105 protein-coding genes and 4 pseudogenes (1 of these 109 cut by a window edge) are annotated in these 109,597 nt (G+C 73.6%); 55 read left to right on the plus strand and 54 right to left on the minus strand.

Translation table 11 applies throughout. The annotated features are described in order from the left end of the window. Positions 1 to 184: 184 nt before the first annotated feature. A complete protein-coding gene (locus OO47_RS07425; RefSeq protein ID WP_030208467.1) occupies positions 185 to 811 on the plus strand; it encodes an HAD family hydrolase in 627 nt (208 codons plus the stop codon). On the opposite strand, the gene OO47_RS07430 is transcribed toward OO47_RS07425, so the two are convergent. Beyond that, entirely contained in the window at positions 799 to 1,077 is a 279-nt protein-coding gene (locus OO47_RS07430; protein WP_030208468.1) for a hypothetical protein, read from the minus strand. The genes OO47_RS07425 and OO47_RS07430 overlap by 13 nt on opposite strands. 135 nt (positions 1,078 to 1,212) lie before the next feature. On the opposite strand from OO47_RS07430, the gene OO47_RS38570 reads away from it, so the two are divergent. Further along, positions 1,213 to 1,596: a cold-shock protein gene (locus OO47_RS38570; protein WP_030208470.1), complete on the plus strand. Its 384-nt coding sequence runs from the start codon at positions 1,213 to 1,215 to the stop codon at positions 1,594 to 1,596. A 6-nt stretch (positions 1,597 to 1,602) separates the two neighbouring features. On the opposite strand, the gene OO47_RS07440 is transcribed toward OO47_RS38570, so the two are convergent. From OO47_RS07440 to OO47_RS07455, 4 genes are all read right to left on the minus strand, one after another. After that, complete coding sequence (locus OO47_RS07440) at positions 1,603 to 2,454, minus strand: 1,4-dihydroxy-6-naphthoate synthase (protein ID WP_030208471.1); 852 nt, start codon at positions 2,452 to 2,454, stop codon at positions 1,603 to 1,605. Then, on the minus strand, positions 2,445 to 3,233 hold the full coding sequence (locus tag OO47_RS07445) for a futalosine hydrolase (protein ID WP_030208475.1): 789 nt from the start codon (positions 3,231 to 3,233) through the stop codon (positions 2,445 to 2,447). The genes OO47_RS07440 and OO47_RS07445 overlap by 10 nt, the downstream gene beginning before the upstream one ends. A 7-nt stretch (positions 3,234 to 3,240) precedes the next feature. Then, the gene (locus OO47_RS07450) at positions 3,241 to 3,720 is read right to left on the minus strand and encodes a hypothetical protein (RefSeq protein WP_030208478.1); all 480 of its coding nucleotides are present in this window, start codon (positions 3,718 to 3,720) and stop codon (positions 3,241 to 3,243) included. Between the two features lie 122 nt (positions 3,721 to 3,842). Beyond that, a complete protein-coding gene (locus OO47_RS07455) occupies positions 3,843 to 5,219 on the minus strand; it encodes an MFS transporter (RefSeq protein WP_030208481.1) in 1,377 nt (458 codons plus the stop codon). A gap of 964 nt (positions 5,220 to 6,183) precedes the next feature. Here OO47_RS07455 and OO47_RS07460 point away from each other — a divergent pair. Both OO47_RS07460 and OO47_RS07465 read left to right on the plus strand, forming a co-directional pair. After that, complete coding sequence (locus OO47_RS07460) at positions 6,184 to 7,113, plus strand: DUF3027 domain-containing protein (RefSeq protein ID WP_030208484.1); 930 nt, start codon at positions 6,184 to 6,186, stop codon at positions 7,111 to 7,113. A gap of 277 nt (positions 7,114 to 7,390) precedes the next feature. After that, positions 7,391 to 10,570: a sacsin N-terminal ATP-binding-like domain-containing protein gene (locus OO47_RS07465; protein ID WP_051715517.1), complete on the plus strand. Its 3,180-nt coding sequence runs from the start codon at positions 7,391 to 7,393 to the stop codon at positions 10,568 to 10,570. A gap of 81 nt (positions 10,571 to 10,651) precedes the next feature. Here OO47_RS07465 and OO47_RS07470 read toward each other — a convergent pair whose 3' ends face one another. Next, positions 10,652 to 11,260 (minus strand): TetR/AcrR family transcriptional regulator, encoded by a 609-nt coding sequence (locus OO47_RS07470; RefSeq protein ID WP_030208488.1) that lies wholly within the window; start codon positions 11,258 to 11,260, stop codon positions 10,652 to 10,654. Between the two features lie 49 nt (positions 11,261 to 11,309). On the opposite strand from OO47_RS07470, the gene OO47_RS07475 reads away from it, so the two are divergent. Beyond that, positions 11,310 to 12,686 carry a flavin monoamine oxidase family protein gene (locus tag OO47_RS07475; RefSeq protein ID WP_030208491.1) on the plus strand — a complete coding sequence of 459 codons (1,377 nt, stop codon included), beginning with the start codon at positions 11,310 to 11,312 and terminating at the stop codon, positions 12,684 to 12,686. Positions 12,687 to 12,713: 27 nt separating this feature from the next. Next, positions 12,714 to 14,444 (plus strand): aldehyde dehydrogenase family protein, encoded by a 1,731-nt coding sequence (locus tag OO47_RS07480; protein ID WP_051715519.1) that lies wholly within the window; start codon positions 12,714 to 12,716, stop codon positions 14,442 to 14,444. Between the two features lie 136 nt (positions 14,445 to 14,580). Here OO47_RS07480 and OO47_RS34745 read toward each other — a convergent pair. The 4 genes and pseudogenes from OO47_RS34745 to OO47_RS07500 form a co-directional block, all read right to left on the minus strand. Next, positions 14,581 to 15,515: pseudogene (locus OO47_RS34745) on the minus strand (IS5 family transposase). Between the two features lie 103 nt (positions 15,516 to 15,618). After that, positions 15,619 to 15,957, minus strand: coding sequence for a VOC family protein (locus OO47_RS07490; RefSeq protein ID WP_030208503.1), 339 nt, complete (start codon positions 15,955 to 15,957; stop codon positions 15,619 to 15,621). A gap of 25 nt (positions 15,958 to 15,982) precedes the next feature. Beyond that, positions 15,983 to 18,394, minus strand: coding sequence for an HAD-IC family P-type ATPase (locus tag OO47_RS07495; protein ID WP_030208505.1), 2,412 nt, complete (start codon positions 18,392 to 18,394; stop codon positions 15,983 to 15,985). A 173-nt stretch (positions 18,395 to 18,567) separates the two neighbouring features. Beyond that, positions 18,568 to 18,843: a DUF2530 domain-containing protein gene (locus tag OO47_RS07500; RefSeq protein WP_030208507.1), complete on the minus strand. Its 276-nt coding sequence runs from the start codon at positions 18,841 to 18,843 to the stop codon at positions 18,568 to 18,570. 145 nt (positions 18,844 to 18,988) lie between these two features. On the opposite strand from OO47_RS07500, the gene OO47_RS07505 reads away from it, so the two are divergent. After that, positions 18,989 to 20,440 carry an NCS2 family permease gene (locus OO47_RS07505; protein WP_030208511.1) on the plus strand — a complete coding sequence of 484 codons (1,452 nt, stop codon included), beginning with the start codon at positions 18,989 to 18,991 and terminating at the stop codon, positions 20,438 to 20,440. Here OO47_RS07505 and OO47_RS07510 read toward each other — a convergent pair. After that, entirely contained in the window at positions 20,410 to 20,664 is a 255-nt protein-coding gene (locus OO47_RS07510) for a hypothetical protein (protein ID WP_037664927.1), read from the minus strand. The genes OO47_RS07505 and OO47_RS07510 overlap by 31 nt on opposite strands. A 212-nt stretch (positions 20,665 to 20,876) precedes the next feature. On the opposite strand from OO47_RS07510, the gene OO47_RS07515 reads away from it, so the two are divergent. Together OO47_RS07515 and OO47_RS07520 are read left to right on the plus strand one after the other, a co-directional pair. After that, a complete protein-coding gene (locus OO47_RS07515) occupies positions 20,877 to 21,320 on the plus strand; it encodes a MarR family winged helix-turn-helix transcriptional regulator (protein WP_030208515.1) in 444 nt (147 codons plus the stop codon). A 26-nt stretch (positions 21,321 to 21,346) separates the two neighbouring features. Further along, positions 21,347 to 22,684: an MFS transporter gene (locus tag OO47_RS07520; protein WP_030208518.1), complete on the plus strand. Its 1,338-nt coding sequence runs from the start codon at positions 21,347 to 21,349 to the stop codon at positions 22,682 to 22,684. 141 nt (positions 22,685 to 22,825) lie between these two features. Here the strand turns inward: OO47_RS07520 and OO47_RS07525 are convergent, their stop codons facing one another. Both OO47_RS07525 and OO47_RS07530 read right to left on the minus strand, forming a co-directional pair. Then, the gene (locus tag OO47_RS07525) at positions 22,826 to 23,326 is read right to left on the minus strand and encodes a GNAT family N-acetyltransferase (RefSeq protein ID WP_030208521.1); all 501 of its coding nucleotides are present in this window, start codon (positions 23,324 to 23,326) and stop codon (positions 22,826 to 22,828) included. After that, positions 23,323 to 23,646, minus strand: coding sequence for a hypothetical protein (locus OO47_RS07530; RefSeq protein WP_063831885.1), 324 nt, complete (start codon positions 23,644 to 23,646; stop codon positions 23,323 to 23,325). Before OO47_RS07530 ends, OO47_RS07525 begins: the two co-directional genes overlap by 4 nt. A 103-nt stretch (positions 23,647 to 23,749) precedes the next feature. Between OO47_RS07530 and thpR the strand changes: the two genes are divergently transcribed. Then, entirely contained in the window at positions 23,750 to 24,328 is a 579-nt protein-coding gene (gene thpR / locus OO47_RS07535) for an RNA 2',3'-cyclic phosphodiesterase (protein WP_030208527.1), read from the plus strand. A 139-nt stretch (positions 24,329 to 24,467) separates the two neighbouring features. Further along, positions 24,468 to 25,457 (plus strand): aldo/keto reductase, encoded by a 990-nt coding sequence (locus OO47_RS07540; RefSeq protein WP_030208530.1) that lies wholly within the window; start codon positions 24,468 to 24,470, stop codon positions 25,455 to 25,457. An 11-nt stretch (positions 25,458 to 25,468) separates the two neighbouring features. On the opposite strand, the gene OO47_RS07545 is transcribed toward OO47_RS07540, so the two are convergent. The 3 genes from OO47_RS07545 to OO47_RS07555 all read right to left on the minus strand — a co-directional run bounded on the left by OO47_RS07545 (position 25,469) and on the right by OO47_RS07555 (position 27,861). After that, positions 25,469 to 26,161 (minus strand): GDSL-type esterase/lipase family protein, encoded by a 693-nt coding sequence (locus OO47_RS07545; RefSeq protein WP_030208532.1) that lies wholly within the window; start codon positions 26,159 to 26,161, stop codon positions 25,469 to 25,471. A gap of 73 nt (positions 26,162 to 26,234) precedes the next feature. Next, positions 26,235 to 26,921: a class I SAM-dependent methyltransferase gene (locus tag OO47_RS07550; RefSeq protein ID WP_030208534.1), complete on the minus strand. Its 687-nt coding sequence runs from the start codon at positions 26,919 to 26,921 to the stop codon at positions 26,235 to 26,237. 85 nt (positions 26,922 to 27,006) lie between these two features. Beyond that, positions 27,007 to 27,861 (minus strand): alpha/beta fold hydrolase, encoded by an 855-nt coding sequence (locus OO47_RS07555; protein ID WP_030208537.1) that lies wholly within the window; start codon positions 27,859 to 27,861, stop codon positions 27,007 to 27,009. A gap of 70 nt (positions 27,862 to 27,931) precedes the next feature. Between OO47_RS07555 and OO47_RS07560 the strand changes: the two genes are divergently transcribed. Both OO47_RS07560 and OO47_RS34750 read left to right on the plus strand, forming a co-directional pair. After that, positions 27,932 to 28,942 (plus strand): membrane protein, encoded by a 1,011-nt coding sequence (locus tag OO47_RS07560; protein WP_030208539.1) that lies wholly within the window; start codon positions 27,932 to 27,934, stop codon positions 28,940 to 28,942. Between the two features lie 14 nt (positions 28,943 to 28,956). Continuing rightward, positions 28,957 to 29,121, plus strand: a pseudogene (locus OO47_RS34750) (ABC transporter permease); the annotation flags it as partial. A gap of 65 nt (positions 29,122 to 29,186) precedes the next feature. Here the strand turns inward: OO47_RS34750 and serC are convergent. Continuing rightward, the gene (serC, locus tag OO47_RS07565; RefSeq protein ID WP_030208541.1) at positions 29,187 to 30,305 is read right to left on the minus strand and encodes a phosphoserine transaminase; all 1,119 of its coding nucleotides are present in this window, start codon (positions 30,303 to 30,305) and stop codon (positions 29,187 to 29,189) included. 51 nt (positions 30,306 to 30,356) lie between these two features. Here serC and OO47_RS07570 point away from each other — a divergent pair, with 51 nt between their 5' ends. Then, positions 30,357 to 33,191: an FAD-binding and (Fe-S)-binding domain-containing protein gene (locus tag OO47_RS07570; RefSeq protein ID WP_030208550.1), complete on the plus strand. Its 2,835-nt coding sequence runs from the start codon at positions 30,357 to 30,359 to the stop codon at positions 33,189 to 33,191. Between the two features lie 31 nt (positions 33,192 to 33,222). Here the strand turns inward: OO47_RS07570 and OO47_RS07575 are convergent, their stop codons facing one another. Further along, positions 33,223 to 34,092: a LysR family transcriptional regulator gene (locus tag OO47_RS07575; protein ID WP_030208552.1), complete on the minus strand. Its 870-nt coding sequence runs from the start codon at positions 34,090 to 34,092 to the stop codon at positions 33,223 to 33,225. 146 nt (positions 34,093 to 34,238) lie between these two features. On the opposite strand from OO47_RS07575, the gene OO47_RS07580 reads away from it, so the two are divergent. Together OO47_RS07580 and OO47_RS07585 are read left to right on the plus strand one after the other, a co-directional pair. After that, positions 34,239 to 35,183 (plus strand): EamA family transporter, encoded by a 945-nt coding sequence (locus OO47_RS07580; protein ID WP_234323101.1) that lies wholly within the window; start codon positions 34,239 to 34,241, stop codon positions 35,181 to 35,183. 22 nt (positions 35,184 to 35,205) lie between these two features. Continuing rightward, entirely contained in the window at positions 35,206 to 35,418 is a 213-nt protein-coding gene (locus OO47_RS07585) for a hypothetical protein (RefSeq protein ID WP_030208556.1), read from the plus strand. Positions 35,419 to 35,743: 325 nt separating this feature from the next. Here OO47_RS07585 and OO47_RS07590 read toward each other — a convergent pair whose 3' ends face one another. Then, entirely contained in the window at positions 35,744 to 36,142 is a 399-nt protein-coding gene (locus tag OO47_RS07590; RefSeq protein WP_051715524.1) for a hypothetical protein, read from the minus strand. Between the two features lie 161 nt (positions 36,143 to 36,303). On the opposite strand from OO47_RS07590, the gene OO47_RS07595 reads away from it, so the two are divergent. After that, a complete protein-coding gene (locus tag OO47_RS07595; RefSeq protein WP_033208386.1) occupies positions 36,304 to 36,576 on the plus strand; it encodes a GntR family transcriptional regulator in 273 nt (90 codons plus the stop codon). Between the two features lie 60 nt (positions 36,577 to 36,636). Here OO47_RS07595 and OO47_RS07600 read toward each other — a convergent pair whose 3' ends face one another. The 4 genes from OO47_RS07600 to OO47_RS07615 all read right to left on the minus strand — a co-directional run bounded on the left by OO47_RS07600 (position 36,637) and on the right by OO47_RS07615 (position 39,308). Beyond that, a complete protein-coding gene (locus tag OO47_RS07600) occupies positions 36,637 to 36,861 on the minus strand; it encodes a hypothetical protein (RefSeq protein WP_030208561.1) in 225 nt (74 codons plus the stop codon). Next, the gene (locus OO47_RS07605) at positions 36,858 to 37,247 is read right to left on the minus strand and encodes a hypothetical protein (protein ID WP_033208389.1); all 390 of its coding nucleotides are present in this window, start codon (positions 37,245 to 37,247) and stop codon (positions 36,858 to 36,860) included. Before OO47_RS07605 ends, OO47_RS07600 begins: the two co-directional genes overlap by 4 nt. A gap of 125 nt (positions 37,248 to 37,372) precedes the next feature. Next, a complete protein-coding gene (locus tag OO47_RS07610) occupies positions 37,373 to 38,614 on the minus strand; it encodes a helix-turn-helix domain-containing protein (protein ID WP_030208565.1) in 1,242 nt (413 codons plus the stop codon). A 109-nt stretch (positions 38,615 to 38,723) separates the two neighbouring features. Further along, entirely contained in the window at positions 38,724 to 39,308 is a 585-nt protein-coding gene (locus tag OO47_RS07615) for a hypothetical protein (protein WP_030208572.1), read from the minus strand. Positions 39,309 to 39,447: 139 nt separating this feature from the next. Between OO47_RS07615 and OO47_RS07620 the strand changes: the two genes are divergently transcribed. Together OO47_RS07620 and OO47_RS07625 are read left to right on the plus strand one after the other, a co-directional pair. Further along, the gene (locus tag OO47_RS07620; RefSeq protein ID WP_030208574.1) at positions 39,448 to 39,633 is read left to right on the plus strand and encodes a DUF1272 domain-containing protein; all 186 of its coding nucleotides are present in this window, start codon (positions 39,448 to 39,450) and stop codon (positions 39,631 to 39,633) included. Between the two features lie 535 nt (positions 39,634 to 40,168). Next, positions 40,169 to 41,389, plus strand: a complete 1,221-nt coding sequence (locus tag OO47_RS07625; RefSeq protein WP_030208576.1) for a lipase family protein — start codon at positions 40,169 to 40,171, stop codon at positions 41,387 to 41,389. 90 nt (positions 41,390 to 41,479) lie between these two features. Here the strand turns inward: OO47_RS07625 and OO47_RS07630 are convergent, their stop codons facing one another. Both OO47_RS07630 and OO47_RS36040 read right to left on the minus strand, forming a co-directional pair. Next, a complete protein-coding gene (locus OO47_RS07630) occupies positions 41,480 to 41,980 on the minus strand; it encodes a Tn3 family transposase (protein ID WP_030208577.1) in 501 nt (166 codons plus the stop codon). Then, positions 41,947 to 42,207 carry a hypothetical protein gene (locus OO47_RS36040; protein WP_106969356.1) on the minus strand — a complete coding sequence of 87 codons (261 nt, stop codon included), beginning with the start codon at positions 42,205 to 42,207 and terminating at the stop codon, positions 41,947 to 41,949. The genes OO47_RS07630 and OO47_RS36040 overlap by 34 nt, the downstream gene beginning before the upstream one ends. Before the next feature lie 563 nt (positions 42,208 to 42,770). On the opposite strand from OO47_RS36040, the gene OO47_RS07640 reads away from it, so the two are divergent. The 7 genes and pseudogenes from OO47_RS07640 to OO47_RS34765 all read left to right on the plus strand — a co-directional run. Continuing rightward, on the plus strand, positions 42,771 to 43,571 hold the full coding sequence (locus OO47_RS07640; protein ID WP_030208583.1) for a TIGR03084 family metal-binding protein: 801 nt from the start codon (positions 42,771 to 42,773) through the stop codon (positions 43,569 to 43,571). Continuing rightward, positions 43,571 to 45,304, plus strand: a complete 1,734-nt coding sequence (locus OO47_RS07645) for an acyclic terpene utilization AtuA family protein (protein ID WP_030208586.1) — start codon at positions 43,571 to 43,573, stop codon at positions 45,302 to 45,304. The genes OO47_RS07640 and OO47_RS07645 overlap by 1 nt, the downstream gene beginning before the upstream one ends. Before the next feature lie 34 nt (positions 45,305 to 45,338). Further along, positions 45,339 to 46,937, plus strand: a complete 1,599-nt coding sequence (locus OO47_RS07650; RefSeq protein ID WP_030208587.1) for an acyl-CoA carboxylase subunit beta — start codon at positions 45,339 to 45,341, stop codon at positions 46,935 to 46,937. 8 nt (positions 46,938 to 46,945) lie between these two features. Further along, positions 46,946 to 48,865, plus strand: coding sequence for an acetyl/propionyl/methylcrotonyl-CoA carboxylase subunit alpha (locus OO47_RS07655; RefSeq protein WP_030208590.1), 1,920 nt, complete (start codon positions 46,946 to 46,948; stop codon positions 48,863 to 48,865). A 44-nt stretch (positions 48,866 to 48,909) separates the two neighbouring features. Next, positions 48,910 to 50,043, plus strand: coding sequence for an acyl-CoA dehydrogenase family protein (locus tag OO47_RS07660; protein WP_030208593.1), 1,134 nt, complete (start codon positions 48,910 to 48,912; stop codon positions 50,041 to 50,043). A gap of 133 nt (positions 50,044 to 50,176) precedes the next feature. Then, positions 50,177 to 50,992 carry an excalibur calcium-binding domain-containing protein gene (locus OO47_RS38575; RefSeq protein WP_324606508.1) on the plus strand — a complete coding sequence of 272 codons (816 nt, stop codon included), beginning with the start codon at positions 50,177 to 50,179 and terminating at the stop codon, positions 50,990 to 50,992. Between the two features lie 51 nt (positions 50,993 to 51,043). After that, positions 51,044 to 51,475: pseudogene (locus OO47_RS34765) on the plus strand (AMP-binding protein); the annotation flags it as partial. An 89-nt stretch (positions 51,476 to 51,564) separates the two neighbouring features. Here OO47_RS34765 and OO47_RS07675 read toward each other — a convergent pair. Next, positions 51,565 to 52,755 (minus strand): helix-turn-helix domain-containing protein, encoded by a 1,191-nt coding sequence (locus tag OO47_RS07675; protein ID WP_030208601.1) that lies wholly within the window; start codon positions 52,753 to 52,755, stop codon positions 51,565 to 51,567. A gap of 298 nt (positions 52,756 to 53,053) precedes the next feature. On the opposite strand from OO47_RS07675, the gene OO47_RS07680 reads away from it, so the two are divergent. The 6 genes from OO47_RS07680 to OO47_RS07705 all read left to right on the plus strand — a co-directional run bounded on the left by OO47_RS07680 (position 53,054) and on the right by OO47_RS07705 (position 58,795). Next, positions 53,054 to 53,293, plus strand: a complete 240-nt coding sequence (locus OO47_RS07680; RefSeq protein WP_030208603.1) for a hypothetical protein — start codon at positions 53,054 to 53,056, stop codon at positions 53,291 to 53,293. Positions 53,294 to 53,674: 381 nt separating this feature from the next. Beyond that, positions 53,675 to 54,118, plus strand: a complete 444-nt coding sequence (locus tag OO47_RS07685) for a hypothetical protein (protein WP_030208606.1) — start codon at positions 53,675 to 53,677, stop codon at positions 54,116 to 54,118. A gap of 282 nt (positions 54,119 to 54,400) precedes the next feature. Beyond that, the gene (locus OO47_RS07690; protein ID WP_030208609.1) at positions 54,401 to 55,987 is read left to right on the plus strand and encodes an AMP-binding protein; all 1,587 of its coding nucleotides are present in this window, start codon (positions 54,401 to 54,403) and stop codon (positions 55,985 to 55,987) included. Next, complete coding sequence (locus OO47_RS07695) at positions 55,984 to 56,709, plus strand: enoyl-CoA hydratase family protein (protein ID WP_030208611.1); 726 nt, start codon at positions 55,984 to 55,986, stop codon at positions 56,707 to 56,709. The genes OO47_RS07690 and OO47_RS07695 overlap by 4 nt, the downstream gene beginning before the upstream one ends. Beyond that, positions 56,697 to 57,275, plus strand: a complete 579-nt coding sequence (locus tag OO47_RS07700) for a TetR/AcrR family transcriptional regulator (protein ID WP_030208613.1) — start codon at positions 56,697 to 56,699, stop codon at positions 57,273 to 57,275. The genes OO47_RS07695 and OO47_RS07700 overlap by 13 nt, the downstream gene beginning before the upstream one ends. A 476-nt stretch (positions 57,276 to 57,751) precedes the next feature. Continuing rightward, positions 57,752 to 58,795: an isopenicillin N synthase family dioxygenase gene (locus OO47_RS07705; RefSeq protein ID WP_033208392.1), complete on the plus strand. Its 1,044-nt coding sequence runs from the start codon at positions 57,752 to 57,754 to the stop codon at positions 58,793 to 58,795. On the opposite strand, the gene OO47_RS07710 is transcribed toward OO47_RS07705, so the two are convergent. Then, complete coding sequence (locus OO47_RS07710; protein WP_030208616.1) at positions 58,774 to 59,874, minus strand: citrate synthase 2; 1,101 nt, start codon at positions 59,872 to 59,874, stop codon at positions 58,774 to 58,776. The two genes, OO47_RS07705 and OO47_RS07710, sit on opposite strands and share 22 nt — an antisense overlap. Before the next feature lie 89 nt (positions 59,875 to 59,963). Here OO47_RS07710 and pdxH point away from each other — a divergent pair, with 89 nt between their 5' ends. Further along, positions 59,964 to 60,779 carry a pyridoxamine 5'-phosphate oxidase gene (gene pdxH, locus OO47_RS07715; protein WP_078489524.1) on the plus strand — a complete coding sequence of 272 codons (816 nt, stop codon included), beginning with the start codon at positions 59,964 to 59,966 and terminating at the stop codon, positions 60,777 to 60,779. A 324-nt stretch (positions 60,780 to 61,103) separates the two neighbouring features. On the opposite strand, the gene OO47_RS07720 is transcribed toward pdxH, so the two are convergent. Next, positions 61,104 to 61,838 (minus strand): ABC transporter permease, encoded by a 735-nt coding sequence (locus tag OO47_RS07720; protein ID WP_407696287.1) that lies wholly within the window; start codon positions 61,836 to 61,838, stop codon positions 61,104 to 61,106. A gap of 2 nt (positions 61,839 to 61,840) precedes the next feature. Beyond that, positions 61,841 to 62,794 carry an ATP-binding cassette domain-containing protein gene (locus OO47_RS07725; protein WP_030208620.1) on the minus strand — a complete coding sequence of 318 codons (954 nt, stop codon included), beginning with the start codon at positions 62,792 to 62,794 and terminating at the stop codon, positions 61,841 to 61,843. 107 nt (positions 62,795 to 62,901) lie between these two features. Between OO47_RS07725 and OO47_RS07730 the strand changes: the two genes are divergently transcribed. The 3 genes from OO47_RS07730 (at position 62,902) to OO47_RS07740 (ending at position 66,659) form a co-directional block, all read left to right on the plus strand. Next, positions 62,902 to 64,404 carry a sensor histidine kinase gene (locus tag OO47_RS07730; RefSeq protein ID WP_106969358.1) on the plus strand — a complete coding sequence of 501 codons (1,503 nt, stop codon included), beginning with the start codon at positions 62,902 to 62,904 and terminating at the stop codon, positions 64,402 to 64,404. An 89-nt stretch (positions 64,405 to 64,493) separates the two neighbouring features. Continuing rightward, a complete protein-coding gene (locus OO47_RS07735; protein ID WP_030208622.1) occupies positions 64,494 to 65,156 on the plus strand; it encodes a response regulator in 663 nt (220 codons plus the stop codon). A 159-nt stretch (positions 65,157 to 65,315) separates the two neighbouring features. After that, the gene (locus OO47_RS07740; protein ID WP_030208629.1) at positions 65,316 to 66,659 is read left to right on the plus strand and encodes a PAS domain-containing protein; all 1,344 of its coding nucleotides are present in this window, start codon (positions 65,316 to 65,318) and stop codon (positions 66,657 to 66,659) included. Between the two features lie 32 nt (positions 66,660 to 66,691). On the opposite strand, the gene OO47_RS07745 is transcribed toward OO47_RS07740, so the two are convergent. From OO47_RS07745 to OO47_RS07755, 3 genes are read right to left on the minus strand one after another with little or no spacing between them, the layout of a single operon-like run. Continuing rightward, a complete protein-coding gene (locus tag OO47_RS07745) occupies positions 66,692 to 67,480 on the minus strand; it encodes an ABC transporter permease (RefSeq protein WP_030208633.1) in 789 nt (262 codons plus the stop codon). Next, complete coding sequence (locus OO47_RS07750; RefSeq protein WP_030208636.1) at positions 67,477 to 68,442, minus strand: ATP-binding cassette domain-containing protein; 966 nt, start codon at positions 68,440 to 68,442, stop codon at positions 67,477 to 67,479. The genes OO47_RS07745 and OO47_RS07750 overlap by 4 nt, the downstream gene beginning before the upstream one ends. A 43-nt stretch (positions 68,443 to 68,485) precedes the next feature. Then, entirely contained in the window at positions 68,486 to 69,148 is a 663-nt protein-coding gene (locus tag OO47_RS07755) for a DUF4097 family beta strand repeat-containing protein (protein WP_030208639.1), read from the minus strand. Positions 69,149 to 69,389: 241 nt separating this feature from the next. Between OO47_RS07755 and OO47_RS07760 the strand changes: the two genes are divergently transcribed. Beyond that, a complete protein-coding gene (locus OO47_RS07760; protein WP_030208642.1) occupies positions 69,390 to 70,136 on the plus strand; it encodes a helix-turn-helix domain-containing protein in 747 nt (248 codons plus the stop codon). 111 nt (positions 70,137 to 70,247) lie between these two features. Here the strand turns inward: OO47_RS07760 and OO47_RS07765 are convergent, their stop codons facing one another. Continuing rightward, positions 70,248 to 70,598, minus strand: a complete 351-nt coding sequence (locus OO47_RS07765) for a winged helix-turn-helix transcriptional regulator (RefSeq protein WP_030208653.1) — start codon at positions 70,596 to 70,598, stop codon at positions 70,248 to 70,250. A gap of 57 nt (positions 70,599 to 70,655) precedes the next feature. Between OO47_RS07765 and OO47_RS07770 the strand changes: the two genes are divergently transcribed. After that, a complete protein-coding gene (locus OO47_RS07770) occupies positions 70,656 to 71,567 on the plus strand; it encodes an NAD(P)-dependent oxidoreductase (protein ID WP_030208654.1) in 912 nt (303 codons plus the stop codon). 105 nt (positions 71,568 to 71,672) lie between these two features. On the opposite strand, the gene OO47_RS07775 is transcribed toward OO47_RS07770, so the two are convergent. Then, complete coding sequence (locus OO47_RS07775) at positions 71,673 to 72,428, minus strand: SIS domain-containing protein (protein WP_030208657.1); 756 nt, start codon at positions 72,426 to 72,428, stop codon at positions 71,673 to 71,675. Between the two features lie 163 nt (positions 72,429 to 72,591). Here OO47_RS07775 and OO47_RS07780 point away from each other — a divergent pair, with 163 nt between their 5' ends. Beyond that, entirely contained in the window at positions 72,592 to 73,281 is a 690-nt protein-coding gene (locus OO47_RS07780; protein ID WP_030208665.1) for a metal-dependent transcriptional regulator, read from the plus strand. An 80-nt stretch (positions 73,282 to 73,361) separates the two neighbouring features. Here OO47_RS07780 and OO47_RS07785 read toward each other — a convergent pair whose 3' ends face one another. Continuing rightward, on the minus strand, positions 73,362 to 74,126 hold the full coding sequence (locus OO47_RS07785) for a DUF3592 domain-containing protein (RefSeq protein WP_030208667.1): 765 nt from the start codon (positions 74,124 to 74,126) through the stop codon (positions 73,362 to 73,364). A gap of 464 nt (positions 74,127 to 74,590) precedes the next feature. On the opposite strand from OO47_RS07785, the gene OO47_RS07790 reads away from it, so the two are divergent. Next, on the plus strand, positions 74,591 to 75,601 hold the full coding sequence (locus OO47_RS07790; RefSeq protein ID WP_030208677.1) for an alpha/beta fold hydrolase: 1,011 nt from the start codon (positions 74,591 to 74,593) through the stop codon (positions 75,599 to 75,601). Between the two features lie 28 nt (positions 75,602 to 75,629). Here the strand turns inward: OO47_RS07790 and OO47_RS07795 are convergent, their stop codons facing one another. From OO47_RS07795 to OO47_RS07800, 3 genes are all read right to left on the minus strand, one after another. Further along, positions 75,630 to 75,902, minus strand: a complete 273-nt coding sequence (locus tag OO47_RS07795; RefSeq protein WP_030208680.1) for a hypothetical protein — start codon at positions 75,900 to 75,902, stop codon at positions 75,630 to 75,632. 96 nt (positions 75,903 to 75,998) lie between these two features. After that, positions 75,999 to 76,202 carry a hypothetical protein gene (locus OO47_RS34770; protein ID WP_078489525.1) on the minus strand — a complete coding sequence of 68 codons (204 nt, stop codon included), beginning with the start codon at positions 76,200 to 76,202 and terminating at the stop codon, positions 75,999 to 76,001. 142 nt (positions 76,203 to 76,344) lie between these two features. Continuing rightward, positions 76,345 to 76,785, minus strand: coding sequence for a MarR family winged helix-turn-helix transcriptional regulator (locus tag OO47_RS07800; protein ID WP_030208683.1), 441 nt, complete (start codon positions 76,783 to 76,785; stop codon positions 76,345 to 76,347). Between the two features lie 67 nt (positions 76,786 to 76,852). Between OO47_RS07800 and OO47_RS07805 the strand changes: the two genes are divergently transcribed. Next, positions 76,853 to 77,227, plus strand: a complete 375-nt coding sequence (locus tag OO47_RS07805) for a cupin domain-containing protein (RefSeq protein ID WP_030208686.1) — start codon at positions 76,853 to 76,855, stop codon at positions 77,225 to 77,227. A gap of 75 nt (positions 77,228 to 77,302) precedes the next feature. On the opposite strand, the gene OO47_RS07810 is transcribed toward OO47_RS07805, so the two are convergent. Then, on the minus strand, positions 77,303 to 78,190 hold the full coding sequence (locus OO47_RS07810; protein ID WP_030208689.1) for an alpha/beta hydrolase: 888 nt from the start codon (positions 78,188 to 78,190) through the stop codon (positions 77,303 to 77,305). A gap of 145 nt (positions 78,191 to 78,335) precedes the next feature. Here OO47_RS07810 and OO47_RS07815 point away from each other — a divergent pair, with 145 nt between their 5' ends. Then, positions 78,336 to 79,199 carry a helix-turn-helix domain-containing protein gene (locus tag OO47_RS07815; RefSeq protein ID WP_030208692.1) on the plus strand — a complete coding sequence of 288 codons (864 nt, stop codon included), beginning with the start codon at positions 78,336 to 78,338 and terminating at the stop codon, positions 79,197 to 79,199. Between the two features lie 68 nt (positions 79,200 to 79,267). Here OO47_RS07815 and OO47_RS07820 read toward each other — a convergent pair whose 3' ends face one another. Then, positions 79,268 to 79,705, minus strand: coding sequence for a DUF1707 SHOCT-like domain-containing protein (locus OO47_RS07820; RefSeq protein ID WP_234323102.1), 438 nt, complete (start codon positions 79,703 to 79,705; stop codon positions 79,268 to 79,270). An 84-nt stretch (positions 79,706 to 79,789) separates the two neighbouring features. Here OO47_RS07820 and OO47_RS07825 point away from each other — a divergent pair, with 84 nt between their 5' ends. Next, positions 79,790 to 80,386: a TetR/AcrR family transcriptional regulator gene (locus tag OO47_RS07825; protein WP_030208694.1), complete on the plus strand. Its 597-nt coding sequence runs from the start codon at positions 79,790 to 79,792 to the stop codon at positions 80,384 to 80,386. A gap of 223 nt (positions 80,387 to 80,609) precedes the next feature. Here OO47_RS07825 and OO47_RS07830 read toward each other — a convergent pair whose 3' ends face one another. Both OO47_RS07830 and OO47_RS07835 read right to left on the minus strand, forming a co-directional pair. Further along, the gene (locus tag OO47_RS07830) at positions 80,610 to 80,843 is read right to left on the minus strand and encodes a DUF397 domain-containing protein (protein WP_030208696.1); all 234 of its coding nucleotides are present in this window, start codon (positions 80,841 to 80,843) and stop codon (positions 80,610 to 80,612) included. Then, positions 80,840 to 81,658, minus strand: a complete 819-nt coding sequence (locus OO47_RS07835; protein WP_030208698.1) for a helix-turn-helix domain-containing protein — start codon at positions 81,656 to 81,658, stop codon at positions 80,840 to 80,842. The genes OO47_RS07830 and OO47_RS07835 overlap by 4 nt, the downstream gene beginning before the upstream one ends. A gap of 81 nt (positions 81,659 to 81,739) precedes the next feature. On the opposite strand from OO47_RS07835, the gene OO47_RS07840 reads away from it, so the two are divergent. After that, the gene (locus tag OO47_RS07840) at positions 81,740 to 82,150 is read left to right on the plus strand and encodes a hypothetical protein (RefSeq protein ID WP_030208699.1); all 411 of its coding nucleotides are present in this window, start codon (positions 81,740 to 81,742) and stop codon (positions 82,148 to 82,150) included. 42 nt (positions 82,151 to 82,192) lie between these two features. Continuing rightward, positions 82,193 to 82,456, plus strand: a pseudogene (locus OO47_RS38725) (zinc-binding dehydrogenase); the annotation flags it as partial. Positions 82,457 to 82,679: 223 nt separating this feature from the next. Here OO47_RS38725 and OO47_RS07845 read toward each other — a convergent pair. Further along, positions 82,680 to 83,093, minus strand: a complete 414-nt coding sequence (locus tag OO47_RS07845; protein ID WP_030208701.1) for a cytidine/deoxycytidylate deaminase family protein — start codon at positions 83,091 to 83,093, stop codon at positions 82,680 to 82,682. Positions 83,094 to 83,348: 255 nt separating this feature from the next. Between OO47_RS07845 and OO47_RS07850 the strand changes: the two genes are divergently transcribed. Together OO47_RS07850 and OO47_RS07855 are read left to right on the plus strand one after the other, a co-directional pair. Further along, the gene (locus OO47_RS07850; protein WP_030208705.1) at positions 83,349 to 83,909 is read left to right on the plus strand and encodes a hypothetical protein; all 561 of its coding nucleotides are present in this window, start codon (positions 83,349 to 83,351) and stop codon (positions 83,907 to 83,909) included. Positions 83,910 to 84,067: 158 nt separating this feature from the next. Beyond that, on the plus strand, positions 84,068 to 84,877 hold the full coding sequence (locus tag OO47_RS07855) for a DUF6585 family protein (RefSeq protein WP_033208400.1): 810 nt from the start codon (positions 84,068 to 84,070) through the stop codon (positions 84,875 to 84,877). 71 nt (positions 84,878 to 84,948) lie between these two features. On the opposite strand, the gene OO47_RS07860 is transcribed toward OO47_RS07855, so the two are convergent. The 3 genes from OO47_RS07860 to OO47_RS07870 form a co-directional block, all read right to left on the minus strand. After that, on the minus strand, positions 84,949 to 86,598 hold the full coding sequence (locus OO47_RS07860) for a hypothetical protein (RefSeq protein WP_030208706.1): 1,650 nt from the start codon (positions 86,596 to 86,598) through the stop codon (positions 84,949 to 84,951). Continuing rightward, positions 86,598 to 87,482 (minus strand): ABC transporter ATP-binding protein, encoded by an 885-nt coding sequence (locus OO47_RS07865; protein WP_030208708.1) that lies wholly within the window; start codon positions 87,480 to 87,482, stop codon positions 86,598 to 86,600. Before OO47_RS07865 ends, OO47_RS07860 begins: the two co-directional genes overlap by 1 nt. A gap of 133 nt (positions 87,483 to 87,615) precedes the next feature. After that, a complete protein-coding gene (locus OO47_RS07870) occupies positions 87,616 to 88,284 on the minus strand; it encodes a bifunctional DNA primase/polymerase (protein WP_078489526.1) in 669 nt (222 codons plus the stop codon). A 281-nt stretch (positions 88,285 to 88,565) separates the two neighbouring features. Here OO47_RS07870 and OO47_RS07875 point away from each other — a divergent pair, with 281 nt between their 5' ends. Together OO47_RS07875 and OO47_RS07880 are read left to right on the plus strand one after the other, a co-directional pair. Beyond that, positions 88,566 to 89,948 carry a hypothetical protein gene (locus tag OO47_RS07875; protein WP_030208713.1) on the plus strand — a complete coding sequence of 461 codons (1,383 nt, stop codon included), beginning with the start codon at positions 88,566 to 88,568 and terminating at the stop codon, positions 89,946 to 89,948. A gap of 134 nt (positions 89,949 to 90,082) precedes the next feature. Then, positions 90,083 to 91,516 carry a hypothetical protein gene (locus tag OO47_RS07880; protein ID WP_030208716.1) on the plus strand — a complete coding sequence of 478 codons (1,434 nt, stop codon included), beginning with the start codon at positions 90,083 to 90,085 and terminating at the stop codon, positions 91,514 to 91,516. A gap of 25 nt (positions 91,517 to 91,541) precedes the next feature. On the opposite strand, the gene OO47_RS07885 is transcribed toward OO47_RS07880, so the two are convergent. After that, positions 91,542 to 92,819 carry an ABC transporter substrate-binding protein gene (locus OO47_RS07885; RefSeq protein WP_234323104.1) on the minus strand — a complete coding sequence of 426 codons (1,278 nt, stop codon included), beginning with the start codon at positions 92,817 to 92,819 and terminating at the stop codon, positions 91,542 to 91,544. Positions 92,820 to 93,095: 276 nt separating this feature from the next. Between OO47_RS07885 and OO47_RS07890 the strand changes: the two genes are divergently transcribed. Beyond that, the gene (locus tag OO47_RS07890; protein WP_030208720.1) at positions 93,096 to 93,539 is read left to right on the plus strand and encodes an SCO4402 family protein; all 444 of its coding nucleotides are present in this window, start codon (positions 93,096 to 93,098) and stop codon (positions 93,537 to 93,539) included. A 59-nt stretch (positions 93,540 to 93,598) separates the two neighbouring features. After that, positions 93,599 to 94,450 (plus strand): formyltetrahydrofolate deformylase, encoded by an 852-nt coding sequence (gene purU, locus OO47_RS07895; protein ID WP_030208722.1) that lies wholly within the window; start codon positions 93,599 to 93,601, stop codon positions 94,448 to 94,450. 4 nt (positions 94,451 to 94,454) lie between these two features. Here the strand turns inward: purU and OO47_RS07900 are convergent, their stop codons facing one another. Then, positions 94,455 to 95,705: a maleylpyruvate isomerase N-terminal domain-containing protein gene (locus OO47_RS07900; RefSeq protein ID WP_033208404.1), complete on the minus strand. Its 1,251-nt coding sequence runs from the start codon at positions 95,703 to 95,705 to the stop codon at positions 94,455 to 94,457. Continuing rightward, positions 95,702 to 96,283 carry a sigma-70 family RNA polymerase sigma factor gene (locus OO47_RS07905; RefSeq protein ID WP_030208724.1) on the minus strand — a complete coding sequence of 194 codons (582 nt, stop codon included), beginning with the start codon at positions 96,281 to 96,283 and terminating at the stop codon, positions 95,702 to 95,704. The genes OO47_RS07900 and OO47_RS07905 overlap by 4 nt, the downstream gene beginning before the upstream one ends. 363 nt (positions 96,284 to 96,646) lie before the next feature. On the opposite strand from OO47_RS07905, the gene OO47_RS07910 reads away from it, so the two are divergent. Both OO47_RS07910 and OO47_RS07915 read left to right on the plus strand, forming a co-directional pair. Then, entirely contained in the window at positions 96,647 to 97,966 is a 1,320-nt protein-coding gene (locus OO47_RS07910; RefSeq protein WP_078489527.1) for an acyltransferase family protein, read from the plus strand. A 403-nt stretch (positions 97,967 to 98,369) separates the two neighbouring features. Further along, positions 98,370 to 98,819, plus strand: a complete 450-nt coding sequence (locus OO47_RS07915; protein ID WP_030208732.1) for an ATP-binding protein — start codon at positions 98,370 to 98,372, stop codon at positions 98,817 to 98,819. Between the two features lie 251 nt (positions 98,820 to 99,070). On the opposite strand, the gene OO47_RS07920 is transcribed toward OO47_RS07915, so the two are convergent. Then, on the minus strand, positions 99,071 to 100,075 hold the full coding sequence (locus OO47_RS07920; protein ID WP_030208735.1) for a GlxA family transcriptional regulator: 1,005 nt from the start codon (positions 100,073 to 100,075) through the stop codon (positions 99,071 to 99,073). A 183-nt stretch (positions 100,076 to 100,258) separates the two neighbouring features. Here OO47_RS07920 and OO47_RS07925 point away from each other — a divergent pair, with 183 nt between their 5' ends. Both OO47_RS07925 and OO47_RS07930 read left to right on the plus strand, forming a co-directional pair. Further along, on the plus strand, positions 100,259 to 101,467 hold the full coding sequence (locus OO47_RS07925) for an MFS transporter (RefSeq protein WP_051715569.1): 1,209 nt from the start codon (positions 100,259 to 100,261) through the stop codon (positions 101,465 to 101,467). Positions 101,468 to 101,606: 139 nt separating this feature from the next. Further along, positions 101,607 to 102,914, plus strand: coding sequence for an MFS transporter (locus tag OO47_RS07930; RefSeq protein WP_051715536.1), 1,308 nt, complete (start codon positions 101,607 to 101,609; stop codon positions 102,912 to 102,914). Positions 102,915 to 103,027: 113 nt separating this feature from the next. Here OO47_RS07930 and OO47_RS37685 read toward each other — a convergent pair whose 3' ends face one another. From OO47_RS37685 to OO47_RS07950, 4 genes are all read right to left on the minus strand, one after another. Further along, positions 103,028 to 106,618 carry a hypothetical protein gene (locus tag OO47_RS37685; protein ID WP_106969360.1) on the minus strand — a complete coding sequence of 1,197 codons (3,591 nt, stop codon included), beginning with the start codon at positions 106,616 to 106,618 and terminating at the stop codon, positions 103,028 to 103,030. A gap of 166 nt (positions 106,619 to 106,784) precedes the next feature. After that, positions 106,785 to 107,453, minus strand: a complete 669-nt coding sequence (locus OO47_RS07940; protein WP_030208746.1) for a chloramphenicol acetyltransferase — start codon at positions 107,451 to 107,453, stop codon at positions 106,785 to 106,787. A 57-nt stretch (positions 107,454 to 107,510) separates the two neighbouring features. Then, positions 107,511 to 108,686 (minus strand): flavin-containing monooxygenase, encoded by a 1,176-nt coding sequence (locus OO47_RS07945; RefSeq protein ID WP_030208760.1) that lies wholly within the window; start codon positions 108,684 to 108,686, stop codon positions 107,511 to 107,513. 90 nt (positions 108,687 to 108,776) lie between these two features. After that, positions 108,777 to 109,597, minus strand: partial view of a serine/threonine-protein kinase gene (locus OO47_RS07950; protein WP_234323105.1) — the final stretch only. It continues 1,219 nt past the right edge of the window; only the last 821 of its 2,040 coding nucleotides appear in the window; its start codon lies beyond the right edge, outside the window; its stop codon occupies positions 108,777 to 108,779.

A 109,597-nucleotide genomic window follows, 5' to 3' on the forward strand; every position in this document is an offset into this window, starting at 1 on the left:
AGAAGACGGCATACGAGATCATGCCTAGTCTCGTGGGCTCGGAGATGTGTATAAGAGACAGCCACACCCCCCTGCAACCTGCCCCAAAGCCCCCGTACACCCGCCCCCGCGGCCCCCGCGAACCCGCCCCCGCGGCCCTCGCGAAGGCGTCCCCGGATCCGAATGTCTGGACCAGAATGGGGGCATGATCTCGACCCCCGCGCACGCGCCCCTCACCGTCGGATTCGACCTCGACCTGACCCTCCTCGACACCCGCCCCGGCATCAGGGCCACCTGGCAGGCCTTCGCCGCCGACACCGGTGCCGCGATCGACGCCGACCTCGTCGTGACCCGCCTCGGGCCGCCGCTGGAGCACGAGATGGCGTACTGGTTCCCGCAGGAGCGCGTCCCGGAGATGGTGTCCCGCTACCGGGCGCTCTACCCGGAGCACGCGATCGCGCCCACCGTCCTGATGCCGGGCGCCGAGGACGCGCTCCGGGCCGTCCGCGAGGCGGGCGGCCGGACGCTCGTCGTCACCGCCAAGAACGGCCCGCACGCCGAGCTGCACTTCGCCCACCTCGGCATCGAGCCCGACGCGGTCGTCGGCGGCCTGTGGGCCGAGGGCAAGGCGGAGGCCCTGCGCGCCCACGGCGCCCGGGTGTACGTGGGCGACCACGTCGGCGACGTCCGGGGCGCCGCCGCGGCGGACGCCGTCTCGGTGGCCGTGGCGACCGGCCCCTGCCCCGCCGAGGAGCTGCGGGAGGCCGGCGCGGACGTGGTCCTGCCGGACCTGACGGACTTCCGTGCCTGGTGGGAGGGCTACCTGGCCTGAGCGCCCGTGCCCGCGCCGGCCCTGGCCTGGCGCCGCTGGGCCGCGATCGAGCGCATCACACCGGCGCCGGCGACGAGGAATCCGACCCCCATCAGCATGGAGACGGTGTACGCGACGGTGGGGAACGGGTCCGTCCCGAGGAACAGCGGAGCCACGGTGACCAGCGTCGCGACCGCGCCGATCACGAACACGATGCCGCCGGCCCTGACGAGGCCGTCACCCGGGGCACTGTCGTCCACCGGCACGGCGGGGGTTTCATCACGCATTCGGCCAGGGTAGTTCCCAGGCCGTAGGAACACATCGGCGACGTCTTGTCACCGGCCTCCGGACCATTAGCCTTGGTGCCGGCGGGTCGGTCGACCCGCTGTTTGCCATCCCCATCGACGAGGACGAGGACGGACGTGCCTACCGGCAAGGTGAAATGGTTCAACAGCGAGAAGGGCTTCGGCTTCCTCTCCCGTGACGACGGCGGCGACGTCTTCGTCCACTCGTCGGTGCTCCCCGCCGGAGTCGAGGCGCTGAAGCCGGGCCAGCGGGTGGAGTTCGGCGTCGTCGCCGGCCAGCGCGGCGACCAGGCGCTGTCCGTCGTGATCCTCGACCCCACCCCGTCCGTCGCCGCGGCCCAGCGCCGCAAGCCCGACGAACTCGCGTCCATCGTGCAGGACCTGACGACGCTCCTGGAGAACATCACGCCGATGCTGGAGCGCGGCCGCTACCCGGAGAAGGCGGCGGGCAAGAAGATCGCCGGCCTGCTGCGGGCCGTCGCGGACCAGCTCGACGTCTGACCCGTCCTACGGGAAGGCGAGCGCGTCCGGGCCGAGGGGCGGTACGAGTCCCTCGGCCGCGGCGCGCGTGAGCAGCCCGCGGACCGCCGCGTAGCCCTGTTCGCCGAGGTCGGCCGTGAACTCGTTCACGTACAGGCCGATGTGCTGGTCCGCCACCTTCGGGTCCATCTCCTGCGCGTGCTCCATGACATACGGCCGGGAGGCGGCCGGGTCGTCCCAGGCCATCCGCACGGACGTGCGGGCCGCGTCGGCGAGGAGCCGGAGGGTCTCCGCGCCGAGCGAGCGGCGGGCGACGATCGCGCCGAGCGGGATCGGCAGGCCCGTCGTCGCCTCCCAGTGCTCGCCCATGTCGGCGAGCCGGTGCAGCCCGTACTCCTGGTACGTGAAGCGGGCCTCGTGGATGACGAGCCCCGCGTCGACCTTGCCGTCGCGGACGGCGGGCATGATCTCGTGGAACGGCATCACGACCACCTCCCCGACCTCACCGGGCACGGCCTCGGCCGCCCACAGCCGGAAGAGCAGGTACGCGGTCGAGCGCTCGCTCGGCACGGCGACGGTCCTCCCGGCCAGGTCGGCGCCGGTCCCGGCGGACCGGGTCAGGACGAGCGGCCCGCAGCCCCGGCCCAGGGCGCCGCCGCAGGGCAGCAGGGCGTACTCGTCGAGGATCCGGGGCAGCACGGCGTACGACACCTTCAGGACGTGGTGCGCGTCGGTGCCGCCCTCGGCCCAGCCGTTGGTGACGTCGATGTCCGCGAAGGTCACGTCGAGCCGGGGGGCGCCCGGGACGCGCCCGTGGGCCCAGGCGTCGAAGACGAAGGTGTCGTTCGGGCAGGGCGAATAGGCGATCTTCAGTTCCACGGCGCCTCCTCGGGGACGGTGCGGCTCAGTGCTCCGGCGGCCCGCCGGAGCGCGTCCAGGGCGTCCCCGATGCGCCAGGCGGCGCGGTCGCGGGGGCCGACGGCGTTCGACACGGCCCGGAGCTCGACGACGGGCACGCCGTACGGGGCGGCGGCCTCGGCGACGCCGAAGCCCTCCATCGCCTCGGCGGCGGCCCCGGGGTGCCGCTCCGCCAGCTCGGCGGCGCGGCGGGCGGTGCCGGTGACGGTGGAGACGGTGAGGACGGGCGCGACGGCGCACGGCAGGCCCTCGGCGGCCAGGGCGGCGGCGACGCGGCCGGTCAGCGCCTCGGGCACGGGGTGGGCGGACCGTCCGAAGCCGAGCGCGTCGACGGCGAGGTACCCGTCGGGGGTCTCCGCCCCGAGGTCGGCGGCGACGATCGCGGACGAGACGACGAGGGACCCGAGCGGTGCGGCCGGCCGGAACCCGCCGCCGATCCCGGCGGAGACGACGAGGTCGTAGGGCCGCTCGCGGCGGTCCGCGTCCGTCAGCGCGGCGTGCGCGAGGGCCGTTCCCGTCGCGGCGGCGGCGGCCGCGGGGCCGACCCCGCCGACGAGGACGTCGACGCGCGCACGGTCGCCCTCCGCCGCGTGGCGGCGCAGGGCGTGCCCCCCGGGCAGCGGGACGCGCTCGGGGGCGGCCGGGACGTCCCGGGCCTCCGGGGTGACGGACGCGAGGCCGGCGGAGACGGAGTCCGCCTCCGCCGCCACGGCCGTCACGATCAGGATCCGGTGGACCACCGGCGGATCAGGATTCCTTCTTCAGCTGGAAGTGCCAGATGCCGGTCAGCTTCTTGCCGGTGTTCTCGACGATGGTCACCTGGGCGTTGTTCACGGTCTCGCCGGGCTGGCCGGAGAAGAAGGCGCTGGCCGGAATGGTCCGGTAGGTCTTCTTGTACGGCTCGGCCTCGGCCTGCTCGCCGCCGAGGAAGATCGTCCAGCCGTTGTCGGCGATCTCGGGGTCCACGCCGAAGCGGATCCGGTCGTCGGGCGCGACGGTGAGGGACTTCTCGGCCTTCTTGTTGAGGCACTCCTGGACCTGCGACTCCTTGATGGCGTCGCCGTCGTTGTAGCAGGCGGCCTCGGAGTGGACCGACTCGGTTCCGACGGTCAGGGTCGCGACCGGGGTCGGCTTGTCGCAGGCGGAGAGGACGAGGAGCCCGGCGGAGACGGCCCCGAGGGCGACGGCGGTCCGGCGGCGCGAGCCGGAGAAGAGCGCAACGGTCATGAGCCGAAGGCTATCGGGCCGTCGCTTCCGCGCCACGCGGGGGTACGGCGTGCCGCCCCGCCGTACGGGAAGGGCTGGGCCATCCGTACGCCGGGAGGTCCCGCCCGCACCGCACCCGTCCGTCACGCCACCCTCGTCTTCGGGCGGTTCTTCGGGCCGGGGCGGCGGGAGGCCGAGAGGAGGCCCCGGACGGCGAGGAGGGCGCCCGTGGCGAGGATCGCGGCGGCGACGGACATGCCGAGGGTGCCGTTCAGGGGGAGGGCGATGCCGATCGCGCCGCCCACCACCCACGCCATCTGCAGGGCGGTCTCGGAGCGCGCGAACGCCGAGGTCCGCACCACCTCCGGCACGTCCCGCTGGATCAGCGCGTCCAGGGACAGCTTCGACAGGGCCTGGGTGAGGCCCGCGACGGCGCCGAGGACGGCGACCATGACGCCGCCGAAGAAGATCGCCGTGCAGATCGCGGTCCCGAGCACGACGCTGATCATCGTGGCGATGATCACCTCGGGGCCGTGGCCCCGGTCCCGGAGCAGCGAGCCGACCGCCGTCCCGCAGGCGTTGCCGACGCCCGCCGCCACGCCCACGATGCCGAGGGAGACGGCGGCGCTCTGCCCGGACAGCGGGTGCTCGCGCAGCAGGAACGCCAGGAAGAAGATCAGGAAGCCGGACAGCATGCGCTGGGCCGCGTTGGCCGCGAGGCCGTGCAGGACGGCCGGGCCGACCGTCCGCAGGCTCGGCTTCTTCTCGCCGTGGGTGAGCAGGTGCGCCCGCCGCTCGCCCTTCGCGGAGTCCACCTTCGGCGGCATCCGCAGCGCCCAGAACACGCCGAGCAGGAACAGCGCGCACGCGCCGTACAGCGGCCAGCCCGGCCCGATCATCTGGAGGCCCGCCCCGACGGGCGCGGCGATTCCGGTGGCGAGCAGTCCCGCCAGGGTGACTCTGGAGTTCGCCTTCACGAGCGAGAAGTCCGGTGGGAGCAGCCGGGGCACGACCGCGCTGCGGACCACGCCGTACGCCTTGGAGGCGACGAGCACGCCGAGCGCGGCCGGGTACAGCTCGATGCCGCCAGTCGCGACGGCCCCGGACATCATGATCGCCAGGACCGCGCGGGTCCCCATCGCGCCCGCCATCGCCGCGCGCCGGCCGTGCGGGACGCGGTCCAGGAGCGGGCCGATCACGGGGGCGAGGAGGGTGAACGGGGCCATGGTGATGGCGAGGTAGAGGGCGACGCGGCCGCGGGCCTCGTCGGTCGGCACGGAGAAGAAGACGGTGGAGGCGAGGGCGACGGTGATCATGACGTCCCCGGCGCCGTTCACGGCGTGCAGCTCGATCAGCTTGCCGAGCCCCGACTCGCCCGCGCCGTGCGCGTGGGTGGCCTTCCGGATGCCCTTCGCGGTGCCGGTGAACGGCAGGTGCAGGGCACGGCCGACCGCCCGGCCCGCTCTCCGGAGCGGCCCGGTGTGATCGTCGGATCGTGCGGGGGACCGTGCGGCTGCCACCCCGTCATAGTGCCCCAAGGTCGGGGGACGAATCGTGACGTGACGCGGGAGACATCCGGACCACCGGGGGCACCTGACGGCCGGACGGAACCACCGGCGGCGAAGCCGGGCGCCCCGCACTCCGGGCGTGTCGCACCACCCCGGAACGGGACGCGCCACGCGGGACGGCCGGTCCGGGCCGGGGCGGGGCGACCCGGGGCGGGGCGGGTCGTGGCGGGGCGGGTCGGCTCGCGGCGGGGCGGGTCGGCTCGTGGCCGGGGAGCCGAGCGCCGTGCGGGTCGGGCCGGGCCGGTCGCCGGGTCTCGGAGCCGTACCGCTCTACTGTGGGCGCGCCGCGCAGGGGCGGGCAGTCCGGCCGGGTCGGCTCGTGGCCGGGAAGCCGAGCGCCGTGCGGGCCGGGCCGGTCGCCGGGTCTCGGAGCCGTACCGCTCTGTCGTGGGCGCGCCGCGTCCGGTGGCGGGTGGCTGTCCGGCCGGGATCGCGGACTTCGGCGTCCGTGGGCGCGCCGCGCGGGAGCGGGCGGGCCAGGTGGACGCGCCGCGCGGAGCCGGTCGGTCGCCGGGTTTCGGAGTCGTACTCCTCCACCGGGGCGCGCCGCGCGGGAGCGGGTGGTTCCGGTGTTGTCGGGGCCGTGGCCATGCGCCGGCCCCGCCCGTTTCGCGGGCCTCCCGAGGTGGGCGGACGGCCCTCCCGGGGCGGGTCGGCGGGCCTCTTGGGGCGGGCAGGTGGGCGGAGGCCCGCGAACGGGGTAGCGTGCGTAGCGCGTCACCGGCGGAAGCTCTCGGCCGCGCGCCTCTTCGGCATCCCGCAGAATGGATGGCGTTAGGTGTGCCCGAGACGCGCGAGACACGTCGGGCGCGGACGTCGATGCGGCCCCCCGGTCCGCTCCGCCCGCCGCCCGTTGCTTCGCTCCCGCCTCCCGGCCGGCGCACCTGTGAGACGGCGTAGGAGAGAAGCGATACCTGTGAGTGCTGCGACGACGCGAAGCGGTACCCCGCGTGCCCCGCGAGCCACGCGTACCCCCGACCGCCTGTGCGCCGAGGCGGTGGAACTCGCCCGGGAGGCCGCCGAGGAGGCGGCCGCGCCGGGGATCGTGGGCGCCCACGTGGAGGTCGTCGCGGAGGGCGACCGCGTCGTCACCCACTTCTTCGAGTGCAAGGAGCCCGGCTACCGGGGCTGGCGCTGGGCGGTGACCGTCGCGCGCGCCTCCCGCGCCAAGAACGTCACGCTTGACGAAACCGTCCTGCTGCCCGGCCCCGACTCCCTCCTCGCCCCCGAGTGGGTGCCGTGGAGCGAGCGGCTGCGCCCCGGCGACATGGGCCCGGGCGACCTGCTGCCGACCGAACAGGACGACCCGCGCCTGGAGCCCGGCTACACCGGCGAGGACGCGCCGCCGCCGAACTCCGCGGTCTCGGAGGAGCTGGCGGACCACCTCGACGCCGAGGACGCCGAGATCGTGACCCGTACCCCCTCGCGGGGCGCGATCGCGTCGGTCGCCGACGAGCTCGGCATGCGCCGGGCCCGGGTCCTGTCCCGCTACGGCCTGCACACGGCCGCGGACCGCTGGGACGAGGCCTTCGGGGCCAGGACCCCGATGGCGCAGGCGGCCCCCGCCACCTGCGACTCCTGCGCCTTCCTGGTGCCGCTCGACGGCTCCCTGAAGCAGGCCTTCGGCATCTGCGCCAACGAGTTCTCCCCGGCGGACGGCCGGGTCGTCTCCCTGGCGTACGGCTGCGGGGGCCACTCGGAGGCCGCCGTCATGCCGAAGCCGCCGCGCCCCGCGCTCCCGGTCCACGACTCCACGGCCGTCGACGCCTTCCCCCTCCGCCCCGCCGGGGACTCCGGCTCCACGACGGAGCCGGACGAGGTCCTGGAGGACCTGGGCCACTCGTAGCCGGGCCACCGGCCGCAGCCGGCTCCCGGCGGATCCGGCCGCTCACGGGTGAGACGAGCCGTTCGCGGGCGAGGGCCCAGGTCGCCCACGGGGCGGGGGTCCGTGCCGTTCGCGGGCGAGGGCCCAGGTCGCCCACGGGCGAGGACCCGGCCGCTCGCGCGGGCGGCTCCCTCCGCCGGGAAGGCCGTGCCGCGCGGCGCGGTACCTTCGGGCCCCGGGCCCTCGGGCCCGGGGAGCGGCACCGTACCGGTCCCGCCCCGAACCACCGCCCCGCAGAGTGGAGTCAGACGTGAGCGTCAGCGTCCGGACGACGACCGACGGAACCGACCCCTTCGGCACCGCGCGGTTGCGCCGCGGAGTCCTCGACGCCTGGGGGGCCTCGCCCGCCCGGTTCCGTGAGGACGCCAACGCCGAGGAGGACCTCGCGCTCGGCGGCTACCGCGACCGGCTGGTCGTCGAGCTGGCCCAGAACGCCGCCGACGCCGCCCGCCGCGCCGGCCTCCCCGGCCGCCTCCGCCTCACCCTGCACCCGGCGGACCGCGAGGGCCCGGCCGTCCTCGCCGCCGCCAACACCGGAGCCCCGCTGGACGCCACGGGCGTCGAGTCGCTGTCCACCCTCCGCGCCTCCGCCAAGCGCGAGCAGGGCGGCGAGGGGGACACGGGGGCCGTGGGCCGCTTCGGCGTCGGCTTCGCCGCCGTCCTCGCCGTCACCGACGAACCCGCCCTCCTCGGCCGCCACGGCGGCGTCCGCTGGTCCCTCGCCGAAGCCCGCGAACTGGCCGCCGACGCCGCCCGCTACAGCCCCGGCCTCGGCGACGAACTGCGCCGCCGCGACGGCCACGTGCCCCTGCTGCGCCTGCCGCTGCCCGCCGAGGGCACCGCGCCCGAGGGGTACGACACCGTCGTGGTCCTGCCGCTGCGCGACGCGGCCGCCCACGACCTCACCGAACGCCTCCTCTCCTCGATCGACGACGCCCTGCTGCTCACTCTTCCGGGTCTGTCCGAGGTCGTCGTGGAGACACCCGAAGGTGTACGAACGCTCCGCCGCTCCGAGGCCGACGGCTACGTCCGCGTCGAGGACTCCGCGAGCGCGGCCGTCACCGGCTCCACCGGCGGCGCGCACCGCTGGCGGACCGTCAGCCACGGCGGCCCGATCGACCCCGAACTCCTCAGGGACCGCCCGGTCGAGGAGCGCCTGCGCCCCCACTGGTCGGTCACCTGGGCCGTACCCGTGGACGACGAGGGGGCCCCGCGCTACCCGCAGACCACCCCCGTCGTGCACGCCCCGACCCCCACGGACGAACCCCTGGGCATCCCCGCCCTCCTCATCGCCTCCCTGCCGCTCGACACGGCCCGCCGCCACCCGGCGCCCGGGCCGCTCACCGACTTCCTGGTGCAGCGGGCGGCCGACGCGTACGCCGAACTCCTCGCGGACTGGCGGCCGGTGACGACCGCCGCGCTCGACCTCGTGCCCGGTCCGTTCGGCAAGGGCCCGCTCGACGGGGCGCTGCGCGAGGCGATCCTCGACCGGCTGCCGCGCGTCGGGTTCCTGGCGCCCGCCGTCCCGACCGAGGAACTGCCCGCGCTCCGCACGATCGAGGCGGAGGTCGTGGAGGGCGCGGGCGCGGACACCGTGAACGTACTGGCGGAGGTCTTCCCGACGCTCCTCCCGGCCGGTCTGGAGCGCCGCCCGGAGCTGCGCACGCTCGGCGTCGGCCGGGTGCCGCTGACCGAGGCGATCGACCGCCTGGCCGGGGTCGACCGGCCCGCCGGCTGGTGGTGGCGCCTGTACGACTCCCTCGCGGGCGTCGACCCGGACCGGCTCACGGGCCTGCCGGTGCCGCTGGCGGAGGAGGACGGGGGCGGCCGGTCCCGTACGGCGATCGGCCCCCGCCAGGTCCTGCTGCCGCAGGAGGGCACCCCGCCCGAGCTGGCCCGCCTCGGCCTGAAGGTGGCGCACCCGGACGCCGCCCACCCGCTCCTGGAGAAGCTGGGCGCCCTGCCCGCCACGCCCCGCGCGATCCTGACGACCCATCAGGTGCGGCTCGCGGTCGCGGCCTCCCTCGACGTGGGCGAGATCTGGGACGAGGACGTCGACGCCCTCGACGCCGAGGAGCTGGCGGAGACCGTCCTCGGCCTGGTCAGGGACGCGGAGCTCGCCCCGGGCGAGGAGCCGTGGCTGGGCGCGCTCGCCCTCCCCGACGAGGACGGCGAACTCGCCCCGGCCAGCGAACTCGTCCTGCCCGGCTCGCCCTTCGCCGCCGTCGTCCGCGAGGACGAGATCGCCTTCGTGGACGCCGACCTGGCCGCCCGCTGGGGCGAGCAGCCCCTCACCGCGTGCGGGGTGCTCGCCACCTTCGCCCTGGTCCGCACGAGCGACCTCGTCCTCGACCCGGACGAGGTCGAGCCCCGCGAGGGCGACTACCCGGAGCCGGACGACGCCGGGCTCCTCGACGCGGTCGACGTGTGGTGCGAGGACGTCCTCGACCGGCTCCCGGAGACCCCGGTGCCGCCGGTGGCGACGGAGATCACGGCCGTGCGGGACCTGGACCTGGTCGACGACGACGCCTGGCCGCAGGCGCTCGCCCTGCTCGCCGCACCGCCCCTGAGGGACGCCCTGATCGAGCCCGTACGGGTCCTCCTGCCGGACGGCACGACGGAGACCGTCCGCTCGTACACGGCCTGGTGGCTCCGGGACCACCCCGTCCTGGACGGACGCCGCCCGGCCGGACTGCGCGCGGCCGGCACCGACCCCCTCCTGATGGGCCTGTACGACTCCGCCGACGCGACCGGCTTCGAGGACGAGCAGGTCCTGCGGGCCCTCGGCGTCCGGACCTCGGTCCCGGCGCTCCTGGACGAGCCGGGCGGCGCGGCCGAGCTCCTGGCCCGCCTGGCGGACCCGGACCGCACGGTGTCGGCCCCGCAGCTGCACGCCCTCTACACGGCCCTCGCGGACCTGGACCCGGAGCAGGTGACCCTCCCGGACGAGCTGCGGGCGGTCGTCGACGGGGTCGTGACCGTGGTCGACGCGGCGGACGCGGTGGTGGCGGACGCCCCGGACCTCCTGCCCCTGACGGCCGGCCTCCCGCTCCTCCCGGTCTCCCCGTCCCGCGCGGTGGACCTGGCCGACCTGTTCCAGGTGCGGCGCCTGAGCGAGACGGTGGAGGCGGAGGTCACGACGACCGGCGAGGACCACGGCGTCCCGGACGCGGTCACGGCCCTCCTCGGCCCCGCGACCCCCGGCTTCTACGTCGAGCACGAGGAGCTCCGCGCGGGCGGCGTCGAACTCGACTGGCGCCGCACCCCCGACGGCACCGTCCACGCCGCGACCCTCGAGGGCGTCGCCGCCGGCCTCGCCTGGGCCGCCGGCCAGTGGCCCCGCCGCTTCGAGGTCGCGGCCCTCCTGGAGGACCCGACCCGCACGGAGGAACTGTCCCGGGACCGGTGGTTCGACTAGGCCATGTCTCTCCGATCATCGGACCGTCAATTTGGCATGGCGCCGCCCTCCGCGGTGTGACGACGGGACGGCGGCGGTGGGTCATGCCGGCGGCGGGCCGCCGGGGGTTACGACGCCGCCGATGAGGTCGCGTACGAGTTCCGCCGCCTGGGCGCGGGTCCGCTCCGGTTCGTCGGCTTCCGTGATCGTGATGGAGAGCTCGGTGAGCGCGCCGTAGAAAGCCCGGGCGACCAGAGCGGCGGGGTAGGGCCGCAGGCGTCCGGCGTCCAGTGCGGCGTTCACGACGTCCTGGACCAGGCCGCCGAGATGGAGCTGGTCCAGCTCGCGCCACCGCTGCCAGCCCAGGGCGATCGGGCCCTGCTGCAGCACGATGTGCCGGTACGCCTCCCCGCTGCAGACATCGAGGAACGCGTCGACGCCCCGGTACGCGCGCTCGCGCGGATCGGTCACGGGGGCGATCACTGCCCGGATGTGTTCGGTGGCCTGCCGCTCCAGTTCTTCGAAGACAGCCTCGAAGAGTCCGGCCTTGCCGTCGAAGTGGTGGTAGAGCGCGCCGCGCGTCAGCCCTGCCGTGCGCACCAGTTCCTCTGCGGAGACGGCCGTGTAGTCCCGTTCGGTGAAGAGGCTGAGCCCCGTGTCGAGCAGGGTGCGGCGGGTGTTCTCCGCGTACTTTTCGCGCAGCGTTTCCATACGCCATGGATATCACATACGCTATGTATGTTAGATGCACTCTGTATGAATGGTGGACGTGATGGAGAAGTCAGCGGACGTCGTGATCGTCGGCGCCGGTGTGGCGGGCCTGGTGGCCGCCCGGAATCTCGTGCGGAACGGGGTGGACGTCCTGGTCCTGGAAGCACGAGACCGCGTAGGGGGCCGGCTCCTGAACGGCGAGCTGCCCGGAGGCGCTCCCATCGAGGTCGGCGGGCAGTGGGTCGGCCCGGCCCAGCACCAGGCCATGCAACTCATCAGGGAACTCGGCCTGAACACCTACCCCACCTACGGCGAGGGCGAGCACATCGCAGAGATCCGCACCACCCGCGCCCAGTACACAGGCCGGATCCCCAAGCTCAACCCCCTCGTCCTCGCCGACATCGGACAGACCCAGTACCGCCTGGACCGCATCGCCCGCCAGGTCGCCGCCGCCGAGCCCTGGCGAGCGCCCCAGGCCGAGGAACTCGACCGCCAGACCTTCGACACCTGGCTGCGCCGCACCGCCCGCACCACGGGCGGCCGGGACTTCTTCCGGCTGTTCACCGAGGCGGTCTTCTCCAATGAACCCGAGGACATGTCCGCACTCTGGGCCGCCTTCTACGTCGGCGGCGCCGGCGGTTTCGACCAGCTGATCAACGTCTCCGGCGGAGCCCAGCAGGACCGCGTCCTCGGCGGAACGCAGCGCATCGCGCTCGAACTGGCCGAGGAACTCGGCGACCGGATCGTCCTCGACGCCCCCGTCACCGACATCGACTGGCAGCCCGCCGCCACCTCCGGCGTCCGCGTCACCACGCGCAGCGGCCTCACCGTCCGCGCCCGGCGCGCCGTCGTCGCCGTCCCGCCGCCGCTCGCCGCCCGGATCCGCTACACCCCCGGCCTGCCCGGCGACCGCGACCAGCTCATCCAGCGGATGCCGATGGGCCGCGTCATCAAGATCAACATCGCCTACGAGGAGCCGTTCTGGCGCCACGCCGGTCTCAGCGGCCAGGCCAACAGCACCCACCGCCCCTTCGGCACCGTCCTCGACAACACCCCCCACGACGGATCGTGCGGCGTACTCGTCGGCTTCCTCGAAGGACGCCACGCCGACACCGGATCACGCATGGACCCCGACGAGCGCCGCGCCCAGGTGATCAACGACCTCGTCGGCTACTTCGGCCCCAAGGCCCGCAGCCCCATCGCCTTCATCGAACGCGACTGGGCGGAGGAGGAGTACAGCCGCGGCTGCTACGGAGCCTTCGCCGTCCCCGGCGCCCTCACCCGCTTCGGCCCGGCCCTGCGCCGCCCTGTCGGTCCCCTGCACTGGGCCGGCACCGAAACCGCCACCCGATGGGCGGGCTACATCGACGGCGCCGCCGAATCCGGCCACCGCGTCGCCGACGAGATCCTCCCCAAGCTCTCCTGACCCCCGACACGCGAGCGAGGCTCCACCATGACCGACCAGCCCTCCACCCGCAGCACCACTCCCACCCCCGACATCGACGCCCTGGTCGAACGACTCGCCACCGGCGAACGCGCCTGGGCCCGCACCCACCTGTCCGAACGGCGCGGACTGCTCCTCGACGTCGCGGCCGCGACCGCGGCCACCGCCGACACATGGGTGCGCACCGCGGCCTGCATCAAGCAGCTCAACCCCGCCTCCCCGCTCCTCGGAGAGGAATGGCTCAGCGGCCCGTACGCGGTGCTCACCTACCTCCAGGCCCTCCAGGAAACCCTGCGCCGCCTCGACGAAGGGGCCGACGTCCTCGCCGACACACGGATCACCCGGGCCCCCGGCGACCGGCTCGCCGTCCAGGTCCTCCCGTACGACACCTACGACAAGCTCCTCCTGAACGGCTTCCACGCCGAGGTCTGGACGACGCCCGGCACCACAGAGGAGCAGCTGCGCGCCACAGCCGGGCTCACCCAGCGGGCCCCGCGACGGACCAGGGGCGTCGCGCTCGTCCTCGGTGCAGGCAACATCCTGTCCATCCCGCCCCTGGACGTGCTCTATCAGCTGTTCGCGGAGAACCGCACCGCCGTACTCAAGCTCAACCCCACCACCGACCCGCTCGCCGACGTCTACCGCGCGGCCTTCAAGCCGCTCATCGACCGGGGCCTGGTCGAGATCGTCACGGGCGGCCCCGATGTGGGCGGGGCACTCGCCGGGCACCCCGGCATCGCGGCCGTCCACATGACCGGCAGCGAAGGCACCCACGACGCCGTAGTCTGGGGCACCGGGGAGGCGGCGACGGCCGCCAAGGCCGCAGGCAAGCCGAAACTGTCCAAGCCCATGACCAGCGAACTCGGCGGCGTTTCCCCCATCATCATCCTGCCCGGCGAGTGGTCCGAGGCAGATCTGCGCTACCAGGCCGAGCACGTCGCCACCATGCGACTGCACAACAGCGGCTGCAACTGCATCGCCGGCCAGATCCTCATCCTCAGCTCCGACTGGCCCCAGAAGAACGCCTTCCTCACCGCGCTGCGCCGAGCCTTCGCCACCGCACCGGCCCGCCCCGCCTGGTACCCCGGCTGCGAAGCGCGCGTCCAGTCCGCCCGCGACCTCCACCCCGGCGCGGAGAAGCCCGGTGGCACACCCGAACGCACCCTCCTCACCGGACTGGACCTCACCGACCCCGACGAGACGGCCTTCACCACCGAATACTTCGGCCCGGTCCTCGGCGTCGCCGAACTCCCCGGCACCGCAACCCAGTTCCTTGATGCCGCCGTCACCGCCGCCAACGAACGCCTCCACGGAACCCTCGGCGCCAACCTCATCGCCCACCCCGACACCATCAAGGCCCTCGGCGACAGCCTGCGCGCCGCGATCGCCAACCTGCGTTACGGCACCGTCGCCGTCAACGCCTGGACCGGCGTCGGCTACGCCACCCCCCGCGCTACCTGGGGCGCCTACCCCGGACACACGCTCGACGACGTCCAGAGCGGCATCGGCATCATCCACAACGCCCTCCTCCTGGACCACACCGAACGCACCGTCGTCACCGGCCCCTTCCGCCCCGCACCCCGTTCCGTACTCCTCGGCGACACCACCATCTCCCCCAAACCCCCGTGGTTCGTCACCAACACCACCGCCGCCCGCACCGGCCGACTCCTCACCGAGTTCGCCGCCAACCCCCGATGGCAAGACCTCCCCGCCCTCTTCGCCTCAGCCCTCCGAGGCTGACGCAAGGGCGCCCGACGGGCAGAAGGTGTGCGCCGTGCCGACACGGCGCACACCGGAACGTAGCCCCCGGCGGTCCGCCCGGAGAACGTGACAAACGCTGTTCTCGTCCTCCACGCATGAAGCGATGCTTCTCCGATCAGGAGCGGAGCCAAATGACGATGGCTGCGAGCGTCACCGTGCCGAGGAAGACGTAACCGCGCTTGTCATAGCGCGTGGCCACGGCTCGAAAGCTCTTGAGTTTGTTGATCGCCCGCTCGACAACGTTGCGCTTTTTGTACCGCTCCCCGTCGAACCCGGGAGGCCGACCGCCACAGGAGCCGCGTTTGACGCGGTTGGCCGCTTGGTCGTCCTTCTCGGGAATGACATGGCGGATGCCTCGTTTGCGCAGGTAGGACCGCGTGCGTCGATTGCTGTATGCCTTATCGGCGCTCACGCTGTCAGGCCGCGTGCGGGGCCGCCCGGCGCCAGTTCGGGGAACACGGATCTCCTCCATGACCGGTTCGAACTGAGTGCAGTCCGCCCACTGTCCGGGCGTGATCAACAGGGACAGCGGGCGGCACCTGCCGTCGGCACTCAGGTGAACCTTGGTGGTGAACCCGCCGCGCGACCGGCCCAGCCCTTCACCTTCCGCACCACCTCCACCAGGTGGGCAGCCAGCCCGCTCCCCGCAGGCTCGATCTGATGTCCCATCGCCTGCTCCCCTTTTGAGCGTCGGGGAGGCGGCAGCGCCTTGCGCGCGCCAGCCGCGTGGTGGTGGGCCCGCACCACCGTAGAGTCGACCGAGATGTCCCAGTCGATATCGCCCGCGGCATCCGCAGTAGCCTGGATCTGCTGCAGTAGCCGCTCCCAGGTCCCATCGGCCGACCATTTCAGGAGCCGCTTGTGGACGGTCTTCCACGGGCCGAACCGCTCCGGCAGGTCACGCCATTGCACCCCGGTACGAATCCGGTGAAGGACACCGTTGATCACCTGTCGGTGGTCTCGCCACCTACCGCAACGTCCGCTGCTCACCGGTAGGAGCGGCTCCAGTCGAGCCCATTCCGCGTCCGTCAGATCACCGCGACCAGTCATACCAAGCTAACGATCCGATGATCGGAGAGACATGACCTAGGGGGCGTCCGGCGGTCCATGGCCGGGGCCGCGGCGCCGTACCCCGGGTCGTGGAGCACCGGTCTCAGAGCGGCCCGCCGCCCAGGCCGATCTCGTTGCCGTCCGCGTCCCGGTAGGTCACCTTGGTCACGGTGTCGTAGGTCTCGCGTCGCACGGGTTCGAGGCCCTGGCGGGCGAGTTCGGCGACCCGGGCGTCCAGGTCGTCGACGAAGGTCGTGAGGAGGGCGTTCCCCGCGCGTTCGCGGTCCTCGACGACGTAGGCGTAGCGGCCCTCGGCGAGCTGCCACACCGCCTCCGTGTCGTGCGGCAGGAACGAGGGCCGGGCGCCGAAGAGGCGTTCGTACCAGGGCAGGGCCGTGGTGTAGTCGGTCACGGGGATGCCCGCGAAGAGTTCCGTGGTCATGTCGTCCTCCAGAAGATCCGTTCGGCTACGCCGGGAACCTCCGGTCCACCCAGCGCCAGGCGACCTCCAGCAGGGCCGCGCCCGTCGCCGCGATCGCGACCGCCGCCCAGGGCATCGTCGTGCCGACCAGCTTCAGGGCGAAGAAGTCCTGGAGCCAGGGGACGACGAGGACCAGGAGGAAGGCGCCGGCCATGGTGGCGACCAGGGCGAGGCGCCACCAGGTGTAGGGGCGGGCGATGATCGCGAGGACCCAGAGGGAGACCAGGAAGAGGGTCAGGGTCGCCGCGCTGGTCTCGGCGCCCAGGGCGTCCGCGCCGCTGTAGTGGTGCCGGGCCAGGAGGTACGTGGTGAAGGTGGCCGCCGCCGCGACGACCCCGCCCGGGATCGCGTACCGCATCACCCGGCGCACGAAGTGCGGCTTCGCCCGCTCCTTGTTCGGGGCCAGGGCCAGGAAGAAGGCCGGGACGCCGATCGTCAGGGTGGACAGCAGGGTCAGGTGGCGGGGCAGGAAGGGGTACTCCACCTGGGAGCAGACCACGAGGACCGCGAGCAGCACCGAGTACACCGTCTTCGTCAGGAAGAGGGTCGCCACGCGCGTGATGTTGCCGATGACCCGGCGCCCCTCCGCCACCACCGACGGCAGCGTCGCGAAGGAGTTGTTCAGGAGGACGATCTGCGCGACCGCCCTCGTCGCCTCCGAGCCCGAGCCCATCGAGACGCCGATGTCCGCGTCCTTCAGGGCCAGGACGTCGTTCACGCCGTCCCCGGTCATCGCGACCGTGTGCCCCTTCGACTGGAGCGCCGCCACCATGTCCCGCTTCTGCTGCGGGGTGACCCGGCCGAAGACCGCGTTCTCCTCCAGCACCTCCGCCATCTTCTCCCGGTCCTCCGGGAGCGTGCGGGCGTCCACCGTGTGCTCCGCCCCCGGCAGCTCCAGCTTCCCGGCCACCGCGCCCACCGAGACCGCGTTGTCGCCGGAGATGACCTTGGTGGCGACGTCCTGGTCGGCGAAGTACGCCAGGGTGTCGGACGCGTCCGGGCGCAGCCGCTGCTCCAGGACCACCAGCGCGGTCGGGCGGGCCGCCTCCGCCGCCCCGGGGGCGCCGGGCGCGCGGTCCGTACGGGCCAGGAGGAGGACCCGCAGGCCCTGCTCGTTCAGGTGGTCGGTCTCGGCGAGCGCCGGGTCGCCGGCCTCCAGGAGCACGTCCGGGGCGCCCAGCAGCCACGACGACTCCGCGCCGCCGCCCTCCTCGAACGTCGCGCCGCTGTACTTGCGGGCCGAGGAGAACGGCAGCGCCTCCGCGCAGCGCCACCCGTCCGCGTCCGGGTAGGCCTCGATGATCGCCCGGAGGGACGCGTTCGGGTGCGGGTCGGACGCGCCGAGCGCGCCCAGGACCTTCCGTACGTGCGCCTCGTCCGTGCCGGTGCCGAGCGGGCGCAGCTCCGTCACGTCCATGCCGCCCTCGGTCAGCGTGCCCGTCTTGTCCAGGCACACGACGTCCACCCGCGCCAGGCCCTCGATCGCCGGCAGCTCCTGGACCAGGCACTGCTTGCGGCCGAGGCGGACCACGCCGATCGCGAAGGCCACGGAGGTGAGGAGGACGAGGCCCTCCGGGATCATCGGGACGATGCCGCCGACGGTCCGGGCGATCGAGTCCTTGAGGTTGGTCTCCTTGACGATCAGCTGGCTGATGATCAGACCGGTTGCGGTCGGGACCATCATCCACGTCACGTACTTGAGGATCGTGGAGATGCCGCTGCGCAGTTCGGAGTGGACGAGCGTGAAGCGCGACGCCTCCTCCGCGAGCTGCGCCGCGTACGCCTCGCGGCCGACCTTCGTGGCCGTGAACGCGCCGCCGCCCGCCACCACGAACGAGCCCGACATCATGGTGTCGCCCGGCTTCTTCACCACCGGGTCCGCCTCGCCGGTGAGCAGGGACTCGTCCACCTCCAGGCTGTCGGCCTCCGCCACCACCCCGTCCACGACGACCTTGTCCCCGGGCCCCAGCTCGATCAGGTCCCCCAGGACGATCTCCGAGGTGGACAGCTCGGCGGCGGTCCCGTCGCGCCGGACCCTCGGCTTGGCCTCGCCGATGACGGCGAGCCCGTCGAGGGTCTTCTTGGCGCGGAGCTCCTGGATGATGCCGATGCCGGTGTTCGCGACGATCACGAAGCCGAAGAGGCTGTCCTGGATCGGCGCGACGAAGAGCATGATCACCCACAGGACGCCGATGATCGCGTTGAAGCGGGTGAAGACGTTGGCCCGGACGATGTCGACGGCCGAACGGGAACTCCGTACGGGGACGTCGTTGACCTCTCCGCGCGCGACCCGCTCCGCGACCTCGGCGGAGGTGAGCCCGGCCGGGCGGTGCTCGACGGGCGGTCCGCCCCCTGCCGTCCCGCTGCTGTCGGTGTCGATCTTCGCCCGCTGCGTCATGCTCTCGACGGTACGACCGGAAGGGGGCGTTCACCTGCCGGAGAGGGGGATATGGGGGTGGGGATCGGACCCTGGGGGGACGGGGGGTGGTCCTGTGGGACTACGTCGGTGTCGCTTCCGGTGTTCTTCCCGGCGCCGGTGTTCTTGCCGGTGCCGGGTGGGGCAGGGTGGGGTTACGGGGTCGGCCGTCCCCCGGCCTCCCGCGCCGCCGCGTGCCGCTTGAGCGCCGCGTCGCGCTTCCGCACGTACCAGATGCCGATGAGGCCGAGGCCCGCGCCGGCCAGGCAGGTCCACACCCACCAGGTCAGGTCCCGGTCGTCGAACCAGCCGTAGAAGGGGACCTGGACGAGGAAGAGGACGAACCAGAGGATCGTTCCGCCGGTGATGGTGGCGACGACGGGCCCTTCCAGGGGCTCGGGTGCCTCGTGCTTCGGTGTCCACTTCGCCATGGGGGCCAGTCTAGGTGGCCCGAATTCTTGTCTACGCGCGGAGATGGACGCTCGCTCGTTCATGTGTTCATACTGAAACGGTTTGCCTGTGGCGGGTTTTCTTCGTACGAACCGCCAAAACGGACACTTTCCTACGAGGACTCCCATGAGCACCACGGCCACCGCCAAGGCCCCTTCCCCCGAGCCGTCCGGTTCCCCCGAACCGTCCTCCGGACTCGACCGCTTCTTCAGGATCTCCGAGCGCGGCTCGACCGTCGCCCGCGAGGTCCGCGGCGGCTTCGCCACCTTCTTCGCGATGGCCTACATCATCGTGCTGAACCCGATCATCCTCGGCAGCGCCAAGGACATGTACGGGCACCAGCTCGACGGCGGCCAGCTCGTCACCGCCACCGTCCTCACGGCGGCGTTCACGACCCTCCTCATGGGCGTCATCGGCAACGTGCCGATCGCCCTCGCCGCCGGCCTCGGCGTCAACACCGTCGTCGCGCTCCAGCTCGCGCCCCGGATGTCCTGGCCCGACGCCATGGGCATGGTCGTCCTCGCCGGCATCGTCGTGATGCTGCTCGTCGCGACCGGACTGCGCGAGCGCGTCATGAGCGCCGTCCCGGCCGGGCTCCGCAAGGGCATCGCGATCGGCATCGGCCTCTTCATCATGCTGATCGGCCTCGTGGACTCGGGCTTCGTCTCCCGCATCCCCGACGCCGCGCACACCACCGTCCCGCTCCAGCTCGGCGGCGACGGCCACCTCACCGGCTGGCCGGTCCTCGTCTTCGCCCTGGGCGTGCTGCTCACCCTCGCGCTGATCGTCCGCAAGGTCCCCGGCGCCATCCTCATCTCGATCGTCGTCATGACGATCGTCGCCATGGTGATCAACGCGGTGGCCGACGTCCCGTCCTGGGGCCTGACCACCCCGGAGTGGCCCGGCAACCCGGTCGCCTCGCCCGACTTCGGCCTCTTCTGGGAGTTCAGCCTCTTCGGCGGCTTCCACAAGGTCGGCGTCCTGACCGGCGTCCTCTTCGTCTTCACCGTGCTGCTGTCCTGCTTCTTCGACGCCATGGGCACGATCCTCGGCGTCGGCGACGAGGCCGGGCTGACGGACAAGGACGGGAACTTCCCCGGCATCAACAAGGTGCTCCTCGTGGACGGCCTGGCCGTCGCCTCCGGCGGCGCGACCTCGTCCTCCGCCACCACCTGCTTCGTGGAGTCCACGGCCGGCGTCGGCGAGGGGGCCAGGACCGGCCTCGCCTCCGTGGTCACCGGCGGTCTCTTCTCTGTGGCGCTGTTCCTCACGCCGCTGGCCACGATGGTCCCGTCCCAGGCCGCCACCCCCGCGCTGCTCGCGGTCGGCTTCCTGATCATGGCCGGTTCGGTCAGGGACATCGACTGGAGCGACTTCACCATCGCGGTGCCGGCGTTCCTGGCCATGGTGATGATGCCGTTCACGTACTCGATCACGAACGGCATCGGCATCGGCTTCATCGCCTTCAGCGTGCTGCGGCTCGCGGCCGGCCGGGGCCGCGAGGTCCCGGTGGCCATGTACGTCGTGTCGGCGGTGTTCGTCTTCTACTACGCGATGCCGGCGCTCGGCCTCACGTGATCCCGGGGCGGGGCGGGAGCCTCTTCCCGCCCCGCCTCCGTCCCCTCCGCGCCGTAGAACTTCTCCGTCTCGTCGACGGCGGTCTTGAACCGCTCGTCGAAATCCTCGCGAATGAGCGTCCGGGCCACGTAGTCCTGGACGCTCATTCCTCTTTTCGCGGCGTGACTCCTGAGCCGGTCGAGCAGCTCACCGTCGATGCGCAGGCTGAGCACTGTCGATCCCATGCCGTCAGGGTCGGGGCAGCCGGTGCTTCTTTGCGTCACTTTCTGGATCCGACTCACTCGTTCGGGTGATACATGGATGCCGAAGCGTGATCCGTGTCCGTGTGTGTTGTCGCGGGTGGGGGGCGTGGGGGCGGGGGCGGAGCGTGTGATGCGTGCGACGTCGGTCGGGCTCCGGTGGTATTTAGGTAGAGTAATGAGTTAAGCTAACGAACATGCCTGACCTGTCCCACGGCACCGCCGACGACGTCGCGGCCGTGAACGCGCTCCGCTCCTCCGTCATGCGGCTGGGCCGACGCCTCAAGCACCAGCGCGTCGACGAATCGCTGAGCCCCACCGAGATGTCGGTGCTCGGCACCCTGTCGCTCTGCGGCTCCGCGACCCCCGGCGAGCTGGCCCGCAAGGAGCACGTCCAGCCGCCCTCGATGACCCGCATCGTCGCGCTGCTCGAAGCCAAGGGACTGGTCCGGCTGGAGCCGCACCCCGACGACCGCCGGCAGAAGGTGGTCAGCCAGACCGAGCAGGCCGAGGCCATGCTGGAGGAGTCCCGCCGCAAGCGGAACGCCTGGCTGGCCGCGCTCGCCGAGGGTCTGGACGAGGACGAATGGGCCACGCTGCGCGCGGCCGCCCCCGTCCTGGAGAAGCTCGCACACCTGTAGACCACGAGCCGAGGAGGCGACGCACTTTGAGTACGGGACCCGGAGCAGACTCCGCACCCGTCCACAAACCCGATACCCGTACCCGCCGGGGCGGGGAGACCTTCTCCTCGCTCAGGATCCGGAACTACCGGCTGTTCTTCACCGGAGCGATCGTCTCCAACACCGGTACGTGGATGGCCCGGATCACGCAGGACTGGCTCGTCCTGAGCCTCACCGGCTCGGCCGCCGCCGTCGGCATCACGACGGCCCTCCAGTTCCTGCCGATGCTGCTCTTCGGCCTGTACGGCGGTGTCGTCGCCGACCGGTACCCGAAGCGGCAGCTCCTCCTCGTCAGCCAGGCGGCCCTCGGGCTGTGTGGCGTCGCGCTCGCCGCGCTGACCCTGTCCGGGCACGTGCAGGTGTGGCACGTGTACCTGATCGCCTTTCTGCTGGGCATGGTCACCGTCGTCGACAATCCGGCGCGGCAGTCCTTCGTGTCCGAGATGGTCGGGCCCGAGCAGCTCCGCAACGCCGTTTCGCTGAACTCCGCCAACTTCCAGTCCGCCCGGCTCGTCGGGCCCGCCGTCGCCGGTGTTCTCATCGCCGGGGTCGGGAGTGGGTGGGCCTTCCTGCTGAACGGTCTGTCCTTCGTCGCGCCGGTCGTCAGCCTGCTGCTCATGCGGACCGGTGAGCTCCACAGGGTGGAGCGGGTGCCCCGGGGGAAGGGGCAGCTGCGGGAAGGGCTGCGGTACGTCGCCGGGCGGCCCGATCTGGTGTGGCCCATCGTGCTGGTCGGGTTCGTCGGGACCTTCGGGTTCAACTTTCCGATCTGGCTCACCGCGTTCTCCGGCGAGGTCTTCCACGTCGGTGCCGGTACGTACGGGTTCCTCAACACGCTGATGGCCGTCGGGTCGCTCGTGGGTGCCCTCGCGGCGGCCCGGCGCGGGTCCACCCGGCTGCGGATGCTCGTGATCGCGGCGGGCGTCTTCGGTGTGCTGGAGGTCGTCGCCGCCCTGTCGCCGGCGTTCTGGCTGTTCGCGTTGCTGCTCGTGCCGATCGGCATGATCGGGCTCACGGTCAACGTCACCGCCAACTCCGCCGTGCAGATGGCCACCGACCCCGCGATGCGGGGGCGGGTGATGAGCCTCTACATGATGGTCTTCGCCGGGGGGACGCCCATCGGTGCGCCGCTGCTCGGGTGGGTCACCGACGCGTACGGCGCTCGGATCGGCTTTGCCGCGGGCGGGCTGATCTCGCTCGCCGCGGCCGTTGTCGTCGGGCTCGTGCTCGCCCGGGTCGGGGGGCTCAAGGTCGCCGTGGGGTGGCGGCGGGGGCATCCGCAGGTCCGGTTCGTGGCGCGGGAGCGTCTGACGACTGCGGCGTAGTTCTCGGGGCGTGGGTGACGGGTCCGGGGCCTCCGGGGGGAGGGGGTGCCCGGGCCGCGTCCCACCACGCTTCGCGGGTTCAGGACGCCTTTACGCCCGGACGCCCCCCGCTCCGGCCCCGCCCCCTCCCGTACGTCGTCGTCAGACCCGCCGCTCCAGGATCTGGCCCTGCCAGTCGCCCACGGCGAAGGTGTCCGCGCGGGTGAAGCCCTGCTTCTCGTAGTACGCGATCAGGCGGCCCTCGCTGCCCGCGAAGCAGTCCACGCGGAGGAGCGAGACGTTCTTGCGGCGGGTTTCCCCGGCGGCGTGCCGGAGGAGGGCCGCTCCCACGCCGTGGTGGTGGAAGTTCCCGTCCGTCGCCAGGAGGCGCACGTAGACCTCCGGTTCGGGTGCGGGGGGCACGTGCTTGCCCGGGTGGGGGGTCAGGGTCATCGTGCCCGCCGGTGTGCCGTCGATCTCCGCCATCCAGAGGTCGCCCTCGGCCACCGTCTCCTCGACCTGCCGTACGGCGGCGGGGCGGGCCGTGAAGGGTTCGGTGCCCCACTGGGCGGTGATGTCCTTGTCGTTCAGCCAGGTGACGGCGCTGTCCAGGATGGCCAGTACGGCGGGTATGTCTTCCGGGCCGCCCTTGCGGATCCTCATGGGGTGAGGGTAGGCGGTCGGGGGGCGGGTTCCGCACGCACGGCGCGGTGGTGGAGGCGCCGGTGCCACTCGTCGGCGTCCGGGCCGGGGTCGGTGGCCAGGACCGGGCCCGGGGCGGTCTCGATGAGGTGGAGGAGCGACCAGGCGACGCCGTAGCAGTCGTCCGGTCCGAAGCAGGAGACGAGCGCCCGGGCCTCTTCCGCGGTGACCGGCGCCGAGATCGCGTCGAGCTGCCGTACGCGCCTGTCGATCTCCTCTTCGCTCGCGTCCCAGTCGGGGAGCGGGCCGTCGGCCACGAACGCCTGCACTTCGGGTCTCATGGGCCGATGATCGGCCGGTCTCGTCGTCGCGGGCAAGCCGTCCTCCCTTTACTGGTCAAGTCGCGCCCGTCGGCGGGGACCGGGCGGTGCCACACTTCTCCGTATGAGGCTCTTCGCCGCCGTGCTGCCGCCCCCGGAGCGGTTGGACGAGCTCGGGTGCGTGGTCGACCGGTTGCGGGGATCGCCCGGGGGCGGGGGAGTGCGGTGGACCTCGCGGGAGGGGTGGCACCTCACGCTCGCCTTCATGGGGGAGGTGGACGAAGCCCTGCTGCCCGGGTTGCGGGTGCGGCTCGAGCGGGCCGCTTCCCGTACGCCCGTCTTCCCGTTGCGGCTGCGCGGGGGCGGGCACTTCGGGCGGCGGACGCTGTGGGCCGGGGTCGCCGGGGACCTGGACACGCTGCGGCTCCTCGCCGAGCGGTCCGACGCGGCCGCGCGCCGGGCCGGGATCGCGAGGGAGGAGCACCGCCGGTACCGGGCCCATCTGACCGTCGGGAGGGGGCAGGGGGCCGATGTGGGGCCCTTCCTGGGCGTGCTCGACGGGTTCGAGGGCGGCCGGTGGGAGGTGGGGGAGCTGGTTCTCGTGCGGTCCGAGCTGCCGGTGAGCGGGGTGCGGGGGGAGCGGCCCCGGTACGAGACGGTCGGATCGTGGCCCCTGGGAGGGGGCGGAAGCGGGGCGGGTTAACCTCGGAGCGTGGACCCGAAGACTCGCAACCGGATCATGGCCGGTGCCCTCGTACTGATGTTCGTCGTCGTTGCCGTGGCGTCGGTGGTCGGCCAGTAGGCTTGCCTGGAGTGCGCTCCAGGTAGTTGGCTGGTGACTCATGGAGTACACGCAGCTCGGACGCACCGGACTCAAGGTCAGCCGACTCGTCCTCGGCACGATGAACTTCGGACCCCGGACGGACGAGGCCACCAGCCACGCGATCATGGACGCGGCGCTGGACGCCGGCCTCAACTTCTTCGACACCGCCAACGTGTACGGAGGGGCCGAGAACAAGGGGTGGACGGAGGAGATCGTCGGCTCCTGGTTCGCCAAGGGCGGCGGTCGCCGGGACCGTACCGTCATCGCCACCAAGGTGTACGGGAACATGGCGGGCGCCGGGGAGGCCTGGCCCAATCACGACAAGCTCTCGGCGGTGAACATCCGGCGGGCCGTGGAGGGCAGCCTCCGGCGGCTCGGGACCGACCACATCGACCTGTACCAGTTCCACCACGTCGACCGCGCCACTCCCTTCGAGGAGATCTGGCAGGCCGTCGACGTGCTCGTCCAGCAGGGGAAGATCCTTTACGCGGGGTCGTCCAACTTCCCCGGGTACAAGATCGCCCAGGCCAACGAGATCGCCGCGCGGCGCGGAAGCCTCGGGCTCGTGAGCGAGCAGTGTCTGTACAACCTCTTCGAGCGGCGGGCCGAGATGGAGGTCCTTCCGGCCGCGCGGGAGTACGGGCTCGGGGTCATCCCCTGGTCGCCGCTGCACGGCGGGCTGCTCGGCGGGGTCCTGAAGAAGGAGGCCGGGGGCGGGCGGCGCACGGAGGGGCGCGCGGCGGCCACGCTCGCCGACCCGGCCGCGCGGGCGCAGCTCCAGGCGTACGAGGACCTGCTCGACAAGCACGGGCTCGCCCCCGGGGAGACCGCCCTGGCGTGGCTGCTCACCCGGCCCGGTGTGACGGGGCCGATCGTGGGGCCCCGGACCCCGGAGCAGCTGGCCGGCGCGCTGCGGGCCCTGGAGGTCGAGCTGGGCGAGGAGCTGCTGGCCGCGCTCGACGAGATCTTCCCCGGTCCCGGACCTTCGCCGGAGGCCTTCGCCTGGTGACGGTCCGGCCGTCAGGGGGCGGGCGCGTACGGGCCGCCCAGCCCCCACGCCTGGTGCATGGCGTCCGCGAAGGCCGCCGCCAGCTTGTGTTCGCCGGTGGGGCCCGGGTGGGTGCCGTCGTAGGTGTCGGCGGAGAGGGCGTACGACTCCGGGACCGTCCCCAGGAGGAGCGGGGAGGCGGGTGAGTCCAGGTCGGCGACGGCCTTCGCGAGGAGGTCGTTGAAGCGGGCGCACTCGGCGGCGAAAGGGGCGTCGTAGGTGGCGCGGACGTTCGGGATGACCGGGAGGAGGACCGCCCGGACGCGCGGGTTCGCGGCGCGGGCGGCTCCGACGAAGGCCCGGACGTTCTCGTCCGTCTGGTCGCTGTTCGTGTAGAAGCCCAGGTCGATCAGGCCGAGGGAGACGAGGAGGACGTCCGCCCCGGTCGCCGCGACCGTCTCCCCGATCACCGGCGCCATGTGCAGCCAGCCCTCGCCCCAGCCGGCCAGGTGACGGCGGGCGGGGGCGGGGAAGTCCGGGGCGGCGTACGCCTCGGCGGCGTGGGGGCCCCCGGGGTCCTCCGGGTCGTACAGGCCCGTCCGGGGGCCCACGATCTCGTACCCGCCCGGGAGCACGGCCTCCAGGTGCTGCCACATCCGGTAGCGCCAGGTCCAGTCGCCGGCGCGTCCGATGGTCATGCTGTCGCCGACGAACAGAAAACGCATGGTCACATCATCGCGGATCGTGCGCCGGGGCTTGTTGTGATCCGGGGCACCCCCCCCGGGATCCGTCCGGGCGTCAGCGCAGGCGGCGGGCCCGCAGGACGACGTCGTCGGTGTGGTGGGCGCCCGCGCCGCCCTCCGGCACCACGCGGGGCCGCTCCTCGTCCACCTCGATCCGCCAGTCGTCGCCGAGGAGCGCGGCGACCATCGAGGGCCACACGTAGGCGGCGGGGTCGAAGGCGTCGTCCTGTCGTTCGGCGTGGTGCCCGTCCATGCCCGCGTGGTGGACGAGCAGGAGGACGCCGCCGGGCGCGACGGCGTCGAGCAGGGCGCGCTCGGCCGCCGAGTCCGGTGTGCGGAGCAGCGCCGGGTACTGCGCGGAGACCAGGTCGAAGGAGGCGGGCGGGAGCGCCGCCTCGACCAGTCCGGCGTGCACCCAGCGGACGTCGGCGCCGGCGTCCCGCGCGTGGGCGGCGGCCCGGGCGAGGGCCACCCCGGAGACCTCCAGGGCGGTGACGTCCCAGCCGGAGCGGGCGAGCCAGATGGCGTCCGCGCCCTCGCCGCAGCCGACGTCGAGCGCGCGGCCGGGGGAGAGGCCGGCGACCTCGGCGACGAGCGCCCCGTTGGGCCGCCCGCTCCAGAGCCGGTGGCGCTCGGAGTAGCGGGCGTCCCACGCGTCGCGCACGGCGGGGTCGCCGGCGTAGCCGTCGGTGGACGGCTCGGTGGAGGCGGGGAGGGCTTCTGCTGCGGTGTCGTCTGCCATGGGCCCACCGTCGCGCAGCGTTCGTGTGCCGGGCCAGTTCTGTTGCGGAAACGGCAAAGGGGCGGGGTCTGTTTCGCGGGGGGTCTCAGGCCGTGAGGAAGGTGTCCACCGCCTCCGTGAAGGCGTCCGGGGCGTCGTGCCACGGGAAGTGGCCCGCGCCGGCCAGGACGGCGAGCTCCGCCTTCGGGAACAGGGCCGCGTACGCGGCGGCCGTCGGCGGCGGGGTGTTCACGTCCCCCTGGCCCGCCACCACCAGGACCGGGCGGTCGAACTCCGCGAGCACCGCGCGCGTGGCGGGCGGGTCGTAGGCGCCCTCGCCGCCGTACGCCGCCGCGGCCCCGTCGTTGCGCCGCCGGTCGCCTGCGCCGTGCCGCTTCCGTGCCGCTTCGTCCCAGGTGCCGTGGAAGAACGGCGCGACCGCCCCGAACGCCTCCGCCGTACCGCGCCCCGCCGTGACCTCCTCAAGGGCCGCGTACGCCGGGCCGAACCACGGCTCCCCGCTCCGCAGCCGGGCCGTCGTCAGCCGCTCCTCCGGGGGCGTGTCGAGCCCCACCGCCGCCGTGCCCGGCGCGACGAGCACCAGACGGGCCACGCGGCCGGGGTGCCGGGTCACGTACAGCGCGGCCAGGTCGGCGCCCGCCGAGTGCCCGAGCAGGTCGACGGCGTCGAGGCCGAGGTGCGCCCGCAGCGCCTCCACGTCCTCCACCAGGCGGTCGCAGCGGTACGAGGCCGGGTCGGCCGGTACGGCGGACGCCCCCGTGCCCCGCGGGTCGAGGCGGACCAGGCGGCGGCGGGCCGCGAGGCCGCCGAGGCCGCCCAGGTGGGCGGAGTCCTGCATCGGGCCGCTGGGGAGGCAGAGCAGCGGGGCCCCGGGGCCGGACGCGGGGCCGGAGTCGTGGTACGCGAGTGCCGTGCCGTCGGGCGCGGTGAGGAAGGGCATGGGCGCGACCATGGCAGCGGATCCGATCATGGTCAACGGGTTACGGGCGCCCCGTGGCAGGCTTGGACGCATGCGATCTGCTCTGTGCGCCCTCGGTACGGCCGCGGCCCTGGTGCTGCTCCCGGCCGGTCATGCCCGCGCCGAAGGTCAGGAGCCCGACCGGGACTTCACGGTCCGGGACGCCCGGATCACCGAGTCCAGCGGCCTCGCCGCGAGCCGCGCCCATCCGGGGATCTACTGGACGCACAACGACCAGGACGCGCCCCTGATCTACGGCGTCGACTCCCGTACGGGGGAGACGGTCGCGACCCTGACCATGCAGGGGGTCGGCACCCCCCGGGACATGGAGGCGATCTCCGTCGGCCCCGACGGCGCCCTCTACGTCGGCGACGTCGGCGACAACCTCGACGGCTCCTGGGACCACGTCTGGATCTACCGCTTCCCCGAGCCGAAGGTCCTCGGGGACCAGAAGGTGGCGGCGGAGCAGTACGTCGTGAAGTACGCCGACGGCGCGCGCAACGCCGAGGCCCTGATGGTCCATCCGAAGACCGGCCGGGTGTACATCGCGAGCAAGAACGAGGACGGCGGCGGCCTGTACGCGGGGCCCGAACGCCTCTCCCGGTCCGGGACCAACGTCTTCCGGCGCGTGGCCGAGGTGCCGTGGGTGACCGACGGCGCCTTCTCGCCGGACGGCGAACGGCTCGTCCTGCGCGGCTACTTCGCCGCCCGGGAGTACGCCTGGAAGGACGGGCGGATCGAGGGGGAGGGGGTGTCCGTGGGGGTGCCCTTCCAGGGGCAGGCGGAGTCGGTGACGTACACGGCGGACGGCTCGGCCCTCATGTTCGGCTCGGAGGGGAAGGAGAGCCGGGTCCTGCGCGTGGACCCGCCGTCGGGCGGCGGCCGGGACGGGCAGGCCCCGGGCGGTGCCCCGGCCTCCCCCGGCGCCCCCTCCTCCGCGTCGCCGTCCGCGTCCGCCGCCCCGGGCCCCGGCGACCAGGGCGACGTGACCGTCGGCTTCCTCGTCCTCGCCGGCGCCACGCTCCTGGTGGTGGCGGGCAAGCGGCTCGTCAGGCGCCGCTGACCCTCTTCCTCCCCTCGTCCACCGTGACCGCCACCCGCGAGCTCTTCGGCGACCCGGGCGCGGGCGGCGGCTCCTGGGTCGAGCAGCACGCCGTCCTGATGGCCGTCGTCCGGCCGCTCGTCCTCGTGGCGCTCTTCCTGCCCCTCGCGGTCCGCCGCTACCAGGCCCTGAGCCGCTGACGTACACGGAGAAGGGCCCGGCACCGCGCGTGCGGTGCCGGGCCCTCTTCCCCGGGCAGAGGGGGTTACAGCTTCTCGATCACGTAGTCCACGCAGGCCGTCAGGGCCCGCACGTCCGCCGGGTCGACCGCCGGGAACATCGCGATGCGCAGCTGGTTGCGGCCCAGCTTGCGGTACGGCTCGGTGTCCACGATCCCGTTGGCGCGCAGCACCTTCGCGACCGCCGCCGCGTCGATCTCGTCCGCGAAGTCGATCGTGCCGATGACCTGCGAGCGCTTCGCCGCGTCCGCCACGAACGGGGAGGCGTACTTGGACTCCTCGGCCCACGTGTACAGCGCGTCCGACGACTCCTTCGTCCGGGCCACGGCCCAGTCCAGACCGCCCTGGCCGTTGATCCACTTCAGCTGCTCGTTCAGCAGGAAGAGGGTCGCGAGCGCCGGGGTGTTGTACGTCTGGTTCTTCAGCGAGTTGTCGATCGCGGTCGGCAGCGAGAAGAACTCGGGGACGTGCCGGCCGGAGGCGTGGATCCGCTGCGCGCGCTCCAGGGCGGCGGGCGAGAAGGCCGCCAGCCACAGGCCGCCGTCGGCCGCGAAGGACTTCTGCGGGGCGAAGTAGTAGACGTCCGTCTCGGCGATGTCGACGGGCAGGCCGCCCGCGCCGGAGGTCGCGTCCACCAGGACGAGCGCGCCCTCGTCGGCGCCCGCGACCCGCCTGATCGGGGCGGCGACACCGGTGGAGGTCTCGTTGTGGGTGTACGCGTAGACGTCGACGCCCGCCTCGGCCACCGGCTCCGGGTGCGTGCCCGGGTCGGAGGAGATCACGCTCGGGTCGGCCAGCCAGGGGGCCAGCTCGGCGGCCTTCGCGAACTTGGAGGAGAACTCGCCGAAGGTCAGGTGCTGGGACCTGTTCTCGATCAGTCCGTGGGTCGCGACGTCCCAGAAGGCGGTGGAGCCGCCGTTGCCCAGGACCACCTCGTAGCCCTCGGGCAGCGAGAAGAGGTCACGGATGCCGGTACGCACCTCGCCGACCAGGTTCTTGACCGGAGCCTGGCGGTGGGACGTACCGAGGAGGGAGGTGCCGGTGGCGGCCAGGGCGTCCAGCGCCTCCGTACGCACCTTGGAGGGGCCCGCGCCGAAACGGCCGTCGGCGGGCTTGATGTCAGCGGGAATCTGGATATCAGCCACGAGGCGGAGGGTATCGGGTCGCGGAGGCGCCGGTCGCCGGATGTCCGCCCGATGAGACGAGGGACGCGAGATCCTGGACTTGTGGGAACACACCAGGAACACGCGTCCGAACTCGCCGCCGCCCTGCGTTCGGCCGTCGCCGGGGAGGTCGACTTCTCCGCCGCCGCCAGGGCTCTGACCACCATGGACGCCTCCAACTACCGCCGCGTTCCGGCCGGTACGGTCGCCCCGCGCGACGCCGCCGACGTCGCGGCGGCCCTGGAGGCGTGCCGGGCGCACGGCGCGCCCGTGGTCGCCCGGGGCGGCGGGACGTCCATCGGCGGGCAGGCCACGGGCACGGGCGTCGTGCTCGACTTCACACGGCACATGGGCGGGATCGTCTCCCTGGACCCGGAGGAGCGGACGGCGGTGGTCCGGCCGGGGCTCGTCCTCGACCGGCTGCGGGCGGTGGCCCGCCCGTACGGGCTGACCTTCGGCCCCGATCCGTCCACGCACGGCCGCTGCACGCTCGGCGGGATGATCGGCAACAACGCGTGCGGGGCGCACTCGGTCGCGTGGGGCACCACGGCGGACAACGTGCGCTCGCTGGAAGTGGTGACCTACCGGGGCGCGGAGTTGACGCTCGGGCGGGACGGGCGGGGCGCGCCGCCCGGTCTGCGGGAGCTGGTGGGGGAGAACCTCGCCCTGCTGCGGACCGGCTACCCGGAGGGGCTGCCGCGCCGGATCTCCGGGTACGCCCTCGACGCGCTGCTCCCGGAGCGGGGCGTGGACGTGGTCCGCTCCTTCTGCGGCGGCGAGGGCACGCTCGGGGTGATCACGGAGGCGACGGTACGGCTCGTTCCGCTGCCCGCCGAACCCGTCCTGGTGGTGCTCGGGTACGCGGACGAGGGCGCGGCGGCGGACGCGGCGCCGGGGCTGCTCCCGTACGGGCCGCTGACGGTGGAGGGGATGGCCCTCGACCTCGTACCGGACGCCGTCGGGCTGCCCCGGGGCGGGGCGTGGCTGTTCGTGGAGGTGGACGGGCCGGACGCGGCGTGGCGGCTGGTCCGGGCGGCGGACGCGGTGGACGCGGCCGTCGTGCGGGACCCGGCCGGGCAGCGGGCGCTGTGGCGGATCCGGGAGGACGCGGCGGGGACGGCGACCCGGGCGCTCGACGGGGGCGAGGCGTGGCCGGGCTGGGAGGACTGCGCGGTGCCGCCGGCGCGCCTCGGCGCGTACCTCCGTGCATTCCGTTCCCTCCTGGCCGACTTCGGCCTCCGGGGGATCCCGTACGGGCACTTCGGGGACGGCTGCGTCCACGTCCGGATCGACTTCGACCTGTGGACGGAGGAGGGGGTACGGCACTTCCGCCGCTTCTCGGAGGCGGTGGCGGACCTGGTGGTCGCCCACGGCGGCTCGCTCTCCGGCGAGCACGGCGACGGGCGGGCACGGGCCGAACTGCTGCCGAGGATGTACGGGGCGGAGCTGGTCGGGCTCTTCGGCGCGGTCAAGGACGTGTGGGACCCGGACGGGGGCCTGAACCCGGGGATGCTGGTCCGGCCGGGGCGGTTGGACGAGGGGTTGCGGTTCGGCGGGCTTTCGGGGACGGACCTCACGCTCGTGGGAGTCGGGCGGGCGGCGGCCCGGTGCGTCGGGGTGGCCAAGTGCCGCGTGGAGGGCCCGAGTTCGGGTCCCGGCGTGATGTGTCCCTCGTACCGCGCGACCGGGGAGGAGCGGCACTCGACCCGGGGGCGGGCGCGGCTGCTGCACGAGATGGCGATCGGGGAGGTGATCACCGACGGCTGGCGCTCGGAGGAGGTCCGCGAGGCGCTGGACCTGTGCCTGTCCTGCAAGGGCTGCCGGAGCGACTGCCCGGTGGGGGTCGACGTGGCCGCGTACAAGGCGGAGTTCCTGGACCGGCACTACGCGGGCCCGCTCGGCCTCCTGCGCCGGCCGCGCTCGCACTGGACGATGGGGTGGCTGCCGCACTGGCTGGACGTGTTCGGGCGGGGCCTGAACGCGGGGATGCGGCTGCCGTTCGCGGCGCGGCTCGCGGGGGTGACGCCGGAGCGGACGCTGCCGAGGGTGGCGGAGGCGTCGTTCACGTCCTGGTTCGCGGAGCGCGCCTCGGACCGCCCGCCGGCCCTGACCCTCTGGCCCGACACCTTCACCGACCACCTGTCCCCGGAGGTCGGCCGGGCGGCGGTCCGGGTCCTGGAGGACGCGGGGCTGGGCGTGCGGCTGCCGGAGGGACGGGTGTGCTGCGGGCTCACGTACGTGTCGACGGGGCAGTTGGGGGCGGCGCGGAGGGTGATGCGGAGGACGCTGGACGTGCTGGACCCCTCGGGCTCCTCGGCTCCTTCGGGCTCCTCGACCCCCTCGGGCTCCTCGGCCCCCTCGGACGGGGGCCTCCCCGTGGTGGTCCTCGAACCCTCCTGCGCGGCGGCCCTCCGCACCGACCTGCCCGAGCTGCTGCCGGACGACCCCCGGGCCGCCCGTCTCGCCGCCTCCGTCCGCACCTTCGCCGAGGCCCTGGAGGAGCTGGCTCCCGACTGGGCCCCGCCGCGCCTCGACCGCCCGGTCACCGGCCAGACCCACTGCCACCAGCACGCCGTCCTGGGCGACGCCGCCGACCGGCGGCTGCGCGCCCGCGCGGGGCTCACCGGCGACCTGGCGGGCGGCTGCTGCGGCCTCGCGGGCAACTTCGGCTTCGAGCAGGGCCACTACGAGGTCTCGGTCGCCTGCGCGGAGGACCGGCTCCTGCCGGCCCTGCGGGACGCGCCCCCGGGGGCCGTGGTCCTGGCGGACGGCTTCTCGTGCCGTACGCAGATCGCCGACCTGACGGACGGACGGGGACGGCACCTGGCGGAGCTGCTCGCGGAGGGGCTGGAGGAGGAGGCGCGGTGAGGGGGTGAGCGGGGGTCCCGTACCGGAAGGTTCAGGAGGCCGTACCGGTCTCCGCGACGATCTCGCGGGCCAGCGCCGCCAGCGCCTCCGTCTCCGGGTGCGGGAAGGCGTCCCGCCAGGCCAGGACGACGGGGAGCGGGGGCGCGTCGGGGAGGGGGCGGTAGGCGACGCCCGGGTACGGGTGGAGGGCGGCCGTCGAGGCGGAGGAGACGCCGACGCCCCGGCCGGCGGCGATGGCGGTGAGCCAGTCGTCGGTGTTGGCGACGGTCAGGGTGGCCGCCGGGCGGGCGGCGGCGGGCCACAGGGCGAGGGTGGTCGCGCCGGAGACGGTGTTGAGGACGACCGTCTCGCCCGCCAGGTCGCCGAGCGCGAGCCGGGACCGGGCGGCGAGCGGGTGGTCGGAGGGCAGCGCGGCCACCCGGGGCTCGGTGGCGAGCTCCTCGGTGACCAGGCCGGGCGCCTCCACCGCGCCCCGGAGCAGGGCGGCGTCGACCTCGCCGCGGGCGAGCCCGGCGGTGCGGTCGTCGACGCGGAGGAGTTCGAGCGGGGTGCCGGGGTGCTCCCGCTGCCAGCGCCGGAGCAGGGGAGTGGTGTACGGGCCGAACGCCGACCAGGCGTGCCCGAGGCGCAGGGGGCGGCGGCGGAGCCCGGCCGGGTCGACGGCCGCGTCGAAGGCGGCGAGGGCGGCGGCGGCCCGGCCCCGGAAGGCGAGCCCCTCGGAGGTGAGGGCCAGGTGGTGGGTGGAGCGGTCGACCAGCCGGATGCCGAGGTGCTGCTCCAGGGCGGCGAGCGTGCGGGAGACGGCGGGCTGGGTGAGGTGGAGCCGGGCGGCCGCCCTGGTCAGGCTGGACTCCTCGGTGATGGCGAGGAAACAGCGGAGGTGGCGCAGCTCGATGCTCATGCGTCGGGAGCATAAACGCAGCGCAATCGGCATTTCCGCTGCCGCGCGGGGGGTCGTACGGTGAGGTGGTGCCGGGTGGGTGACCCGCCTGGCACACCTTCGTACGTGCCGTACGTCGTATCCCGTCTCGTGTGGAGGAGCAGCCGGTGGACAGTCCGGTCAAGGACGTGACCCCGGCCGCGACGGCGGCGGCCGCGGAGCCTCGGGGAGTTTCCGTACGGGAGGGATTTTCCGTACGGGACAAGGCGCCGGGCGGTCGGCTCGGGCCGGTCGCGCTGGTCGTGGCGAGCGGGCTCTCGGTGCAGTTCGGGTCCGCCGTCGCCGTCCTGCTCATGCCGCGCGCCGGCGCCCTCGGCGTCGTCACCCTGCGGCTGGTGCTCGCCGCGGTCGTGCTGCTCGTCGTCTGCCGGCCCCGGGTCCGGGGCTACGGCCGCGCGGACTGGGGGACGATCGTCGCCTTCGGTACGGCCATGGCGGGGATGAACGTCCTCATCTACCAGGCCGTCGACCGGATTCCGCTGGGCGCCGCCGTGACCCTGGAGGTCCTGGGCCCGCTGGTCCTCTCCGTGGTCGCCTCGCGCCGCTGGACGAACCTGCTGTGGGCCGGACTCGCGCTCGTCGGCGTCGTCCTCCTCGGCGGGGGCGGCTTCGACCGCCTGGACCCGCTGGGAGCGGCCTTCGCGCTCGGGGCGGGCGGCATGTGGGCCGCGTACATCGTCTTCGGCGCCCGCACCGGCCGCCGCTTCCCGCAGGCCGACGGGCTCGCGCTCGCGATGGCCTTCGGCGCGGTCCTCACCCTGCCGCTCGGCATCGCGGAGGCGGGCGGGCGGCTCCTCGTGCCGTCGACGGTCGCGCTGGGCCTCGCGGTCGCCCTGATGTCCTCGGTCCTCCCGTACACCCTGGAACTCCTCGCCCTGCGCCGGATGCCCGCGCCCACCTTCGCGATCCTGATGAGCCTGGAACCGGCCGTCGCGGCCCTGGCCGGCTTCCTCGTCCTCAGCCAGGCCCTGTCCGCCGCCGACGCCCTGGCCATCGCCCTCGTCATCGCGGCGAGCATCGGCGCGGTCCGCACGACCCGCCCGAAGGGGTAGGGGCCCGGTGGGGGAGGCGGACATGGGCAGTGAAGACGTGCGGGCCGGCGACGGCGTGTGGGACGACGACGAGGGCCGCGAGGTCCTCCGCCGCGCCGACCGGGCGACCCGCAGGGGCTGGACGGCGATCGCGGGCGTGACCGGTCTGCTCGGCTGCGCCCTGGTGACCTTTCTGGTGGTCGCCCTGCTCGCGGTGCTCGGGGGCGTGTACGTCGTGATGGTGGGGAACCGCTAGCGCGTACGGCACCGGCCGCCGCCCGCGCACAGGTCCTCGCGCGGGGTGCGGTCCTCCGGGGCGCCGGCGAGGGGGAAGCCCCGCACAGTGCTCGGCCGTGCAGGGCGTCCCCCGTCCGCGCGGGGCTACGCGCCCCGGTCGAGCTCTCCGGGTACGGGCCCGGGAGCCACGTCCACGGCGTGATCGGGGCAGGCGTACAGGATCACGTCGGGACCGCTCGCGCGGAGGTGGCAGCCGACTTCCACGGGCACGTTCGTCCGCCGTCCGCAGCGGCAGCACAGAGCACCGGAAGGATTCGGGACAGGCCTTGTCAGTCCGTCGCGGGTCATGCGGGCACCGCCGTCGCGGCGGCGGCGAGAGCCGCGAACTGATCACCGTCGTAGCCGTACGGCCCGTCCACACCGAGGGTGGCGAGGACGGCGGCCCGCCGCCGCTCGCAGATCACATCGAGTTCCCACGCGCTGCCGACACGGCAGTACGGGCGGGTGAGGGAGACGTCCTCGCCGCGGAGCGGGGCGTAGCGGTCCCGTACGTGCGCGGGAGTCGGTGTGGGCCACGGCTTCGACCACGGGTCGACGCGGACGGATTCCTCGGACCGGGCGGGGGCTTCGGTTCGGACGGATTCGGCCCGGCCGGCGAGGAAGGCGGCGGAGTGGCGTCCGGGCCGACGGGGGACGAGGAGGGAGAGCGCCCAGGAGAGGGCGCGGGCGATAGCATCGCGCATGGTCGTGCAGCTCCTAGCAAGCTGTTCGGCAAGCCCCGATGGACCGGGCCTAATCGGTCCGTCGGGGCGTTTTCATGAACGACGGTAGAGCAACTTGTATACCCTCGTCTACCTACGTAGAGGGAAGGAGGTGGGCGTGCCTGGTTGTCTACGCTGTCTCCATGAGTCCGAGCATCGACTACGAAGGCCCGACACCGCCCTATCAGCAGATCGCGGCGGAGATCGTCCGGGACATCGAGTCGGGCGCGCTCGCGGTCGATCGCCCCATCCCCTCGGAGTCGGCCCTCACCCGGAAGTGTGGCGTGGCCCGGGACACCGCACGCCGTGCGGTGCGCCACCTGCGTGACCTCGGGTACGTCTACACGGTGCCGCAGCGAGGCACGTACGTGCGGGACCGCAGCACTGGGGGCGGCGAGGGGCAGGACGACGCGTAACCCCGTTCGCGAGCCCCTTGGTGGGGCTGCGCGAACGGGGTGACGGCGGAGGAGCTGCCGCTACCGGTCACGAACGGCACCGGGGAGCCGGGCGCGCGTCAGCGAGGTCGGCGGCAGCAGCCACTCGCGGCCACCGCCCTCGGGGGCCACGAAGGCCATCCGCCGCTTCCGGCGCTCGCTCGGCCACTCGGCCGGGTCTTCCCAGTCGGGGATCACGTCGCGCAGGATGCCGACCCTCCCCGCTCCGTCCTGCACGCGCTCGCCGATGTCCTTCCGCGTGATCAACCGAGTGCCTCGGCGGACAGGGCGGGGCCGCCGCCGCCTTCTTCGCCGGCGTCCGGCTCGGGAAGGCGCAGCCCTCGGCTCTCCGCGATCCGCAGGACATCGGTGAGGCAGTCGGCGAGACGGATCCCGGCGTACCGCACGTTCGTGTACGTGGACAGGGAGTCGCCCAAGACCTCGTGGGCCTCCTTGAGCACCTCCTCGGCCAGGGCGAGCTGTGCGGCCTCCATCTCGTCGGCGAGGCGCGAGACGTACCCGCCCGCGCTGTCCGTGCTCAGCAGGCAGGACTTGCCGTCGCCGGTCGTCCACGGCAGTAACCGGGGCCTGTGCTCCGAGACGGCGTCGGCAAGGTCCTGCCGTCGCCGCCGGTCGCCGTCGATTCTCCGCATTGCTTCGGCTCCCTCTTCCCGTGGATGCGACAAGGGGGACGGTACGAGCGGACGGTCAGTCAAGCCATGTGCGCAGTGCGGTAGTTCGGTTACCGAGGGAAGGGAACCGCCACGCTCCGCAGTAGTTACCCGGTGATTCCGAGATGAGCGGCCATGCTGCGCATGTCCTCGGTCAGCGTCCGTTTCCGCGTCTTCAGGAGGTCTTCCATCACGTGCCGCGCCATCGGCTGGTGCGTCAGCCAGACGCCGGCGGCGGCGCGGAGGTGGGCGAGCTCGTCCATGGCGTCCTGGTGGGACCCGAGCAGGACGTGGGCGCGGGCGACGTCCAGCCGGTGCCGACCCCAGTTGTTCGTGCTCAACCGGCCGAAGTGTCCGACGGCCCTGGTGCTCAGGGGGCCGTCGTCCGCGCGCCGGAGGACACCCCGCCCGTCCCCCACGAGGGCGAGGTCCTCGACGGCCTTCGCCTCGGCCGTCACGGGGCCGAACGCGCTCCAGTGCGAGGGGAAGTCCGTGTGCTCGCGCTCCAGGGCGCCCCCGGCGGTGGCCGCCATGCGGCGGGCGTGCTGTGCGACGTCCGGCCGGTTGTTCCGCCGGGCGGCGGCCGCCACCCGGAGCCACAGCTCGCCCCACACGGCGAGCCGCGCGGGCGTCGCCTCGGACATGCGGGGTTCGATCTCCGCCGCCGTCCGCGCCGCGAGCCGCTCGCTCTCGTCGAACCGGTCCTGCCGGAGGAGCAGCCAGCACAGCCCTACGATCCCCGTCGCCGCCAACTGCGTCCGTCCGGCCTCGCGGGCGAGCCGGATGGCCTCCGCGAGTGCGTGGTACGCCATGTCGTACTGCCGGACCTGGGTGAGGTACTTGCCCGCGAGGAGCAGCGCGTGGCCGCGCGCGATCACGGCGTGCTCCCGCTCTTCGCCTTCGAGGGCCGACACGGCGGCCTCGGAACCGCGGAGCAGCGGGGGAAGCCGTTTCGCGACCGCGTCGTACCGGTCCGCCTGGTAGAGCGCGTGCCCGTCCTGTACGGCCCGGCGGACGGCGGCGGGGTCCCTCGCTCCGGCGGTCCCGGAGAGGGGCGTGGTGAGACCGACGGGAGGCATGAGGGCCCGCCGCAGTTCGGCCAGGTGGCGGCGGTTCTCCTCATCCCGAGCGCCGACGACGGACCTGGGGGCCTCACTGGAGAACAGGGCGGAGGTCGGGACCCCGAGGGCGCCGGCGAGGGCGGCGAGGGTGTCCATGCTGACGTGCCCGCCCTGCTCGACCTTGCGAACGGTGCTGAGCGAGAGCCGGGCCGCTTCGGCCAGCCCCTCTTGGCTCAGTCCTGCCGTTCGCCGGTACTTCCTGACGTTGTCTGCCAACCCTGCGGACATCGGCACTCACCTCACGCCAAGGGTATGCCCCGGCCCGGCCGGGCAACGTCGAACGAGAAGTGACCAGTTGTCGACCGGTACGACCCGCACGGCCGTACGTTTCCGGCGCTCAGTCGAACAGGTCCAGCAGGTCCGCCCGGGAGCCGTTGTCGGACGAGCGGGCCCGCATCGGGCGGGGGTCCGGGTAGGTGGCCGTCGCGGCCCTCGCGCGGACGGCTTCCGGACCGCCGCACGCGGCGACCGCGAAGTCGCCGAAGATACCGGCGAACGCGGCCGGGTCGCGGAACTCCACGCCGTACGCGCGCCCGTCGTGCAGCGGCACCCACACCACCCGGTCGGACCGCGTCCACTCCGCCACCGGCCGGTCGTCCGCCGTCGACCGGCCCTCCAGCCACAGCCGCGCCACGTGCAGCAGGTTCACCCGCTCCATCGGCAACCGCTCGCGCCGTACGCGCAGCTCGTGCGTCGTCAGGGTGACCAGGTGGTCCTTCCTCGGGTACCAGGCGACGCCGATCCCGAACGGCACCCACAGCAGGATCCCGATCATCGGCCAGACCAGGGCGTCGCCCCACGACCGGAACAGCCCGCCGTCCAGCAGACAGAGGGCCCCGAAGACCAGGGCCCACTTCGCCGTCATCCGCCAGAACCCGGTGCCCTGCCGGTACAGGACCCGTCGCTCCCCCGTCGTCGTCATGCCCGCACGTTATCCACCGCCCGGACGGGCGGAGCGGGCGGCCCGATTCCGTCGAACCCTGGCCGCCGGGCTGTTGAGCCGGCAGGGGCGGGGCAAGAGCATGGGGTGGTCACAGCCGCACGAGGGAGGGAAGCCGATCATGGCTCTGGAGATGCGCAACCGCTGCGAGCGCTGCGAGACGGTGGTCCTGCCGGCCGACGGACCCGCGCGGATCTGTTCGTACGAGTGCAGCTTCTGCGTGCCGTGCGCCGACGCCCTGGGGAGCATCTGCCCCAACTGCGGGGGCGAGCTCGTCCCGCGACCGCGGCGCTTCGCCGCTGGATAGGGGCGGGCGGGGAGCGGCGGAAAAGCCGTGGGACGGCGCGCATGCCGTCGGATTTCCCGGGCACACGAAGGGTGAGCGCGTGGGACCGCTCCAGAACGCCGGGCCCGTGGTTCCCCCCGTACCGCGGGCCCGGTGCATGCAGGACGCGCGGCCCGTACACCTGGCGGAGGTACGGGCCGCGCGCCGCTCTTCCGCGGCACGAATTCTGTAGGGGATCTGTCCGTCGGCCTCGGCGTACCGCGCGCGTGGCACCCCTCCCCTTCCCGGAGCGGTACGCCCGCCCCGGCGCCGACGCGGTCGCCCGGCACGCCGCCGAGCGTGCCCCTGCCGCCCGCCGCCGTCGCTGAACATCCGAAACCCGCCGGCGGGTTACTGGCTCTCCGGTGTCCGGGCCGGGATTACAGGACCTGGTCACGCCCGGCCCGTGGGGGACGGGCATCCGGTGTCCCCGACGGACCGCAAGGGGGGTTCCCCCCTTCGCAGCCGGGGGGTCGCTCCATGTCCCGGCGGAGCGGCCGACGGGCATGATCCATCCATGACTTTACGGCGAACAGGAATCCGGATTCTGGCAGGTGCGGCGGTCCTCGGCAGTGTGTCCACCCTGGTGGCTCCGGTCCCGGCGGCGGCCGGCTCCCACGATGAGCGAATGCAGGGCGGGGCCGTCGTCTCCGTCGAGCGAGCAGCCGACCTCACGGCGGAGGAAGTGGCCGGGGAACTCCAGGGCAAGATCGACTCGTCCCAGGTGCGTTACGGCGTGACCGCCTATCGGGTCACCTACCGCACCACCGACAGCGCGGGCGCCCCCACGACCGCGAGCCAGCTCGTCGTCCTGCCCAGAAACGGGGCGCGCCATCTGTCCACCGTCTCCTGGCTGCACGGCACCACCGTCCACCGCAAGGACGTCGCCTCGGAGAACCCGGAGTCGAATGACCGGCTCGTCGCGCTGCTGTTCGCCTCGACCGGGCGCGCCGTTTCGGCGCCCGACTACGTGGGCCTCGGCTCCGGCGAAGGCTTCCACCCGTACGGCGACCCTCGGGCCACCGTCGCGGCCTCAGTGGACGGTCTGCGCGCGGCCCGGACCTTCGCCCGCCGGAACGGCCGGGAACTGAAGCGGAAGGTTCAGGTCAGCGGGTTCTCGCAGGGCGGCCCCGCGACCATGCTGGTGGGCCGGGCGCTTCAGCAGGAGGGCGCCGACCGCTACTTCCGGCTGGGCGCACTCGCCCCGGTCGGCGGCCCCTACAACCTCTCGGCGTTCGAGGCCGCCGCGGCCGACGACAAGATCGCCAAATCCGGCATCTACCTCGCCTACTTCGCCACCGCCTGGAACAAGATGTACGGCCTCTACACGTCACCCGGCGATGCCTTCCGCTCCCCCTACGACAGCAAGGTGGAGGGTCTCTTCGACGGCCATCACACCGCCGGGCAGATCGTCAGCGAACTCCCGGCGACCTCCAAGGACCTGTTCACCGAGGACTTCCTGAACAAGATCCGCAAGCCCGACGGTGTCCTCAAGGACAAGCTGCGCCCGATGGACAACACATGCGACTGGCGGCCGAACGTACCGGTGGAGATCTTCCACGGCCGGGGCGACAAGGACGTCGACTTCAGCCACGCGGCTTACTGTGCGGACCAGCTGACGAGGAACGGCGCCGCACGCCGGCTGACCGACGTCGGCGATCACGACCACAACGGATCGGTGCGGCAGGCCCTGCCCCGGATCGTCAGGTTCTTCGACGAGTCGGCGAAGACCGACTGAAGCACGCCACCGGCGCCGGGTGGGAGCAGAGGATGCACGCGCAGCGGCACGCCCGCCCGACCCATGCCTTCGCCGTACGCCCGGCGCCAGTCACGCGGAGGACGCCGCGCTCCGGACCCCGGGGGTACGCGGGCCGGACCCCGTCACGGCCCCTGCGGCCAGGTCCGGCTGCAAGCGGACGAACGAGGTGCGCACCGACCGGCCCGGCTCCTGGATCCCCTGGTGGGTGGGGTGCTTGGGGCCGCCGTGGGCGAAGCGGCGCAGGACCCGCTCTGCCTCGGCGGTGCCCGGGTGGAGCGCGGTGGTGTACTTCACGATCTGGTCGTACTGCCGATGGACCGGATCGATGGTGCCCCGGCGCCGTTCGACCCCCGCCTTGATCACCACCAGCGACTCCGGCTCCTCCTGCTTGCCGCCCGGGGAGGCCCCGATCCACGGCTCGCCGTGCTTGACGATCGCGGCCCCGCCCGTGGCGCCCTCCCCCAGCGGCTGCTCCGGGTACAGCCCCAGCAGGTCGATCGCGTCCATCACCGGCCGGTGGGCGGTGTTGTTGCACTTCAGCTCCAGCGCCTTCGGCGGCGGCGACAGCATCCGCCGCAGTGCGCCGAGTACGACGACCGCAGCACGGTACGCGCCCGCGCCTTGTGGCGGGCCTCGTTCGCCGCGGCCTCCGCCTCCGGCGCCTTGAGCGTCTTCTCCCCGCCGACCACCGGGAAGACCACTCGCCGCACCGCGCCGGACGGCTCCGGCAAGACCGCCTCCGCGACCCGCAGCAGCACCGCCTCCTTGCCGCGGACCTTCTTCGGCTCCGCCCCCACTCCTGAGCGTCAGCCGTCGTGGCGGCTTCAACCGCTCCAGGTTCGCCGGGTGCTCCTTCGACGCACGGGCCCGTCAGGCGTCCACCAGCTTCTCCGACACGTTCGCGGACAGGTCCGCGGGCAGGTCCAGCCGCCGCCCCGCCCCAGCTTCTTCACCTCCGCAAGCAGGCCCTCCAGGCCCGCCGTGCCGGGGACCGTCCTCAGCTCCGTGAAGTGCGATCGCCCGCCCCCCGGCCACCGCGATGATGCCGGTGGGGACCGCCGGGTGGATCGTCGCCGTCGGGAACGGCGCAGACGCGATCGATGACCGGTCTGGCGCGGCCCCCCCTCTGGGCTCCCTCGCCCTCGTCGGCGCCGCCGCGCTCGCCTCGCTGGTGCGGCGGTCCCGGATGTGGGTCAGGCGGTCGGTTCAAGCTCTCACCAAAACTAAAGCAAGCACGCTTGCTTGTTTCTCTCCCCACTGCCATGCTCCTCCGCGAAGGCCCGTGCCCGTGCCCGTGGTCGCATCCGCGACCGCGACCGCGACCGTGACCGCGACCGCCCGTCCCCGAGGGGAGCGCACCGTGTCCGACCCCGTCGTCCTCCTTGACGACCTGCGCGACGAGAGTGACGAACTCGACCGTCTCGTGAGCGAGTTGAGGGAGGAGGAGTGGAAGGCGTCCACCCCCGCGCCCGGCTGGACGATCGCCCACCAGATCGCCCACCTCGCCTGGACCGACCGGGCCGCCCTCCTCGCCGCCACCGACGCCGACGCCTTCGCCGCCGAGACCGAGAAGGCCCTCGCTGCCCCCGACCGCTTCGTGGACGAGGGCGCCGAGGAGGGGGCCGCGCTCCCGCCCGCCGTCCTGCTCGACCGCTGGCGCGCCGACCGCGCCCGGCTCCAGGAGGCCCTGCGCGCCGCCCCGCCCGGCGCCCGATTCCCCTGGTACGGGCCGCCGATGAGCGCCTCCGCGCTGGCCACCGCCCGGCTGATGGAGACCTGGGCCCACGGCCAGGACGTCGCCGACGCCCTCGGGGTCGTCCGCGCGCCGACCGCCCGCCTCCGGCACGTCGCCTGGATCGGCCACCGCGCCCGCGACTACGCCTACCTCGTCCGGGGCGAGCAGCCCCCCGCCGAGCCCTTCCGGGTGGAACTCGTATCGCCCGGCGGGGAGTCGTGGACGTACGGGCCCGAGGGCGCCGCCCAGAAGGTCACCGGACCCGCCCTCGACTTCTGTCTCCTCGTCACCCAGCGCGTCCACCGCGACGACACCGCCCTCGTCGCCCACGGCCCCGACGCCGCGCACTGGCTTACCCTCGCCCAGGCCTTCGCCGGTCCGGCCGGAGCGGGGCGCCCGGCCCGTATGCCTTCCGAGGAGGCCTGATGGTCCTCCGCATCGGCAACGCCTCCGGCTTCTACGGCGACCGCTTCGACGCCGTCCGCGAGATGCTCACCGGCGGCGACCCCGGCAACGGCAACGGCAACGGCAGCAGCAACGGCTCCGGCAACAGGCTGCACGTTCTCACCGGTGACTACCTCGCCGAGCTGACCATGCTCATTCTCGGCCGCGACCTCCTCAAGGACCCGTCCACCGGGTACGCCAAGACCTTCCTGCGCCAGATGGAGGAGGGCCTCGGCCTCGCCCACGAGCGCGGGACCCGGATCGTCACCAACGCCGGCGGCCTCAACCCCGCCGCCCTCGCCGACGCCCTGCGCGCCCTCGCCGGCAAGCTCGGCCTGCCCGTGCGGGTCGCCCACGTCGAGGGCGACCGGCTGCCCGCCCGGGACGGGGCCCTCGCCGCCAACGCCTACCTCGGCGGCGCCGGCATCGCCGCCTGCCTCGCCGCCGGCGCCGACGTCGTCGTCACCGGCCGCGTCACCGACGCCGCCCTCGTCACCGGGCCCGCGCAGTGGTACTTCGGCTGGGGCCCGGAGGAGTACGACCGGCTCGCGGGCGCGGTCGTCGCCGGGCACGTCCTGGAGTGCGGCACCCAGGCCACCGGCGGCAACTACGCCTTCTTCCGCGACCACGACCCCGCCCTCCTGCGCCGCCCCGGCTTCCCCCTCGCCGAACTCCACGACGACGGCTCCTGCGTGATCACCAAGCACCCCGGCACCGGCGGCCTGGTCGACGTCGGCACGGTCACGGCCCAGCTCCTCTACGAGACGGCGGGCGCCCGCTACGCCGGACCCGACGTGACCGCGCGGCTCGACACCGTACGGCTCACGCAGGAGGCCCCCGACCGGGTCGGGATCGAGGGCGTCCGGGGCGAGGCCCCGCCGCCCACCCTCAAGGCCGGGCTCAGCCGCCTCGGCGGCTTCCGCAACGAGGTCGTCTTCGTCCTCACCGGCCTCGACGTCGAGGCCAAGGCCGCGCTCGTCCGGGACCAGATCGAGGACGCCTTCGTGCGGGGCGGGTCCCGTCCGGCGGAAGTGCGGTGGGACCTCGTCCGCACCGACCGGGCCGACGCCGGCACCGAGGAGACCGCGAGCGCCCTGCTGCGGCTCGTCGTCCGCGACCCCGGCCCCGACGCCGTCGGCCGCACCCTCACGGGCGCCGCCGTCGAACTGGCCCTCGCCAGCTACCCCGGCTTCCACGTCACCGCCCCGCCCGCCAAGGGTTCCCCCTACGGGGTCTTCGAGACGGTGCACGTGGACGCCGCCGAGGTCCCGCACACGGCCGTGCTCCCCGACGGGACCCGCCAGGGGATTCCCGTACCGCCCCGCACCCGCGTCCTCGAACCCGTACCCGAGCCGGAGCTTCCCGAGCCGCCCGCCGACGGGCCCGTCCGCCGCGTCCCCCTCGGCCGGATCGCCGGGGCCCGCAGCGGCGACAAGGGCGGCGACGCCAACGTGGGCGTGTGGGTGCGCACGGACGAGGAGTGGCGCTGGCTGGTCCACGCGCTCACCGTCGAGCGGTTCCGGGCGCTGCTGCCCGAGACGGCGGACCTGCCCGTCGTCCGGCACGTGCTGCCGAACCTGCGGGCCCTCAACTTCACCGTCGCCGGGATCCTCGGCGAGGGCGTCGCCTCCCAGGCCCGCTTCGACCCCCAGGCCAAGGCCCTCGGCGAGTGGCTGCGCTCGCGCGAGATCGACGTACCGGAGGGGCTGCTGTGACCGTCGTAACGAAAGCCTCCCGAGAGGAATCCCCGTGACCGTCCTCGCCTCCGCCCTCGACACCGGCGGACCCGACTACGCCGACGCCCGCGCCGCCATGCTCGACAAGCTCGCCGCCCTCGACGCCGAGCACGCCAAGGCCCTCGCGGGCGGCGGCGAGAAGTACACGGCCCGGCACCGGAAGCGCGGCAAGATGCTCGCCCGGGAGCGCATCGAGCTGCTGATCGACCCCGACAGCCCCTTCCTGGAACTGTCGCCGCTCGCCGCCTGGGGCAGCGACCACACCGTGGGGGCCTCCCTGGTCACCGGCATCGGGGTCGTCGAGGGCGTCGAGTGCCTGATCACCGCCAACGACCCGACCGTGCGCGGCGGCGCCTCCAACCCCTGGACCCTGAAGAAGGCCCTGCGCGCCAACGAGATCGCGTACGCCAACCGCCTCCCCGTCGTCTCGCTCGTGGAGTCCGGCGGCGCCGACCTGCCCTCCCAGAAGGAGATCTTCATCCCGGGCGGGGCGCTCTTCCGCGACCTCACCCGCCTCTCCGCCGCCGGCATCCCGACGATCGCGGTCGTCTTCGGCAACTCGACGGCCGGCGGCGCGTACGTCCCCGGCATGTCCGACCACGCCGTGATGATCAAGGAGCGGTCGAAGGTCTTCCTCGGCGGGCCGCCCCTCGTGAAGATGGCGACGGGGGAGGAGAGCGACGACGAGTCCCTGGGCGGCGCCGAGATGCACGCCCGGACCTCCGGCCTCGCCGACCACTACGCCGTGGACGAGGCCGACGCGCTCCGGCAGGCCCGCCGGATCGTCGCCCGCCTCAACCACCGCAAGGCGCACCCCGATCCGGCGTCCGCGGAGCCGCCGAAGTACGACCAGGACGAACTGCTCGGGATCGTCCCCGGCGACCTCAAGACCCCGTTCGACCCGCGCGAGGTCGTCGCCCGGATCGTGGACGGCTCGGACTTCGACGAGTTCAAGCCGCTGTACGGGCCGAGCCTGGTCACCGGCTGGGCGTCCCTGCACGGCTACCCGGTCGGCATCCTGGCCAACGCGCAGGGCGTCCTCTTCGGGCCCGAGTCGCAGAAGGCCGCGCAGTTCATCCAGCTCGCCAACCAGCGGGACGTTCCGCTGGTCTTCCTGCACAACACCACCGGCTACATGGTCGGCAAGGAGTACGAGCAGAGCGGCATCATCAAGCACGGCGCGATGATGATCAACGCCGTCTCGAACTCGAAGGTCCCGCACCTGTCGGTGCTCATGGGCGCGAGCTACGGCGCCGGGCACTACGGCATGTGCGGCCGGGCCTACGACCCCCGGTTCCTCTTCGCCTGGCCCAGCGCCAAGTCCGCCGTCATGGGCCCGCAGCAGCTCGCGGGCGTCCTGTCGATCGTGGCGCGGGCGTCGGCGGCGGCGAAGGGGCAGCCCTACGACGACGAGGCCGACGCCGGTCTGCGGGCGCTCGTCGAGGCGCAGATCGAGTCCGAGTCGCTGCCGATGTTCCTCTCCGGACGGCTCTACGACGACGGGGTCATCGACCCCCGCGACACCCGCACGGTCCTCGGGCTGTGCCTCTCCGCGATCCACACGGCACCGGTCGAGGGCGCGCGCGGCGGCTTCGGCGTCTTCCGAATGTGAGGCGAGTCATGATCTCCAGGCTGTTGGTCGCGAACCGGGGCGAGATCGCCTGTCGCGCCTTCCGCACCTGCCGCGACCTGGGCGTCTCCACCGTCGCCGTGTACTCCGACGCGGACGCCGGCGCCCTGCACGTACGGGAGGCCGACGCGGCGGTACGGCTGCCGGGGGCCGCGCCCTCGGAGACGTACCTGCGCGGCGACCTGATCGTGGAGGCGGCCCTCGCGGCGGGCGCGGACGCCGTCCACCCCGGCTACGGCTTCCTCTCCGAGAACGCCGACTTCGCCCGTACGGTGACCGACGCCGGGCTCGTCTGGATCGGCCCGCCCCCGGCCGCGATCGAGGCCATGGCCTCGAAGACCCGCGCCAAGGAACTCCTGGGCATCGCGCCCCTGGACCCGGCCCGGCTCATGGAGGCCGACCTGCCGGTCCTGGTGAAGGCGGCGGCGGGCGGCGGCGGCCGCGGCATGCGGATCGTACGGGAACTGCCCGATCTGGCAGGTGAGTTGGAGTCCGCGTCGGCGGAGGCGGCGGGCGCTTTCGGGGACGGCGAGGTCTTCGTCGAGCCGTACGTGGAGGACGGGCGCCACGTCGAGGTGCAGCTGCTCTGCGACGCCCACGGCACGGTCTGGGCGCTCGGCACCCGCGACTGCTCCCTCCAGCGCCGCCACCAGAAGGTGATCGAGGAGGCCCCGGCCCCCGGCCTGCCCGCCGCCCTGGAGGCCTCCCTCCTCGACACGGCCGTCCGCGCCGCCAAGGCCGTCGGCTACGTCGGCGCGGGCACGGTCGAGTTCCTGGTCGCGGACGGCCGGGCGCACTTCCTGGAGATGAACACCCGCCTCCAGGTCGAGCACCCGGTGACGGAGGAGGTGTACGGGGTGGACCTCGTCGCCCTCCAGCTCGCCGTCGCCGAGGGCGCGAAGCTGCCGCCGGAGACCCCGGCCCCGCGCGGCCACGCGATCGAGGCCCGGCTGTACGCGGAGGACCCGGCCCGGGGCTGGGCCCCGCAGACGGGCGCCCTGCGCCTCTTCGACGTGCCGGGAGGGGTCCGGCTCGACACCGGGTACGCCTCCGGGGACGCGATCGGCGTCCACTACGACCCGATGATCGCCAAGCTCACCGCCCACGCCCCCACCCGCGCCGAGGCCGTCCGCAAGCTCGCCCGCGCCCTGGAACGGGCCCGGATCCACGGCCCGGTCACCAACCGGGACCTGCTCGTCGCGTCCCTCCGCCACCCCGAGTACGCGACGGCGGACCGCCTCGGCACCGGCTTCTACGACCGGAACCTGCCCGCGCTCACCACCGCCCCGGAGGGCGGGGAGCTCGCGGCCGTCGCCGCCGCCCTCGCCGCCGCCTCCACCCGCCGGGGCCGCTTCGGCGGCGGCTGGCGCAACCTGCGCTCGCAGGACGAGACGCGGACGTACGGAGGGGCGTACGGGGGAGCGGGCGGAGGGGCGGACGGGGACCACGAGGTCCGCTACCGGCCGACGCGGGACGGCGGCTACGAGGTCACCGCACCGGAAGGGGTACGGGTCGTGGCGGCGGCCCCGGACCGGGTGAGCCTCGAAACGGCCGGGGTCGTGCGCCACTTCGACGTGACGGCCTACGAGGACGGCACGGTCCACGTGGGAGGCCACCGCCTCACCGCCCGCCCCCGCTTCACCGACCCGCGCGAGCAGACCGCGCCCGGCTCCCTGCTCGCCCCCATGCCCGGCACCGTCGTCCGGGTCGCGGACGGCCTCACCGTCGGCGACGCGGTCACCGCCGGGCAGCCGCTCCTCTGGCTGGAGGCCATGAAGATGGAGCACCGCGTCACCGCTCCCGCCTCCGGCACGCTCACCGCGCTCCACGCCGCCCCCGGCCGCCAGGTCGAGGTCGGCGCCCTGCTCGCCGTCGTACAGACCGAAGAACGGCCCGAAGCGCAGTCCTGAGAACGGCCCGTCGTACCGCCCGATGCACAGGAGGACCCGTCCGCATGAGCACCATGATCGAGACCGAAGAACTCACCGCCCTCCGCGCCGCCGTCTCCGCGCTCGGCCGGCGCCACGGCCCCGGCTTCGACCGGGCCGAGCTGTGGGCCGAGGCCGGGAAACTGGGCTACCTGGGCGTGAACCTGCCCGAGGAGTACGGCGGCGGGGGCGGCGGCATGGCCGAGCTGTCGATCGTCCTGGAGGAGGCGGGCGCGGCCGGCGCGCCGCTCCTGATGATGGTGGTGTCGCCCGCGATCTGCGGCACGGTCATCGCCCGGTTCGGCACGGAGGAACAGAAGCGGGCCTGGCTGCCGGGGCTCGCGGACGGCACGAAGACGATGGCGTTCGGGATCACGGAGCCCGACGCCGGCTCGAACTCGCACCGCATCACGACCACGGCGACCCGCACCGAGGAGGGCTGGGTCCTCAACGGCCGGAAGGTCTTCGTCTCGGGCGTGGACATCGCGGACGCGACCCTGATCGTGGGCCGCACGTCGGACGCGCGGACGGGCAGGCTGAAGCCCTGTCTGTTCATCGTGCCGCGCGACGCCCCCGGCTTCGGGCGCCGCCACATCGAGATGGAACTCGACGCGGACGAGAAGCAGTTCGAGCTGACCCTGGACGACGTGCACCTGCCCGAGGACGCGCTCGTGGGCGACGAGGACGCGGGACTCCTCCAGCTCTTCGCGGGGCTCAACCCGGAGCGGATCATGACGGCCGCGTTCGCGATCGGCATGGGCCGGTACGCGCTCGCGCAGGCCGTGACGTACGCGAAGGAGCGCCAGGTCTGGAAGGCCCCGATCGGCGCCCACCAGGCCGTCGCCCACCCGCTGGCCCAGGCGCACATCGAACTGGAGCTGGCCCGCCTGATGATGGCGAAGGCGGCGCGGCTCTACGACGCGGGCGACGACTTCGGCGCGGGCGAGGCCGCCAACATGGCCAAGTACGCGGCGGCCGAGGCCTGCGTGAAGGCCGTCGACCAGGCCGTCCACACCCTCGGCGGCAACGGCCTCACCAAGGAGTTCGGCCTCGCCCGCCTGATCACGGCGGCCCGCGTGGCCCGGATCGCCCCCGTCAGCCGCGAGATGATCCTCAACTACGTGTCCCATCAGACGCTGGGGCTGCCGAAGTCGTACTGACGTTCCCGGAAGGGGCCCATCGGGTCCGGTTTTTGAAAGAAGAAGGTGCAGGCGTGAATGACCTGTGTACGATCTCGTCACTTCGCACACAGGTCGTTCACGCCTGTGTTCCATGCCCGCCGGGGAGACGTACGTGTACACACCGCCGCAGCCCTATCCGTATGCCCCTCCGCCTCCGCCCCGGCCCCTCCGCCGCTGGTGGCAGCACCCCGCCCTGATCATCACGCTGCTGGTGATCTTCCCGCCGGCCGGTATCGCCCTGGTCTGGACGAGCCTCTGGAAGAAGTCGCAGAAGATCGTGGCGACCGTCCTCTCGGCCCTGTGGTTCCTGCTGCCGTTCCTCACCGCGGACCCGCCGAAGGACGACGCGAAGGCGGACCGGCCCGCGGCCGGCGCGTCCCCGAGCCCCACCCCGACCCCGACGCCGACCCCGACTCCCACCCCGTCGGAGACGGAGGAGGTCCCGGTGATGCCCTCGCTCGTCGGCGGCGCCTACGCCTCCGCCGAGCCGATCGTCACCGCCAACCTGGGCCGGGCCTACGCCGCCTACAAGGACGTGGACCTCCCCGCCGAGTACGGCACGTGGCTGGTCTGCTTCCAGCGCCCGGACGCCGGCGCGCCGGTCACGTCCGCGGTGCCGGTGGTGTACCTGACGGAGCCCGGCGTCCCGTGCCCGGCGTCGCCGAACACGGTCCTCCACAAGCCGACCCCGAAGCCGACCCCGCCCCCGTCCCCGAAGCCCCGGCCGACCACCCAGCCGCCGACGGCGGCCCCCGAACCGGAACCGGAGCCGGAGCCCGAGCCCACGCAGGAAGCCGCCGAAGAGGACGTCTACTACCGCAACTGCACGGCCGTCCGCGCGGCCGGAGCCGCACCCATCCACCGGGGTGACCCCGGCTACGCCCGCCACCTGGACCGCGACGGCGACGGCGTGGGCTGCGAGAACTGACGGCCGGTCGGCTCGGAGAAGGTCCTGCGGGAAGAACACGGTGGCCTCCCCGCCACCCGCGCCGGCGCGGCCGTTACCACCGTCCACCCGCTCGCCACCCCCGAGGAGTTCGCCAAGCAGCTGCGCGACTCCTCCGCCCGCTGGATCGTCACCGTCTCGCCCCTGCTCCCCGCCGCCCGCGCCGCCGCCGAACTCGCGGGCAGCATCGAGGAGATCCTCCTCTGCGACCAGCCGCCGGCGGAGGAGACCGTCCGCTCGCTCCAGGCCTTCCTCGGCTCCACCGGACCCGTCCCCGAGATCGAGGTCGATCCGGACGAGGACGTCGCCGCCCTCCCGTATTCGTCCGGCACGACCGGGGTACCCAAGGGGGTGATGCTCACGCACACCTCCATGGCCACCAACCTGGCCCAGCTGGAGCCGTTCGTCCCCATGGGCCCGGGCGACCGCATCCTCGCCGTCCTGCCCTTCTTCCATGACGCTGGATCTAAAGGGGAGCGACATGGTTTGACTGCTTGAACTGCGGAAACGCCATGGCCCCGCCTCCTGGCCAGGGATGCTGAGCCGTCTCGCGCTCACAGCGGCATCCCGGACATGTGCGAGAGCCGAAGCAACTCGGGGTTGCTTCGGCGATGCAGCGAGGCGAGGACCCGGAAGACCTCGCGGGCCGTCGGATGGATACGGGCCATCTGCGGCGCCGCCTCCCACGCCGCGGACAGGTTCGCGAGGGCGGCCTCGCGGTCTCCGACGTCGAGGTGCGCGCGGGCGACGTTCAAGCGCGACGGAGCCACCCGGGTGGCCGGCAGGCCGTCGAGGACCGTGTCGAGGTTCTCCGCGACGGCGAGGGCCTCCCGGGGGCGGCCGAGATCGAGCCGGGTTGCGAGGACGTGCGTAGCGGTGTTCTGCGGTCCGAAGATCATCGAATGCCGGTTCGCGTCGCCACCGCTGAACCACTCGTCGGCCACCCGCTCGGCGGAGGCGATGTGCCGTTCGGCCTCGCGGGCCCCCTCGGTCTTGTCCTCCAGGCGGCCGGCCAGCGTCATCCCCCGCAGGTTCAGTACCCCCACCGCGAACGCGCGGTCCTGCCCGGACAGGGCCTCTTCCGCCCGCGCGATGGCCCGGTCCACGACCACAAGACCGCCTTCGGCGTCGCCGCCGTTGAGGTAGGCGCCGGCACGGTCCCGTGCGGCGATAGCCTCCCCGAGTGGGTTGGCGCGCTGTTCGACGGCCCACCGCTGCCGGGTCACCGCCAGCTCGGCCATGTCCATCCAGCGGTGCCGGGCGGCGAGCCAGTAGACGGAGCTGTAGACCTCCGCCAGGAGCATCCATGCCTCGGTCGTGTTCTCCGCGTGCGCGTACGTTGTAGCGCTGCGCAGCAGGCCCGGCAGCCGGGCGAGAACGTGGTGCACCCGGGCCTCGTCGCGGGCCTCCCGTACTGATTCCACGGCGGCCAGGACGGCGCCTTCCTCGGCCTGGATGCGGCCCGGCAGGTCGTAGTCCCGAACGGCGGACCGTAGGTCGGTCAGCCGTTCCTCGTCGTCCTCGGCGATCCGGGCCTTGCCCAGGACTTCCGCCATGGACAGACCGAGGGACTTGCCGATCGTCGCGGCGACCGTGGGCGTGAGCGTCCGGTCTCCCACCTCGATCTTCGACAACAGCGACACGGACACGTTGGCCATCCGCGCGAGCTGCGCCTGGGAGAGGCCGCGCTCCTTCCGGATCAGGGCGAGGTTCGCCCCCGGTGCGACTTCGCTGGTTGCGCTCATGCAGTCCGTCCTACCCCGTCGAGGTCAGGTCACGGGCCATGCTCACAGGCCCCGCCTGGCTGTGCGCCCCGGTGTGCAAACCGTGTGCAAGTTCTCGCACACACACAGTTGTTAACTGGTTACAACAGCCGGAGCAAGTCCGAGCAGGAGGAACCGTGGTGTTCGCGTTGCCGCCCGTCCCTGTCACCCCTGTACCCGACCCGAGCCTCGCCGCCACCCCGAACCCCACGCGGGCCGACCCGCCCGCCCCCGTCACGGCGGCCGAGGGCGAAAGCGACCTCAGCGACGGACAGCCGGCATGAGGTACCGGGAGGGCGACTGCGTGGTCGACGGCACGCGCGCACTGGTGGGCCAGGTGCACGCCGTCGACGGCGCCCTCCTCACCCTCACGCGTCCAGGAGGATACGAGTGGACCGCCACCGCGAGGGACTGCTGGACGGCGAGCCCGCAGGAGCGCGAGAGCCTTACGCCGCGTGGAGCCGCGCGGGTCATCAGCACCGTGCCGGTCCCCTCGTCGCCCGCGCCGCGACCTTCCTGACCGCAGCGGCCGTGGGCGGATTCTTCGCGGCCCTGTGGCTCCGCATCCCCTAGGCAGCCGCCTCGCCGACGCGGAACCCCGTCTGCTCGGCGGGGCGGCGATCCACCCCCCGCTCCCCTGACCGAGCGCCACGGGAGCGGGGCTCTGCAAGTGCAGCACGTCCAGGCACCACCGAGTGAAGGGCACGCACATGATCAGTACGGACCGCTGGGTCACCGTCCAGGGCGGCGAGGACCAGGGCAACAAGGACATCGAGTCGGGCGACGGCGGCGGCTCGAACCCGACCCACGGCTGCGGCGACAACTGACCCTGGAGAACGGCGAGTCGCGGGCCCCGCTCTGGCAGGATCGGAGCGGGGTTCCGCACGCGAGGAGAGGCGCCATGGCACGCGAAATCAGCGGTACAGGCAGGGTGACGGTGTTTCCCCTGCTCCATCTGTGGCCGGACATCTACGGTGTCGCGGCGTACGCGACCACCGGACGTTTCGGCGTGACTGCCGCCGTGGGATACATTCCGATTCCCGAAGTCCCCGACATGAGCCTCCTCGACGTCGGCGCACGGCACAGTAGTGCCAGCGCGGACCGGGCGGCCCACGCCGAATGGGTCCTGTGCACTGCCTGGAGCGCTCGCACCGTCGCAAAACCGGGATCGTGGGACCTTCCGTCGGCCGAATGGTCCCTTGAATGGGACGCGCGTGCCGAACCGAAGGGGAACGGAGGCAACATGTACGGACACGGCGAGCTGTATGTCGGCCGCTTCGCCCTCACCGACGAGGTACTGATGAAGCAGGCCAGGGAGTTGCTTCCCCAGCTCGCGCGACGGTAGTCCTCTCGGGCGCGCCGAAATCGCCCCTCCGACGCCCGCGTGGTGCGGGACGGACGCACGCGGACCTCCGGTCCGCCTTCTCCCAGGGACAAGGATTCATTCTGTTACGGCCCCGCGCTTCGGTGCGGGGCCGTACCGGTTTCCTCGTGAACCCCGCACGGCACCGCCCCAAAACCATGCATGCGTGCTTGATTGTTCTACGGGGTACTGACAGGGTCTCCCCAAGTCGCCGCCCCACCCGCGATCCTGGCGCTCACCTTCCACCTCTCCAGGGGGTCACACATGGTGTTCCACAGCGCGTACGAGGACGTTCCGGCCGTCTCGCTCCCCATCCACGACGCGGTCCTCGGCCGCGCCGCCGAGTACGGCGACACCCCGGCCCTCGTCGACGGCTCCGGCGCGGAGGGTGCGCTCACCCTCACGTACGCCCAGGTCGACGCCTTCCACCGGCTCGTCGCCGCCGGGCTCGCCGGGGCCGGTGTCCGCAAGGGCGACGTGCTCGCCCTGCACAGCCCCAACACCGTGCTCTTCCCCGTCGCCTTCTACGCCGCCACCCGCGCCGGCGCGGCCGTCACCACCGTCCACCCGCTCGCCACCCCCGAGGAGTTCGCCAAGCAGCTCCGCGACTCCTCCGCCCGCTGGATCGTCACCGTCTCGCCCCTGCTGCCCGCCGCCCGCGCGGCGGCCGAACTCGCGGGCGGGATCGAGGAGATTTTCCTCTGCGACCAGCCCCCGGCGGGGGAGACCGTCCGCTCGCTCCAGGCCTTCCTCGGCTCCACCGGGCCCGTCCCCGAGATCGAGGTCGATCCGGACGAGGACGTCGCCGCCCTGCCGTATTCGTCCGGCACCACCGGGGTACCCAAGGGCGTGATGCTCACGCACACCTCGATCGCGACGAACCTGGCCCAGCTGGAGCCGTTCATCCCCATGGGCCCGGGCGACCGCATCCTCGCCGTCCTGCCCTTCTTCCACATCTACGGGCTCACCGCCCTCATGAACGCCCCCCTCCGCCAGGGCGCCACCGTCGTCGTCCAGCCCCGCTTCGAGCTCGACGCCTTCCTGAGCGCCGTCCAGGAGCACCGCATCAACGGCCTGTACGTCGCCCCGCCGATCGTCCTCGCCCTCGCCAAGCACCCGGCCGTCGCGAACTACGACCTGTCCTCCCTGGAGTACGTCGTCAGCGCCGCCGCCCCCCTCGACGCCGCCCTCGCCGAGGCCTGCTCGAAGCGGCTCGGGCTCCCGCCGGTCCGGCAGGCGTACGGCATGACCGAGCTGTCCCCGGGCACCCACGTCGTCCCCCTCGACGCCGAGACGCCCCCGCCCGGCACCGTCGGCAGGCTCCTGCCCTCCACCGAGATGCGGATCCTCTCCCTGGACGACCCCGCGAAGGACGCCGCGCCCGGCGAGGAGGGCGAGATCGCCATCCGGGGACCCCAGGTCATGAAGGGCTACCTGGGCCGCCCCGACGCCACCGCCGCCATGATCGACGCCGAGGGCTGGGTCCACACCGGGGACGTCGGGCGCGTCGACGGCGACGGCTGGCTCTTCGTGGTCGACCGCGTCAAGGAGCTCATCAAGTACAAGGGCTTCCAGGTCGCCCCCGCCGAGCTGGAGGCGCTGCTCCTCACCCACGAGGGCATCGCCGACGCCGCCGTCATCGGCGTCACCGGCGACGACGGCACCGAGATCCCCAAGGCCTTCGTCGTCCGCCAGCCCTCCGCGCCCGGCCTCACCGCCGAGGAGGTCGTCGCGCACGTCGCCGCGCGCGTCTCCCCGTACAAGAAGGTCCGCGCCGTGGAGTTCGTCGACACCGTCCCCCGGGCCGCGTCCGGGAAGATCCTCCGAAGGGAACTGAGGCAGCGCTCATGACCGCACTCGTCACCACGTCCGAGGAACGGGGCATCACCACCCTCACCCTGAACTCCCCCGCCACCCGCAACGCCCTCTCCGCCGCCCTCGTCGGCGAGCTCGCCGACGCGCTCGCCGCCTGTGGCAAGGACCCGGGCGTACGGGCCGTGGTCCTCGACCACACCGGCACCACCTTCAGCGCGGGCGCCGACCTGAAGGCGCCCCCGAGCCCGTACGACTTCGTGGCCCTGCTCCGGCGGATCGTGGAGCTGCCGAAGCCGGTCGTCGGCCGGGTCACGGGGCACGCGCGCGCGGGAGGCCTCGGGCTGCTCGGGGCGTGCGACGTGGTGGTGGCGGGGGAGGGCGCGGACTTCGCCCTCACGGAGGTACGGATCGGGGTCGCGCCCTCCGTCATCTCCCTGACCCTCCTGCCGAGGCTGGAGCCGCGCGCGGCGGCCCGCTACTACCTGACGGGCGAGCGGTTCGGGGTGCCGGAGGCGATCGCCATGGGCCTGGTCACGGCCGGGGACGACGCCCTCGACGGCATCCTCGACGCCCTGCGCGCCGCGTCGCCGCAGGGCCTGCGGGAATCGAAACGGCTGGTCACCGCTAGAGTCCTGGAGACCTTCGAACGCGACGCGGAGGACCTGGTGCAGAGGTCGGCCACGCTCTTCGCCTCCGCCGAGGCGCGCGAGGGGATGACGGCCTTCCTCGAACGACGGGACCCCGCATGGCGGCTGTGACCGCACCCAAGCAGGACAGGAGCCGCGCCACCCGGCAGCGGCTCCTGGAGGCCGCCGTGTCCTGCCTGGCCGAACACGGCTGGGCGGGCTCGACGGTCTCCGCGGTGGCGGAGCGGGCCGGCGTCTCCCGGGGCGCCGCCCAGCACCACTTCCCCACCCGCGAGGACCTCTTCACCGCCGCCGTCGAGTACGTGGCCGAGGAACGCTCCCAGGCGCTGCGGGCCCTGCCCTCCGACGACCGGGAGGCGGCCGTCGCCGCCCTCGTGGACCTCTACACCGGCCCCCTCTTCCGGGCCGCCCTCCACCTCTGGGTCGCCGCCACCGGCGAGGACCAGCTGCGCGCCCGCGTCACCGAGCTGGAGGCCCGCGTCGGCCGCGAGTCCCACCGCATCGCCGTCGAGGTCCTCGGCGCCGACGAGACCCGCCCCGGCGTCCGCGAGACCGTCCAGGGCCTCCTCGACATGGCCCGCGGCCTCGGCCTCGCCACCCTCCTCACCGACGACCGCACCCGCCGCGAACGGGTGGTGTCCCAGTGGGCGCGGCTGGTGAACGAGGCGCTGAGGTAGCGACACGCTCCGGGACCGGAGCGGCGGCACGCTCCCGACCGGGAAGAGCGCCCCGGCCCGGAAGGACGCCCCCGGCCCGGAACGAGAAGACCGTCCCGTTCCGTGACCCGCGCCACACCCCTCCCGGCCCCCTCGCAGTACCCTGTCCGCATGCCTCCGCTCGTACGCCGTCGCCACGTGGACTTCGTCCGCGTCACGAGCATGAGCTGTCGACGCTCCGTCTGACCCCCACGGCCTTCCGGACCACCGGCCTCCCGCGCCGCGAGGCTCCCCGAGCCCCCGGCCCCCAAGCCGCCCGGCCCTCCGGCCACCCGGCCTCCCGGGTCCTCCGGACCCGCCCGGCCCCCCAGACCTTCCGGGGTACCACTCCACCCACCCCTCCGGGTCCGTCACCGAGCCCCAGCAGACCGGCACCCGTGGCACCCGCCCCACCCCCGGCGGCCGCCCCGGGCACCCGTAGACCCCGCGGACACCTCATGACCAGCAGCTCGTACTCCTCGCAGCTCCCCATCGTGGACCTCTCCGCCGCCGACCGCGGCCCGCAGGCCCGGAGGCTGCTCCACGCCCAGCTCCACTCGGCCGCCCACGACGTGGGCTTCTTCCAGCTCGTCGGGCACGGGGTGACCGAGGCCGAGACCCGGGCCCTCACCTCCGCGATGCGCGCCTTCTTCGCGCTGCCCGAGGCCGACCGGCTGGCCCTCGACAACATCAACTCGCCGCACTTCCGTGGCTACACCCGCATCGGCGACGAGCGGACCCAGGGCGCCCGGGACTGGCGCGACCAGCTGGACATCGGCGCCGAGCGCCCCGCGCACGCCCCCGCGCCCTGGGAGGCCCCGTACTGGTGGCTCGAAGGCCCCAACCAGTGGCCCGAGGCCCTGCCCGAGCTGCGCACCGCCGCCCTGCACTGGATCGACCGCCTCAGCGGCGTCGCCGCGCGCCTGCTGCACGAGCTGCTCGCCTCCATCGGCGCGCCCGAGGACTTCTACGACGACGCCTTCGGCCCGCACGCCCACCCGCAGCTCAAGCTGGTCCGCTACCCGGGCAGCAGCGGCGAGGGCGACGACCAGGGCGTGGGCGCCCACAAGGACTACGGCTTCCTGACCCTGCTGCTCCAGGACCAGGTGGGCGGGCTCCAGGTCCAGAGGGAGGACGGGAACTTCCACGACGTGCCGCCGCTGCCGGGCGCCTTCGTCGTCAACCTGGGCGAGCTCCTCGAAGTGGCCACCAACGGCTACCTGCTCGCCACCAACCACCGGGTGGTCTCCCCGCCCGGCGCGACGGAACGGTTCTCCGTACCGTTCTTCTACAACCCGCGGCTCGACGCCCGGATCGCCCCGCTGGACTTCCCGCACGCCTCCACGGCCCCGGGCGTCACCACGGACCCGTCGAACCCGCTGTTCGCGGAGTACGGGCGCAACGCCCTGAAGGGGAAGCTCCGCGCCCACCCGTCGGTGGCGGCCCGCCACCACGCGGAGCTCCTGCTGCACCCCGAGGGTCAGCCGGCGATGTCGGCGTAGCCCTCGATGTCGCGCGGGTCCCGGCGGCCGGGGCCCGTGTAGCGGGCCGAGGGGCGGACCAGGCGGCCGGTGCGCTTCTGCTCCAGGATGTGCGCCGACCAGCCGGCCGTGCGGGCGCAGGAGAACATCGAGGTGAACATGTGCGCCGGGACCTCGGCGAAGTCCAGGACGATGGCCGCCCAGAACTCCACGTTCGTCGCCAGGACGCGGTCGGGGCGCCGGTTGTGCAGCTCCTCCAGGGCGGCCTTCTCCAGCGCCTCCGCGACCTCGAAGCGCGGCGCGGCCAGCTCCTTGGCCGTACGGCGGAGCACGCGCGCGCGGGGGTCCTCGGCGCGGTAGACGCGGTGGCCGAAGCCCATCAGGCGCTCGCCCTTGTCGAGGGCCTGCTTGACGTACGCGGTGGCGTCGCCGGTCCGCTCGATCTCCTCGATCATGCCGAGGACGCGGGAGGGCGCGCCGCCGTGCAGCGGGCCGGACATGGCGCCGACGGCGCCGGAGAGGGCGGCGGCCACGTCGGCGCCGGTGGAGGCGATGACGCGGGCGGTGAACGTGGAGGCGTTCATGCCGTGCTCGGCGGCCGAGGTCCAGTACGCGTCGACGGCCTTGACGTGCTTCGGGTCGGGCTCGCCGCGCCAGCGGATCATGAACCGCTCGACGATCGACTGCGCCTTGTCGATCTCGCTCTGCGGGACCATCGGCAGGCCCTGGCCGCGCGCGGACTGCGCGACGTACGAGAGGGCCATGACGGCGGCGCGGGCGAGGTCGTCGCGGGCCTGCTCGGGCGAGATGTCCAGGAGCGGTTTGAGGCCCCAGACGGGCGCGAGCATCGCGAGCGCGGACTGCACGTCGACGCGGATGTCACCGGAGTGGACGGGGATCGGGAACGGCTCGGCGGCCGGCAGGCCGGGGTTGAAGGCGCCGTCGACCAGCAGGCCCCAGACGTTGCCGAACGAGACGTGGCCGACGAGGTCCTCGATGTCGACGCCGCGGTAGCGGAGGGCGCCGCCCTCCTTGTCGGGTTCGGCGATCTCCGTCTCGAACGCGACGACTCCCTCAAGCCCGGGTACGAAATCGGACATCAGGCGGCTCCTCTATCGATGATCGATCAACGGGGTTGGTCGATGGCGGGAATCAACAGTCATCCAGCCGAAGAGTCTGTACGGTTCCGATGATGCGGGGAAGCGTGACATCCGGCACACTCCGCCGATCCGGCGGGAGAGGGTTAGCCGCCTCCGGTGCCGGGCAGACTGGCCCGCTGCCGCAGAATGGCCCCGTGACCGATCCCGTGAACGATTCCGCGAGCGACGATTCCACGCACGGCCCGGGGTCCGAAGAGGCCCCCGACCCCGCCGGCATGCGCGAGCAGTACCGGACCACGGAGCTGACCCCGGCCGACCTCGCCCCCGAGCCGGTCGCGCAGTTCACCCGCTGGTTCAAGGAGGCCGCGGGGGACCCGGCGATCCACGAGCCGAACGCGATGGTCGTCTCCACCGCCACCCCCGACGGCCGCCCGTCCTCCCGGACGGTCCTGCTCAAGCACTACGACGCGGCCGGCTTCGTCTTCTTCACCAACTACGACTCCCGCAAGGGCCGGGAGCTGGCGGCCAACCCGTACGCCTCGCTGCTCTTCCCCTGGCACCCGGCGGCCCGCCAGGTCGTCGTCACGGGCCGGGCCGAGCGCGTCGGACGCGAGGAGACGGCGGCGTACTTCCGCACCCGCCCGCACGGTTCCCGGCTCGGTGCCTGGGCCAGCCCCCAGTCCTCGGTGATCGCCTCCCGCGAGGAACTGCTCGCCCGCTACGACGACCTGGCCGCCCGCCACCCCGAGGGCACCGGGGTCCCGGTCCCCCCGCACTGGGGCGGCTTCCGGGTCGTCCCGGACGCGGTCGAGTTCTGGCAGGGCCACGAGAACCGCCTCCACGACCGCCTGCGCTACGTCCGCGAGGACGGCGACACCTGGCGCGTGGAGCGCCTGGCCCCGTAAGGGCCCCGGAAACTCCGCGGGGGCCCGTACACGCAGACGACCCGTGAGCCTTGGTCCCGTCCGCCCAGGCGCCTGGGTCGGACGGGAGCCGGCCGGACTTACCGGCGGCTCACGGGTCGGGTGACTGCGTTGGTCTTCGGCAGACTGGCCTGCCGAGGTGCACAGAGTGCGACGGCAGGCCTCAGCCCGCAGTCACCTCGCTGGTCCGGTAAGAAATCACTTCCGGATCACCTCCTTTCATGCGTGGTTCCACCGTACGAACTCCGCCCGGGACGCTCAACCGATTTATTCGGCGGTTTTTCCGACCCCCCGACCGGCGCCCCCTCAGGCGTCCCGGCGGCGCATCGCCCACCACCCCGCGAGGAGCGCCGCCGCCGTCCACAGCGCCGCCACCCCGAGGCCCGCCCAGGGGCCGACCTGCCCGACCGGGTCCTGGTGGAGGATCTGCCGCCCGGCGCGGTCCGGCAGGTAGTCGGCGGCGCCCGCCGCCACGTCCCCGATCACGAACGGCAGCATCAGCAGCGCCGGGGTCAGGATGCTCAGCGTCGCGACCGCGCTGCGCAGCAGGAACGTCAGCCCGAAGGCGAGCAGGGCCATCAGGGCGAGGTACATCCCGGCGCCGAAGCAGCCCCGCAGCGCCCCCGGCTCCCCGATGCCGATGGCGTACTCGCCCGCGAACGCCTGCCCAGCGAAGAAGGTGGTGAACGAGGTCACCAGACCCACGACGAGGGCCGCGCCCCCGGTGACCGCCGCCTTGGCCGCGTAGAGCAGCCCCCGGCGCGGCACGGCGGCCAGCGAGTTGCGCAGCGCGCCATTCAGGTACTCGGACGACACGGCGGTCGCGCCGAAGGAGATCGCGGCGAGCTGCGCGTAGTTGGTCTGGAAGAGGGCGCGGAAGACGGGGTCCCCGGCGCCGTCCGGCTCCGGGCCGCCCACGCTGACGTACAGGGCCAGGTTGAGGGCGAGGGCGACGACGAAGACCGCGAGGAGCGATCCGGAACTGGCCCGCACGGAGCTGATCTTGATCCACTCGGAGCGGACGACTGCGGTGAACGGCACGGTCAGGCCTCCAGGGACGCGGAGCGGGGGCGGGGAGCGGCGGCGTGTTCCGCCTCCTCCGAGGTGAGCGCGAGATAGGCCTGCTCCAGGGAGGCGCGCTCGTCGGCCAGCTCGAAGACGGGGATGCCCTCGCGGGCCGTGACGGCCCCGATCTCCTCGGCCGAGGCGCCCTCGACCACCCACCGGCCGGCCTCGTCGGCGCCCTCCCCGACCACCCACCCCTCGGCCAGGAGCGTGGCCCGCAGGCGTACGGGATCGCCGGTGCGCACCCGTACGCGCGCGTGGCTGTGGGCGTCGATGAACTCCCGCATCGGCACGTCCGCGAGGAGCCGGCCCCGGCCGAGGACGACGAGGTGGTCGGCGAAGAGGGCCGTCTCGTTCATCAGGTGGCTGGAGACGAAGACCGTACGGCCTTCGGCGGCGAGCCCGCGCAGCAGCTCGCGGATCCACACGATGCCCTCGGGGTCGAGGCCGTTCGCCGGCTCGTCCAGCAGGAGCACGGCCGGGTCGCCGAGCAGCGCGGCGGCGATGCCGAGCCGCTGGCGCATGCCGAGCGAGAAGGTGCGGACCCGGCGGCGGGCGGCGCCCGCGAGACCGGTCCCGGCCAGGACCTCGTCCACGCGCCGGTCCGGGATGCGGTGGGAGGCGGCGAGGGCCCGCAGGTGGTTCCGGGCGGTCCGGGAGCCGTGGGCCGCCTGCGCGTCGAGGAGGGCGCCGACGGTACGGAGCGGCTCGGCCAGCGCCGTGTACGGGCGGCCGCCGACGGTGGCGGTGCCCGAGCTCGGCCGGTCGAGGCCGAGGACGAGCCGCATGGTGGTGGACTTCCCGGCCCCGTTCGGGCCGAGGAAGCCGGTCACGCGGCCCGGTTCGACGGAGAAGGTCAGCCCGTCGACGGCCCGCTTCGGCGGCCTGCCGGCGTACTCCTTCGTGAGGTTCCTGACGTCGATGCTGGTCATGGCACGATCCTCGGCGCCCGCCGCCCCCGGGCCATCCCCCGCCCGGGGAGGCCGTCTCCCCCGCACGGGGGAGCCGCGGGCGCGGGGCGCCCTGCCAGGATGGCGGGATGCCCGGACCCTTCCGCCGGCCGACGCGCCCCGCTCCGCGCGCCCCTCGCCGCCGCCCACTCGCCCGAGCGACCACCGGCCGCGCCGACCGGCTCCACCCGCTCGCGAGCGCGGTCCCGCACGGCGCCCGCCGGTTCCGGCCGTCCACCCGCGCGGCCACCCACCGCGCCGGCCGGTTCCCGCTGCTCGCGAGCACCGCCGCGCAGCACGCCCGCCGGTTCCTGCTGCTCGCGAGCGCGGCCACCCACCGCGCCCGCCGTGTTCGTCCGCCGGCGAGCGCCATCGCCCGCCGCGCCCGCCGCCTCCGGCCGCTCGCCCGGGCCGTCACGTACACCCGCTGGCTCCATCTCCTCGTGGGCGCGACCGTGCCGCTCGCCGCCGGACTGGTCTACCCCGGCCTCTCGCGCCCGTCCCCGGCGGACTGGCTGCTGGTGGCGGTGCTCCCGGTGCCGCTGGTCGCGGCCGTCGCCCTCGTGCCGTCGGCCCGCCGTGCCGAGGGCCTCCAGGCGCGCCTGATGCTCTTCCCGGGCAAGCACGCGCGCGCGTGGAGGACGCCGGAGGGCGCGGACGTCTCCGCGTCCCCGTCGGCCTCGTGGACGGACCGGGGCAGGACGGCCCTGTGGCTGGTGTTCCGGATGGAGGCGGGGCTCGCCGCCTGGCTGCTGTCGGTCGGACTGCCCCAGTACGCGCTGACGCTGGCCGGGGTGCACGTCGAGGAGCCGGTCGTGGCCGGCCTGACCCTGCCCTCCGGCGGGGACCGGTGGTCGGCGTTCCTGGCCCCGCTCCCGGTGCTCGTGCTCCTGGCGGTGGTCGTCGCGGGCGGCGCGCTGTCCGCACGGGTGGCCCGTACCCTCCTCGGCCCCTCGGTGAAGGAGCGCATGGCCGCCCTGGAGGGGCGCACCGAGCGGCTCCTCGAACGCAACCGGATCGCGCGGGAGCTGCACGACTCGCTCGGCCACGCCCTGACCCTGGCCGTGGTGCAGGCCGGGGCCGCGCGGGCCGCCGCCGACCCCGAGTTCACCGACCGGGCCCTGGAGGCGATCGAGGAGACGGGCCGGGCGGCCCTGGAGGACCTGGAGCGCGTCCTGCTCCTGCTGCGCGAGACGGGCCGCCCGGCGGCCGCGAGCCCCGGTCTGGACGAGGCGGCCCGGCTGCTCGACTCGGCGCGCTCCTCGGGCGCGCGGGTCGACGCCGAGGTCACCGGGCCGCTGGAGGAGGTGCCGGGCCCGGTCTCCCGCGAGGCGTACCGGATGCTCCAGGAGTGCCTCACCAACGTGCTGCGGCACGCGGGCCCGGTCCCGGTCGCCGCCCGCGTGGCGGTGGAGGGCGCCGTGCTCCGCCTGGAGGTCCGCAATCCGCTGGCCCCGGGGCGGGAGGAGCGCACCGGCTCGGGCAGCGGGCTGCGCGGGATACGCGAACGGGCCGCGCTCCTGGGCGGTTCGGCCCGGACGGGCCGGGACGGCGACGCGTGGCTGGTCCGCGTGGACCTGCCGCTGCGCTGACCGGAGCGGGCGTACCGCGCGGCCGGAGCGGGCCGGACGGGGAACCGGGATCGCCGTCCGCGCCCGTACGCCTGATCTACGCTGGCCGCATGCCGATCACCGTCCTCCTCGTCGACGACGAACCGCTGGTCCGGGCCGGTCTGCGCGCCGTCCTGGAGGCGCAGCCCGACATCGAGGTGGTGGGCGAGGCGGCCGACGGGGCCGCCGTCATCCCCCTCGTGCGCCAACGGCGTCCCGACGTCGTCGCGATGGACGTCCGCATGCCGCTGATGGACGGCATCGAGGCGACCCGCGCGGTCCTGCGCACGGTGCGCGAGCCGCCGAAGATCCTGGTCGTCACCACCTTCGAGAACGACGAGTACGTGTACGGGGCGCTGCGCGCGGGCGCCGACGGCTTCCTGCTCAAGCGGGCCCGCCCGGCGGAGATCGTGCACGCGGTGCGCCTGGTGGCGGAGGGCGACTCGCTCCTCTTCCCGGCGGCGGTACGGCAGTTGGCCGCCTCGTACGGGCGGGAGCGGAACGGGTCGGAGGCCCGGGAGGCGCTGGAACGGGCCGGCCTCACCGAGCGGGAGGCGGACGTGCTGCGGCTCGTGGCGCGCGGCCTGTCGAACGCGGAGATCGCCGCGCGCCTGGTGGTGGGCACGGAGACGGTGAAGTCCCACGTCAGCTCCGTCCTGGCGAAGCTCGGCGCCCGCGACCGCACCCAGGCGGTCATCGCCGCCTACGAGTCGGGCTTCGTCTCACCGGGCTGAGCCGGGCCCGTCGCCCGGCCCCGTCGCCCGGGCCCGTCGCCCGGGCTCTGAACCGTCCCGGAACCGTTCCGACCGGACGTACCGGCCACCGTTTTCCGCGAAGGTGATGTGCTCTGCGTCACGTTCCAGTTGAATGGTCCACAGCATGGGGGGTGTCGGGTGAGTGCTTTCGCGGAGTCCACGAGTGAGACCGCCGTTCCCGGGGCGGGGGCCGATCTGCTGGCCGCGCTGCTCGACGGGATGGACGCGGCGCTCTGCGCCTTCGACGCCGACGGGACGGTCACCCACTGGAACCGGGAGGCCGAGCGCATCCTCGGCTGGACCGCCGGGGAGGCCGTCGGGCGGCGCGGGTTCGAGGGGTGGGCGGCGCGGAGCGCGGACGCCGAGGAGACCCTGGGGCGCCTGATGGGGGCCATGAAGGGCCCCGGCCGGCAGGTCCACGAGTTCGTCCTGCTCCGCAAGGACGGCGGGCGGGTGCTCGTACGGAGCCAGGCGGCCGGGGTGCGCGGCGCGGACGGCGCGCCGGCCGGGGTGTACTGCGCGTTCAGCGAGGTCCACGTCCAGCTCGACCTGGAACGCTCGGTCGCCCTCAGCGAGGCCCTGTTCGACGACGCCTCCTGGGGCGTCGTCCTGGTCGACGCCGACCTGCGCCCCGCCATGGTCAACGCCCACGCGGCCCGGTCCTTCGGGGCCGGGCGCACCACCCTGCTGGGCCGCCCGCTCGGCGAGGTCGTCGTGCACGGGGCCGAGGAGCTGGAGGCCGCCTTCCAGCACGTCCTGGCGGAGGGCACCCCGCCCGCCCCCGCCGAGGTGTGGGTGACGCTGCGGACGGCCTCGGGGGAACGGCGCCGGTGCTGGCGCAGCGGCTTCCTGCGCCTGGGGTCCCCGATGACGGAGGCGGCGGTGCCGCTGGGGGTCGCCTGGCTGTTCCAGGACGTGACCGAGGAGCGGTTCGCGCTGCGGGAGGCGGACCGGCTGCGGTTCCGGTGGAGCCAGCTGCACCGGGCGGGCGCGGCGGCGGCCGAGTGCGAGGACCCGGCGGAGGCGGCGTCGGTCCTCCTGGAGTTCGCCCTGGCCGGGTTCGCGGACCACGCCCTGGTGGACCGGGTGGCGGGCGACCGGCGCCTGACGCGGGCCCTGGCCGTCCCGGCGTCCGTCCCCGGCCCGTCCTCGCCGCCCGTGGGCGGCGGCATCCCGCTGCGGTACGGGCCGAGGCACCCGGCGCTCCAGGCCTGGGACCGGACGGGCGCGGTCCGCGCGAGCGCGGGCCGTACGGCCGAGGTGTGGGCGGAGGCCCACCAGTGGCCCGGCGACGCGGCGCACGCCCTGTGCGCGGTGCTGCGCTCCCGGGGCCGGACCCTCGGCGTCCTCACCTTCCTGCGGGCCGCCTGCCGTCCGGCCTTCGAGCGCGAGGACGTGGTCTTCGCGGAGTCGGTGGCGACGGGGGTGGCGTCGTTCCTGGCGCTGGGGGACGGACACGGCGACGGGCCCCCGGCGTACTGACCGGGGGCCCGTGTGTGAGGTTTCCGCGCCCGTCACGCCGGGTCGCGCCGGAAGGCGGCCGTCGACCAGCGGTAGCCGAGCACGGTGAGGGCCAGTGACCAGGCGACGGCGAGCCAGCCGTTGTGGCCGATCTCGGTGCCGAGCAGCAGGCCGCGCAGGGTCTCGATGGCCGGGGTGAAGGGCTGGTACTCCGCGACGGGCCGGAACCAGCCGGGCATCGACTCCAGCGGCACGAAGGCGCTGGAGATCAGGGGGAGCAGGATCAGGGGGGTGGCGCTGTTGCTGGCGCCCTCGGCGTTGGGGCTGGCCATGCCCATGCCGACCGCGATCCAGGTGAGCGCGAGGGCGAAGAGCGCGATCAGGCCGAGGGCGGCCAGCCATTCCAGGACGGTGGCGTCGGTGGAGCGGAAGCCGATGGCGAGGCCGACGGCGCCGACGAGGAGGACGCTGGCGAGCGACTGCATCACGCTGCCGACCACGTGCCCGACGAGGACGGAGCCGCGGTGGATGGCCATGGTGCGGAAGCGGGCGATGATCCCCTCGTTCTTGTCCATGGCCACGGACACGGCGGCGCCGACGACGGTGGAGCCGATGGTCATGAGCAGGATGCCCGGGACGACGTAGGCGATGTAGGCGTCGCGGCCTCCGCCGCCGGCCAGGCCCGCGCTCATCGCGTCGCCGAAGACGTAGACGAACAGCAGCAGGAGCATCACCGGCGTGAGCAGCAGGTTCAGGGTGAGGGAGGGGTAGCGGCGGACGTGCAGGAGGTTGCGGCGCAGCATCGTGGACGAGTCGCGCACGGCGAGGGCGAAGGTGCTCATCGGACGGTCTCCTCGGTGGGGGAGGGCTGGGCGGGGACTCCGGCGGTGCCGGTGAGGGCGAAGAAGACGTCGTCGAGGTCCGGGGTGTGCACGGTCAGTTCGTCGGCCTCGACGCCGGCCGTGTCCAGTCGGTCCAGGACGGCGCGCAGGGCGCGCTGGCTCCCGTCGCCGGGCACGTGGAGCGTGAGCGCCTCGTCGTCCGGGGCGGCTCCGGGCAGGTGCGCGGCGGCGGAGCGGTAGGCGACGGGGTCGGAGAAGCGCAGCCGCACGTGTCCTCCGGGGACCATCCGCTTGAGCTCCTCGGCGGTGCCCTCGGCGGCGATCCTTCCGTCGTGCAGGACGGCGATGCGGTCGGCGAGCTGGTCGGCCTCCTCCAGGTACTGGGTGGTGAGGAAGACGGTGGTGCCGCCGGCGACCAGTTCGCGGACGATCCGCCACATGGTGTGCCGCGAGCGGGGGTCCAGGCCGGTGGTGGGCTCGTCGAGGAAGATGATCCGGGGGGCGCCGACCAGGGTCATGGCGATGTCCAGGCGGCGCTTCATGCCGCCGGAGTAGCCGGCGGCGGGCTTCTTCGCCGCCGCGACCAGGTCGAAGCGCTCCAGGAGTTCGGCGGTCACCCGGCGCCCCTCCCGCTTGGACAGGTGGTGCAGGTCGGCCATCAGGAGCATGTTCTCCTCGCCCGTGATCAGGCCGTCGACGGCGGAGAACTGTCCGGTGACGCCGATGGCGGCCCGTACCGCCTGCGGGGCGGTGGCCAGGTCGTGGCCGCCGACCCGCAGGTCACCGGCGTCGGCGGTGATGAGGGTGGAGAGGATCTTGACGGCGGTGGTCTTGCCGGCGCCGTTCGGGCCGAGCAGGGAGAAGACCGTTCCTTCGGGGACGGCGAGGTCGACGCCGTCGAGCACGACCTTGTCCCCGTAGGACTTGCGCAGCCCGGTCGCCGCGATGGCCAGGTCGGTCATGGTGATGCTCCTTGGGGAGTGGCGCGGGAAGGGGGGGGAGGGCTCAGAGGCTGCGGGCGGTGACGTCGCCCCGGGTGGTGGTCGCGTGGACGGCGAGCACGGCGGTGCCGTCGTTCTTCAGGTCGTTGACGACGCGGCCGAGGGTGGTGCCGGCGTCCAGGGAGGCGGACACCCCGGCGGCGGCGCCGACCGAGATGTCGCCGTCCTGGGTGCGGAGGACGACCTCGCCCCGTACGGCCTCGGTGATCCGGATCGAGCCCCGCGCCGTGCTGATCTCGGCGGGGCCGTTCAGCCGGCCCACCTCGACGTCGCCGTCGGTGGCGGTGAGGTGGACGGTCGCGGCCTCGTCGATCTCGATCCGCCGGTACGCACCGTCGAAGGAGACGTCGCCGAGCCGGCCCACGGCCCGGAACTCGGTGGCGGCCGCCTTCGCCTCGACGCGGGAGCCGGTGGGCACCCGGACCGTCACCTCGACGGACCCGGAGGGGCCGAAGTTCCCCTTCTTGGAGGGGACTTCGATCCGCAGGACGCCGTCGGCGTACGCGACGCCGGTCTGCTCGGCGGCCTTCACGTCGCGGCCCTTCGAGGCGTCCGCGGGGAGGACCTCGACCACGGTGTCGTCGCGGTCGGCGGCGATGATCCGGATCCGTCCGGCGGGGACGTCGAGGACGGCGGAGATCGGGGCGGGGGTGGCGAAGGTCTGCATGGCGGGTGCTCCTTGGTCCGCGCCGTCTCCGGCGCTTCCGTTGTTTCCGATGCAGGAAAAGCTACGTTGCGTTCGATGAGTTGGCAACAAGCTAGTTGCGTAGAAAGTGCATAACCGCAGTTCAAGTGGAGTAAATCGTTGCACTGGAGATGGATTTAACGCAACGTTGGGCGATGCTTGCATTGCAATGAGGTGAAGGTGAATGCTATGCTGGGAACCTCAGGGGACGAAGGAGGCCGTGATGCCGGGAGGCAGGCTCACTCAGCAGGACCGTCAGCAGATCGCACTGGGGCTGGCCGAAGGCCTCGCCTACGCGGAGATCGCCAGGGGCCTGGACCGTCCGACCTCGACGATCACGCGCGAGGTGATGCGCAACGGCGGTCCCGCCGGGTACCGCGCGGACCTCGCGCACCGCGCCACGGAGCAGCGCGCCCACCGGCGCAGGCCCGCCGCCCCGCCCCGGGGCCCCGCCGAGTCGGCCCCCCAGCCGCACGGACGCGACCCCGAGGCCGTGCGCGCGTACGAGGAGCTGTTCACCACCGTCATGATGCGGTCGGGCCTGCCCAAGATGATGTCCCGGGTGATGGTCGCGCTGCTCCTGACCGACGCCGGCAGCCTGACGGCGTCCGAACTCGCCCGGCACCTCCAGGTCAGCCCGGCGACCGTCTCCAAGTCGATCGCGTTCCTGGAGAGCCAGACCCTCATCCGCAGGGAGCGCGACGAGCGCCGCCGCGAGCGGTACGTCGTCGACGCCGACGTCTGGTACCAGTCGATGGCCGCCAGCGTCCGGTCCCTCGTCGACCAGGGCGAACTCGCCCGGCAGGGCGTCGGCGTCCTCGGCCCCGGCACTCCGGCCGGCGCCCGCCTGGAGAACGTCGCCCGCTTCCTCGACTTCGTCGCCGAGAGCCTCGCCCGCGCCGCCGAGCAGGCCCGCGAGGTCCTCTACACGGAGCCGGAGCCGGAGCCGACACCGGACGAGGGCGCCTGAGGGCCGCGTCCGGGGCAACGCCCTACACCCACTTTTTTGTGGGTACTTGTCGCTCCCCGGCGCCCCGGGAGAACCTGGTGCCGGGCCCGAGGAGAGGGGAGCGACAGGGCCTCAGGAAGCGGTCCGCGCCTCCGCGAGCCGGTCCAGGCGCCGGTGGCCCCAGTCCGACAGGGGGCCGAGCAGTTCGGACAGTTCGCGCCCGGGGCCCGTCAGCGAGTAGACGGTCTTCGGCGGCAGGACGTCGTGTGCCTCGCGGTGCACGAGGCCGTCCTCCGCCATCTCCCGCAGCGCCTGCGTCAGCACCTTCTCGCTGAGCCCGGGGAGCTTGCGGCGCAGTTCACCGGGCCGGTGCGGCCCGGACTCCAGCATCCACAGCAGCGCCGTCTTCCACTTGCCGTCGATCACGGAGATCGCCGCGGTGACACCGCAGACGTCCGTGTCCTGGCCCCGGCGGCTCGTCATGCGCGCCCCTCTCCTCGCTCGGTCACGTATTCACTTCATGACAAAGGAACCACAGCCATGCCTTCTTCCCCGCAGCCGAACCCCGATCGGCGCCCCGCCCCCCTCTCCGTCACCGTCCTCGGCCTCGGGCCGATGGGCCGGGCCCTGGCCGGCGCGTTCCTGGCCGCCGGAGTGCGGACCACCGTCTGGAACAGGACCCCCGGCCGGGAGGGCGACCTGGTCGAGCGGGGCGCGGTCCTCGCCGCGAGCGCCGAGGAGGCGGTCGCCACGAGCGGTCTGACGGTGGTCTGCCTGGTCAACTACGACGCCACCGACTCCGTGCTGCGCCGCCCGGAGGTCACGGCCGCGCTCAAGGGCCGGACGGTGGCGAACCTGAGCGCCGACACCCCGGAGCGGGCGCGCGACACCGGCCGCTGGGCGGAGGAGCACGGCATCGGGTACCTGGACGGCGCCATCATGACCCCGACCCCGAGCATCGGCACGCCCGGGGGCGTGTTCCTCCACAGCGGCCCCGAACCGCTCTACGCAGAGCACCGGCCGGTGCTCGACGCGCTGGGCGGCTCCCACTCGCACCTGGGCGAGGACGTCGGGCGGGCCGCCGCGTACGACCTCGCGCTGCTCGACCTCTTCTGGACGGCGATGTCGGGGTACGTCCACGCCCTCGCGCTCGCCCGCGCGGAGGGGGTGACGGCCCGGGAGCTCGCGCCGTTCGCGCAGGGCATCGGGGCGATCCTGCCGCCGCTGTTCCAGGAGTGGGCGGAGGACGTGGACACCCGTACGTACTCGGGCGAGGGCAACCCGGTCACCTCGGGCCTGTCGACCATGGAGCACGTCGTGCACGCCGCCGAGGGCCACGGGCTCGACGCGAGCGTCATGCGCGCCACGGCCGCCCTGGCCCGCCGCGCCGTGGACCGGGGCCACGGCGCGGACGGCTTCACCCGCGTGACGGAGCTCCTGGACCTGCGCTGAGGGGCGCGGCGGGCCGGTCGCGGCGCGCCGGGCGGATCGCGGCGCGCCGGGCGGGGCCGTCGGCGCCGGGCGGGCGGATCGCGGCGCGCCGGGCGGGCGGGGCCGTCAGCGCCGGTAGAAGATCCGGTCCCCGTACTCCGTCATCACGCGCCCGTTCCACTCGTGCCCGCCGTCCACGTTCCCCGAGCGCAGCAGCGGCGGCTCGATGCCGCGCCGGACGAGCTCCTCGGCGGCGGCGGCCATCATGGCCTGCATGAGGGCGCTGGTGACGACGGTGGACGCGGGCGCGAAGGGGGCCTCGATGCCCTCGTGGGTCAGCTCGGCGTCCCCGACGGCGATCCGGGAGTCGAGGACGACGTCGCAGTGGTCCTTGAGGTACGTCCCCGAGACGTGCCGGGACTTCGTCTCCGTCGCGTACGCCACCGAGGTGACCCCGATGACGGTGAGGCCGAGCGCGCGGGCGTTCATGGCCATCTCGACGGGCAGGGCGTTGCGCCCGGAGAGGGAGATGACGATCAGGACGTCCCCGGCCCTGGCGGGGGAGGAGTCGAGGACCGCGCCCGCGAGGCCGTCGACCCGCTCCAGGGCGGAGCCGAGCGTGGCCGGCATGACGTCGACGCCGACGACGCCGGGGACGGCGAGCAGGTTCATGAGGGCCAGGCCGCCGGCCCGGTAGACGACGTCCTGCGCGGCGAGGGAGGAGTGGCCCGCGCCGAACGCGAAGAGCCGGTTGCCGTTCGCGACGGCCTCGGCGATGGCCTCTCCGGCGGCGGCGATCTCGGCGGAGTCACCGTCGCGCACCTCCTGGAGCAGGCCGATCGCGGCGTCGAAGAACTGTCCGGCCAGCTTGCTCTCGCCCATCGCGGCGGCTCCTTCTCGTCGTGGTCGCCGATCACGGTGCGGTCTGGACCATTGCTCTGTCAATACCGCCTCCGGGGCCCCCTCACCCCGGCGAGGCCCGGTTGTCCGCCCGATGCGTCAGAATTGGTGCCAGGGCCAGCGCACGACTCATCGAGGGGCACGTATGTCCGGACTGATCGACACCACGGAGATGTATCTCCGCACCATCCTCGAACTTGAGGAGGAAGGCGTGGTCCCCATGCGCGCCCGGATCGCCGAGCGGCTCGACCAGAGCGGGCCGACGGTGAGCCAGACGGTGGCCCGGATGGAGCGCGACGGCCTGGTGGCCGTGGCGAGCGACCGCCATCTGGAGCTCACCGACGAGGGGCGCCGCCTCGCCACCCGCGTGATGCGCAAGCACCGCCTCGCGGAGTGTCTGCTGGTCGACGTGATCGGCCTGGAGTGGGAGCAGGTCCACGCCGAGGCGTGCCGCTGGGAGCACGTCATGAGCGAGGCCGTGGAGCGGCGGGTCCTGGAGCTGCTGCGGCACCCGACGGAGTCGCCGTACGGGAACCCGATCCCGGGCCTGGAGGAGCTGGGCGAGAAGGCGGAGGCCGAGGCCTTCCTGGACGACTCGATGGTCTCCCTGGCGGACCTGGACGCGAGCGGCGGCAAGACGGTGGTCGTGCGCCGGATCGGCGAGCCGATCCAGACGGACGCCCAGCTGATGTACACCCTGCGGCGCGCGGGCGTGCAGCCCGGCTCCGTGGTCTCCGTCTCGGAGTCCGCGGGCGGCGTCCTGGTGGGCAGCAGCGGCGAGGCCGCCGAGCTGGACCCGGAGGTCGCGGCGCACGTCTTCGTCGCGAAGCGCTGAGGTTCCGTCGTACGGAGGTGAGGGGCGTCCGCCGGTCGGGCGCCCCTCACCGCTGCCCGGCCCCGGTCACCACCCGGCGCTCAGAGGTACGGGGCGAGGACGCCCCACAGGCCGAGCGCGAGCAGGGCGAGCGCGCCGAGCATGCCGAAGCCGTTCTTCAGGACCACGACGACGAGCGGGGCCCGGGGCGCGTGGCGGCTCGGATGCCGCGGGTCGTAGACGACGTGGATGTGCTGCGTCGGGCGGTTGCGCGCCTCCTGGGAGTACTCGTTGCCGTGGGTGTCGGTGAACTGGTAGTAGTCCGACTTCTTTCCGTTCGGGAAGTACTTCGCGGTGGCGACGACGGTGACGCCGCGCCGGGCGAGCACCACCCGGTCGGCGATGGTGGCGGCGGCTCCGAGCACGCTGCCGAGACCGATGAGCGTCCCGAGCGCCGCGAAGAAGGAGATGAAGGCCGTGTTGCCGCCGTGGGCGACGGCGGTCCACCAGACGTAGGCGACGTAGAGGCCGGCGAAGGCCGCGCCTCCGGCGAACAGCCACCACGTCCGCACCCCGTGCTCGTCCTCGACGGTGACGAGGGCGCTGCCGGCCGGGTCGCGTTCCTCGGGCAGGGCGGCGGTGAGGGCGTCGTGGAACAGGGTGGTGGCGGTCGCGTTGCCGCCGTGGATCCAGTGGTCCGCCCCGTCGGTCAGGGTGACCCTGAGCGTGGTGTCGTTCTCCCGGTGGACCTCCCGGACGACGGCGAGGGGGATTTCCTTGCGCCGGCTGACCGTCGTGACGACGAGCCGGTCGGGTTCGAGGACCGCGGATTCGTCCGCCTTGGCGAGTACCTGATGTGAGAGCACGGTCCGTGGACCGACGAACGGACGATCGGGTTGTACGGAAGCGGGGCACGGATCCGTACCGGTGCGGGCGCTCCCGGGCAACGGGCCGCCGTGCGACCCGGTTTACGTCGGAATGGCCCCGCCCGCCCCTCCGGCGTGCCACGCTGGTACGAGCCCGGGCGTGGAGGGGGTGGGGCCGTGAGGGCCGTGAACGACGCCACTGACGACAGAGGGCCCCGGCGCCCTAGGGCGCCGGGGCCTGTCCTCCCCGGTCACGACCTGGAGCCCCGAGCTCTCAAGGTCGTTCCCCTCGGACCGTTTTTCCCCGAGCGGTCCGCCTCCCGCTCAAGATCTCCCCTCGGTCACGGGCGTCAATCCTTGAGGCCTGTCACTCGAACGAGGGGTGTTGGGTGGCAGAAGAGCATTTTCGAATGCGAGTTCGATACTCTGGCGAGGTCCGACGGAAAAGAGGGGGTGCCGGAGACATGGCGCGACGACTCGACGTCACCGGGGCCGACGGCGTCCGGCTGACGGCCTGGGACCACACGCCCGGGCCCACGGGCGACGGCACCACGGGCTGGGACGCCCCCGGCCGGAGCGTCACCGCTCAAGCGCCCGGGGGCGGCGGCACCGTCGCCCTCCCCGGCATCCTCCCGCAGCCCGGCCCCGCCCGGGGCGCCGTCCCTCGCCCGGCCGGCCGCCCCGCGCCGGAGGTCCACCGGGCCCCCGCCCCCGGCGTGTTGCTGCTCCACGGGCTGATGGGCCACGCCGGTCACTGGGCCCGGGCCGCGAGCCGCCTCACCGGCGGGCACCGGCTGGTCGCCCTCGACCAGCGCGGCCACGGCAGCAGCGAGAAGCCCGCCGCGGGACCCTTCACGCGCGAGGCGTACGTGGCGGACGCGGCCGCCGTGGTCGAGCAGCTCGGCCTCGGCCCCGTGACCCTGATCGGCCACTCCATGGGCGCCCTGACGGCCTGGCAGCTCGCCGCCGAGCGCCCGGACCTGGTCCGCGCCCTCGTCATCTGCGACATGCGGGCCTCCGCGCTCGGCGCGGCCTCGCAGCGCGCCTGGCAGGACTGGTTCCGGACCTGGCCGACGCCCTTCCCGTCCCTGGAGGCCGTGCACCGCTGGTTCGGCGCCGAGGACCCCTGGGTGGAGACCCCGAACCCGGCCAGGGGCGCCTTCTTCGCCGAGGTGATGACCGAGCACGCGGACGGCTGGCGCCCGGTGTTCGACCCGGAGCAGATGCTGACCTCCCGCGAGACCTGGGTCCACGACGCCCACTGGGACTCGCTCGCCCAGGTCCGCTGCCCGACCCTCGTCCTCCGGGGCCTGGACGGCGAACTGGGCCGCGCGGAGGCCCAGGAGATGGTCCGGGTCCTCCCCCACGGGGAGTACGCGGAGATCCCCGACGCCGGCCACCTCCTCCACTACGAACACCCGACCGCCTGGCACGAGGCCGTGGAGCCCTTCCTGAACGGCGTGCTGACCCCGTAGGGCCCGGCAGAAGACGGGATCGGCGGGCTCAGTGCGCGCGGGCCGGCCGCTTCCGCGCCTCCGCCCTCACGTCCCCGAACCGCTCGTCCTCGTCGGCCGCCGACCGGGCGACCGACTCGGGGGTGAGTTCGCACCCGAAGGCGCGGGGAAACGGACGGTCCTCGAAGCAGGAGTTCACCAGCGGGTCGTGATCCTCCTCCTCGTGGTGGTCGAGGAAGTCCTCCGAGTTCCACCACCTCCTGCCGTCGCACCGGAAGACACCGCCGGCCAGGTGGAGGGTCGCGCCGCTCTCCTCGCCCACGACGGTCGAGCGCGGTTCGCCGTTCGGGCGTGAAGCCGGACGCCGTCCGCCATGGCGCGAGCCCAGGGCCCGTTTCAGAAGTGGTCTTCCGAGGTGTCAGTGGGCGTTGCGCTCGGCGGCGGCGTGCCACCAGCGGGGTGGCGACGGGTTCGTGGCCCTGGCGGTCGGCTGGTCGGGATGCAGCCCGAGCCGTCGTAGTGCGTCGGGGTGGACCCGGACGGTGAACCAGCCTTTCCAGTGGCCGTCAGGGCCGAGGCCGCAGGACAGGTCCCAACGGACTTCGTCCGGAGCGAACGGCATCCAGTCGACGCCCCGGTCACGCAGTCAAGCGCGGACGGCGGCCATCGGGTGGAGGCGGCCGAGGTTCTCGTAGGCCGCGACGGTGATCCAGTCGGTGCTCGTGGTGTCCATGGCGATCATGATGCCGCCCGGTCCGCCCGGTTCACCAGGCGGGCCGGATCGGCCCCGGTGGGGTGAGTCGGGCGAGGTCCGTGACGAGGGCGCCGAAGCGCTCCTCGCCCAGTGCCTCCCGCCAGGGTGCGACGGCCTCCCGGGCCGCCCGGTCGGCGGCCCGCGTGGCGGCGAGCCCGGAGCCGGTCAGGGCCAGGAGCTTGGCGCGGGCGTCGCGGGGGTGCGGGCGCCGCTCCACGTACCCCTTGCGGACCAGTTCCTCGACGAGCTGGGCGGCGGCCTGCTTGGTCACCCCCAGGTGCGCGGCCAGGTCGGCGGTGGTGGCGTCGCCCCGGGAGATCCGGGCGAAGGCGAAGCCGTGCGCGGGCCGCAGGTCCTCGAACCCCTCCCGGGCCACGCGGGTGTGGATCTCCTGCACCAGGTGGCCGGAGAGGGCCAGCACGAGCGAGGAGAAGGCCAGGGCGTCGTCCATGCCCTTGACTATAACTCGACAAGTTGCTTGTCTTTATGGACAAGCCGCTTGTCCAAAGGAGCTCACCATGCCCTTCATCCGCGCCGACGACGCCGTCGTGCACGAGATCCACGGCGTCCGCTTCGTCTCCTACGTCCGTACGGACACGGGCGGCCGGGACCTGGCCGCCTGGCGCGGCGAGGTCCCCGCCGGCACGTCCGGCCCGGCCCATGTGATCAGCCGCGAGGAGGCGTTCTACGTCCTGTCCGGCCGCCTGTGCCTCACCGTCGACGGCGAGAGCGCCGAACTCGCCGCCGGTGACGCGGCGGTGGCCCCGGCGGGCTCCCGCCTGGCGGTCGCCAACACGACCGACCGCCCCGCCCACATGTGGGTCACCACCCGTACCGGCCTCACCGCCGAACTCCCCGACGGCACCACCCTCGCGCCGCCCTGGGCCCGCTAGGCCGTGTATCGAAAGTGGATCCGAGTTGTGAATGATCAAGGTTCATGGGTCTCTTGCCCGCACGGGCTCGCCGAATCAGGCGAGGTGCTTGCCGAAGAACTCGATCAGCCTGGCGACGGCAGGGGTCACGTACTCGTCGCGGTCGTACAGGTCGACGTGGGTGGCGCCGTCGACGAGGAACAGTTCGGCGTTGCCGGGGCTGTCGGCGACGGCCTTCTCGGAGAACCCGCGGGTCACCGCCTCGGTTCCGGCGATCATGAGCAGCGGGCGGGGGGCGATCTTGGCGACGTCGGCGAAGGAGTCGAACTGGTCGAGGAGGTCGGCGCTGCGCACGACCATGTCGCCCGTGGAACGAGGGTGATGGCCGCGGGGCGTCTTGTAGTAGTCGACGAATTCGGCCGTCGGGGCGGGGGTGTCGGCATCAGCCTTCTCCGGCAGCACGGCGAACGTCGCCGCGGGCTCGCCGGCGGCCTCGGCGCTGCGGAGGTTCCCGGAGCTGGCCACCATCTGCTGCCAGCCCTCGGGGTCGGCGCCGCGGAAGAAGCTGGGGACGTCGGTCCCGGACACGCCGGCCACCGCCTTCATGCGGTGGTCGGTCTGGGCGGCGTAGGGCACGTAGGCTCCGGAGCCGCACACACCCATCACACCGATGCGCTCGGGGTCGATCTCGGGGCGGGTGGTGAGGTAGGAGACCGCCGCACGGAAGTCCTCGGCACGCTGGAAGGGGTCCTCCAGGCCCCGGGGCATGCCCTCGGACTCGCCCTGGAAGGCGGCGTCGAAGGTCAAAACGGCGAATCCCTCCTTGACCAGGCGCGTCGCGTACGCCGCCGGCGCCTGCTCCTTGACTCCGGTCGTGGGATGGCCGACGACGATGGCGGCGAGCGGACCGTCGACGCCGTCGGGGAGGTAGAGGTGGCCGGCGAGCTGCAGGCCGTTGGTCGGGAAGCGGACATCAGTCCTCATGTGCTGCTCCTGCGGGATCGTGTGGCCGGCGATCTGCGGGCCTGTATCCACTCTCCGGCCGGCAACCCGGCGCAGGAAGGTCGCGTCGCTTCCTAGGAAGGATCCTTCCCAGGCAGAGCCTTCTCCCCGGTGCCATGCTGAAGGAATGACTGGTTCCGCCCATCTTCGCGAGCTCGGCGAGTTCCTCAAGCACCGCCGTGGCGAACTCACACCCGCACAGGTGGGGCTCCCCGAGCGCGCGCACACCCAGCGCCGCGTGCGAGGACTGCGCCGCGAGGAGGTGGCCGAGCTCGCCGCGATCAGCACCGACTACTACGTACGCATCGAACAGGGCCGACTGGCACCGTCACCGCCGGTGCTCGACTCCCTCGCGCGGGAGCTGCGACTGGACGCCGACCAGAGGACGTACGTGGAAGGTCTGGTCGCCCAGGCCGCGCGGGCCGGACACCGCAAGACACCGCGCCGGTCCGTCCGCCCCGAAGCGCACCCGCACCTGATCCGGCTGCTCGCCCAGCTCACCGGCACACCCGCCATCGTCTTCGGCCCGCGCCTCGACATCCTCGCGTGGAACCCGCTGGCGGCGGAGCTGCTGTGCGACTTCGCGGCCGTGTCCGAGCCCGAGCGCAACTACGTCCGCATGGTCTTCACCGACCCGGTGATGCGCGACATCTACCCGGATTGGGAGGACGTGGCCCGCACCTGTGTCGAGGTCCTGCGGATGGAGGCCGGAACGAACCCGGCCGACCCGGCCCTCACCGCCCTCGTGGGCGAACTGGCAGTCGCCGACCAGCACTTCCGGGCCTGGTGGGCCGAGCACCGCGTCGCACACCAGGACTTCGGCAGCAAACGCATCGCGCACTCCACCGTCGGCGAACTCACCCTCGACTGGGACACCTTCCGCTACGCCGGCGCCCCGGAGCAGCAGCTCGTGCTCTGGTCGGCCGATCCCGACACTCCGGACGCGGAACGACTGGCCGCTTTGGCTCGCGGCACGGCTCAGAGGCCGTGACCTTCCTGAGCATCAATGCAACTGAAACGTCGAGCAGCAGTCGACCATCGCCGCTTACGAAACAGACCCTAGGACCCGTCGCCGTCCTCCCCGTCGCGCGGCCAGACGGCGAGGGCGATCAGCACGGCCGCCCACACCGCCAGCGGCGTGACCGGCCAGTAGGAGGTCAGCTCCCCCCTCCGCGCGCAGTCCGCGCCCCAGATGCCGGACATGATCACCGCCCCGCCCAGCCAGTAGCGCCACTCGGCCAGCCACTCCCGGAGGTCCTTGCGGTCCCGCTCCGCGCGGGACGGCGCGGGCACGGGCAAGTCGTACGTCAGCGCGGCGAGTTCACCGGCCGTGCGCGCCTCCAGGGCGCGCCCCGCGCGTATCCCGTGCTCGTGCGGGTCGAGTCGCCCCTCGGCCAGCGCCGCCGCCAGCACGCCGAGCGTCCGGTCGCGTTCGCGGTCCGACACCCGTACGGCGGGTGCGGAAGGTACGGCGGGGGGTTCGCGTCGGTCGTCCACCAGTCGTCTCCTTCGGGTTCCGTGCGCCACCTCACCTGACGGCAGGTTAGAATACGACTGTATCTCAAAGAGGGAGTGCCGCCGATGCCCAGGACCGTCGACAGGGACGAGCAGCGCCGCCGGGTCGGTACGGCCCTGCTCCGGCTGGTCGCCGAGCGCGGCCTCGACGAGGTCAGCGTGCGCACCGTGGCGGCCGCGGCGGGCTGTTCCTCCGGCGCCGTCCAGAAGTACTTCCGCACCAAGGAGGAGATGCTCGCCTTCGCCGCCGAGCTGGCCGGCGAGCGCGTCGAGCGCCGGATGGCCGGCGTGGACACCGCGCTCCCGCCGCGCCGGGCCCTGCGCGACCTGGTCCTGACCACGCTCCCCGTGGACGCCGAGCGGCGCGCCGAGGCCGTCGCGCAGCTCGCCTTCGCCGTCCACGCGGCCCACCACCCCCGCCTCGCCGAGATCCGGCGGCGGATCGACCGGGACATCCGCCACGCCCTGGCCGCCTGGCTGGAGTCCACCGGGTACGCGACCGGCGCGGTGCCCGTCGCCGACGCCGTCATCGCCCTCTCCGACGGCCTGGCCCTGCGCATGCTGTACAGCCCCGGGGAACAGGCCCGGTTGCTCGCGGCCCTGGACCGGGCCCTGGACGACCTGATCCCGGACCCGGGAACGGACCGGCCGCCCCGCGCTTGACCTCACGTTCGGTCGAGCTTCTGCGTGCACGGTCATCGGCGACCACTGGCGCGAGGAGGCGGCCCCGTGGCCACGCCCACCATCCCCGAGAACTGCCGCACCGCCGTCTTGTCCACGACGTGGACGCGCTCATCCGCCGGGCCCGGGAGCACGGCGCCGAGCGGTGAACCGCCCGACATGACGGAGGGCCCCGCCCGGAAACGGGCGGGGCCCCCGTACGCCGTCACACGCCCGAGACGAACGCGGCCCAGGCGGCCGGGGAGACCTCGAAGGAGGGGAGACCGGTGTCCTTGGAGTCACGTACGTGGACGGTGTGCGCGCAGGTGGCGACCTCGACGCAGTCGCCGCCCTGGCCGCCGCTGTACGAGGACTTCACCCAGGTGACGGCGACCTCGACGCAGGCGCCGCCTTGCTCGCTGCTGTAGGAGGACTTGATCCAGTGGAGATCGGTGCTCATAGCTCTCGTGCCGCCTGTTCGATGCGTCGTACGGATTCCTCCGGAGGGAAGGCCTGCGCCCGCAGAGTGCTGTAGCGGGCGAAGACGTCTCCCACGTCCGGCTGCTCGCTCAGAAAGTACCTTCCGCCCTGCCCTTCGACATAGACGAGTTGTTCTCGGCGTCCTTCGGTCTCCAGGAGGGTGAAGGGGCCGTTCAGTCCTGCGTGGGTCTCCCGGTCTTCCGGCATCAGCTGGATCTCGACGTTGGGCAACTCGGCCATGTCGAGGATGTGCAGCAGGTTCTTGCGGAGCACGTCCTTGCCGCCGAGTGGCTTGGTGAGGGCGGCCTTCTCCAGCACGAAGGTGATCAGCGGTGAAGGCTTGCGGAAGAACACCTGCTGCCGTTCCAGCCGCGCCGTGACGCCTGCCTCTATTTCGTCGCTCTCCAGCGGCGGGCGCTCCGAAGCGAACACGGCCCGCGAGTAGTCCTCGTTCTGGAGCAGGCCGGGGATCAGGTGGTTGTCGTACTTGTGGATGCCCGCCGCCCTGGCCTCCTCCCACAAGTAGTCCTCGAACCACGCCGCGACACCGCTGGCCGTCACCTCCTCCGCCACCGCCAGAAGTGCACCCTGTGCACCCGTCAGTTCGTCCGCGATGCCGACGAAGTTCCCCTTCGCCCGGCGCTCCCCGCGCTCGATCATCGCCACCTGGGACTTGGAATAACCGGTCTTCAGGCCCAGCGCCTCCTGCGAGACGCGCGCGCGTTCGCGATGGAAGCGCAGGAGTACGCCGAAGGCCTTCGAGGCTCCCGGAGCCTTCTTCTTCTCGTTGTTCACACCCGACCTCCCGAGTGCACAGTCCGGCACAACCGGACTGTGTCGCTGGTCACAGGAGACCACGACCGGGAAGCTGGCCGCATGAATCTGCGCAAGCCCCTTGACAGCGCGCCCACTTGGGTTCCCGCAACCGGACACGCCCTCCGTCACGCGGGCGTGCACTTCGACGCCGTACGGATCGGGGGATTCCTCGGGGAGGACGTGGCGTACCGCCTGATGGCGTTCACGGACTTCCAGGCGGGCCCGATCGTCCGGGAGGCGACGGGGGAGCGGAACCTGTACTTCCTGCTGCCGCCCCGCACCGCCGCCGAGTACGCGTGGCCGGCGCCGGTGCGGGCGCTGAGCGGGAACGGCAGGAGCGAGGCGTACGTGGGGATCCCGGCGCTGCACGGGACGACGTGGCCGCTGGACTGGAGGTCGCGCCCGACACCCGAAGATCCCTTCGTGGAGCCGAAGTTGCTGCACCAGCTCGTGAAGTCCGCCGTACGGTGAGCCCGTCGCCGCGCCCCGCGTGAAGGGCGGCCGGGCCGCAGACGGCTCGCCCACGGCGGTTCGCTGACCCTGATCCGGCCCAGCCTCGGGGACTTCATCGCCGATCGGTCCGAACTGCTCCGACGGGCCGCCGACGTGTTCGAGTGGGTGCGCTCCAAGGCGCTCGAAGTCACCGTGACGGGCCGCTACGCGTTGTCCGAGGCCGCCCGGGCCCACGGCGATCTGGAGGCCCGGCGCACCACCGGCAAGCTGCTCCTCGTACCCGGTGCGGCCGCTGTCGGACGCCACGAGGAGACGCGGAGCTGATCGCGGGTGACGAGGCCGGGGATCTCGGAGACCGGGACGTCGAGGGCGTGGCCGACCGTCATCACCGAGATCCCCGACCGAGGTCCCCGACCGGGATCCTGACCAGGATCCCCGGCGACGTCGGGCGCTTCGAGATCCCTCGGCCGAGACCCGGCCCACCCGTCCACGACCTCCCGGGACAGAACACCCGGGGCGTGTCCGGCGGGCCGGGATCGGCCAGCATCTAGCCGGCGTCGAGCTGGTGGTCCGCCCAGACGTAGGCCTCGGGCAGCAGGTCGGCGACGGGAACGGTCCGGAGGCGGTCGCCCCGGCCGACGACGACCCCGAGGGACGGGAAGTAGTCGAGGAGGGCCTGGCGGCACCGGCCGCACGGCGGGACGACCCCCCGGTCGCGGTCGCCCACGGCGACGATCGTCTCCAGCTCGTAGGCGCCCTGGGCGGCCGCCGTGCCGATGAGGACCAGCTCGGCGCAGGGGCCGCCGGTGAAGTGGTAGGCGTTCACGGCGGTGACGATCCGGCCGTCGGCGGCGCGGGCCGCGGCCGCCACGGTGTGGTTGTCGCCCCGGCAGCGCGTGCGGGCGACGTGCTCCGCCGCCCGGACGAGTTCGTGGTCGACGGGGCGGGGCTGCGCGGTCATCTTCTCTTCCTCCGTGGGGTGCGGGCCGACGCGACGTTGCCGGGTGCGGCGGGGGCCCGCAAGCGAGTATCGGCGGGTCGGCCCCCCTCGGCCCCCTCGCCCCGCCCTCGGACCCCCTTCGACCCCCCTCGGCCCCCCTCGCCCCCCTCGGACTCCTCGGACTCCTCTCGGACCCCGATCGCCCGTCGCTACGGATCGGTCACGTCTTCCCCGTACCGTACGGAACCCGCGCGACCGGCCCGCAGGATGAGGGACATGACCCGACGTCCCTCCTCCCGCACCGCCGCGGGCACGCTGCTGTTCGCCGTCCTCGCCTCCGTCCTCGTCGCCGGCTGCGCCGAGCCCTCCGAGGACCCGCGCGCGAACGCCTCCGGCACCCCCGGCGGCGGCATGCGGTACTGCCCGGGCCCCGGGGAGCCGCCGATCGACCCCTCGGTGCCGTGCATCTCGCAGGACCCCGCCCGGAAGTACGCCGAGAACCACGCCTACCGGAAGGAGATGGAGATCGGCGAGGAGGAGCGAGCCGGGGCCCGGACCAAGGCGGACGCGCTCGCCGAGGCCCTGAAGGGCCTGGCGGGGAAGCCGGTCGGGGAGGTCGAGGTCCGCGCGGCGGCCGCCGCCGCCCTCGGCCTCGAACCGGCCGACGTCGAGTACCGCGCGGGCACACCCGGCAAGGTCCTCAAGGACGTCGTCGTCGGCGGCGGCCGCGGCAAGGTCTGCGTCAACGGGAACGTCGACTCCCGGGGCAACGCCACCGCCGAGGTCGCCGGCCGCACGATGGACGGCACCTGCCTGCCGGGCCTGGGCGGCCACTGAACCTCCCCGCACCGCAAGACCGATGGTTCAAGGGCCTTGCAGCGCGATTTCATCGCCGGGCTGTGGGATGGAGGCGAGCGGTACCCGCGTGCGGCGTCCGGTACCCACCGCACCGCACCGCACCGCCGCGGCGACGAAGGGGTCCAGGGGAGGACGACATGACCGAATCAGGCACGGCGCCGGGGCTCGGCGCGCTGCGGGCCACCTACGGGGCCAGGCGCCCGCCGTGGACCGGGTACGTGGTGGGCGGCGTCCTCCTCTTCGGCGGCGGCACGCCCCTGCTGGTCGCGCTGCTCGTCGCAGGGACGGGACCGCTGCCGGTGCTGGCCTTCGCGATCGGCTACGCGGGATACACGTGGATGCTGGTCGACCGGGTCAAGCTGGCCCGGCGCGGCAAGGGCGCGCGGCTCGACCTCCACGAGCGCGGCGCGGTGGTGACCCTCGGCGGGGGGAGCGTCCACACCTTCGACTGGGACACCGTCCGGGTCCACCAGGACGTGCTCCACTCGCGGAAGAACGGCGTCACCGTCTCCAGCCACGTCTACACGCTGATCGGCACGGACGGCGTGGCCTGCACCATCGGGGACAGCGGCAGGATCGGGTCCTCCCGCTACGCGGGCATCGTCACCCGTGTGAAGGGGGCGGAGTTCACCGAGCCCGAGCAGTGGGGCCCGGCCGTCGTGCGGGCGGTGGCCGACGCCCAGCTCGGCCGCGTCCTGGAGGAGGTGGCGCACGGGCAGAGGCTCGAATTCAACACGATCGCCCTCGGCCTGCACGGGGTGGAGCACAAGGGGCGGTCCCTCCCGTGGGGGCGCGTGGCCGAACTGCGGGTGGTGAACGGCCGCTTCCACGTCAAGGAGGACGGGCGGCGGCTCCTCGCGATGGACGTCCCGGTGTCCGCGATCCCGAACTTGCCGGTCTTCCACACCGTGGCCAAGAGGCTCCACGAGGCGACGCGAAGGCAGTGAGACGACGCCCGTGAGGCCCGGGGCGGGTCCGGTCGGGGCGGGATCACCCCGCCCCGACCGGACCCGGACCGTCACCCCTTGCTCACCGCCGCCAGGATCTCCGGCAGCCGGTTCGCCGTGCGCGGGGCCGCCAGCCGGAGGCCCGCCCACACCAGGAGCGCGCCGTAGAGGGTCCCGGCCGGGAAGAGGAGCCAGAGGAGGGAGTGGTGGTCGGCGACGCGGAAGTAGATCACCGCGCCGATCAGCGGGGCGCACAGCAGCGCCGCCACCAGCATGCCGCCGAAGATCGAGATCCAGGCCAGGCCCGCCTGCCCCGGGACCACGTTCTTGTACCCGCTGTCCTGCGGGATCGAGTACGGGAAGAGGGCCGAGGCCACCGCGCCCGTCCCCAGCATCGCGCCGAGCAGCCCGAACGCCAGGCCGAGCCCCTCCGGGAGGCGCCCCCAGTCGCCCAGGACGGCGCACGTCAGGGCCGTCACGAGGACCGTGAACGGCAGCGTGACGGCGAGCAGCGCGTACGCCCGCGCCCGCAGCTCGGCGTACGCGTCGGCCGGGGTCGAGAGGGTCTGCGCGACCATCCAGAACGCCGACGTGTCCTGCCCGAACTGGTTGTACATCAGCATGCCGAGCATGCCGGAGGCGAAACACGCCCAGTAGATCGAGCCCGCGCCCTGGAGCGCGTTGAACAGCGGCACGATCAGGCCGATGGCGAGCGAGGTCACCCACGCCGCCTTCGTCTTCGGGTCCCGCCACATGTACCGCAGGCTGCGCTCCATGACCGCGCCCGTCCGCCCGTCCGGCAGGAACCGGCCGAGGAACCCCGTGCCGTCCTTCCCGCGGGCGGCCGGGTCCGGGGCCGCGCCGATCGTGGAGCCGTCCGGCTCGACCATCAGGCGCACGAGGCTCCGCCGCCACCAGTGCACGAGCCCGGCGAGCGCCGCCGCCGTGAGCAGCAGCCGGGCCGCCGCCACCGCGTACGCGCCCTCGCCCGCCGCGTCCACCGCGCCGATCGCGGCGGCGGGCGGCAGCCAGCCGACGACGGCCGCCGCCGGCTCGACCGCGTCCATCCCGCCCGGCTCGCTGAGCCGCTGGGCGGCGAAGTTCACGACCTGCATGCCGACCGCGATGACCAGACCGCTGAGCAGCGCCAGGTCCCGGCCCTTGCGGGAGGTGAGCAGCCGGATGTTGGCGGCGGCCACGGCCCGCGAGAGCGCCACGCACGTGACCGTCACCAGCGGGACGGCGAGCACGGCGACGCACGCCGCGGCGGCGCCGTGCGCCACGGACAGCGCCGCGCCGAACGCCAGGAGCAGCGTCAGCACGGGGCCGACGCCCACGAGCGAGGCCACGAGCAGCGCCCGGACCAGCGGGGCGGGGAGCAGCGGCAGCATCACGAGCCGCGACGGGTCGAGGGTCTCGTCGCCGCTCGGCACGAACAGCGGCATCACCGCCCACGCGAGCGCGACCACGCCGGTGAGGAGGATCGCGGCGGTGCCGGCGCTCTCGTGGCCCCTGAGGAGGACGAAGGCGAGGAACATCCCCGCCGCGAAGAGGACGCCGAAGACGGCGGAGACGACGTACGCGGCGGTCCGCCCGCCCGACTGGCGCAGCCCGTTGCGCAGCAGCGACAGCTTGAGCCGTACGAAGACGGAGGTGAGGGAGGGGGCGGGAGCGGAGGCGGGCGCGGAGGCGGGCGCGGGGGAGGAGGTGACGGCACTCATCACTGCGCCCCGCCGCCGGCACCCGAACCCGTACCGTTCCCGGCGGAGCCCGTACCGCCCAGCCAGTCCAGCGAATCCCCCGCCGCCGCGCGCTCGTTCGCGCCCACCAGTTCCAGGAACGCCGCCTGGAGCGAGGGCGCGTCGCCGCGGACCTCGGCCAGCGGGCCCTGGGCCCGGATCCGGCCCGCCGCCATGACGGCGACCCAGTCGCAGAGCGATTCGACCAGTTCCATGACGTGGCTGGAGAAGACGACGGTCGCGCCGGAGGCGGTGTACCGCTCCAGAACGCCCCGGATGGTCTGCGCGGAGACCGGGTCCACGCCCTCGAACGGCTCGTCGAGGAAGAGGACCTCGGGGTTGTGCAGGAGCGCCGCCGCCAGGCCGATCTTCTTCCGCATGCCGGTCGAGTAGTCCACGACCAGCTTGTGCTGCGAGTCCGTCAGGCCGAGCACGTCGAGGAGTTGCGCGGCGCGCTTGTCGACCTCGTCGCCCGGCAGGCCGCGCAACCGGCCGCTGTACGCGAGGAGTTCGCGGCCCGAAAGGCGCTCGAAGAGCCGCAGGCCCTCCGGCAGGACGCCGATGCGGGACTTGACCCGGGCGACCGACTCGGGGTCGGCCCACACGTCGTCCCCGGCGACCAGGATGCGCCCGTGGTCGGGCCGCAACAGGCCGGTGATCATGGAGAGCGTGGTGGTCTTGCCCGCTCCGTTGGGCCCGACGAGCCCGATGAACCTGCCCGCGGGCAGCACGAGATCGATCCCGTCCACCGCGATCTGCTGCCCGAAGCGCTTCCACAGCCCTTCGACCCGCACGGCGGGCGCGGCACCGTCCCCCGGTGCCGTGCCCGCCTTCTCGAACGCTCCTCCTGATGCCTGGTCAGGCATGCTCCGTCAGCCCCTCGGTCGTCCCCGTCATGACGGGCCCCACCCTACGGCGGGGCCCGTGGGGCTCATGGAACCCATGGAACCCATGGAACCCACGGGGCCACGGGGCCACGGGGCCTGCGGGGGCCCGGGGTCAGGAGGCGCGGGACGCCCTCGCGTCCGCCGCCTCGCGCCCGCACGCGTACGCGAGGGCGCTGATCAGCTCCTCCGCGTCGGGGAGCCAGCGGTTCGCCGGGGTGGGGCGGCGGGCCCACTGCACGGCGCCCCGGCCGCCGATCCGGGTCGGCGGGGCCGCCACGTAGTGCCCCTCGCCGCGCGTGACGAGGTCGAGGGAGGACGGGATCCAGCCCAGCTTGCGGACGAGCTCCGGGACCTTGGTCGCGGCGCCCGGCAGCACGAAGAAGTACATCCGGCGCTCCGGGGAGCAGGTCACCGGGCCGAGCGTCAGCTCCATCCGCTCCATGCGGGCGAGCGCGAGGAAGCCCGCCGACTCGGAGACCTCGATCGCGTCGAAGGTGCGTCCGGTCGGCAGCAGGATCGAGGACTTCGGCTGCTTCGACCACATCCGGCGGGCGCCGACCCCGCTGCCGGTCGCCTGGGTCGACCAGTCGGGCCGGGACGCGTGGGCACCCGGCAGCGCGCAGTCGTCCGCGCCGCAGGAGCAGCGCTCCCTGCCTTCGGCGGCTTCCAGCCAGGTCCCCGGGAACACGTCCCAGTGCCGCTCTTCCGCGTACCGCACGGCGCTGTCAAGCAGCTGCTCGCTCCGCTGCTCGGGGACCCGCGCGGCCTCCGTGACTCCCATGGTCTCTTCCACGGTGAGCACAACTCCCCGCACCACCCGGGGTTACGGGCGGCGCGGAGAAGCGGGGTGGCGCAACGATTCCGCACGCGGGGCGCACCGGTGCACGGACGGGGGCGCGCGGAGGGCCGGGGCGCGGGGGCGGGTACCCACAGGTGGGGGCGCCGGCGAGGACTCGCGGCCGACGTGTCCGGTTTCGCGTGTTCGCATCGGCATTGACCGGATATTCACCGGGCAGTGATCCCTTCTCCGACGATCACCCGCACGGTTCCAGGGGGTACCACATGGCAGCCAGGCCACTCGTCCCGCGTCAGGTCAACGAACGGCTCCAGGCGCTCATCCAGGAGGCGGCCTGCTCCAACGCCGGCCTCGCCCGCAGGGTCAACACGGTCGGCGCGGAGCGCGGCCTCGACCTGCGGTACGACAAGACGTCCGTGGCGCGCTGGCTGCGCGGGCAGCAGCCGCGCGGCCGGGCGCCCGGGATCATCGCGGAGGCGCTGAGCCGCAAGCTGGGCCGCACGGTCACCATCGACGAGGTCGGCATGGCCAACGGCCGGAACCTCGCCGCCGGGGTGGGACTCCAGTTCGCGCCGACCGTGCCCGGGGCCATCGAGCAGGTCTGCGAGCTGTGGCGCAGCGACGTGGGGCACCGGGAGTTCCTGGCCGGGTCCACGGTGGCGGCCTCCGCCCTGGTCGAGCCCAGCCGGGACTGGCTGATCACGGTGCCGGACGCGCACGTGGCCCGGACGGCGGGGGCCCGCGTCGGGGTCGCGGACGTGGCGGCCGTACGGGAGACGACGGCCGCGCTGGTCGACCTCGACCGGCGGTTCGGCAGCGGGCACGTGCGCCCGGTGGTGGTGCACTACCTGGACAGCGTGGTGTCGGGGATGCTGTCCGGCTCGTACCGGGAGGCGGTGGGCAGACAGCTCTTCGCGGCGGCCGCCCGGCTGACCGAGCTGGCCGGGTACATGGCGGTGGACACCGGCGAACCGGGCCTGGCCCAGCGGTACTACATCCAGGCGCTGCGGCTCGCGCAGGCGGCCGGGGACCGGGGCTACGGCGGCTACGTGCTCGCCGCCTCGATGAGCCATCTCGCCGCGCAGCTCGGAAACCCGCGGGAGATCGCCCAGTTGGCGCGGGCGGCGCAGGAGGGGGCGCGCGGGAAGGTGCCGCCCCGGGCGGAGTCGATGTTCCTGGCGGCCGAGGCGCGCGGGCACGCCCTGATGGGCGACGTCCGGGCTTTCGAGGAGGCGGCGGGCGGCGCCGTGCGGGCCCTGGAGCGGGCCGATCCGGAGGCGGGCGACGAGCCCGTGTGGATCACCCACTTCGACCACGCGTACCTGGCGGACGAACTGGCCCACTGCTACCGGGACCTGGGCCGCGCGGAGGCGGCGGCGCGGGCGGCGGAGGAGTCGGTCGCCGGGCACCCGGAGACGCGGGCGCGGCGGCGGGCGATCGGCCTCGCCCTGCTCGCGGCGGCGCAGATCCAGCAGCGCGAGGTGGAGCAGGCCTGCCGCACGGGCGCCCGGGCGCTCGAACTCCTGGGCACGCTCCGCTCGTCGCGCGGCATGGAGTACCTGGACGACCTGAGGGACCGCCTGGAACCGTTCTCGGGGGAGGCGGCGGTACGGGAGTTCGGGGTGCGGATGGAGCTGTACGCGGTCTGAGCCCGCCCCGGGGGAGCGGTACGGACCGGGCGCGTGAATCAGTTCTGTAACCGGTCTCACACGTGTGTGCGGACCCCCGGGCCCAGCCGGTAGCGTGAACCGACGATTCCGTAGGTCCATCAGTAGGAGTCCCGGTGACGCAGAACGGACAGGGTCCGGAGCCGCAGTACCCGGCGGTGCCCCCCGCGCACGACGGTGCCCACGGGGGAGCGCGGCCGTGGGACGGCGGCTGGGCCCCCGCCGGCGGTCAGCCGGGCGGACAGCCGCTGCCGCCCGCGCAGCCGCTGCCCCCGGAGGCGGCACCGGGCGCCGCCGACCTGCAGTCCACGCAGTACCTGCCGCCGATACCCCCGCAGCCCGGCTACGGCTACCCGGGCCCGGGGCCCGCCGCCGACCTCCAGGCGACCCGGCACATCGCCCCGGTGCCGGGCGCGATGCCGCCGGCGCAGGCCCCGCAGCCGGGCTACGGCTATCCGCCGGCCCAGGCGCAGACCTCCCAGCCGGGCTACGGCTACCCGCACCCGGCCGCCGCCGACCTGCAGGCCACCCAGCACATCGCGCCGGTGCCGCCGCAGCGGGGCGGCGGGGACTCGACCCAGTTCCTGGGCACGGGACCACTGGCGCACCAGGGCGGACCCGGCCAGGGCGGACCCGGCCAGGCCGGGGCCTCCGACGCGACCCAGTACATCGCCCCCGTCCCCCCGGGCGCCCCCGTACCCCCGGCCGCGTCCGGCGAGCGGCAGCCGCCCGCCGAGTTCGACAGCCTCTTCCGCACGGAGGCGCCCCGGGCCCCGCAGCAGCCCCAGCCCTCGCAGGGCTACCGGCCTCCGCCGCCGGCCCCCGCCCCGTACCAGCAGCAGCCGCCGCAGCCCCCGCAGCAGGGGTACGGCCACCAGGACGCCTACTACGACGACGAGCCCGCGCCGCGCCGCAAGTCGCCGGTCGCCCTGATCGCCGTCGTCGTCGTCGGCTGCGCGGCCGTCGGCCTCGGCGCCGGGGCCCTGCTCAGCGGCGGCGAGGACGACAAGCAGGGACCCGAGAAGAGCGGTTCGACCGTGGCGGCGACCTCCTCCGCGCCGCCCGCCGAGCAGCCGGCGGAGCAGGCGGCCGATCCGGCGGAGGCGCAGGCGCGGGAACTGGGCAAGCTCCTCGCGACCAGCAGCGACAGCCGGGACACCGTGATCAACTCGGTCGCTTCCATCAACCGGTGCAAGAACCTGGACAAGGCCGCCGCGGACCTGCGGGGCGCCGCCGAGCAGCGCCGGGGCCTGATCACCAGGCTCCAGTCCCTGTCGGTCGACAAGGTCCCGGACAACGCCCGGCTGACCGCCGCGCTCGTCGAGGCCTGGAAGGCCTCCGCGTCCGCCGACGACCACTACGCGGCCTGGGCCGAGCAGGTGAAGGCGAAGGACGGCTGCAAGGGCGGCAAGGCCCGCAGGACGGACAACCTGGGCGCGGCGGAGAAGGACAGCGGGGACGCCACCCGGGCCAAGAAGAAGGCGGCCGGGCTGTGGAACCCGACCGCCGAGAAGTACGGACTGGAGAGGCGCGCCTACCACCAGCTCTGAGCGGCCGGACCCGCCCCCCAGGGGGTCAGGTCACGGCGAGGAGCGTCTCGCCGACGTCGACGAAGCCGGGCTTCTGCGCCACCAGCTGTCCCTGGCGCACCACTTGGAAGGTCACCTGGTGGTTGACGATCCGGGGGAAGCCGGAGGCGCCGAGCAGGTCCGCGTACTTCCAGCGCAGGGCCGGGGTGAGGCCGCCGGTGTCGATCCGCTCGCCCCGGTCGAGGGCGTGGGCGATCTCCGTGGCCGTGATCCGGTCCCGGTCCAGGGACTCCACGACCTGCTTGAGGACCGTGTAGGCGATCCAGGTGGTCTGGACGCCCGTGTCGGCCGGGTCGACCCGGTTGTCGACGAACGCGTGCTCCTGGACGACCTTGCGCATCGGCGCCCAGCTCTTGTCGCCCGCCTCCGGGTACCAGCCGGTGACGAACGCCCCCTCGAAGGGGCTGTGGGAGCCGCCGGTGCGGTCGATCACGGGCTGGTCGACGCTGCCGAGGATCGAGGAGATGCGGACGTGCCCGCCCTTGCCGTCCCGCCCGCCGCGCCGCTTCTCCTCCGGCAGCCGGCGGAAGGAGTCGAAGAAGATCTGGGTGCGCTCGCCGAGCACGGCGGTCACGCAGCCGCCCGCGCCCTTCGCCCCGGACCTGGCCCTGCCCGCCTGCCGGGTGTACTCGCCGGCGTCCTCGGCGGCCGGGATGTCGAGGGCGCCGCCGTGCTTCGCCCGGCGCAGGCCGGAGTCGAGCAGGGCGGGCAGCCGGTCCCCGCCGACGGTGTCGGGCCGGACGAGGGCGACCTTCTCGCAGACGCTGGCGAGCTGCATGCCGTGCCCGGCGACGAGGGAGGCCTGTCCGCCGTTGACGGGGTACGAGAGCGGGCTGGTGAACTCGTCGTCGGTGACGCCGTAACCGCCGATGTACGGGATGCCGGCCGCTTCGAGGGCGTTCATGAAGTCGCGCCCGTGCTGGCTGTACGAGCCGACGACGGCGACCGCCTTCTGGTCGATCGCCTGGCGGGCGCAGTCGGCGGCGCCCTCGGAGGTGTTGCGCTCGTTGCAGGTGAGGACGCGCAGTTCGTGGCCGTCGATGCCGCCCGAGGAGTTCACCCAGCGGGCGAAGGCCTGCGCCATGGCGGGCATGCCGGGCATGTTGGTGGCCTTGGTCCGGTCGGGGGCCCAGGTCATCACGGTGAGGGGCTCCCGGGAGTCCCCGGCGGAGCCGGGGAGCACGCCGCATCCGGTGAGCAGCGACGCTCCGGCCGCCGTGGCCGTGACGTACGCGAGGAGTGGGGTCAGTCGCCTGCCGGTCATGGACACGCACATTTCCTCCCCAGGGGTAACGCGGGAGTGAGCGCGGGTCGACGGTGGGTGACGGGACGGTGAATTGCGGGGGTCGGGCGGGGGTGGGTCCGCTTGCCGGACAGGGGAACGTACGATCGAAACGTGTCCAGTCCCGCCATCGACCCCGCCACCGGCCCGGGCCCCGGTCCGCACACCGGCCGGGCCTCCGGTCCGGCCCCCGATCCGTCCCCCGGTCCGGTCTCCGGTCCCGGGAACCCTTCCCGTCGCGGCCGTCGCTCCTCCACCATGGGCGGCATGCCGCTCAACGACATGCCGTGGTGGCGCTGGCGCAGCAACGTGCGCTCGGCGCTGCACATGCTCTCGGACCCCGTGTTCCACGAGACGACCTGGCTGGCCGGCCGGGAGGGGTACGGCGACGTCACCGACGCCGTCTACCGCCTGGTCGAGGACACCTGGCTCGACAACTGGTCCGCCGAGAAGTACGTCGGCGCGATCTTCCGGGACTCCGGCGAGGCCGCCCTCGTCGACGTCGCCGTCCTGCGGGTGCTGCGCATCCTGCACCAGGTCGGACCCGACGCGCCCGTCTCCGCCTACCTGGAGCACCAGGGCTGGCCGGAGGCCGTACGGGCCGCCCGCGAGGCCCACGTGCGCCTCGCGCTCGCCGACGGAGAGGACCCCGACGCGCCCCCGCGCTCCCTCGACCTGCTCCGTATCATGACGCGGTCCTGAACCGTTCCGCCTGCCGGACGGTGCGCCTCGCACCCGGCCGGGTGTGGCAGGCTGACGGGATGACCGACCAGTACGTCCTCACCCTCTCGTGCCCCGACAAGCAGGGCATCGTGCACGCCGTGTCGAGCTACCTCTTCATCACGGGGTGCAACATCGAGGACAGCCAGCAGTTCGGGGACCGGGACACCGGGCTCTTCTTCATGCGGGTCCACTTCTCGGCCGAGGCGCCCGTGGACGTGGAGAAGCTGCGGGCCAGCTTCGCGGCGGTCGGCGACGCCTTCGGCATGGAGTGGCGGATCGACCGGGCCGACCAGCGCATGCGGGTCGTGCTCATGGTGTCGAAGTTCGGGCACTGCCTGAACGACCTGCTGTTCCGCTCCCGGATCGGGGCGCTGCCGGTGGAGATCGTGGCCGTCGTCTCCAACCACACGGACTTCGAGGAGCTGGTCGGCTCGTACGGGGTCCCGTTCCGGCACATCCCCGTCACCAAGGACACCAAGGCGGAGGCCGAGGGCAGGCTGCTCGACCTCGTCCGCGAGGAGGACGTCGAGCTGGTCGTCCTCGCCCGCTACATGCAGGTCCTCTCCGACGACCTCTGCAAGCAGCTCTCCGGCCGGATCATCAACATCCACCACTCCTTCCTGCCGAGCTTCAAGGGCGCCAAGCCCTACCACCAGGCGCACGCCCGGGGCGTGAAGCTGATCGGCGCGACCGCCCACTACGTGACGGCGGACCTCGACGAGGGCCCGATCATCGAGCAGGAGGTCGAGCGCGTCGGCCACGAGGTGACCCCGGACCAGCTCGTCGCGATCGGCCGCGACGTCGAGTGCCAGGCCCTCGCCCGCGCGGTCAAGTGGCACGCGGAGCACCGCATCCTGCTCAACGGCAGCCGCACGGTCGTCTTCGCCTAGATCTTCACAGGCGGCTGAGGGACGCCGCCGCGGCCAGGACGTCGCGGATCGCCTCGCGGTCGCCGTCCTGGCCCGCCGCCGCTTCCTCCGGGGAGACGCGGCCCGCCACGAGCTGGCAGAACTCGACGCCCTCCATCGCGACCTGCGCCACCGCCTGGTCCGGGTCGCCGACCGCGGCCGGGGAGTCGAGCGCGATGTACCAGTGGCCGCCGCCCGCGCCCTCCACCTCCAGGTGCAGCGAGCGGCCCGGCGCGCCCGCCGCGACCAGCTGCCGGGCGGGCGCGGCGAGACCGCTGCGGCGGCGGCCGGCCAGGGCCGCCGGAAGCAGCCGCGGCGCCAGGTCGATCATCTCGTGCAGATGGGCGCCGCAGGGCGGGTCGTACGGGTACGCCACCGCGTGCGCGATGTCGTCCGCGTGCAGCCAGCACTCGAAGGCCCGCTCCAGGAGCGAGTCCCGCAGCGGCAGCGCGAAGTCCTTGTAGGTGACCGTGAGGTCGGCCACTCCGCGCCCGGCGAAGGAGACCGTACGGATGAGGGCGTGGCTCTGGTCCCGCCAGGGCTCCCGCAGGGCCCGGCCCGGCGGCCGCTCCAGGCCCGACCAGAACGCCTCGGTCCGCTCGGACGGCGACAGCTCGGGCGTGCCGGCGCCCAGCGGGTCGTCGAGCCCGAGGGCCCCGGCCACCAGGCCGTCCACGGCGAAGAGGTGGCCGATGACCCCGGCGACGGTCGCCTTGCGCCGCACCGGCCGGTCCTCCTCGTACCACTTGAGCCGCACCGGCGCGTGCCACTCGGACTCGCCGATGTCCCGCAGCAGCGCGTCGAGCCGGGCGGTCTCCGCGTCGTACGGCGTGACCCAGCCGGGGATCGGGATGCGGGCGGGGCGGCGGCCCAGGCAGTTCTCCAGGACGCGGGAGCGCAGCAGCGGGTCGAGGTCCAGGTCGCGGTCCCGGTGGAGCAGGGCGACGGCGTCGCGCAGCCGCAGCGCCTCGTCGGCGCACGGGCCGCACTCGGTGAGGTGCGCCTCGACGGCCGCGGTCTCCCCGGCGGAGCACGCCGAGAGCGCCCAGGCCCCGAGCAGGGACTTGAGCACTCCGTGGCTGAGGACGGGCACGTCCGGCTCCTCCACCGGTTCCTCCGGTTCCCTCTCCTCCGGGGTCCTTCCCGTCAGGTCCGCGTGGTCGTCCGCCGACCGGCGGGGGCCCGGTATGCGGGGAACGCGCGCGACGCCGTCCGCGCCGTCGTCCGCCGGGGTCACGGCGTCCGTCCGTGGCCGGGCGGGGAGGTCCCTTCGAACGGCCGGGTGTGCGCCGTGGAGAGCAGCTGGAGGCCGAGCCGGAGCCGCCGGCGCGCCTCGTCCTCGGTGACCCCGAGGTCGGCGGCGGTCTGGCGGTAGTCCCGCCGCTGGAAGTAGGCGAGTTCGAGCGCGGCCCGCAGCGGCGCGGGCATCGACGTCACGATGTAGTCGGCGCGGGCCGCGACCGAGGCCCGGCGCACCTTCTGCTCCAGCTCCTCGGCGGAGCCGACGCCCGTCTCCGCGTACGCCGTCGCCTCCGCGAGCCGCAGCCGGTGCACGGCCTGCCGCTGGGTGAGCCGGGCCACCCACGCGCGCATGTTCCCCTGCCGGGGGTCGTACGCGTCGGGGTTCTCCCAGATGTAGCCGAAGACCTCGCGGGTGATCTGGTCGGCCGCCGCGTCGTCGTCGAGGACCCGGTGCGCCAGGCTGTGCACCAGCGAGGCGAACCGGTCGTACAGCTCCCCGAGGGCAGCGGCCTCCCCGCGCGCCAGCCGCTGCTGCATCCTGCGGTCCCAGCGCGGTGGTGTGTCCTTCGCCATCCGACCCTCCACCCGTGCCGACCTTCCGGTTCTCCTCCAAAGTAATGCGCCGTCCCGACGGCGCACCCCTGTTTGCGGCAAGTGCGCCCTTGACGGAGGCTCAAGTGGTAGAGGGACCGCCCCGTCCTACTGGACCGTAACGAACTGCTAACCATAGGAGTCTCACAGGCGACTCCTATGTTCTACTTTTTGACAGATTGGATTGATCTTCCTTCTGGATCGCCCATATTCGAAGGGATCTTGCTCAACTCCTTTCGCATGAAAATGCCCCCGTGGCTTCCGTGCGCCCCGGGGCCCTCCGTGGAGCCCTGGTGGGCGGCATACCGTCACCGCTCCCGACCGGGGGCACTGGAGGTTGTAGGAATGGCCGCTTCCGGCCGGGAGAACAGGCTGTACGCACTGGACGGACTGCGTCTGGTCGTCGCCTTGATGGTGGTCTTCTACCACTACGTCGCCCTCGCCGCCCCGTGGGGCCATTCCACGGTGACGATCTTCCCCACGGCGCACCAGTTCGCCCGTTTCGGATGGCTCGGCGTCGAGGTCTTCTTCCTCATCAGCGGCTTCGTCATCTGCATGAGCGTGTGGGGGCGCACCCTGGGCGACTTCGCGATATCCCGCCTGACGCGGCTCTTCCCCGCGTACTGGGTGGGGGTCCTGCTGACCGCGCTCGTCGTGAAGATGTGGCCGGTCATCAGCGAGATCGAGGGCTGGGGTTCGGTGATCACCAACCTCACGATGCTCCAGGCCGGGAACAACACGCAGCCGGTCGACCAGGTCTACTGGACCCTCTTCGTCGAGCTGAAGTTCTACCTGCTGATGGCCGTGGTGGTCTTCTTCGGGGTCACGTACCGCACCTGCCTGGTGTTCTGCGGCGTGTGGACCGCCGCCGCCGCGCTGGCGCCGGTCATGGGCAGCACGCTCCTGACGCAGTTCGCCATGCCGATCTACGCGCCGTTCTTCATCGCCGGCATCGCCTTCTACCTCATGCGCCGCTACCGGCCCAACGCCGTGCTCTGGACGATCGTCGGCTTCCAACTGCTCCTGTCCCAGCGCTACGTGGACTACCGCATGGAGGTCAGCCTCGGCAAGGAGCTGGCCGCGGCGCTGCCCACCTGGCCCGCCCGCCTGATCATCGTCGCCGGCTTCGCGGTCGTCGGGGCGATCGCCCTCGGCGCGTTCGACCGCATCCAGTGGAAGTGGCTCACCCACGCCGGGGCCATCACGTATCCGCTGTACCTCATCCACATGCACATCGGCATGACGCTCATCTACAAGCTGCGCGACCGGATCCCCGCCGCCCCCCTGGTCCTCCTGGTGACCGTCGGCATGATGGTCGCGGCCTGGCTCATCCACCGGCTCGTCGAACGGCCGCTGGGCAAGTGGATGCGCAACGGACTCAAGCGGGCGGTCCAGGACGTCCGCCGCGAGACGCGGCCGGGCGGCCTGCGCGGCCGGTGGGACGGGAGCCGGCCGGAACCGGCGGTCCCGGGCACGGCTCCCGCGGCCTCCGCCGCTCCTGCGGCCTCTGCCTCTGCCAGAGCCTCCGCCGCTCCCGCCGCCTACGCCGGGCATCCGGACCCCGAGACCCTCCAGCTCTCCGCCCCGGTCGGTCTCGTCCCCGGGCAGCGTTCCTCGCACTCCGCGCCGCACCCCGCGCAGGGCGACGGCCACCGCGCCTCCTGAGGGCCCGCTCCTCCGGGAGCGTGACGGAACGTCGATACCGGGTCGTGTCCCGCGGCGGGGCCGTCACGGCCCGGAGTCGGCCTCCGGCTCCGGTACTCTCCGTGGGATGCGAGTGCACGTTGACCCGGATCGTCCCGGTGTCGCCCCTGTGGTGGCTCCGTGTCCCGGAATGCGCCCCGCTCGCGCCCCCGGGAGGCGCCCCGCGCGCTCCTGTTCGACTCCCCGCAGCGTGCGTCGCACAGTATGGACCATGCGTACTCCTTCGCGCTGGAATATGCCCGAAGCGCTTGTTGCGGTGACTGTACGTCAACCATGCTGTCTCGCAAGGGAATCACGTTCCGTAAGGACGTCGACGGCTGTGAGGCGCGAGGCGATGTGTCCGCCGGTTCGGGTGGTGTGAACGGTGCAGGTGCTTCAGGTTCAGTTGGAGGTCGGGCCGGACCCGGCCGAGGTGGGGCGCGCCCGGAGGTGGGCCCGGTCGCGGCTCGCCGGTTCGGGCATACGGGAGGACGAGCCGCTGGCCGAGACGCTGGTGCTGATCATCTCCGAGCTCGTGACGAACGCCGTGGTGCACACGGGCTGTCCGGCCGTGCTGCGGATGCTCTTCGCGGCGGAGGGCGGGGTGCGGGTCGAGGTGGCCGACGCGAGCGACTGCCCGCCGAGGCCCCGGCGCGCACACGGCGACGACACCAACGGACGCGGCCTGGAGCTGGTGGACGGCCTCGCGGACCGGTGGGGCTGGCAGCCCGAGGGCTCCGGCAAGAGCATCTGGTGCGAGGTGGACCGGGCGGCTCCGGCCGCTCCCGCGCCCGTGGTGGCTCCGGGCGCTGCGGTGACTTCAGGGGTCGGGTGACTCCGGGGACCGCCGTTGCGCCGGGGCCCTGTGGCGCCCGGTGCCCCGGTGGCGCCCGGACGGGTGCCCTGTTGACGGTTCGTTCCGTTTTGCCCACCCTGGGGTGAGCGATTCGCGGCGAGGGGAGCCGAGGGCCGTACGGGCCCTCGGCGTGTGCGGGTCGCGGCCGGGCGGCGGCGGGTCCGTGCCGTGCTCGGGGCGCGCGCGAGCGCGCCGCCGCCCGGGCGCCGGACCTCTCGGCGCGCGTGCGTTCAGCCCCCGGACACGGTCTCCGTCCCCGTCACGCGGAACGTGCGCCGGTACGAGGTCGGGGTCACCCCGATCGCGCTCATCAGATGCGTCCGCAGCGACTGGGCCGTGCCGAAGCCGGCGTCCCGCGCGACCCGGTCGACGGGCAGGTCGGTGGACTCCAGGAGGTGCCGGGCGCGTTCGACGCGCTGCTGGACGAGCCACTGGCCGGGGCTGATGCCCACCTCGTCGCGGAACCGGCGGGTGAACATCCGTACGCTCATCGCCTCCTTCTCCGCCAGGTCCCGCAGCTGGATCGGCTCGTGGAGGTGGGCCAGCGCCCAGGCGCGGGCCGTGGTCGTGGTGTGCGTCCCGGCCTGCGGCAGGGGCCGCGCGACGTACTGGGCCTGACCGCCGTCCCGGTGCGGCGGCACGACCGTCCTGCGGGCCACCTCGTTGGCGACGCCCGTCCCGTGGTCGCGGCGCACCAGGTGCAGGCACAGGTCGATCCCGGCGGCCACGCCCGCCGAGGTCAGCACGTCGCCGTCGTCCACGAAGAGGACGTCCGCGTCGACCCGCACCTTCGGGAAGAGGCGCTGGAAGTGCTCGGCGGCGGACCAGTGGGTGGTGGCCGGGCGCCCGTCGAGGAAGCCCGCGGCGGCGAGCACGTACCCGCCGGTGCAGATCGAGACCAGCCGGGTGCCGGGCCGGATGTGCGCGAGGGCGGCGGCCAGTTCGGCGGGCAGCCTGCCCTCCTCGTAGACCGGCCCCAGCTCGTACGAGGCGGGCACCACGACCGTGTCGGCGGCGGCGAGGGCCTCCGGGCCGTGCTCCACCTGGACGGCGAAGTCGGCGTCGGTGCGGATCGGGCCCGGGGCCGTCGCGCAGGTGGTGATCTCGTACAGCCGCCGCCCCGCGGAGTCCCGGGCGCCGCCGAAGATGCGGTGCGGGATGCCCAGTTCGAAGGGGAGGAGGCCGGGCAGGGCGAGGACGGCGACGCGGTGCGGCGACGGTGGCGACGACGACACGGGCGGTCTCCTTCCGGAGGACGGTGGCGGTGGCGGTGGCGGTGAAAACCGGTGGTGGTCCAGACCAGTTTCCGGTAGCTGTTCTGGACCGTGACGGACAACACGTACGACAGCGCGCGCATCCCCGCGCACGAGGACGGCACGTACGAGGACAACACGTACAAGCCCGAAGCCCTCGAACGGATTCCCCTCCCGGACCGGCCGCCCGCCCTCTGGAACCGTAACTTCCGGCTCTTCTTCGTCGCCCGGGGGGCCGCCGTCTTCGGCGAGGGCACGGTCCCCGTCGCCTACGCCGCCGGACTCCTCGGCGCCGGCCACCCCGGCTCCGCCGTCGGCTACGCGCTCGGGAGCTGGACGGCCGCCTTCGCGCTCTTCGTGCTCTTCGGCGGCGTCCTCGCCGACCGGTTCACCGCCCGGCGCATGATGGTCCTCGCGGACCTGCTGCGGCTGCCCGGCGCCGCCGTCCTCGCCGTCGCCTTCGCGCTCGGCAGTCCACCCCTGTGGGTGGTGTACGTCCTCTCCGTCACCGGCGGCGTCGGCGCCGCCCTCTTCCAGCCGGGCGTCGCCTCCACGATCCCGCGCATCGCCCCCGACGTGCAGCGCGCCAACGCCGTCCTGCGGGTCGCCGAGGCCCTGACGACCATGGCGGGCCCGGCCGCCGCGGGCCTGCTCGTCGCCGTCTGGAACGCGGGCGCCGCCTTCGCCGTCAACGGCGCCACCTTCGCGGTCAGCGCCCTCTGCCTCGCCCTGATGCGGCTCGCCCCGCTCCCCTCCGACACGATGGAGCGCGACTCCCTGCGCGCCGAACTCGTCGGCGGCTGGCGCGAGTTCCGCTCCCGCAGCTGGCTCTGGGGGGTCATCTCCATCTGGACGGTGTACGGCCTGACGGTCGCCGGGCCCATGGTGCCGCTCACCGCGAGCCTGGTCACCGGGGACCACGGCCCGGCCGCGTACGGCGTCCTGATGGCCGTCAACGGGGCCGGGAGCGCGGCCGGCGGGCTGCTCGCCCTCCGGCTGCGCCCGGGCCGCCCCCTCGCGTGGGGCGCGGTCGCCCTCCTCGGCCTCCCCGTGAACCTCGCCCTGCTCGGCCTGGGCGCGCCCGTGGAACTGCTCGGCGCGGGCCAGTTCATCGGCGGGGCGGCCTTCGCGTACTGGCTGGTGATGTGGTCCACCGCCGTCCAGACGCACGTCCCGCAGGAGGCCCTGAACCGGATGCACGCGTACGACGTGGCCGGATCGCTCCTGATGATGGGCGTCGGCCGCACCCTCTCGGGCCCGGTCGCGGCGGCGGTCGGCACGGAACGGGTCCTCCTCGCGGGCGCGGGCATCGCCGTCCTCGTGGTGGCCGCGCTCCTCGCCGTACGCCCGATCAGGACGCTGCCGAGGGCGTGAGGCGCGCGGGGGCGGCGCGGACCCCGGCGGACGGTGCGCACGACCGAGCCGCCCCCGGCCGCCGGGGTGGCCCGATCCGTTGGAAAGCTGTCGTCCGGGCCAATGGTCGGGGGCGGGGCCGGCCGGGATGCTCGGTGGCATGGCTCAGACAACCGAGACCCCCGCCCGTACCCCCGGGGACGGGCCGGCCCGCACCCCCCGCGTCCACCGCGCCTGGTTCGTCGCGGCGGTCACCTTCGTCACGATCATCGGCGCCGCGGCCTTCGCCTCCCTGCCCGGCCTCCTGATCGAGCCGCTGCACGCCGAACTCGACTGGTCGCGCGGCACGATCGGGTTCGCGGTCTCGGTGAACCTCGCGCTCTACGGCCTGACCGCCCCCTTCGCCGCCGCGCTCATGGACCGTTTCGGCATCCGCCGGGTCGTCGCCGTCGCCCTCTCCGTCATCGCGCTCGGCGCGCTCCTCACCGTGTGGATGACCGCCCCCTGGCAGCTCGTCCTCTACTGGGGGATCCTCGTCGGCCTCGGCAGCGGTTCCATGGCCCTCGCCTTCGCCGCGACCGTCACCAACCGCTGGTTCACCGCCCGCCGCGGCCTGGTGACCGGGGTCCTCACCGCCGCCGGCGCCTCCGGTCAGCTGATCTTCCTGCCGCTGCTCTCCTGGCTGGTCGAGCACCACGGCTGGCGGCCCGCCTCCGTGACCGTGGCCCTCTCCGCGCTCGCCGTCGTCCCGTTCGTCTGGCTGCTGCTCCGCGACCACCCGGCGGACGTCGGACTCGCCCCGTACGGCGGGGAGTACGAGGCGAAGCCCGCCCCCGTCACGGGCGCCGCCCGCCGGGCCGTCACCGTCCTGTTCAAGACGGCCCGCACCGGCCCCTTCTGGCTCCTCGCCGGCTCCTTCGCGATCTGCGGCGCCTCCACCAACGGCCTGGTCCGCACCCACTTCGTGCCCGCCGCCCACGACCACGGCATGCCGATCACGGCCGCGGCCGGACTGCTCGCCGTCATCGGCGTCTTCGACGTCGTCGGGACGGTCGCCTCCGGCTGGTTCACGGACCGCTTCTCCGCCCGCCGCCTCCTCGCGGTCTACTACGCGCTGCGCGGGATCTCGCTCTGCTTCCTGCCGCTCCTGCTCGCGCCGTCCGTGCACCCGCCCATGCTGTTCTTCATCGTCTTCTACGGCCTGGACTGGGTGGCGACCGTCCCGCCCACGATGGCCCTGTGCCGCGAGCACTTCGGCGCGGACTCGGCGATCGTCTTCGGCTGGGTCCTCGCCTCCCACCAGGTCGGCGCGGCCGTCGTCGCCTTCGCGGGCGGCCTGGCCCGCGACGTCTTCGGCACCTACGACGTCGTCTGGTACGCCTCGGGCGCGCTGTGCGCGGCGGCGGCCCTGATGGCCCTGGTCATCAGCCGGCCCCGGACGGGGGAGGGGCTCGCGGCGGGGGCGTGACGCGTCTCCGGGGCCGTACGCGGAGAAGCCCCCGGGGCGGCGGTCCGTCCGCCGCCCCGGGGGCTTCCCGTCGTCTCCGGGAGCTCCGGGGCTTCCCGTCGCTCCCGAAGGGCTCAGGCCGCGACCGCTCCCGTGGCCGGGGTCCACGCGGTGCCCGAGGCGTGGCCGGTCCGGTGCGCCGTCACCCGGACGGTGATCCGCAGGCCGCGCTGGGCCTTCGACGGCGTGAACGTGCCCTTCGTCGCCCCGCTGATCGCCCGCCCGTTCGCGTACCACTGGTAGGCGTACGAGGTAGGGGCCGGCGTCCACGTCCCCCGGTTCAGGGTGAGCGTCCGCCCCACCTTCACCGTGCCCGTGAGGTACGGGGCCCTGGTCGCCTTCGGCGCGAGACCGGTGGCGACGGTGTACCCGGCCGACGTGGCCACGCCGCTCAGGTGCCCGGTGCGGTGCGCCGTCACCGTGACCGTGAGCTTCTTCCCCAGGACGGAGGCGGGCGGGACGTACGCGGCGGCGGTGGCCCCGGCGATCGCGACCCCGTTCGCCCGCCACTGGTAGGCGTACGAGGTCGGCGCGGGCGACCAGGTGCCGACGACGGCCGCCACCTTGCTCCCGACCCGCACGGCACCGGACACGGCCGGTGCCTTCGTCGCCTTCGGCGCGATCCCCTTCACCACCGCGGCGGCGCTGACGGCGGTCACCGTCGGCTGCCCTGCCGCGCGGGCGGTGACGGCGACGGAGAGCTGCTTGCCCTGGAGGGACGCGGGCAGGACGTACGCGGCGGTGGTGGCCCCGGCGATCGCGACCCCGTTCGCCCGCCACTGGTAGGCGTACGAGGCCCCGGACGGCGACCAGGAACCGGCCGACGCGGTCACCTTGCCGCCGACGACGGCGGTGCCTGTGACGGTGGGGGTGGCGGTGGCGCGGAGCGCGGCGACGACGGTGACCGAGCCCTTGAGGTACTGCATCCCGTGCGCGAACACGCTCGCGGACAGCGGGCCGAGCGGGGCGTTCGTCAGGTCGAGGGCGACCGTCATGCTCCGCCGGTCGGGAGCGACCGAGACGGTCGTCGACCGGGCGTGGAAGCCCCCGGAGGACAGCTCGACCGCGGCGCTCTCGTGCAGCGCGCTTCCGGTGACGGTCATCGTGACCCTGCCCCGGCCGACCGTGGCCGGGCCGACCGTGCCGACGGTCCGCTCGTCGGGGCCGCAGAGGTGGAAGGTGCAGGGGAAGTCCGCCCGTACGGCCGTGGAGGCCCGGGCGGGCTGCTCCGGCAGTCCGATCACGACCGTGCTGGGCCGGGACGCCTTCGGGTAGGCGCCCGGCAGGTAGCACTGGTAGTTCTCGCCCTCGCTGGAGTACGACCCGTGGCAGTTGCTCTTCAGGGTGGCCCGGTCGTACATCCAGGGCGTCGGCGACTGCTCGAACGTCCCCGCGGGCGTGAACCGCACGTCGAAGTAGTCGCCCGACGCGGTCGGCAGCACCGCGCAGATCGCCGTCCTCTGCTCGGACAGGGTGCCGGTCAGCGGGCCGAAGCCGTAGCTGACGTTCGGGACCCGGACGCACTCGGGTGCGGGCCCGGCCGCCGTGCCGATCCGCAGTGCGTCGAGCCGGTAGGCGGGCGCGGCGGTCTTGCCGTCCGGGACCTGGACGAGGACCTGGTAGGCGGTGGAGCCGGTGGCGGCGCAGCCCGCGGCGAAGTAGTCGCAGACGACGTCGCCGCTCGCGTCGTACGCCAGGAGCCGCGCGGTGCTCCGCACGTCGCGGACGTTCAGGTGCAGGGCGTCCCCGGCGCCGGCCGTGGTCACCCGGTGACACAGGAAGGTGCCGGGCGCGGCCGGGACGCCGCCGGTGGACGGGCCGCCGACGGGCACGGCCGGGGTCGGGACGCAGCCGCGCGCGGTGGCGGTGACGTCCAGGCGGGTCAGGGCGAACTCGCCGGGTACGTCGCGGCCCTGGACGAGGACCGTGTGCGCGAGGCCGGGCGTCAGGGCGCAGGTGGAGAAGGTGTTGTAGGAGGAGCTGATCGAGCAGACCTGCTTGCCGGTCGCGTCGAGGACGCCGACCGAGGCGGCCGAGGCGCCCGACACCTTCTGGATCTGCACGAGTTCGCGCGCGGAGTGGCCGCCCGCCGGGACGGTCAGGCAGTCCGCGAAGACGCCCCCACCGCTCTTGACGCTCATCCGGACCGGCTTGCCCGAGAAGTCGCCGGGCAGGAAGGTGCGGCAGGCGCTCGGCAGGTCCGTGCGGTGGACGACGAGACCGTAGCCGTCGCCCTCCCTGTAGGGGTCGCTCTCGGTGACGAGGGCGCGGTACGGGGCGGTGCCGCCCAGGGCGCAGGTGCCGTCCGTCAGGCCGTCCGAACAGAGGACGGCGCCCTGCGCGTCGACGACGGTGACGTCACCGGCGCGATCGGTCAGGACGGCGATGCGGGCGCCCTGCGGCACCGGCAGGTTCAGGCAGTCGACCTCGCCGGGGACGGCGAACGTACCCCGGTGGTCGCGCGCGAGCACGAGGCCGTCCTCGCAGCCCCGCGTGGCGGCGCGGTCCAGGATCCGGACGGCGGAACCGGTGAGCAGGGTGTACGGGACGCCCGCGGTGAGCGCGCAGTCCTCGCCGTACGCGCAGACGGTGGAGCCGTCCGCCGCGTACACCTCGATGCCGGAACCGGCGCCGTCGGCGTCGACGGACCGCACGTCGTAGCGGCCGGTCGCGGCCGGGGTGAACGTCCTGCACTCGGTGCCCGGCGCGGCCTGGGCCGGGGCGGAGCCGTACGCGGTGGCGGCGACGGGCACGCAGCCCGCCGGGTGCGACAGGCGCCGGACCTTCAGGGTGTACGCGGCGGGAAAACCGTGCTCGGCCTCCCGGACCTCGGCGAGGACGCGGTAGCCGCCCGTGCCCTCGGGCAGGACACAGCCGTCGCTGTCGTCCTCGTTCCGGTAGGGGCACAGTCGCTTGCCGGTGCCGTCGGTGATCCAGTGCTGGGCGCCGCCGTACTCGTCCAGCCGGAAGTCGGCGGTGATCCGGTCACCGGGGGCGGCGGTGAACGCGTGGCAGACGACGCCCAGGCGGTCGGTGGCGCGGCCCGTCGTCGGGGCGGAGTCGTAGCCGGTGCCGGCGACGTCCGGACAGCCGGGGGCGGCCGTCAGCGGGATGAGGGCGACCCGGGTCTCGACGGTCTCCCAGTCGTAGTGGACGACCTTGAGCGTGTACGTGCCGGCGGCCAGCTCGCACCAGGAGTCACGGTAGTTGGAGTCCTCGCACTCGACGTGCTCCTCGCCCGCGTACAGCGACGGGTAGGAGTACTGGTCGGCGACGAGCAGCCGGTGCAGGCCCGGCTTCTCCACGGTGACCGTGAAGCAGGCGGCGACCTTCGGCTGCAGCGTGACGCGTCCGACCGCGTCGCCCGGGTCGCCGAGCGGGGCGAGCGCGAGGGGCGCGCAGGGCTCGGGGGTGGGCGTGGGGTCGACGGTCTCCGTCGGGTCCGGGGTCGGGTCGTCCGTCGGTTCGTCCGTCGGGTCCGGGGTCGGTTCGTCCGTCGGCTCCGGAGCCGGCTCGTCCGCCGGGTCATGCGCGGGTTTCGCCGTCAGATCCTGCGCGGGTTCTGTTGTCGGCGTTGCGGGCGCAGGTGTGGCGTTCGTCGGTGTCCCGGGCGACGGTGTGGCGGACGGAACCGTCGCGGCGAGCGCCGTCCCGGTCGGGAGCATCGGGCCGAGCAGGGCCGTCAGCAGGGCGGGAACCAGAAGAAGGGATCTTCCGGATCTTCGGGACCTTGTGCGCGAGCGCACGGAGTTGGGCATTCCGTTCCCCCCGGAGCGGTGTTGGCATATGCGCGTCACACAGTACGGGGCGCCTCGGACATCCGTCGCGCGACTATTCCGCCGTGCCCTCCAGCCAGGACGGATCCGCGAGGAGGGCCTGCAACTCGTTGACGAGCCGGGCCGTGTGGAATCCGTCCGCGGCGGCGTGGTGCACCTGCACGGCCAGGGGGAGCAGGGTCCGGCCGTCCCGCTCGGTGTAGCGGCCGAGGGTGAAGATCGGCGCGAGGTGGTCCCAGCCGTTGCCGCCGATGTTGAGGTTGAACCCGGTGAAGGACGCCCAGGGCAGACTCGACACGTCGAACGTGTCGGCCGGCGGTGCTCCCAGGGGGAAGAAGTCGGTGGCGTGGGCGTGCTCCGCGAGCAGCGGGGCGGCCGCGTCGTGGAACGCGCCGAAGTCGGGATCGTGGGCGGCCCACACGCACGCGAACGTCTCGCGTTCCGGGTTGAACACCGTGAAGGCGGGGTGCACGACGGGCCGGACGGCCGGCTCGCCCGACGCGGTGAGGCACATCCTGAACTCGTCGTGCTGGTTGACGACCCTGGAGAGCGCCCAGACCTGCGCGACGTACGACTTGCGCGGCGACCGGCGCAGGGTCGCGGCGAACGCGGTCACGTCCAGCTCCACCGTCATCGCGTACGTGCACGGGACGCGCCGGCGGTAGTGCTCGAAGTGCTGCCGGCGCGGCCACGTGTCGAGGTCGATCGGGGTGGGAACGTCCATCCGCCCATCGTGTCAGCCGCCGGGGCGCGGCCCCACCGGATTGTCGCCACGGGGGCTTCAGGCGCGCCCGGCCCGCGCCGCCCGCCGCGCGATCGCCCGTGCGATCTTCTCCGCGTCGATCGCCAGCTCCCGGAACATCCCGCTGATCGGATTGGTGAAGCCCGTGAAGTACAGGCCCGGGGCCTCGCGGGGGCAGCGGGCCCCGTGGGCCACCGGGCGGCCCCGCTCGTCCAGGACGCCCAGGGCGCCCACCAGGGGCTCCAGGGCGCGGCGGTAGCCGGTCGCCGCGACGACCGCGTCCGGGGCGATCCGGGAGCCGTCCGCGAGCAGCACCTCGCCGCCCTCGAAGCCCTCGACGGCCGCGACGATCTCGACCTTCCCGGACCGCACGGCGGCGACCAGGCCCACGTCCTGCACCGGGATCGCCCCCTGCCGCTGGCGGGTGGCGAGGCCGGTGTCAGGGCGGGGCAGCCCGTACGCCGAGAGGTCGGGCGCGGCGAAGCGGGCCGCCACCGCCCCCAGCCGGTCGACCACGGGCACCGGCAGCCGCCGCACCAGGATGCCGCTGCGCTGGGCCGGCCACCCGGCCGTCGTGCGCCGCACGATGTGCGGGACCGTCCGCACCGCCAGCCGCACCCGTTCCGCGCCGCCCCCGGCGAGGTCGGCCGCGATCTCGGCGCCGGTGTTCCCGGCGCCCACGACCAGGACGTCCTTCCCGGCGTACGGCTCCGGATTGCGGTACGCGCGCGCGTGGATCAACTCGCCCCCGTACGCCTCCACGCCCGGCCACTCGGGCAGGCGCGGGGTGTGGTTGAAGCCGGTGGCCACGACCACCGCGCTGCCGACGAGTCGGCGCCCTCCGGTCGCGTGCAGGACCCACTCCCCGCCGGACCGCTCGACGCCGAACACCTCGACGCCGGTCACCACCTCCAGCTCGTGGTGCTCCGCGTACTTCTCCAGGTAGCGGACCACGTCGGCGCGGGCGACCCAGCGCCCGAACGAGCGGGGCATCTTCAGGCCCGGGAGCGCGGAGAGCCGCCGGGTGGTGTGCAGCCGCAGCCGGTCGTAGTGGGCGCGCCAGGAGGCGCCGACGGCGTCGGACTTCTCCAGGACGACCGCCCGGACGCCCCGTCCGCGCAGGGCGGCGGCGACCGCGAGCCCGCCGGGCCCGCCGCCTATGACGTAGACGGGGTGGGCGGGGTGAACGGGCGGTTCATGGGGGGTGGTGACCATGAGTGCTGAGCGTAATGACGTGTACACGCAGTGGGTCTCGACCGGGCGGGGTTTCGGTTGCGAATCGGTATACACGCGCCCGCGTACCGGCTACAGGGCCCCGATGTTCCGCCAGGCCTGGCCGCCCTGGTTCGCCCCGCACGTGTAGGTCGACACGAACGCCCCCGCCATCAGGCACCACCCGTCGCTCGCGTTCTTGAGGAGCCGCCCGGCGGACGACGAGGAGAAGACCTTCCAGGACTGGAGGGAGGAGCCGTTGCAGGCGGCGGTGGTGACGCTGCTGTTCCCGGCCGGCTGGAGGCAGCGCCCGCTGTACTTGTTGACCAGCCGGAACGTGCCGTTCGAGCCGGACACGTACCGCCAGGCGAAGCGGTAGGGGGTGCCGTTGTTGCTCGTGGAGCCGCACGCGACGGACGTGACGAGGATGCCGAAGCCGGGGTCGTACTCCGCCAGGCAGTTGCCGCTCGTCCCGTTCTCCAGGGAGTACGTCCCCGAGGGCGCCGAACCGCCGCCACCGCCGCCACCGCCGGTCGACGGGGGAGGGGCGGGCTTCTGGGTCGTCGGCTTCGGGGCCGGGGGCCGGGTCGTCCGCGTACCGCCGGAGGGGACGGTGGGGGCCGCACCCCCACCACCGGACCCGGACCCGGAACCAGACCCCGACCCGGAACCAGATCCCGGCCCCGAACCGGACCCGGAGCCCGCCCCCGACCCCGACCCACCCGGCAGGGCACCGCCCCCTCCACCCCCGCCACCCGGCGGCGGAACCACCCCCGGCGGCTGCTGCCCGGCCGGAGGCGCGGACGGCGCCCCCGACGAGGGTGACGGCGTAGACGTGGACGCCGAAGGGACCGGGGGCGTGCCCGACGGCCCGCCCGCCGGAGGCGCCGCCGCCGGCTGCGAGGCCACGCCGG

It is taken from the genome of Streptomyces bikiniensis, from assembly GCF_000716625.1.
GTDB classification, from domain to species: Bacteria; Actinomycetota; Actinomycetes; order Streptomycetales; family Streptomycetaceae; genus Streptomyces; species Streptomyces bikiniensis.

Excerpts from the sequence above, each read along its gene's own strand:
- OO47_RS07425 (WP_030208467.1), top strand. The coding sequence starts at position 185 with ATGATCTCGACCCCCGCGCACGCGCCCCTCACCGTCGGATTCGACCTC.
- OO47_RS07430 (WP_030208468.1), bottom strand. The coding sequence starts at position 1,077 with ATGCGTGATGAAACCCCCGCCGTGCCGGTGGACGACAGTGCCCCGGGT.
- OO47_RS07450 (WP_030208478.1), bottom strand. The coding sequence starts at position 3,720 with ATGACCGTTGCGCTCTTCTCCGGCTCGCGCCGCCGGACCGCCGTCGCC.
- OO47_RS07470 (WP_030208488.1), bottom strand. The coding sequence starts at position 11,260 with ATGGAAACGCTGCGCGAAAAGTACGCGGAGAACACCCGCCGCACCCTG.
- OO47_RS07475 (WP_030208491.1), top strand. The coding sequence starts at position 11,310 with ATGGTGGACGTGATGGAGAAGTCAGCGGACGTCGTGATCGTCGGCGCC.
- OO47_RS07480 (WP_051715519.1), top strand. The coding sequence starts at position 12,714 with ATGACCGACCAGCCCTCCACCCGCAGCACCACTCCCACCCCCGACATC.
- OO47_RS07490 (WP_030208503.1), bottom strand. The coding sequence starts at position 15,957 with ATGACCACGGAACTCTTCGCGGGCATCCCCGTGACCGACTACACCACG.
- OO47_RS07495 (WP_030208505.1), bottom strand. The coding sequence starts at position 18,394 with ATGACGCAGCGGGCGAAGATCGACACCGACAGCAGCGGGACGGCAGGG.
- OO47_RS07500 (WP_030208507.1), bottom strand. The coding sequence starts at position 18,843 with ATGGCGAAGTGGACACCGAAGCACGAGGCACCCGAGCCCCTGGAAGGG.
- OO47_RS07505 (WP_030208511.1), top strand. The coding sequence starts at position 18,989 with ATGAGCACCACGGCCACCGCCAAGGCCCCTTCCCCCGAGCCGTCCGGT.
- OO47_RS07510 (WP_037664927.1), bottom strand. The coding sequence starts at position 20,664 with ATGGGATCGACAGTGCTCAGCCTGCGCATCGACGGTGAGCTGCTCGAC.
- OO47_RS07515 (WP_030208515.1), top strand. The coding sequence starts at position 20,877 with ATGCCTGACCTGTCCCACGGCACCGCCGACGACGTCGCGGCCGTGAAC.
- OO47_RS07525 (WP_030208521.1), bottom strand. The coding sequence starts at position 23,326 with ATGAGGATCCGCAAGGGCGGCCCGGAAGACATACCCGCCGTACTGGCC.
- OO47_RS07530 (WP_063831885.1), bottom strand. The coding sequence starts at position 23,646 with ATGAGACCCGAAGTGCAGGCGTTCGTGGCCGACGGCCCGCTCCCCGAC.
- thpR (WP_030208527.1), top strand. The coding sequence starts at position 23,750 with ATGAGGCTCTTCGCCGCCGTGCTGCCGCCCCCGGAGCGGTTGGACGAG.
- OO47_RS07540 (WP_030208530.1), top strand. The coding sequence starts at position 24,468 with ATGGAGTACACGCAGCTCGGACGCACCGGACTCAAGGTCAGCCGACTC.
- OO47_RS07545 (WP_030208532.1), bottom strand. The coding sequence starts at position 26,161 with ATGCGTTTTCTGTTCGTCGGCGACAGCATGACCATCGGACGCGCCGGC.
- OO47_RS07550 (WP_030208534.1), bottom strand. The coding sequence starts at position 26,921 with ATGGCAGACGACACCGCAGCAGAAGCCCTCCCCGCCTCCACCGAGCCG.
- OO47_RS07555 (WP_030208537.1), bottom strand. The coding sequence starts at position 27,861 with ATGCCCTTCCTCACCGCGCCCGACGGCACGGCACTCGCGTACCACGAC.
- OO47_RS07560 (WP_030208539.1), top strand. The coding sequence starts at position 27,932 with ATGCGATCTGCTCTGTGCGCCCTCGGTACGGCCGCGGCCCTGGTGCTG.
- OO47_RS07570 (WP_030208550.1), top strand. The coding sequence starts at position 30,357 with ATGAGACGAGGGACGCGAGATCCTGGACTTGTGGGAACACACCAGGAA.
- OO47_RS07575 (WP_030208552.1), bottom strand. The coding sequence starts at position 34,092 with ATGAGCATCGAGCTGCGCCACCTCCGCTGTTTCCTCGCCATCACCGAG.
- OO47_RS07585 (WP_030208556.1), top strand. The coding sequence starts at position 35,206 with ATGGGCAGTGAAGACGTGCGGGCCGGCGACGGCGTGTGGGACGACGAC.
- OO47_RS07590 (WP_051715524.1), bottom strand. The coding sequence starts at position 36,142 with ATGCGCGATGCTATCGCCCGCGCCCTCTCCTGGGCGCTCTCCCTCCTC.
- OO47_RS07595 (WP_033208386.1), top strand. The coding sequence starts at position 36,304 with ATGAGTCCGAGCATCGACTACGAAGGCCCGACACCGCCCTATCAGCAG.
- OO47_RS07605 (WP_033208389.1), bottom strand. The coding sequence starts at position 37,247 with ATGCGGAGAATCGACGGCGACCGGCGGCGACGGCAGGACCTTGCCGAC.
- OO47_RS07610 (WP_030208565.1), bottom strand. The coding sequence starts at position 38,614 with ATGTCCGCAGGGTTGGCAGACAACGTCAGGAAGTACCGGCGAACGGCA.
- OO47_RS07615 (WP_030208572.1), bottom strand. The coding sequence starts at position 39,308 with ATGACGACGACGGGGGAGCGACGGGTCCTGTACCGGCAGGGCACCGGG.
- OO47_RS07620 (WP_030208574.1), top strand. The coding sequence starts at position 39,448 with ATGGCTCTGGAGATGCGCAACCGCTGCGAGCGCTGCGAGACGGTGGTC.
- OO47_RS07625 (WP_030208576.1), top strand. The coding sequence starts at position 40,169 with ATGACTTTACGGCGAACAGGAATCCGGATTCTGGCAGGTGCGGCGGTC.
- OO47_RS07630 (WP_030208577.1), bottom strand. The coding sequence starts at position 41,980 with ATGCTGTCGCCGCCGCCGAAGGCGCTGGAGCTGAAGTGCAACAACACC.
- OO47_RS07645 (WP_030208586.1), top strand. The coding sequence starts at position 43,571 with ATGGTCCTCCGCATCGGCAACGCCTCCGGCTTCTACGGCGACCGCTTC.
- OO47_RS07655 (WP_030208590.1), top strand. The coding sequence starts at position 46,946 with ATGATCTCCAGGCTGTTGGTCGCGAACCGGGGCGAGATCGCCTGTCGC.
- OO47_RS07660 (WP_030208593.1), top strand. The coding sequence starts at position 48,910 with ATGAGCACCATGATCGAGACCGAAGAACTCACCGCCCTCCGCGCCGCC.
- OO47_RS07675 (WP_030208601.1), bottom strand. The coding sequence starts at position 52,755 with ATGAGCGCAACCAGCGAAGTCGCACCGGGGGCGAACCTCGCCCTGATC.
- OO47_RS07680 (WP_030208603.1), top strand. The coding sequence starts at position 53,054 with ATGAGGTACCGGGAGGGCGACTGCGTGGTCGACGGCACGCGCGCACTG.
- OO47_RS07685 (WP_030208606.1), top strand. The coding sequence starts at position 53,675 with ATGGCACGCGAAATCAGCGGTACAGGCAGGGTGACGGTGTTTCCCCTG.
- OO47_RS07690 (WP_030208609.1), top strand. The coding sequence starts at position 54,401 with ATGGTGTTCCACAGCGCGTACGAGGACGTTCCGGCCGTCTCGCTCCCC.
- OO47_RS07695 (WP_030208611.1), top strand. The coding sequence starts at position 55,984 with ATGACCGCACTCGTCACCACGTCCGAGGAACGGGGCATCACCACCCTC.
- OO47_RS07700 (WP_030208613.1), top strand. The coding sequence starts at position 56,697 with ATGGCGGCTGTGACCGCACCCAAGCAGGACAGGAGCCGCGCCACCCGG.
- OO47_RS07705 (WP_033208392.1), top strand. The coding sequence starts at position 57,752 with ATGACCAGCAGCTCGTACTCCTCGCAGCTCCCCATCGTGGACCTCTCC.
- OO47_RS07710 (WP_030208616.1), bottom strand. The coding sequence starts at position 59,874 with ATGTCCGATTTCGTACCCGGGCTTGAGGGAGTCGTCGCGTTCGAGACG.
- pdxH (WP_078489524.1), top strand. The coding sequence starts at position 59,964 with ATGATGCGGGGAAGCGTGACATCCGGCACACTCCGCCGATCCGGCGGG.
- OO47_RS07725 (WP_030208620.1), bottom strand. The coding sequence starts at position 62,794 with ATGACCAGCATCGACGTCAGGAACCTCACGAAGGAGTACGCCGGCAGG.
- OO47_RS07730 (WP_106969358.1), top strand. The coding sequence starts at position 62,902 with ATGCCCGGACCCTTCCGCCGGCCGACGCGCCCCGCTCCGCGCGCCCCT.
- OO47_RS07735 (WP_030208622.1), top strand. The coding sequence starts at position 64,494 with ATGCCGATCACCGTCCTCCTCGTCGACGACGAACCGCTGGTCCGGGCC.
- OO47_RS07745 (WP_030208633.1), bottom strand. The coding sequence starts at position 67,480 with ATGAGCACCTTCGCCCTCGCCGTGCGCGACTCGTCCACGATGCTGCGC.
- OO47_RS07750 (WP_030208636.1), bottom strand. The coding sequence starts at position 68,442 with ATGACCGACCTGGCCATCGCGGCGACCGGGCTGCGCAAGTCCTACGGG.
- OO47_RS07755 (WP_030208639.1), bottom strand. The coding sequence starts at position 69,148 with ATGCAGACCTTCGCCACCCCCGCCCCGATCTCCGCCGTCCTCGACGTC.
- OO47_RS07760 (WP_030208642.1), top strand. The coding sequence starts at position 69,390 with ATGCCGGGAGGCAGGCTCACTCAGCAGGACCGTCAGCAGATCGCACTG.
- OO47_RS07765 (WP_030208653.1), bottom strand. The coding sequence starts at position 70,598 with ATGACGAGCCGCCGGGGCCAGGACACGGACGTCTGCGGTGTCACCGCG.
- OO47_RS07770 (WP_030208654.1), top strand. The coding sequence starts at position 70,656 with ATGCCTTCTTCCCCGCAGCCGAACCCCGATCGGCGCCCCGCCCCCCTC.
- OO47_RS07775 (WP_030208657.1), bottom strand. The coding sequence starts at position 72,428 with ATGGGCGAGAGCAAGCTGGCCGGACAGTTCTTCGACGCCGCGATCGGC.
- OO47_RS07780 (WP_030208665.1), top strand. The coding sequence starts at position 72,592 with ATGTCCGGACTGATCGACACCACGGAGATGTATCTCCGCACCATCCTC.
- OO47_RS07790 (WP_030208677.1), top strand. The coding sequence starts at position 74,591 with ATGGCGCGACGACTCGACGTCACCGGGGCCGACGGCGTCCGGCTGACG.
- OO47_RS34770 (WP_078489525.1), bottom strand. The coding sequence starts at position 76,202 with ATGCCGTTCGCTCCGGACGAAGTCCGTTGGGACCTGTCCTGCGGCCTC.
- OO47_RS07800 (WP_030208683.1), bottom strand. The coding sequence starts at position 76,785 with ATGGACGACGCCCTGGCCTTCTCCTCGCTCGTGCTGGCCCTCTCCGGC.
- OO47_RS07805 (WP_030208686.1), top strand. The coding sequence starts at position 76,853 with ATGCCCTTCATCCGCGCCGACGACGCCGTCGTGCACGAGATCCACGGC.
- OO47_RS07810 (WP_030208689.1), bottom strand. The coding sequence starts at position 78,190 with ATGAGGACTGATGTCCGCTTCCCGACCAACGGCCTGCAGCTCGCCGGC.
- OO47_RS07815 (WP_030208692.1), top strand. The coding sequence starts at position 78,336 with ATGACTGGTTCCGCCCATCTTCGCGAGCTCGGCGAGTTCCTCAAGCAC.
- OO47_RS07825 (WP_030208694.1), top strand. The coding sequence starts at position 79,790 with ATGCCCAGGACCGTCGACAGGGACGAGCAGCGCCGCCGGGTCGGTACG.
- OO47_RS07830 (WP_030208696.1), bottom strand. The coding sequence starts at position 80,843 with ATGAGCACCGATCTCCACTGGATCAAGTCCTCCTACAGCAGCGAGCAA.
- OO47_RS07840 (WP_030208699.1), top strand. The coding sequence starts at position 81,740 with ATGAATCTGCGCAAGCCCCTTGACAGCGCGCCCACTTGGGTTCCCGCA.
- OO47_RS07845 (WP_030208701.1), bottom strand. The coding sequence starts at position 83,093 with ATGACCGCGCAGCCCCGCCCCGTCGACCACGAACTCGTCCGGGCGGCG.
- OO47_RS07850 (WP_030208705.1), top strand. The coding sequence starts at position 83,349 with ATGACCCGACGTCCCTCCTCCCGCACCGCCGCGGGCACGCTGCTGTTC.
- OO47_RS07855 (WP_033208400.1), top strand. The coding sequence starts at position 84,068 with ATGACCGAATCAGGCACGGCGCCGGGGCTCGGCGCGCTGCGGGCCACC.
- OO47_RS07860 (WP_030208706.1), bottom strand. The coding sequence starts at position 86,598 with ATGAGTGCCGTCACCTCCTCCCCCGCGCCCGCCTCCGCGCCCGCCTCC.
- OO47_RS07865 (WP_030208708.1), bottom strand. The coding sequence starts at position 87,482 with ATGCCTGACCAGGCATCAGGAGGAGCGTTCGAGAAGGCGGGCACGGCA.
- OO47_RS07870 (WP_078489526.1), bottom strand. The coding sequence starts at position 88,284 with ATGGGAGTCACGGAGGCCGCGCGGGTCCCCGAGCAGCGGAGCGAGCAG.
- OO47_RS07875 (WP_030208713.1), top strand. The coding sequence starts at position 88,566 with ATGGCAGCCAGGCCACTCGTCCCGCGTCAGGTCAACGAACGGCTCCAG.
- OO47_RS07885 (WP_234323104.1), bottom strand. The coding sequence starts at position 92,819 with ATGACCGGCAGGCGACTGACCCCACTCCTCGCGTACGTCACGGCCACG.
- OO47_RS07890 (WP_030208720.1), top strand. The coding sequence starts at position 93,096 with ATGGGCGGCATGCCGCTCAACGACATGCCGTGGTGGCGCTGGCGCAGC.
- purU (WP_030208722.1), top strand. The coding sequence starts at position 93,599 with ATGACCGACCAGTACGTCCTCACCCTCTCGTGCCCCGACAAGCAGGGC.
- OO47_RS07905 (WP_030208724.1), bottom strand. The coding sequence starts at position 96,283 with ATGGCGAAGGACACACCACCGCGCTGGGACCGCAGGATGCAGCAGCGG.
- OO47_RS07910 (WP_078489527.1), top strand. The coding sequence starts at position 96,647 with ATGGCCGCTTCCGGCCGGGAGAACAGGCTGTACGCACTGGACGGACTG.
- OO47_RS07930 (WP_051715536.1), top strand. The coding sequence starts at position 101,607 with ATGGCTCAGACAACCGAGACCCCCGCCCGTACCCCCGGGGACGGGCCG.
- OO47_RS37685 (WP_106969360.1), bottom strand. The coding sequence starts at position 106,618 with ATGCTCCCGACCGGGACGGCGCTCGCCGCGACGGTTCCGTCCGCCACA.
- OO47_RS07940 (WP_030208746.1), bottom strand. The coding sequence starts at position 107,453 with ATGGACGTTCCCACCCCGATCGACCTCGACACGTGGCCGCGCCGGCAG.
- OO47_RS07945 (WP_030208760.1), bottom strand. The coding sequence starts at position 108,686 with ATGGTCACCACCCCCCATGAACCGCCCGTTCACCCCGCCCACCCCGTC.